This window comes from Pseudoteredinibacter isoporae (assembly GCF_011602085.1).
Lineage (GTDB): Bacteria > Pseudomonadota > Gammaproteobacteria > Pseudomonadales > Cellvibrionaceae > Pseudoteredinibacter > Pseudoteredinibacter isoporae.
The window spans coordinates 230686-346028 of the sequence record NZ_JAAONY010000002.1 but is presented as its reverse complement, the minus strand read 5'-3'; the positions used below and the strand labels follow the sequence as shown (position 1 = coordinate 346028).

Below are 115343 nucleotides of genomic sequence, written 5' to 3'. Positions count from 1 at the left end.
TACGTATACGATATTCCCGGTCAAAAATCGTCATCGGCAGACCAAACACATACGCTTGAATGCCAGTGGAATAAGCCCAGTTTTCCTTGGCCGCTTCATCTTGTTGCTTGATGTTCTGGTGGTTCATCAATACCGGTGATTCTTCAGCTATGGAACTAAAAGAGGCGGTGACCAGAAGGCTGCTTGTAAGGCTGAGGGTGGCGGTTAGGGAGAAGAAAGACGACTGCATAAAGGCCTCGCTATTGTTGTTAGCCGTTTATGCTAGCAAGCTTGCCGGGTCCGGCCTTGTCAGCAGGCGCCGATGCTTGATCTGAAGGCGACAAATAGCGGGCTTTTATCCTTCCTTGTGAATTGATTTGCCCTTGGTCGAATGGTAAAGTTTGCGCCCGAATTAAGCCCGCCAAAAGGCGGGCTTTTTCGTGACTTATAATCTCAGGGTACGGTTTCCCAAGTCGACCCAATTAATTCATGTGGCCTTTGGTAGGGGTCACCACTGATTAGGAATTTATAAAATGCCTGTAATTACACTTCCCGATGGTTCCAAACGCGAATTCGACAAGCCCGTAAGCATTTATGAGGTGGCGGCTGATATTGGCCCTGGCCTGGCGAAAGCGACGTTAGGTGGCAGAGTAAACGGCCAGCGTATGGATGCTTGCGACATTATTGAAGACGACGCTGAGCTTACCATCTTCACCACCCGCGATGACGACGGTATCGAAATTATCCGCCACTCCTGTGCGCACTTGCTGGGGCATGCTTTAAAGCAGCTGTACCCGGAAGCGAAGATGGCGATTGGTCCGACCATCGAGCATGGTTTTTACTACGATATCGATCTGGAGCACGCCCTCACCGACGAAGATGTGCAGGCAATTGAAAAACGTATGTTGGAACTCGCTAAAACCAACTACAGCGTTGTGAAAAAGAAGGTCAGCTGGCAAGAGGCCCGCGATACCTTTGAGCAGCGCGGCGAGCCTTACAAAATGGAAATCCTGGATAACGACATTGCCAAAGACGATCGTCCGGGTCTCTATCACCACGAAGAATACGTCGACATGTGCCGTGGCCCGCACGTGCCGAACATGAGCTTCTGCCATCACTTTAAACTGATGCGCGTTTCCGGCGCATACTGGCGCGGTGATTCCGATAACAAAATGCTGCAGCGTATTTACGGTATTGCCTTTGCTGACAAGAAAGCCCTGAAGGCGCATTTGCGTTTTCTGGAAGAAGCCGTAAAACGCGACCACCGCAAGCTGGGTAAGAAATTCGACCTGTTCCATTTGCAGGAAGAAGCGCCCGGTATGGTGTTCTGGCACCCGAAAGGATGGGCTATTTATACCGCTGTCGAACAGTACATGCGCAAAGTTCAGCGTGACAACGGCTATCAAGAGATCAAAACCCCACAGGTTGTGGATCGCAGCTTATGGGAGCGTTCCGGCCACTGGGATAAATTCCACGACGATATGTTCACCGTAAAATCTGAAGATAAAGATTTTGCGATCAAGCCCATGAACTGCCCGTGTCATGTGCAGGTGTTCAATCAGGGTCTGAAGAGCCACAAAGACCTGCCGCTACGTTTGGCTGAGTTTGGTTCCTGTCACCGTAATGAAGCATCGGGTTCGCTGCAGGGCATTATGCGTGTACGTGGCTTTGTGCAGGATGATGGCCACATCTTCTGTGAAGAGCGCGCCATTCAGGATGAGGTTTCAACATTCACGGATCTCCTGTACGCCGTTTACGCTGATTTTGGCTTCTCCGATGTCATCATTCGACTGTCCACCCGTCCTGAAAAGCGTGTAGGTACTGATGAAGATTGGGATCGTGCCGAAAAAGCTCTGGCAGACGCACTGAATGCCAAAGGGCTGGAATTCGAATATCTGCCAGGTGAGGGCGCCTTTTACGGCCCTAAGATCGAATTCTCCCTAAAAGATTGCCTGGGTCGTATCTGGCAGTGTGGCACCATGCAGGTGGATTTCTCCATGCCGGGTCGCCTGGATGCACAATATGTCGCAGAAGATGGGTCGCGCCAGGTGCCGGTGATGTTGCACCGTGCAATTCTGGGTTCATTTGAGCGTTTTATCGGTATTTTGATCGAGCATTACGAGGGTGCATTCCCAACCTGGCTGGCGCCAGAACAGGTCGCAATCCTCAATATTACCGATAATCAGTCCGAATATTGCCAAAAAGTGGAGAAAACCTTGTGTGACAAGGGCTTCCGAGCCAAATCGGACTTGAGAAATGAGAAGATCGGCTTTAAAATCCGCGAGCACACGATTCAGAAGACCCCTTACCTTGTGGTAATTGGGGATAAAGAGGTTGAATCGCAAGCAGTGGCCGTTCGCACACGCAGCGGCGAAGACCTCGGCAGCATGAGCCTTGAGGCCTTTATTGAACTGCTTGAACAAGACGTGGCGCAACGCAGCCGAGCTGCTTCCTGAAGTTACCGCCAAGACGGTATATCGAAACGGGAAGCGCCTCGGCGTTTGCGCTTGAGGGGCCAAAACTCCTCCTTGAGGGGAGGGCTGGCCCATATTTAGGAGAAAAGAGCAATTAAAAGAGATAATTCGAAAGGCCGTAGCAAAAAGGCCAACATCAATGATGCCATCGTTGCGGACAAGGTTCGCCTGATTGGTGCGGATGGAGAACAAGTGGGTATTGTCACACTGGACGAAGCGTTACAGGTGGCACGCTCAGCGAGTCTGGACCTGGTACAGATTGCAGGTGATTCTGACCCTGTTGTTTGTAAGGTTATGGACTACGGCAAACATCTCTTTGATATAAAGAAAACCAAGGCGGCTGCCAAGAAGAAACAGAAGCAGCAGCAGGTTAAAGAAATGAAATTTCGTCCGGGAACGGATATTGGTGATTACAACATTAAGTTGCGTAACATCACCCGTTTCCTCGAAGCAGGGGACAAGGTCAAGATTTCTCTAAGATATCGTGGCCGGGAAATGGCTCACCAGGAGTTAGGTATGGAGATGTTAGGCCGTATCGAAACTGACCTGGAAGAGATCGCGATTGTCGAGCAACGTCCGAAAATGGAAGGACGTCAGCTGTTGATGATCATCGCCCCGAAAAAGAAGAAGTGATCGGGCTTTTAGCTGCCTTCTCACTCTAAATTAACCATCAAATACATCTGGAGTTATTCTGATGCCAAAAGCTAAAGTACACAGTGGCGCTGCCAAGCGCTTCAAAAAGACGGCTGCGGGCTATAAGCACAAGCACGCTAACAAAAGCCACATCCTGACCAAGATGACCACTAAGCGTAAGCGTCAACTGCGTGGTACCAACATCCTGCATGAAGATAATGTAGGTCTGGTAGATCGCATGATGCGTGCCAAATAAGCAACGCTGGGTTATCAAATTTTAAGAGGATAGGATTATGGCACGAGTTAAACGTGGTGTAGTGGCACGTCGCAGTCACAAAAAAGTTTTAAAACAAGCTAAAGGTTACTACGGAGCGCGTTCGCGCATCTTCCGCGTAGCCAAGCAAGCGGTTATCAAAGCCGGTCAATACGCTTATCGCGATCGTCGCGTTAAAAAGCGTAACTTCCGCGCTCTGTGGATCACTCGAATCAATGCGCAATCTCGCAATGAAGGTTTGAGCTACAGCCGTTTGATCGCTGGTTTAAAGAAAGCCAACATCGAGTTGGATCGTCGCGTACTGGCTGACTTGGCCGTTCACGACAAGCCTGCTTTTGCGGCCATCGTTGAAAAAGCCAAAGCTGCTCTCGCTTAAGCACAACGATGAAAACACCTCTTCGAGGTGTTGCCTAGAAAGATGCGAAAAGGGGAGGAGCCGAAGGCTTCTCCCTTTTTTTTAGCTACAGGAATAGACAGGCAAAAGCCAATTACCAAAGTGTTTTACCGCACTCTTTTGAGTCAGGCTTGAATCAGGGCTTTGCAAAATATTTTGGTAATTTGCTTGATGGATCTGCGAAGCAGCTTCCAGATTCACGACAAAACAATATTAATGACAATTCAACATTGGAGACACCAATGGAAAATCTTGAAGCGCTAAAGCAACAAGCGCTTGAACTCGTAGCAAATGCCGAAGACATGGCGGCATTGGATGCCGTACGCGTTGATTACCTGGGGAAAAAGGGCCAGATTACCGCCTTGCTGAAAGGTCTTGGAAAACTGAGTGCTGAAGAGCGTCCAGCCGCGGGCGCTGAAATCAATAAAGCCAAGCAAGAAGTTCAGGATCAAATTACTGCCAAAAAAGCGGCTTTCGAACAAGCGGCTATTAACGCAAAGCTGGCCGAAGAAACGGTCGATGTTACTTTGCCTGGCCGACGCGATGAGCAGGGTGGTTTGCACCCGGTAACTCGCACCATGCAGCGAATTGAAGAACTGTTTACCGTGGCCGGTTACAGTGTAGAGCAGGGCCCCGAAGTGGAAGACGATTACCACAACTTCGCTGCACTGAATATTCCCGATCACCATCCAGCGCGTGCAATGCACGATACGTTTTATGTCGATGCCAGCCACGTACTGCGTACTCACACTTCTCCAGTACAAGTGCGCACTATGGAAAATCAGGAGCCGCCAATTCGCATCATCTGTCCGGGTCGTGTATATCGTTGTGACTCGGATTTAACCCATACCCCGATGTTTCATCAGGTAGAAGGCTTGGTGGTTGATAAAAATATCAGTTTTGCGGATCTCAAAGGCACCATGGTGCAATTCCTGCGCGCGTTCTTTGAATCCGATGTGGATGTGCGTTTCCGTCCATCTTATTTCCCATTCACTGAGCCCTCCGCTGAAATGGATATCCAGTGTACGGGTTGCGGTGGTGAAGGTTGTCGAATTTGCAGCAACACCGGCTGGTTGGAAGTGGGTGGTTGCGGCATGGTGCATCCAAACGTCTTTGAAATGAGCGGCATCGATACCGAAGTGTATTCCGGTTTTGCTTTTGGCATGGGCGTGGATCGCCTGGCTATGTTGCGCTATGGCATCAACGATTTGCGCATGATGTTTGAAAACGATCTGAAATTCCTTAAGCAGTTTTAAGCCTGCGGAAAAGATCGAACAACAACGACACAGAATTGAATTGGAAGAAAACACATCATGAAAGTATCTGAAAGCTGGTTGCGCGAATGGGTAAGCCCCAATATCAGTACAGAAGAATTGGTCGAGCAGCTCACCATGGCGGGTCTCGAAGTTGACGCCGTAGAATCCGCCGCTGGAGAATTCAGCAAAGTGGTTGTGGGTGAAATTGTTTCTATTGAACAACACCCCGATGCTGACAAGCTTCGCGTCTGCCAAGTAGCGGGTGGCGAAGACGAGCTTACTCAAGTGGTTTGTGGTGCACCGAATGCACGTGCCGGAATTAAAATTCCGTTTGCCTTGGTTGGTGCAAAACTGCCGGGTGATTTCAAAATCAAAAAAGCCAAACTGCGCGGCGTTGAATCCAAAGGCATGCTGTGTGCCGAAACCGAATTGCAGTGCGGTGAAGACGATTCCGGCATATGGGAATTACCAAGCGACGCCCCTGTCGGTACATGTTTGCGTGAATACCTGAATCTGGATGATCAAATCATTGAGGTGGATCTTACACCGAACCGCAGCGACTGCTTGAGCATGCAGGGTATTGCTCGTGATGTTGGTGTATTAAACCGTGCCCCGGTAACGCCACCACAGATGCCAGCGGTTGAAGCGGATACCAAAGAAACTCTGGAAGTTTCTCTTGAGGCTGGAGTGGCCTGTTCGCGTTATCTGGGGCGAGTGATTCGCGATGTTGATTTGTCCAAGCCAAGCCCGTTGTGGATGCAGGAAAAACTGCGTCGCGCCGGATTACGCTCCATTGATGCTGTAGTAGACGTAACCAACTACGTTCTGTTGGAGTTGGGTCAGCCCTTGCATGCCTTCGACATGAACAAACTGAAAGGCAGTATTCATGTTCGCCAGTCCACAGCCGGAGAAAAACTGACCCTACTGGACGGCCAGGATGTTGAGCTGAAAGACGAAACGCTATTGATCTGCGACAGCAACGGCCCGGTTGCGATGGCGGGCATTATGGGTGGCGAATCCACCGCGGTAAGCAAAGAAACCACCGATGTGTTTCTGGAGTGTGCCTACTTTGACCCTATTGCGATTGCCGGTCGTGCGCGCAGCTATGGCCTGCACACCGATGCTTCCCACCGTTACGAGCGTGGCGTGGACTATCAGCTGCAGGAAAAAGCCATTGAGCGTGCCACAGAGCTGCTGGTTGCAGCGGTAGGTGGCAAGGTTGGCCCAACGCATGTGGCTGAGCTGGCTGATCAAGTACCCGCAGAGCGCAAAGTAGAGCTGCGTCGCCACAAGATTGAATCCGGCTTGGGCTTCTCTATGTCGGATGAAGAGGTGGTTGATATCCTGACTCGCCTTGGTCTGCATCTGGTGGAAAACACCGAGACCGGTTGGGTCTTCACCGTACCAAGCTATCGTTTCGATATAGCGATTGAAGCCGATCTGTTGGAAGAGTTGGCTCGTGTATACGGCTATAATCGCCTGCCGACCACCAGCCTGGAAGCAGAAATCACCATTCTGCCGCGTAACGAAAGCAAAGTGGGTCTGCCGGCCCTGCGTCAGCAATTGGTTGCCCAGGGCTTTCAGGAAGCCATTTGCTACAGCTTTATCGACACTGAGCTGCAAAAGGTATTTAACCCCGATCAGCCCCCAATTGAACTGAAAAACCCAATCAGCGCCGATATGGCGGTTATGCGTACTTCATTGTGGCCAGGCCTGGTACAGGCATTGCAACATAACCTGAAACGTCAGCAGAGCCGTGCCAAGCTGTTTGAAACCGGCCTGAGTTTCCATTCCCTGGAGAAGCAGGTGCCTATGTTGGCTGGCCTAATGTACGGTGATCGCCTGCCAGAAGGCTGGAGCGCCAAAGCTGAAGCCACGGATTTCTACGACCTGAAAGGTGTTGTAGAGGGTCTGCTGGATATCACTTCCCAAAGCTTCCGTTTCGTGGCGGCAGAGCATTCCGCACTGCATCCAGGGCAGTGTGCGGCTATTGAACTGAATGGTGAGGTCGTCGGTTATCTCGGTGCCTTGCACCCGCAAATTCAGCAGCAGCTGGGCATCAATCAGTCCGTTTATCTGTTTGAAATCGAGCAGGCGGCCCTGTCTGAAGCGCGTTTGCCGGCCTTTAAGCCACTCTCGAAATTCCCTGAAGTTCGCCGCGACCTGGCACTGCTGGTGGCGCGTGAAACCACGGCTGACGCCCTTCTGGCAGGGGTGCGAGCTGCGGCCGGGGAAGAGCTTGTAGACTTAAAGGTCTTTGACGTATATACCGGCAAAGGTATTGATGCAGAAAGAAAAAGTGTTGCATTGGGCTTGACGTATCAGCATCCATCACGCACTCTTACGGAGGAAGAAATCAATTCCTCAGTAGATGCGGTGGTCAAGCGTCTTGAGGAAGAACTGGGTGCCAGCCTGAGGTAAAACGCCAGCCAAACCGGCCGGTTTAGCGCTTCGGGTAGGGCAATAAGTTTCAGGAAGGAGCTTTGTCTCAACCATGTCAGCACTGACCAAAGCCGATTTGGCCGAGAAGCTGTACGAAGAACTTGGTTTCAACAAGCGTGAAGCCAAGGAGCTTGTCGAGCTGTTTTTTGAAGAAATTCGCGCCGCGCTGGAGTCTAATGAGCAGGTTAAGCTCTCGGGCTTTGGCAATTTTGAGCTGCGCGATAAAAGCCAACGTCCTGGCCGCAACCCCAAAACCGGAGAAGAGATCCCCATCACGGCACGCCGTGTGGTGACTTTTCGCCCTGGGCAAAAACTCAAGGCACGTGTAGAAGCTTATGCTGGAACCGACGAATAATGACGAACTGCCGGAGATCCCCGGTAAGCGCTATTTTACTATTGGCGAGGTAAGCGAGCTGTGCGCAGTGAAACCCCATGTGCTGCGCTACTGGGAGCAGGAATTCCCACAGCTGAAACCGGTAAAACGTCGCGGTAACCGCCGTTATTACCAACGCCAAGACGTACTGACCATACGCCAGATTCGAGCGCTGCTGTACGAGCAGGGCTTCACTATCGGCGGTGCTCGCCTGAAAATGAACAGCGAGCCGGAAGAGGGCGATGACAAGCAGGAATTCCAGGCACTGGTACGTCAAATGATCAACGAATTGGAAGAGCTGCTGGACACGCTAAAGGCCTAAAAGCTACAGCGGAGCAGCAAGCCAACAAAAGCCGGGTTTCCCCCGGTTTTTTTATGCCTGAAATTCAGAGATTTAGCGATCAAATCGCAGATGATGTGCCCGCAAAAGAGAGACAAAACAAGAGTTCGACAAAGCCCCAAAATGCCAAAATTCGCTTGCAATCAAAGGCTTATCGGGTATTATAGCCGCCTCTCCCAATTCGGGAGCTTCCAATAAAGCTTGCTGCAGCATCTTCGAATCACGCAACAAACTTTATCTCTATCGGGGCGTAGCGCAGTCTGGTAGCGCACTACACTGGGGGTGTAGTGGTCGTAGGTTCAAATCCTGCCGTCCCGACCAATTTCCTTTTTCATGTTCGATCTGTATTTGTCCATTTCACTCAAAAAGCACTGTTTTTATAGTCTTTTTTCTCGTTTTTTTCTCCCTTTCTCTCGTGGTATTGCTGCCCAGTGCGTAAATTGGGGGGGGGGTAGCATTGGGGGTATTGCTTCCTATAGACTCCCCTGTACCCCCAATATCAGGATTCAAAGTAAAAATGAAGCTCGCAGCCACCGCCTTAAAACAGGCGAAGCCCAAGTAAGCCCTATAAACTCGCTGATGGGGGCGGTATGCACCTCTATGTCAGGCCTTCCGGGGCTAAGGTCTGGCGGGCGAAATACCGTTTGGCTGGGAAAGAGCAGCTTGCCACATTGGGGGGTTATCCGGCCGTGACTCTGTCCGATGCCAGGAAGGAATTGCTCAAGCTGAAAACGAAACTGGCACAGGGGGAGATTCCTTAAGAACCCTTGATCGAGCGAACAGTGTTACCAGGGCACTTAAAAGATAGTGGGGTTTGACGGTATGCCTAGCGTTAAAGGCAGTGCTCGGGGGGGCGAGGGAGTTGAGTCCATCTGCTGCTATATGCTGATACTAGTAAGGTGTATTGCACCGCTCGCAAGGCGGTATAGAAATTCGAGCTTTTAACGGCTCGGCCGGCTGAGCTGATTTCAAGAGACTTTGCAATGAAATCAGAAATTACAGTCATAGTTGAGATTAAGGTGGATGTTGCCAAGGTGATAACTTCTTTATGTAGTTTGGCTTTGGTGTTGCTTTATATCTTATAGTGAAGCCCTCTGCAGGCTATGGTTTGCAGGGGGTCTTTCTAGGTTAAGTTTGATTTCTCATATGTAGGTGTTAAATTGGCTGTGTTTAGCCTTATTAGGATTTATTTCTAGGTGCGCCATTATTCAGCCGTTATAGTTTTTGCTCTGTTTGCCGTTACATGTTTGTCTCGTTTAATTTTGGGTGATTTTTCAGGGGCGCTAACTTTTCTTTCTGCTGGTGTTTTTTTGGTCGTAGTCATTTTTACTGGCTTTGAATCAAATGCAACTCTAGTTACTTCGCTATCGTTATGCTTAATTAATTTTCCGATGTTGTTAAACAGTATCGGAGAGTATTTTGATCCAGATCGCCAGTCTGCCTCAATCAATTCGGTCTTAGAGTTTTATAAGCCTGGCGGCTGTCCTGGAATACGCCTTCTTTCGACTCGAGAAATAGAGGATCTTGCAAAGCTGAAAGAAAAAGCTCTACATGTTTGTGCGTTACAGCCTATATCTGATGCCTCGATGGTAGCTACGGAGATGGCGGTAGCTATGGCCAGCCCTGTAGTAGGAGCAACGTGGGAGATTCGAAAAGGTGATGTGAATATCTACAAGTGTCTTGAACTAAATCAAAAACTTGAGGCTATGTGTCTTTAAAAATGCAGCAATACTAAATAATAGATTGCTGTATTTGATACTTGGAAATCTAACTTATTGTCCGAATTACCTGATAAAATTTATAACCAGCGGACGTAAAGTCAAAGAGAGATAAGCCAAAGAATGATATGGTCACATAAAAAGGAATTGTGTCTATGCTGATTAAAGAAACAAAAGACACTATTAGTCCCGCGATGGCGGGACTAATTCTATCCAAGTTATTCAGGCTTAAATCCGAAAGTCATATCACCTTCCATTGTGAACGTCATGCACCACGCATAATTCTCACCTATAAAATAGTGATGATCAGGGTACTCTAATATTTGCTTAATGCATTTCCTCAGAATGTCAATTGACATGGTTAGAGCACATTCAATTGCACTGTCATTAATATAAACAAGCTTTCCGCTTAAGCCTTTTTTTTCAATAATCGCGTTAAAAAAATTAACCCATTCGGCCACATCATTTTTATTATTTGTGGTTTCAACAATTGAATTCGGGACTTGATCCCAACTAATTTTTGAGCCGCCTAACGGAAAAACCTCTGCAAGACGACCAAAATAGGCCTCGCTCGATTCTTCTAAATAGACTTCGCCAGTCTTTATAAAAGCATCTAGGTTAACCAATAATTCTTCTTCAAATGACATATCTGATTCCTACTTACACATAAAACGCTTGACAATATTGTTAACCGTTTTCTGATCGCCTTTAAATTTAAAATGCGGCCCTTTTTCTTTCCCTGATTGTACATTGATATGAGCCCCGTTTCGCTCATCAAACTCAATACGAAAGTGAGCCTTTCCATCTGCTGACTGCATCCCAATGGGTTGGCCAGCGCTAGGACCAAACTTACCAATTTTCGGTGAATGAGCCTTAAAGCCCCTTTGTTCCAGCCATTCTAGCGCAACATTTCTCGCTTGGTTAAAATCTGCTTCGGAGGCTCCTCCTGGCCCGTTATGGACCAATACACCCTGCTCACCTACGAAGTAGTTATGCTCACCTTCTACCTCAAAGTTAAATACGTCGGTAAGACCTTTACGAAAATCAACACTATTGATTATTGAAGCAGAACCATCTGTTTTCAGCAGTTTAGTGTCAACCGTCAAGTCTTTCGCCGCAACCCATTTTTCGATTTCAGGCAACCAATATTTGTGAGAGGGTGTAGACGTTATAACTTCGCCGTCAATACGAATATCAACTAAGTCTTCAGTCCAGTTGTGGTAGGTATCTGTAACTGTGCGAACAACAAGTTCATTTGTTTCTTGATCGTAGGCATAAACGCTGTCGCCAGCTTCAATATCTTCGATATGTTTCTCCCCATCGGGAGTTTTAATTTTTGTTCCAGCAACAAAGCAAAGGTTCGCTGTTTTCTTTGCAACATCTATTGGTGGGCTAATACCTTTGGGGCCCGAGCCAGCAGGAATTTTACTCTTCGCCCATTTCAACCCTTTGCCGGCTACTTTGAGGGCGCCTAGTCCAGTTGCGCTCATTACTGCCCCAATTAGCAGGCTTTTTGCTGCGGCACCAGCTCCTTCGTTTTGATAAGTTTGATAGGTTTCATAAAGGGTTATCGCGCCAAATACAGCTCCTAGAGCCGCAGTAGCGTATCTCCCGTCGGGATCAACATAGGTATAGGGATTGTTATTTGCATAGACATAGCGATTGAAAAATAAAGGGTTTTCCTCTAGTTGGCTGGAGAAATTAGCTGGATCAGGGCTCAAAAATCGACCGAGTTCTGGAGAGTAGTAACGTCCCTTCATGTAAGTCAGGCCGCTTTCACGATCCTGATAATGGCCGGTAAAGGCGAGGGGGTTATTATTACTGGCTTCGTCCTTGATGGTTTTTTCGCCGAATGCGGTGTAGGACTCTTGCCAGATGACATTGCCGGATTCGTCTGTTGCCGCAAGGGGATTACCCAGAATGTCATTGTGGTAGTACACAATGTCTTCGCTGGGCGCCGCGTTTGCGGCATTCCCCAGAAGTGCTGAGATGACTAGTAGTAGGGCCAGTAAGCGGCGTTGTATTGAGTCGTTCATTGTCCTTAATCTCCTTTTTTGCCGCTGTTATTACGTCGAGCCTGGATGATGACGGGGCCGTTGCCGCCACCGCCAACACAGATTGCCGTGGCGGGGCATTCGTCAACCGGGCCTCCGGTGCCTCCACCTCCGTCGCCTACGCAAATTCCGGTGTCAGGGCAGTCGTCCTCGCCATTGTCGCCATTGCCTCCGCTCCCTCCATTGCCGGTACCGCCTCCACCATTGTCATCGTCAGGGCCAGTTCCATCATCTGTACCGCCTGAGCAGCCTCCAGCTACTCGAGTAACCTGGATTGCATAAGCATCTTCTCTTCCGCTGATACAGAGCTGATGACGAAACTCGTTCTGGATTGGGACAATGTCATTGCAGTACCAACTGTCATCTACAACGGGAACTGGCTCGGGCGGCCTTTCGGGAGAGCCGGGAGGTCGCATATCGTAGTGTTCCAAACGATAGATGTTTTGTGTGGGGTCAATGCATAGTTCGCTGAATACGAAATAGGCGGCATCTGCCGGTAATGTGCGGCGACACTGCCACTGCTCATTCGGATCTATGATGTCGTTTGAAAGTGTGTCGTTTGGATCATAATCAGTGCAGTTGCCATCAGGGATATTGTCGACTGAACCATCATCTTCGCCGGTTCCGTCGCCTCCGGAGTCGCCGTTATCTCCTGAATTGTCTCCATCGTCACTACCATCATCGCCGGAGTTGTCTCCTCCTGAGTTATCTCCACCATTATTGTCGTCACCTGTATCGCTGTTGTCGGGTGCAGGGGCAGGGGGCTGAGTGCGAAGTTGCTCTTTGCAGTCAGATTCGCCGTCGCCATCGCTGTCCAGGTCAGAGGCACACTGGATAAGGCTGGCAATACGTTTCTTCTGAAGATAAATGTGCTCGAGGCCGCCCTGGGCGATCGGGTCGTATTCTGCAAGCAGTAAACCTGAGCGGCTGTAAAAGAACTCCCTGCGTCTATCGGGATCGGTTTTCAGAAAACGATTGCCAGCTCCGTCGTACGCATACTTAGTATGGTTGTTATAGGTTTTAAGATGACCGTCGTGGCCGAATGAGTATCGGCGTTCGACGCCAATTGATGTGGTGTGGCCGTAATCGTCATAATTCACATCAGAGATTACGCCGTCTTTGTTAACACTGGACAGGCGCCAGTCAGCTGAGCTGTAAGCCAGGCTTAGATTTTGGGTGCCTCGATTGTTGCTGGTGATGTTGTGTGCGTAGTCGTATGCAAAGCTTTCTGTGGTTGAACCTCTTGCCGTGCTGATTAACTGGTCGTTCGAGTCGTATTGCATAACAAGGTCAGGGTAGGGGCCTGTGATACTGCTCATACTTTTCATGTTGCCTTTGGGGTCGAAGGCGTAGTCGAAGCTCATGACACCGGCGATGATTTGTGTATCTGGCCACAGTCGTTGTGCAGACTGCGTAAAGATCTGCTTTCTACCATTGCCATAGTTCACCCGTTTCAACATGCCATTGGGAAAATATTCGATGCGGGAAACGAAACCGCTCACGCTTCTCGGGCGCCCTAAGTCATCAGGCTTCAGGTTAATCCGGCGGCCACTTGGGTAGGTCAGATAGTTCAAGGCATCAATGGCATTGTATTCATATTGAGCAACGAAGCTGTTTCCGCCTTGAATTAGCAGAGTTTCTTTGGATAAGTTATTTCCAAGATCGTACTCATAGCGGCGAATGGAATCACCCTTGGTGACTTCTGTCATATTGCCGTATAGGTCGTATTGATAACTTTCGTCCGGGGTATCTTCGGGATAGTTAATGCTCTGGAGTCTTCCAAAACTATCGTATGTGTAGTTTATTGCGGGTTGGAAGCCTGTTTGTTTAGTTTTTACCTGGCCATCGTTGTAGTGGGTGTAACTGACATCGCCGTAGTCAGGATGGGTCTCCTTGATCAAAAACCGCTTGTTGTTGTAACTCAGGTTTCTGGTTTTTGAGCCTGTATAGGTGACATACTGATAGGAAATTGGCTGTAGTAGGTTATTCCGAGTGATCTTTAACAGCTGTCCACCTGGAATTTCAAATTGCTTCAGGGCTTTTTCACTCGGATTACCGAAGACATCAAAGTGTTGATATCTGATTCGATTGTTTTCATCCGTATGTTTTACTGAGTAGTTTGAATTGTACTCAAATCTTTGGGAGCTGCCGTCAGCATGGGTCATCTTTGTGGTACGGCCCAAGGCATCATATTCTGTTCTGGAGAATAAACTTTTTGAATTTGGCAGGTAATCTTGAACCTTGCGGCCTAATAGGTCATAGCTATAGCTCAGGGAAATACCTTCTGAGGTTTGATTGGTCAGGGAGCCCTGGGCGTCAAAGGTTTTTTGTTCTTTGAAGCGCCCTCGTTTGAGGGTGCGCCTAATTCCCGAGCGTGGATAGCTGTAACTGATTTTAATGTTGCTGTCATTTGAACGAGGCGTGTTGATATAGGTCAGACGCCCAAGATGGTCATAGCTATATCCAGTGGTTCGGTTGAGTTGGTCGGTAAACGACTCAACTTCTCCGAAACGATTCACTGAGAGCTTTACAGTTGAGGAATCGGGATAGGTGGTTTTTTCGGGTTGCCCGGCACTGTAGTTTGAATAGCGAGTAATCCTTCCTGCTGGATCTGTCTGGCTGCTTAGGTTGCCCCGTCCGTCATAGTGGTATTGAGTGATAACTCCGTAAGCGTCACTGCGGGAGAGATTTCCTTGAGAGGTGTAGGTGTTTTTAGTCGAACCAGGAATATTACTGATTCTGTTTTCCAGTGGAAGCCCCACAATCCAGCGTTGTAGATCATTCTTGTAGCTAAGGTAAGTGATCTTACTTTTGGAGCCTCTGGAATCGATTCGTTGAGGGTTTCCGTAGACATCAAAGTTTGAATAGGTTTCCCGGTAGAGATCTCCATTCAATGTGGTTTCACGTTGTCTGAGTACAGGGAATGAATACTCTTCCTGAACTTTTAAGCCTCTGCGTTGAACATTGTTTTGTTCTGAAATTTCAATTTCAGCCCAGTCGTATAAGTCACGTTGTAGAACATGAGAGCAGTTTCTGTCTCGGTATTGCACCTTCTCGGTGAGCGTTCCCACAAGGTAGATATAGGGACTTACACCGGAAAGCGTTGACTTGGTAATTGCCTGGTTTCCGATATGTGTGTATTTCTGGCAATAATAGGGCCCTACGATGGTCGTAACGTCTTGCTCCATATTGGAAGGAAAACTGCCCAGAACAGGGCGACCAGTTCCGGCGGGGGAGTAGCTGTAGGTCCAGTCAGCAGATTTGTTTCCCCAGCTCAGTTTCTTTCGGGTAACAACTGTCGTTTTTTCAAAGGTTGAACCATCGAATGCGACGGCACCGAAAGTGTATTCGGATTTTAGGCTAGTCGGAGAAGTCACTCCTGATATTGAGTAACGCCCTGCACCTGCAGAGGTTTTGTACTGATATTTCCAGCTACGCCCTTGTGGCGGCACGGCTTGACTCAAGAATACTTTGCCGTTGCCACTTGGGACGGACTTATACTGATACTTCACCGTGCGACCGTGAGCGGATATGCTCTTGAGCAAGGTTTTGCTGGAATTGAGTTTTTTGTAGTTGAATGTAACTCTTCGGCCGTCGTTGGCAGTAACCGATTCAATGACCTTGTAGTTGGTAATACGGCTTGTGTAGTTAATATTGATGCGGTTGCCGTAGGTATCTTCGATTCGCGTGACGAGATACGCAAACTGATTATCTTGTTGGAAATCAGTTATTCCCACCAGCCCCCAAAGGCTATAGGTGTACTTAGTGCCTTTTGAATCGTAGACTTCCAGGCCGCCGTTGCTGCGACAGCGGGCAATCCAGTTGTTGCGTCCGATTAAATCGTAGTGATCAATGCCAGGCTTGGCATCAACCAGGGAGATGCGCGAGCCATCAGCCAGTTCCAGTACTGGACTTTTCTCAAACGACACGTTATTGGTTCTGCAGGTCGCGCCGGTAATGGGTTTGTTGTTGTGGGTCCAAACCCGGCCCATATGAATATCCCAGCCGAGACCGGTGACCTTGCGTGCGCCTTTTAAATACGGTTGCCCAATTAAATTGGGGTCTCCAGCCAATGATCGATAAATTCGATTGATGTTAATATCGAAACCGTTACTACCGGGCAAATGAATATCCACATAGGATAAATTCAGTGAGCCACTGAAAGGATCGATTCGCTCCATTTGGGTTACTGCTTCTGAGCGATCCTGACTTTTTCCGGGAGCGGAATAGTAATCCGGAATTGGGTTGGACTGGGAAAGTTGAGGGCACAGTGCGACAAGGGTCGCCAGTAAAATACCGGTGAGGACTCGTTCCATGAAAAAACTCCAAGGCTACTTGAGGTTGGTGATAACCAAAATACGGTAATGCGGTGAGCATTCTTGCTGAATTGTTTTTGGAAAAGAAGGTGTCTTACAGGTAAATCATTCAGAGGTTTTAGGAACTTTTCTTGAGCTGAATGTTAAATTGGTTTTAAAGTATGAATTGATAATTCTTAATCATTCGGAGACGCCTAGTATCATAAAGAGCGTCGTAAGGGCATGCCGTCACATGCTAGGAATTAGGCTGAACTCAGCCCTGAAAATCATCGGTAAGACTTTTGATAGTGGCTGTGTTTTCTTGATAATTAACGCTGGCAAAAAATACTGTATTATAAGCTGTCTGACTTAGATGCTAACGAAGAAAGGCGATTCCATGAAATCCCCAACCCACCTAAATGCCCTCCGCGCCTTCGAAGCCACTGCCAGGTTGGGCAGTTTTAAGGCCGCTGCCGATGAGATTGGGGTAACGCCTGAGGCGGTAGGGCAGTTGGTGAGGACTTTGGAATCTTACTTGGATATTCAGCTGTTCCATCGCGGTCGTGGTGGTAAGCGTTTAACGCCGACTAAGGAAGCCCTGGAGGTTCTGCCGAGTTTGAGTGAGGCTTTTCGGAGCTTGGTGTCCATTACGGATACGTTGAAGGGTTTGTCACGTTCAAATGTGGTCACGCTCAGTTCTTCACCTTCGGTGATGGCGAAGTGGTTATTGCAGTTGCTACCGAGTTTTTTGAGCGAAAACCCGGAGTTGGATGTTCGTTTGGATATGACAGATCGAGTATTGGACGTGTCGGCTGGCGAAGCGGATATTGCTATTCGTTATGGGCAAGAAGTTAGTTCTGCCGGTCTAGATGTCATTGAACTGGTTCGCGACGAAAAGCTGTTTCCAGTTTGCTGTCCGCGTTTGCTGGAGGAACACCCGGAAGTTACCGGATTGGATGGGTTGCTGAGACAAACCTTGATTCGAGACGCTACCATGAAAAACCCGCGCTATCCCGGTTGGTCAGAGTGGTTTGAAAAAGCGGCTAATACGAACGGGAATGGTGAAAAGGTTAACAGAAAAAAGGTAAGCAATGCCAGGTTGGAAGCTGGTCACTATTTGGAAGTGAATGCTTCATTGGCAGCTATCGAAATGGCCAAAATGAGCCAAGGCGTTGCACTGGCTCGTGAGTATCTTGTTCGTAGCGAAATTGCCAACGGCAGTCTGGTGAATCTTTACCCGGACTGTGCGATTTCAACATCCTGGAATTATTATATTGTGACGCGCAAAGACTCTGGTGAAAATGTTGAACGATTTGCCCGTTGGCTCAAAGAGAATCTGAGCCAACATTTATAGGAGTGCAAATATATTTTTGCTTAATTCAGCAGGTCGTCCTTCCAGAATTTTGTTCCTTTAAGTGTGGCCTGCAGAGCAACGCCGGCTTTGGTGATTTGATAAACCCTGAATCCGCTAATGGATTTTTCGCCCCCGACCGCTCCGCCTTTATTGCTTGATTTTACGGCGGCATCCGCCTGGCCGCCGAATCCCCAGCCGCTGTTGATAAAGTCGTTCATGGCACTTTGGTTATCGAAGACGATCAATATGCGGAAGTCCTTTACGCCTACCCCCAGGCCGATGCCCACTTCACCCATTTTCATATAGGTTTTGGCTTTGCTCTTGCTATTCGTGACCACGCCGTAACCAGAGCCAAAGCTGGCCAGGATCAGATTAATGTTAGCGTTGCTGAAAACGGCATAGCCGGGTGACTCTGCGACCACCGCACGAAGGGAAGGGTTTTTACTGTACATTTCCTTCAGCACGCTGGATTCCATATCCAGAATGACTTTGCGTTGTTCGGGTTTGCTGAGTGAGGTGTGGCTTGCGCAAGCGGAAAGGACAAGGGCTGAAAACAGGAGCAATAAATTCTTCATGTCTTACTCTTCGGCAGAATAGTTTTCGAGAGTGTATCACCGGCTCAGTCCAAGATTTGTGTTGTGCCGCAAGCTTTATGGCATCCTTATATACGCGGGCTCAGGAGGGCATATCCACCGATGCGGCAACCTGCCGCCACATCACTTCAAATACTGCGTCTTTTGATGGTTTGCGCTTTCTGGAGAGGGCGTGTGAGATCACCTGAACGAGTGCCCCAAACATGGCGGCGCCCGCGAGATCGGCATCCACATGTGAGGGGAGTGTGCCCAGAGATTGTGCACGTTTGATGCCTTTGGCGGTGCGGGTAATAACGGCAGCAATTCGCTCGCGTTCTCGGCTGGCGACTTCCGGGGCTCGGGCGAACTGCCCGTGAATAACACGGGTAAAGGGCTCTTCGTACATAAAGTCGATGCCCATTTTCAGGCGAATTTTTTCGCTTTCCATCCAGTCCATGGATTTGTGCAGGTCCAGGGTAAAAATCTCTTTGTTTAGGCGGTCGTAGTAGTCATCGACAATTGCGGTCACTAAGCCATTTTTCGATCCAAAATAGCGATGTACCACACTGGCGACCACGTCGGCTTCTTTGGCAACGCGAGCAATTTCTATTTGTCCATCGAATTTCATGGCAACCGTTCTGGCCGCTTCCAGCAAGCGGTTGCGGGTTTCGATGCCTTTTTTTGTTTTGGGAGTAATGAGGCTATTCATGGATGGAATTATGCCATAAATGCTAAAAGTGATGTCACTTCACTTATTGACAGTGATCGAAAAAGCACAATAATGAAGTCACTTCATTTTTATGTGTGTGGATAGACGGAGAAATCATTGTGAATACGACGACATTTGAAAGCAGAGGGGAGATCGGCCTTATTCGCATCGATCATACCCCCAGAAATTCAGTCACTTTGGATTCGGCAGAGCAGTTTCTGACCGCGATCACTCAGGCAATGAATTCATCTTGCAAGGCGGTTGTGATTACGGGAACCGATGACAGCTTTTGTGCCGGGATGAATTTAAAGGAAGTGCCGAATTATACGCCGGAGCAACAGTGTCGCTTGCTGGAACTCGCCAATAAGAACATTTGTACTCTATACAGCTCGCCGAAACCGGTGATAGCCGCGGTTAATGGTCACGCCGTTGGTGCCGGCCTGACCATTGCGCTGGCCTGTGATTATCGAATTGCCGCGGATGGTGATCATTTTGCCTATGGCTTGACTGAGGCTCGTGCTGGAATCCCGTTTCCGGCTTGCCCGGCTGTTGCCGTGAGGGCAGAGCTGGCGCCTCAGGATGTGCGTTTTCTTACGCTCTACAGTAAGAATGTGAATGCCCGGCAAATCCACAGTAGACGAGTTGTCGACGAGATTGTGCCCCATGACCAGGTGCTTGAGCGGGCCATTGCGGTTGCCGAAGATATGGCGAGCATTCCGGCCGATTCCTACGCGGCGGTAAAAGGGCAGTTCCGCAATGATGCGATCCAAAAAATGAAGGACATTGTGGCTAACAACAGTGACCCAATGATGAGCAAGTGGGTCAGTGATAGCGGTATGGATGCGGCGGACTCCATGCTTAGCCAGAAACCGCAGGCATAGCAATTTTTAAACAAAGAATATCTTCGTTTCAATCGAAGATATTCCCATTTGTTGCCTTTGGTTTTCAGCAATAAACTGGATTTCACCTAGTTTGTTCAATGTTTTAAGAAGAGTTTTTCTTCTTATCGATCTCAATAGGAGAAATACCATGAAAGCCATTGTTATGGATCGTTTCGGCGACGCTGATGTTTTGGAAACCCGTACTGTAGATACCCCAAGACCCAGGGCGGGGGAGTTGTTGATTCGCATCGAGGCGGCAGGCCTCAACCGTCTGGACCATTATATTCGTGAGGGCAGTGTGACGCCGGATTTGCCGTTCCCCTTTATTTTGGGGTCGGATGCGGTTGGTACGGTCGCTGAGTTGGGCGAAGGCGTTAGCGGTTTTGAAGTAGGGGATCGCGTGATTCCCATGCCGGGCTACCCGACGGATGCCAATGACGACGGTGGTGAGGTGATGTCGGCCTCTCCGAGCTATGCCATTCGAGGCATTGCTGAAAATGGTTCCTACGCGGAATACATGACGGTGCCCGCGCGCTGGACTCTAAAAGACAATACTGGATTGCCTGCTGTTGAAGTGGCAACTTTGCCGATGCCTCTGGTTACCGCTGTGCGTGCGGTCAAAACCGTTGGTGAAGTCAAAGCGGGTGATAAAGTGCTAATTCATGCCGGTGCCTCGGGTACAGGTTCCACCATGATTCAGGTCGCGAAAGCCCTGGGTGCTGAAGTTGCGGTGACGTTACGCAGTGAATCCAAAACAGAGTTTGTAAAAAGTCTGGGCGCAGATTTAGTGGTGTTGAGTTCGGCGTCCGATTATGTGCAGCAAATTCAGGAATGGTCCGGTGGTGGTGCCGATGTGGTGATCGATAATCTGGGTGGTCCGAGTCTGGCGCAGTCTTTGGAAATGAGTAAGCCACTTGGCGTTGTGGTGTTGATGGGCAATGTGCTTGGCTTGGAATCCAGCCTTCAAGTTCGTTCGGTATTTTTCCCACAACGCCAAATCCGCGGAACGCTGATGGGGGATGTTGCCGATCTGGAATGGGGACTTGAGCAGGTGCGCCTTGGGAGCATCAAGCCTTCGCTGGATCGTACTTTCACTCTGGAAGAGGCGGTTGAAGCGCACGCTATGCTGGCCAAGGGAGATGCGGCCGGCAATCTGGTTTTTGATATTCAGTAGTCCAATGAAGAAGGAAATCATACTTCCAAAAGCGCCGGCACCGGTCGGCGCATACAAAGCCGTTGTTGTTCGCCAGGGGATTGGATTTGTATCAGGTCAATTCCCAATGCTCGATGACGATTTGTTTTTTCTCGGAAAGGTTGGTGCAGAGTTGACGGTTGAGCAAGCGCAGGAAGCGACTGCGATTGCCGCTAAAAATGTGCTGGCGCAAATTCGAGATGTTACCGAGAATTTTAAGACTCTGGATGGACTGCTGCGTTTGGATGGCTATGTTGCCAGTGCTGCGGACTTCTTTAATCAACCGACTGTGCTCGATGCGGCTTCTGAGATATTTAGCGAATGCCTCGGTGAAAAAGGCCATCACGCTCGTGCCGCATTTTCAGTCTCACAGCTTTCTATGGATTCCCCGGTGGAATTGTGTGTGAGTTTTACAACGCGCAGTTGCTTGTGATTAGGAAGCATAGAACCCCTTAATTTACGCTCAATTGGCCTTTTAGCCTGTTTGCCCCATTTCTTGAATCTTCTCTTGGCGATAGCTTTTCCTTGAATTGATATGTTTGAGGAAGCGCTATGAGTAGAATGTTGTTTGTTATTTTTTGCATTTTCCTGGTCTTTTCTGGTCCAGGTGCCCAGGCGAAAGATAGAAAGCCTGTGTTAAATGTGAATTTGTCAGCCAAAACAGTTATTAAAGGAGACTATATTCTAATTAATTGGTCTGCTAAACAGGCAAAAAGAAAGATAATTGTTAGGGGAGATAAGTTTAAGCGAAAGTTTAAAGGTAAGAAGGTGTCGAAGGGTGTTTTTAGGGGGATAGCTAAGCTGTACCCTAAGAAGAGCGGAACTTATCATGTATCAGCTAGGAACATATATGGTGTTGCTACAAGAAGTTTCGATATTTCGGTGGTTGATGAAGACTATGAATCTCCTTCGGCCCCTGTTTTTGATAGCAGAATGGTGACGGGAAATTCAGTGGCTTTGTCTTGGTTCCCGAGTGAAGATAATGTTTCTCATGCAGATAATATAAGTTACTTACTGTATCTTTTTGAGGATGGTGAAAATATTAATTTTGATATGGAAGAGAATTACAGATACGAAGGAGAAGTTAGATCCTATCTTGAAGGGCTTCCGGAAAATAAAAATTTTAATGTTTACATATTGTCCGAAGATGAGTTTGGGAATCGCTCTAACCCAGTAGGTCCTATAAAGGTGGAAACTGGTTGGGAAAAAGACGCTGTAACTATAGATGAATCTGAAACGGTATACAATTTGACTCAAATGGGGGTCGACCATGAGATAGATGGTAACACGGTATATATTGATTTTTCTGATTTGAAAGTTGAGCCTATGGTGGGGGACTATCTAATTAGTTATTCTGAATATGAAATTTACTATCTGAAAATTACGGAGGTTTTAGTCGATAGTGGGAGATATGAAATTTTCACTGAGAACGTTTCTCCATTTGAGTTCTTGACGCCCGGAAGAATTTCGATTGGTTTCTTGTATGAAGTTAAAGATAATTCATTTCATTCAAATAGATCGCGTCAAGATAGATCCGTAGGGGGTAGTCCATTGAAATTTAATTTTGATGACAAGTTTGATTTTTCAAGTGGCCTTTAAGTGTTTCGGGAAAAATTAGGGCTGTTGTAAAAATAAACATGATTCATGCCCCACCTTTGTTTAAAATCCATGCGCAGGCACCTATCGACATATCGGGGGAGTTAAATGTAGACCATTCCGTTTCAGGAAAAAATTTAGATATAAATTACTCGCCTAAATCAAAAGTTTACGAAGGAAAGCCTCGTGTGGTTGTTGCGGGAAGGATTGCGTTTATTGCTAACCCTGAAGGAGAGTTTTCATGGGGTGTAAAAGCGAGTATTGGTGCTGGTGTGGGTGCAAGGATAAGGTATCAATTTGGAGGTTTGGTTGATGAGAAATTTGTGAATGATCATCTAGGGCCCCGCGTTGTTTCGCATAGTAAGATATTGAAAAAACAAGCGGACTACAGTCTTGTTGGGCTTGGAAAGATTGATGGGAAACTAAACCTTAACTCAAAAATTGGGGTGCGAGTTTGGGGTGTAGGGTCTCTCACTCTAGGGCCAGATTTGGAAGTGTTCAAGAATATAGATGTTGAAACAGTGCCGGAGTATGCTCTTTTTAGAGATTACTATGGAAGCAACAGGTTTCAATTAAAAGAATTCAGTTCTGGGGTAAAGGGGTTCTTGGGTTACAAAGCGAAGGTGAAGTTTCCGTTTATTGATGAATTGCCTATAAGTGATCGTTTTGAGCTGTCAAAAGTAAATTTCTACAAACTGCCTCAGTTGGATGTGGGTGTTGATAACAAATGCACCGACATTAAATATTCACTAGATGGGAAAATTGAGGAGAACTCTATCGGTTGGGTTGGGCTTACAGGTGGCAGGAAAATTAGGTTTGGCCCATCTGGAAGTAGGCATTGGACTTTCCCGGCTGATTCTACGATTACCCACGTCATGGCTTCAGCCTATGGAGAGCTGGGGCCAGTAAGTAAAAGGCATATAGTCCGTAATGTTGTGCCTCAAGAGGGGAACTTTGTATATGTTGCTGATGCCTGGGGAACACGATATCAAGCGAAAACGCCTGATGCCCTTTGTCGAAAAATTGGAGCTGCCGAGATTTCAGACGAGTGGGTACTTATGAGTACGGGTGATTGGGCATGTTACTGGGCATTTGGTGGTAGTCCTGATGACGACTTGGATGGGCGAGTTTACTATGGCCGAGAAAGAGTTTGTTTGTAACATGATGGTTATTTTTCAATTTAGGGTACCACCAATAACAATCTATTGGGCTTTTCTCTAGGCATCCGGCTCACGTAACTTCCGAAAGGTAGAAGGCGTCTGCCCGGTAGTGCGTCTGAACTGTCGAGTGAAGGCGCTCTGGTCGCCATAGCCGCAATCCATGGCAATGTCCGCAATGGGTTGGTCGCTGTTGAGCAGCAGGCGGCTGGCGTGATCGATCCGAATTTTGAGTAGCCACTGACCGGTGGGGAGGTCGTAGAGTTTCTTCATGCGGCGGTCGAGTTGATAGATTGACATGCCGGCGACATCGGCCAGCTCTTGCAGGCTGGGAGGGTTGGCGATGCGTTCCTGGGCGTAGTCGACTACCTCGGAGATGCGGTCGAAATCCTCGCTGGTGACGTCCGGCAATTTCAGGTCTCGGGATACGCCGACAAGGCCGACAACTTCCTTGTCTTTGCCCAGCAGAGGGCGCTTGCCCGTCAGGCACCAGCCAACTTCGCGGTTCTGATAGACGTGCAATTCCAGTTCGTCGACGAGGTGCTGGCCGGATTGCAGTACCTTTTGGTCCTGCTCTTCATAACCTTTGCCCAGATGGCTGCCCAATATTTCAGAGGGGCTGCAGCCAATCAGCTCGTCCTTGCTTTTTCGGCCACTTCGCTCCACAAGGGTTTGGTTAACGCTGACATAACAACCGGCTCTATTTTTGACAAAAAATACAACATTGGGGATCAGGTCGAACATTTCCTCAGCGGGGAAGGGTTCCGCTAATTTTGCGTACAGTTGGCTTGCGGGGCTAGTATCACTCATATTTAAATTGTGCCAAAAATCAAGTTTGTATTATAGTCATGGTAAAGACAGGATTGGGAGGAATTTATAGCATACGCATATCTTCTGCCCATAGTGAACCTTAAAAGAGAGAATTCTATGTCTGCTATGCAATCTGTATTTACCGGCTGTATTCCAGCCCTAATGACCCCTTGTGATGCCCAGGGCACTCCGGATTTTGCCGCGTTGGCGCGTAAAGGCAAGGAGTTGATTGAGGCCGGTATGAGCGCAGTGGTCTACTGCGGTTCTATGGGCGATTGGCCTTTGCTCAGCGATGAGCAGCGTATGCAAGGCGTTGAAGCTCTGGTTGAGGCGGGTGTGCCCACTATCGTAGGTACCGGAGCCCAAAGCCCGATGCGTGCGGTTGCGTTGGCGGCTCATGCTGAAAAGGTTGGGGCAGCGGGTTTGATGGTGATTCCACGTGTTCTGTCTCGTGGTATTTCACCGACCGCTCAGCGCGCTCACTTTGCGGCGATTTTGGAGGCGGCGCCGACATTGCCTTCTGTTATCTACAACAGCCCGTACTACGGTTATGAAACCAAGGCGGATTTGTTCTTCGATTTGCGCAAGGATCACAACAATCTGGTGGGCTTTAAAGAATTTGGCGGTGCTGATTCTCTAAGCTATGCGGCTGAGCACATCACCAGTGGTGACGCCGACCTGACGCTGATGGTAGGTGTGGACACCCAGGTGGTTCACGGCTTTGTTCGTTGTGGCGCTGGCGGTGCGATTACCGGTGTGGGTAATGCTTTCCCGAAAGAAGTGTTGCGCCTGGTTGAGCTGTCCGAGCAGGCGGCCAAAGGGGATGCGACCGCTTATCGTCTGGCGAACGAGCTGAATGATGCCATGGCGGTATTGTCGAAGATCGATGAGGGCACCGATCTGGTCTTGTTCTACAAGCATCTGATGGTCTTGGAGGGCAATTCTGAATATGAGCACCAGCTCAACCCAAGCGATCGTTTGAGTGTCAGCCAGAAAGCCTTTTTGGAAGAGCAATGGCAGCAGTTCCGCAATTGGTGGGCCAGCTGGCCAGGTGCCAACTAAGGGCTGTTCCTCAAAATAGAGGCCGCACCTCGAAAAACGCCAGGCTCATGCCTGGCGTTTTTGTTTGTGAGCTTGTACCTCTTTATACTCTTATTTCTCTTCTCTTCTCTTCTCTTCTCTTCTCTTCTCTTCTCTTTGCTTTCCTTCTTGCCGCAAGCCCTTAGTTCTTCATTTCCGTTTTTGCTTCTCTTCTGGTTTCTTTATTTACTAGTCTCTTTGGCCAGTTAGAAAAGTGTCACTGTTTTGAGCCTTAAGCTGGGCCTTATCGATTTTTAAGTACAGATAGGCGCACCTTTGAAACGTGTTGAAATATCTTGATACGTGTTGATACAAATGCGGAAAAAATGAACGGAATATGATTGTTTTATGACAAATTTTTAATGGTTCTTCTGTCGCTTTATTTTTCATTTTTTATTTTTTCATTTCGTGTCCCAAGCTACGGGATTGCTTTTTAAGTTTTGTATCCGTTTGTATGTGATTAGTGGTTCTGTTGTGAGGATCGGCTGTACACTTCGCCTGTCAAGATAGTGTAATAATTCCCATGCTAGAGTCATGTGCTGGCGCATTTAAAAGCTGGCTTGGCTGAATTGGGTCGATGGGAATTCGAAAGATCGAAGTTTGGAAGGGCAATGGATAGATTTTTGCAACGTGCGCAAGAGCAACACTTTAACTCGGGCTATTCTCTGCTTGGTTTGCTTCTGCTGGTATTCATTGCCTATTCGAGTCAGGCCGTTTTTCAGGCGTTTAATGCTGATGATATTATTCAGTCTCAGTATCCTTCTGATGCGCTGACGTTTTTGGCCCAGGGGCGTTGGGGCTATTATCTCATTTATGCAAAGTTGCAACAGGCTTTGCCTTCACCGGTTATTAGTACTTTCTTTGGCGCTTGTCTGTTGATTGGTACCGCTTATCTGGCCGCAAGCCTTTTGGGTTTTAAAAAGCAATACCAGTTGTACTTTTTTGTCTTGATTGGAAGCGTTTCACTTTATTACGGCAAGCTATTTTCTTTTGACAGTACGCGCTTGGCTTACCCTCTGGGTAACTTTTTTGCGGTACTGGGTCTGTATGCGTTCATACGAGGCGAGCGCTCGTTGATGTTGCTCGGTTTGTTGTCGATGTCGATTGCCCCGGCGTTTTATCCCGCTTCGACAGAATTGGCTGCGACAATATTTCTGGCGATGTTTCTTGTATCCTTGTCTACGGATTTTGAAACGGTATCGCTTAAACGGTTGCTGCTGGCGGGCGGTGCACTGCTGGTGTCCTTGATTTTCTATCTGCTAATCACAAAAGGCTTGTACCGTGTCACCGGGTGGGTAATGGGTTCCCGGGCGGATATTGATTTGTTCGCGATATTTTCACGTTACGGTGAAGTGTTGTGTTTATTCACCGAACATTCCTGGCCTTTTTATTCTTTTGAGCAATGTCAGAAACCTCAGTTTGTCGGGCAGGTGGGCACGTTTGAAAAAGTCGGAATGGCCGCTGTCTTCCTGGTCTTCAATATTGTTTTTATCCGAAAGTATTGGCAACAATCCCAGTTGTCGTATGTCGCTGTGTTTCTCGTGCTTCAGTTTTTGATGTTATTGGCGCCGTTCGCGTTGATTTTCGCCAGTAAGAATTCGGCATTTCCTATTCGTTCTCTTTATAGCGTGCCCTATATCTACGGGTTTTATCTGGTGGCTTTACTGGGCGAATTGCTGCGCCATAAAAAGCGATCACTGAATATTGCAGCTGTGCTGTTTATGTTAATGGCCTGTGGTTGGGTCTTGGGCGCGATGATCGACATTTCCAATAAATCCTTTCGAGATTACAAAAGCAGCCAGCGCAATCTATTCGCCGTGAATCGGGTCATTCTCGATATTGAACGAGTTCTCAGTGCAGAGGGCCGGGGGCGGGAGACCTATGTGCCGATGGTCATTGTGAACGACAAGCCCAGAATCGGTGGTGTTTTGCATATCCCCTGGTCGCGTGAGCGGGTATACCATCTGCTTGACCCGAGGTATCAGGCCGCCTCCGGTGCGGAACGAAAACGCGTATTGAAAGCGATTTCTGATAAGCCGGTTTGGCCGGCAGAAGGCTCTATTTATATGGATCAAAATACTTTGGTGGTGGTGATCAGTCGATGAGCAAACAACAACTCATTTCAATCGTAGCGCCGGCTTATAACGAAGAAGAAGTTCTGCCTGAGTTTGTAAAGCGTACAACAGCTGTGCTGGAGTCCATGAGCGATTACGATTATGAAATCGTATTGGTCAACGATGGCAGCAAGGACCGAACACTTGAGGTGATCAAACAGCTGAAACTCAGCTTTCCAAAGATCACCCTGGTGAACTTGAGCCGAAACTTTGGAAAGGAAATCGCCATGACTGCAGGTCTGGCCGAATCCAAAGGTGATGCTTTGATTGTGATCGATACGGATCTGCAAGACCCGCCAGAGTTGATTCCCGAACTGGTGGCGAAGTGGCAGGAAGGCTTCGACATGGTCTACGCGAAACGCAAGACCCGGGAAGGTGAGAGTTGGTTGAAGAAAGCCACGGCCGCCGCGTTTTATAAATTTATGCAAAACATTGGCAGCACGCCGATTCCACCCAATGTCGGTGATTTTCGTTTGATCAGCCGTCGTGTGACGGATGCCTTATTGCAACTTCCCGAAAAGCATCGCTTTATGAAAGGCTTGTTTGCCTGGGTAGGTTATCCGCAAACTGAAGTGCTTTACGATCGTGACGCCCGCTTTGCGGGTGATACCAAATGGAATTACTGGAAGCTTTGGAATTTTGCCCTTGAGGGGCTAACCTCATTTACCATTGCTCCTTTAAAGATTGCCAGTTATATTGGCCTGGCAACTGCATTATCGGCTTTCCTTTATGGTTTGTTTATCCTGGTCAAAGCCTTGATCTGGGGTGACGACGTTCAGGGTTTTCCTACCATCATGATCTCGATGTTGTTTCTGGGTGGTGTGCAGTTATTGGTATTGGGTGTGATCGGCGAATACCTTGGGCGAGCTTTCAATGAAGTCAAGCAACGTCCCTTGTATTTTATCGAGTCGGTAGATGAGGCCCGGTGTGAAAAGCAAGTAGAACACGTTGAGAATGAGGCCTTGGGTGAGTCAAGCAAAAGCAAGCCTGAAGAGCGAGCTGCTTAGGATTATCAAATTCTCCCTTGTGGGAGGTGCAAATACTGCGCTGGACTATCTGGTTTTTTTAGCCTGTTTTTATTGGCTGTCGTTTCCTATATTGCTGGCTAACTTTTTTGCCTTCTGTGTGGCGGTCTGTTTGAGTTTCTATTTGAACTCACGGTTTACCTTTGCTGATATGTCTTCGGGCGGAAACGCTGGCAAGTTGGCCAAGTTCTTTCTGGTGGCCTGTACGGCTTTTGTGGCAGCAACTGTGGCAGTGGTTTACCTTTCTGCATTTATGCCAGTGTATCTGGCAAAGATTGCATCAATCGTCGTCTCCTTGGCCTTGAATTACGGTCTGTCACGTTTATTGGTCTTTAAGTCTACATAGCCAAAATCCAGGTGTTGTCTGGCCAGGTTTTCCAGAACATGGTAAAAGGGAGTTGAGTCTGCTTACCTTGCCGGCTGAACAGGAACCCGCTGGATTAAATGCCCAATGAACCCCAAACTTTCTACTTTTTTAAATGAACACCCCGAACTTAGTCTTGCCATTGAGGTGAGTGTATCCGCTCAGTGTTGTGAGCTTTATCATCGCGACGGTGAGTTGCTGCGTCGCTATCCGGTATCCACGGCGGCTGCGGGCGTGAATTCGAAGGAGGGCAGCTATGGTACGCCCCCGGGGTTGCATCAAGTCGCTGAGCGCATCGGTGAAGGGGTTGAGAAGGGCATGTGCTTTGTGGGGCGAGTGCCCACAGGCGAGTTAGCCGATATTGAAGGGCTGGCCCCCAATTGTCGAACCGAGGGTGATTTTATTCTCAGCCGTATCCTGTGGTTGAAAGGCCTGGAGCCGGGGCTTAATCAAGGTGAGGGCATCGATTCCCGGCAACGCTATATTTATTTTCACGGTACGAATGAAGAGTACCTGATCGGTGAAGCGGCTTCCCACGGCTGTATTCGTATGAAAAACGATGATGTGATTGATTTGTTTGATAGGGTTGCGGTGGGGACGCCGGTTTATATTGCCCCGTAACTGAAAAAGGCGCTCACAGGAGCGCCTTTTTCAGTTTGAGTGTTCTGACCTTGTTACTTCATTGATTAAGCCGCTGGAGCGATATAGAGCGTAGACTTCTTTTCAGATTTCTCGGTGTTAGTCCCGCCTTGGTTTTTATCCGAATACTGGGCTTTTTTACGGCGCATCAGTTCGGCGATCACGTCTTCGTTTTCACGGGTTTGAATAAAGTAGCTGCTACTTTCCAATTGAATCAATAAGCCTTTGCTGAATAAGCCCCAGTGGAAAATACGGCAGGGGAAGGCTTTCCAGCTGAACATTACCTGGAATAGATGTTTTTCCTGTGCATCTCGAATTTCTTCATAGGCATAAATGCTACTTCTATAGCTTAAGCATTTCACACGCCAGTGATCCGGTGCCAGGATCAGCTTTCTCGGAATTCGTGCGGGAATATTCAAAATGACAATCGTTGCCAGTGCAGCCAGAAGCATATCCCAGGCGGTATTAAGCCAGAAGGAGTCAATACTGGAGACAATGTGCAACTGAATATATTGCGCACTTACGGCCATGGCCTGGATTAACAGGAAACTGATGCAAATAAAAGCGATACAGCCCAGAATGCTTACGACCGGTCCATATAAGACTTTGCGGACATAGAGGTGTTGGTGGAGATCCAGTGGGCTGATCAGGAATCTTCTTCCCAGGCTGAAGCTCAGTAAAATGATCGCGATCATGATGCCCATATTCGCCAACGGCCAGATTGGGCTGGGTCGCAAGGTGCGAGTAATGCTGAGGTCGTTTTGAATATTACTTTGCATCCAGCTCGCCAGTTCTTCCTGAGTGGCATCCTTGGCGAACTGATAGAGGTCAGGAATGGAATCACCCATCAGGTTTCTATCGTAAAAAATAGAGGAAACCCAGCCACTGATGCTCCAGGGGGTATGGTGATCCAGCAATAGGGCATCCAGAACTTTTTTGCGCAGGGTTTCAAATTGCTCGGCAGGCATCGTACCTTCACGCAATTGTTGGTAAATTTTTTCGATATATGCAAAGGCTTCTTCTTCAAAGCCCGGATCAAAATTGCCGTTGCTGATTAGCCGGCCATGACCTTGAACAATATGAAAGCTAACATCAACACCATAAGTGGCTTGACGATTTTTTCTGAGTTCAGTGTTTAAATCGTTGTAGAGCAGAGTGCGCAAAAGCCAGAGCCACTGCACATCGTTACGGTCCATGTCGGGGATGTAATGGCGCAGCTCATGAACATGACCTCGGCGGCTTGAAAAGTTAAACTGGCGACGTTCTCCAAAATTGGGTTTGGCGGCAGCATAGGTTTGAATGTGTTCACCGTGAGGCTCAATGCTGGCAAAGTGCTTGTCGACATAGGCTTTAACTTTATCGCGTGGGAAATTTCCGGCCAGCATAATGGTCATATTTTGCGGGCCGTAGTAGCGGTCGTAAAACGCCTGAATGTCTTTGGTTTCAGTAGCTCTCACATCGTCCCAGGTGCCGATCAGACGCTGATGGGGAATCTCAAGGCCCAGCATCTGGGTCCATTCATCTTTCTGGCGGGACCATTCCGGATTAATAAACCAGCGATTGATGATCTCCAGTGGGGTTTCGGGTTTTAAGTCGCGCTCCAGAATCACAGCGCGGCGCTCTTCCTTCACGTGCTCTTCAATAAACTGGTGGTCAAACAGCAGCTGGCCAAACCAGTCGATACCAAACTCCCATTCGTGGTCAGGTAGCTCCAGCCAGTAGTCGGTACGTTTAACGGTGGTGCTGGCGTTGTTTTGTCCGCCGCGATCGTCCACCAGTTTTTCAAATTCGGCCTTGTTGTAGCCTTTGGAGCCGGTGAACAACATGTGTTCGGTGAAGTGGGCCAGTCCGGTTCGGTTTTCCGGATCGTGCCAGCCACCAACGGGCAAAGTCATGCGGAAAGTAACAATCTCGGATTTTGGCATGGCCTTGAAATAAACCTGCAGACCATTGGGGTAGCGCCAGCTTTCAATATTGGCGAAAGGACTCTCTACATTTTCATGGCTGCTCACAAGCGTCTGGGGTTCGTTTGATTCGGTGTCAGGACCCAGAGCGCCAGCATCGGCAAACAGCTGCGGGCTGACCAGCAGCAATAGGGCAAACAAGCCTCTGGCCATAAGGCTGAGCAGGCGTTTGTGAACTGGACTATGGCTAGAGCTATTGGGATGCATATCCTTATAAAACCTTAATTCGACTTCCGCTTTATCTGCGTATTGGCGCTATTTATTGATTTATCAGATCTATCTTGGGCCAATAGTTGCAAATCTAACCGCCAAAAGCTCTAAGACTAAAGTGCTAGCTTGGGCTTGGCTACGACCCTTGGTCGAATTTACCCTGCCATTGTTTAATAAGTGTACAGTTAAAGTTTAAATGCGGAGCCTTTATTGCCGGCAAGCTTTTTCAGGTCAGCGCTGAGTTTGTCGACGTATTGTTGATAAGGGCGGCTTTGTTCCTTGCCATTGGGAAGGTTTTCGAGGCATTGCACCATCACTTGATAGGCTTCGACGATCAGGCGTTTATCCTGACTGTCTTTGTGGAAATTTTTCAGGAGCAAGGCCGCTTGTTTGTGATCACCCATTTCGTATAGGTGCTCGGCGAGTTGCAGACGCAGATTCATTTTTTGTGGACGATAGTCCGGAATCAGCGTTTTAATTTGCTGAAAACGACTGCCAATTTTGTAATGTTGCTCGGTGGCAAAAAGTTGGGCGAAGTAATCTTCGGTGAATTTTGCCAGAGCCTTAAGGTCTTTGGTTTCCAGCAGCAGATTCAATAAACGGTCGGCCAGTTCGCGGTCTTTGGGTGTCCGGGCCAGCTGAGCCTGCATTAGGTGGCTGGCGCCCTGATAATCACCGTCTTTCAGCAGCATACCCAATTTGGCATTCAGGCGTTGCTGATCACTGCGCTGGTTCTTTTTATCATCCTGTTCGTGGGCAACGATGCCGAGCTTATCTTGATATTGAAAAACCACATAGCCCATTAGATGAAACATCACCACAGAATAGTAATTGGAGATCAGGGTTGAGCTGAGTTGCCCAATGGTTGAAAACTGTTCGCCAATCATCCAGTGAATGACACCCACGGAGCTCATCATCATGAACAGCAATATCAGCAGAATAAAATACGCTGGCCCGATCGCACCCATCAATTCCAATTGGCGGCCGGGGTTGATCGCTTGACTGAAATCTTTATTGATCGCCAGAATCATAAATGCAGCGGGCAGGGCAGCAGTGATAAAAATCATCCAGAGGATGGCAATGGTGGCTCCCGCAAAATGAGCCAGTACGATGGTGCTACCAATCGAAAGCACAAGCAGGCCGACAATCTGTAAAAGAATCTGCAGACCTCCACTGGTCGCTTTGCTGATATCGGGGGCGGTCATATTGCCATGTGCGGTTTGTTCAAGGCAGAAGAAACAGTACTTATAGAGGAAGGCGAGTGCGATCAGGCTGACAAAGGGCACGTATAGACCGATCAGGCTAATAACCGCCGTAATAATCAATGCGGTGATCGATTCTTTTCCGAGGGCGTATTGAAATGCTTTGCCAATTCGTCGCCAAAAAGGCTCCGCCGTATGAGCAGAGCCGAGTGAAACCATGGGGCTTTTGCAAAGAAAGCATTGGGCCGAATTCTCATCAAAGCTGTCACTGTCATTGGTGCAACTGCGACAAGCATGATAGTGGCATTGCTCACAATAAAAGGTGGCGGGCTCGCTTGGGTGGTATCGACAATAACTCATAAGCTGCGCTGCAATTGCTGTTCAAGGGCTTGTTCAAACTTTTGGGCCTTGCCCGGGTTTTCACAGTTGCGATAAAACACCGCCAGGCGCCCCAGCAGTTTGGCCAGCATGGGTTCCTTGCTTTCGTTTTTAAATAACTCAATGGCGATGAGTTCGGCGTTGTCGTTGTAGCCGGCGTCGAGTAGACGCATAGCAAACTGGCTGCGGGACAGCTCGTCAATTTGATCGCGCTCTTTTTCGCTGAGGCGCTTCCAGAGGGTCAACTGGCGAACGAGTAGTTCCTGATCCCGTTGGCTGCGTTTTAAATAATCGATATTGGCCGTCAACCAGGCCGGATCTTTATTCAATGACATCAGGTTGATGGCAATGAAATCACTTTCGATACAAGCGCCGTATTCTTTCTGATGTTCGATAATGGCTTTGTGTGCGGCACGGAACTGAATGGCTTCAATTTTTTGCAGCACGTTTTGCAGACTTTCCCGGCGCGGGTCCTGTCCCGGGTCTTCTTCCAGAAACTCTTCGTCGATACTTTCAGGTCGCTGCCACTGAACCAGTGCCAGCAGAGCGGCACCGCAGATAAAGCCCCCAACATGGGCCATATAAGCGACTTGACTGTCGTCGGAGAAAAAGTACTGCGCTAGTTCTTTAGCGATATAGAGTGGCAGAATAAACAGGGCCGCCGCGCGGAAATAGCCAATAAAGATCAGAATCCAATAAAAGAACTCGATTTTTTTCAGGCGAAACAGCATGAGGTACATGGCCATCACACCGGAGATGGCCCCTGAAGCGCCAACCAAAGGTATGCCACCTCGACTGGAGGCGACTTCAATCCCACTGTAAATCAAGCCTGCACCAACACCGCTGGCAATATAAAGCAATAGAAAGCGCAGAGGGCCAATGGCCGCTTCCACGGCAAAGCCACAGATAAACAGGAACAGCATATTGCCAACCAGATGCATAATGTCGCCATGCAAGAACTGATGGCTGAACACGGTAATCAGGCTGCTGTGTTGGGGAATCAGTCCAAGTTCAATGCTGCTGATGCCGGCAATATTACGCTCTATGTTTGGGCGTACTTGATCCCAGCTGGCCAGCTTGTCCTTTGGTATCCATTGATGACGTTCTTTGCTGAGATAGGCGAGGAAATCCCGGTCTAATAATATTACCTGGCTAAGGGAGCTGGGATCGTTGTCGAATTGATTGCTAAGTTGATCATACAGTTCCGGGTCACCTTGCAGGATGCCATTCTGCTTGCGGTAGTTCAGATAGGCTGCTGCTTCAAACTGGGCAAATTCATTGCTCTCGTAAAGTTCATAGGCGCGCAGGTATTTGCCGTGATCGCCGCTTTGGTAAAAGGCGAAGATGGCAATGTTGATCAGGATAAGTGCAATAACGGCTATAGGGGGGCGACGCCAATCAATCGGTTTCTCGGTTGGGATTATTATCATGGCTCTTTTGCTGTGTCCGTCATGGCAAAAGCGCTAGCTTAGCAAGCCATTGCCTAAGAAACAAAGCGCAATCATACGCTCTGTTAAAAGGAGCGCATTTGGGGAATTGACGAAGTTGCGGAAAGGCTCGAAATCTTTGAAGGATGAATCAGTTTTAGGAAATAAAAAGAGGTCCATACAGAGCAGGTATTGTTTAGGAAATACCTGCTGAGTGCGAAGGGGGCTGTTACATCCTTGTTCCTCTATTAAATAGCGTGAGACTTCTGGTCGTGTGAGACAGAATTAAAAATCATCGAAGCCGGTAAAGCTTTCGGGTTCAATCGAAGCGAGGGGATTCCCACCGTCCATGGGAACCAGAACTTCATCGCCGACATAGCTGTCTTCCTGGCTCATTTCATAACCGGCGGCGGCATCTTCTGGTGCTTCCGCTGGCCCAATAGTCAGTTGCTGCCAGGAATCCATGTCGTATTCACCCAGACCGCCATCGGCGTATTGTATTTCGATGGTTGCCGCATGTTCATCAATGGCTACCACTTCAAAAATCTGTCCCAAGGCTAGGTCGTTGTACCAATCACCAATGATTGGGAGTTGATTTGCCATTGCGTATTACCTCCAAACGTACATATTTCTTGCGATTGCTAAAGGCTACAGATAACGGGGCTTTGCTCGATCAAATTTTCATTGCTTGATGCGCAAAATACCACGGTGGGGCGGCTTGTACAGTGTTTGAGGTCATGACTTTAAGCGCCATAATTTGATCTTAATCATGGCATTCGTGATGGCCCCCGCTAATTGATTCATTTTGTTGAAGTTTTAATTGTGGGAAAAAATCGGGCCAAAGTTGTTTAAACATTAACGTTCTATACAGGATTCTGTACATAATAAGATTGTCTAAAAAATAGACGTTTTGCTTCGTAAAGGTGCAGGGAAAACCCAGTTTTGTACATGCTCACAAGGCTTTTCCTGAGCATTGCTGAGCCCTTGACAAGCACTGGGCAGCTCAGTATTTTCAGCTCCTTGTCTGTAGAAAAACTGGAAAGGCTGAATGGCCCAAAAAGAAACCGTAGAACGTATTCTCGATGCCGCGAGCGTTCTATTTGCCGAGCGGGGCTATGCGGAGACCTCTCTGCGCACAATAACAACAGCCGCTGGCGTAAATCTGGCTTCAGTGAATTATCATTTTGGTTCTAAAAAGGCACTGATCCAGGCGGTCTTTGCACGCATTCTGGATCCCTTTTGCAAGCAGTTGGCCAGCAATCTTGATCGCCTACAGGGCAGTGATCAGGTTGAGGTTGAAGCGATGTTTCGCTGCCTGTTCAGTACGCTGATGGAAACTGTTGCCGCGAAACCGGGTCTGAACCAGGCCGAACAGGTATTGGAGTTACAGCGCTTTATGCGCCTGCTGGGCATGGCCTATACGCAATCCCAGGGGCATTTGCGTCGTTTTATCGTGAGTCAGTATGGTGATTTATATCGCCGTTTCCTGAATTTACTGCGAGAGACTTTGCCCGGCATTAATCCGGTGGATTTTTACTGGCAGCTTTATTTCCTGCTGGGGGCTACGGTGTTTACGCTCTCCAGTATTGATTCCATTCAAGGCATTATCGAAGATAACTTTGCTGAACACAGCGGCGTTGAACGTGCCCTTGAATTATTGATTCCCACCTTAACCCGAATGATGCAAATCCCGGCTTCACCTGCAAGCCCGGAGGGCATAGCCCTTTAAATTCGGTCTGCTTATTGAAGAGATGTTGATTTGACGAAAGCAACGATGGGCCCCGGGCCTTTAATGATGGATGTCGCTGGACTGGAGCTGACACAGGAAGATGTTCACTTTTTGCAGAAGCCCTGTGTCGGCGGTTTGATTTTATTCAAGCGCAATTACGCCGATCGAGCCCAGTTGTGCCGATTGGTGGAAAGCATTCGCGAGCAGCGCCCCGATATTATCATTGCGGTTGATCAGGAAGGGGGGCGCGTCCAGCGTTTGCAGGAAGACGGTTTTAACCGGCTGCCACCGATGCAGAGATTGCGTGATCGTGCCCGCTCTTCTGACAATATTGAACAGGAAGCCGAGCAACTGGCCTACCTGATGGCCAGTGAAGTGATGGCCTGTGGCATCGATATCAGCTTTGCTCCGGTGTTGGATGTGGATGACTGTTTTTCCAGCATCATTGGCGATCGCTCCTTTTCCGATAAGCCCGATGAAGTAACTCGCCTGGCGGGCGCTTTTATGCGTGGTATGTCAGCGGCGGGTATGGCCACCACCGGAAAACATTTCCCGGGGCACGGTGCCGTTCAGGAAGACAGCCATCTGACTTTACCGGTGGATGATCGCCCCTGGGCGGATATTGCCGAGCGTGATCTGGCGCCTTTCAAGCTGCTGCTGAACCAACTTGATGCGGTAATGCCAGCACATATTATTTTCAGCCAGATTGACGATCAACCCGTGGGCTTTTCAAAGCACTGGTTGCAGCAACGTCTGCGCAAGGATCTGGGCTTTGACGGTGTGATCTTCAGTGACGATTTGAGTATGGAAGGTGCCGTGCAGGCGGGCAGCTACGCTGAGCGCGCCGAGGCCGCTTTGGATGCCGGCTGCGATATGGTGCTGGTGTGTAATAACCGCGAGGGAGCTCTGGAAGTTGCCCAATCCCTCGAAAATTATGAGTTCAGCCCCAAGAGCCGGGAGCGCCTCTCGCGCATGTTAGCTCGCCGCCAGTGGCAGTGGAGCGATTTGCAGGGGGATAAACAGTGGCAGGCTGGTGTCAAAGTTGCCGAAGAGATGCTTGCCTAGATTGAGAAGCCTTGCGTTGCTGGTTTGTGCGATTAGAAGCATGTTTTCAGGGCATGCGTTCAAAACCAAGTTGGCTGGCCCATCGTCTAAGTAAACCGCTGTTCACGAATAATTAACTCGGACCGATGCGAAAGGTTCGAGACAAGACCATTTCAAAGGATTAGAGGCAAATGAAGTATTCTGCGATTTCCATCCCGGATTGGCTGTCTGAGATCACCGGGCGGGAGAACACCTGGATCGTTGAAGTATTTATTATCGTACTGGCGACCTTGTTGGCCGCATTCGCGGCTCGGATTATTTTCAATCGCTTAATGGCCCACGCGGCCAAAAGTAAAAACCTGTGGGACGATGCGTTGATCGAAGCCGCCCAGAAACCTGTACGCTGGTTTATCTGGTTGATCGGTTTGTGCTGGGCGATGGAAATTTCTGCTGGCCAATCCGAGGTTAATCTTCTGCAGGCGGTTGGGCCTATCCGTGAAGTGGGTGTGGTGGCGTTGATCGCCTGGTTTCTGGTGCGCTTTATCAGCCGTGCTGAGAAAAACCTGACGGACCCGGAATATACCCATCAGCCTCTGGATCAAACCACGGTAACGGCCATGGGCAAGTTGCTGCGGGTGTCTGTCATCATCACGTCGGTTTTGGTGGTGCTGCAAACCCTGGGGTATAGCGTCTCGGGCGTATTGGCCTTTGGTGGTATCGGTGGTTTGGCGGTGGGTTTTGCCGCGAAAGATTTGCTGGCCAATTTTTTTGGTGGCTTGATGATTTATATGGACCGTCCCTTTAAGGTGGGTGACTGGGTGCGCTCCCCGGATAAGAATATTGAAGGAACCGTAGAGGATATTGGCTGGCGCCTGACCCGTATTCGGACCTTTGATAAACGTCCATTGTATGTGCCTAACTCGACGTTTACCCAGATTTCTCTGGAAAATCCGTCGCGCATGCTAAACCGCCGTATATACGAAACCATCGGGATTCGTTATGACGATGCCGCTAAAGTCACCGCGATTGTGAATGATGTGAAGGCTATGCTGGAGAATCATGATGAGATCGATCATAACCAAACCTTGATGGTGAACTTCAATGCATTTGCGCCGTCTTCTCTCGACTTTTTTGTGTACACCTTTACCAAGACCGTAAATTGGGCGCACTACCACGAAGTCAAACAGGACGTGCTGCTAAAGATTCTCGACATTATCGCGGCCAATGGTGCCGAGTGTGCCTACCCGACATCAACCATTCATTTAAATGCCATGAGCACAGAGCCTCCGGCAGGGCAGTCTTGATATGAAACTGGTGGATAAAAAGCTGCAGGCGGTGTGGGATAACGCTGAGTGTTTGCACAGTGCTGAAGCCTTGGAAAAGGGCGTGCAACATATGGCGAAGGGCATTCGCAAGCAGCTGCATGATCAGAACCCCTTACTGTTGTGTATTATGAATGGGGGGCTGGTGACCTGTGGTCAGCTGTTGCCTATGCTGGATTTCCAGTTGCAGCTGGAATATGTCAATGCGGCTTCTGGCCCGAGTGGCAAGCAGGAAACGCGCTGGCCGGCGCTGTCACAAATTTCCATTGAAGGGCGCAGTGTTTTATTGCTCGACGATATTTTTGATATGGGCAACAGTTTGCACTCCTTGCAGGAATATTGTCTGGAGCAGGGTGCCAGTAAAGTTCTTACCGGTGTGCTGGTTGAAAAGAAGCACTCGCGCGCGAAGAAAGACATCAATATTGATTTTCATGCCGTCACTGTTGGTGATCGTTTTATTTTTGGTGCGGGACTGGATTACCAGGGGTATTTACGCAATGCGCCGGGTATTTATGCCGTCGCGGCCAAAAAATAAAACACGCCCGATCTAAACCTCTTTTATCTATTAAATATAGGAACGCCTGTGAGTTTGAATATTGACGCTGGGCTGGTGGCTTCCTGTCGCCAGCAAACTGTGCAAAAACCGGAAACCCTGGCATTGGCGGTTATTGGTGGTTCCGGCCTGGATGATTATCCTGGTGCTGAAGTGGTCGCGGAAATTTTCGTGCCTACGCCTTATGCAGATGCGTCTGTTGTTGTAAAGCAGATCCGTCTGCCACAGGCGAGCAATGCCATTATTTATTTTCTTCCCCGACACGGATCAAGCCACAGTGTGGCACCTCATCTTATTAATTACCGTGCCAATATCTGGGCCTTGAAAGCGTTACAGGTGGAGCAGATCATCGCGGTGAATGCGGTGGGTGGAATCTCTGAGGAATTACCCCCGGGCCGCCTGGCTTTGTTGAGTGACGCGATCGATTACAGTCATGGTCGTGAGGGAACCTTTTTTGATGGCGGCCTTTATCCGCTCGATCATATCGACAGTTCACAGTTGTTTAATAAAAGTTTGAATGAGTCACTGGCGGATATCGGTGGTCTGTCTTCGGGTTACTGTTATGGCTGTACCCAGGGGCCGCGTATTGAAACGCCAGCCGAGATTAAACGCTTGCAAAGAGACGGTTGTGATGTGGTGGGGATGACTGCAATGCCTGAAGCTGCACTGGCGGCTGAAGCGGAAATTTCCTACGCAGCGATTGCCATGATAGTGAATTGGGCGTCAGGTTTGAGCGATGAAATTATTACTATGGATGACATTTATTCTCAGCTGATTTCTTGCACTGAGGAAGCTCGTGACATTATTCAGTCCTACAGTGCAAAGTTGCAAGGTTCTTGCGCCAAATCCCAATAATGAGTACTAGACAATCAATAATAAATAAACTACAAAGTACTAGTCGCCACAATCCTTATGGTCTTTTTCAGGATTTGGGCGCCAGGCGGAAGCGCTATCGCTATCGTTGGGTAGTTTAAGCTCCGCCTTGGCTTGATGTACGATCAGCGTAGAGCTGACAAATGCCAAGGGAAACGGCGGAGATAAAAAACTAGTTATGATTAGTTTATAAGAAGGGTGGTTAGGAATGTCAGATCGTGCAAACGGTGTAGTCAAGTGGTTTAACAATGCACGGGGCTATGGCTTTATTACAAGGGGAGAGGGTAGTGACGATGTGTTTGTGCACTACCGGAGTATACGTGGAGAGGGTTATCGATCGTTAGCCGAAGGGCAAAAGGTTGAATTCGATCTTCAAGATGGTGACAAGGGTCTTCAAGCTGAAGACGTCGTTTGCCTCTAGGATCTCTTAATAAATAGAACAGTAAAGCCGTGGTCGCAGTTCTGTTGACCATGGCTTTGAAGTTGTCAGGTTTTTGGCTCGCAGCGTTTAATTGGCCGGGTTTGAAATCACGGCTGTGCTTTGTTCTTCGACAGGCGCGCTTTGTTGAGCGGGCAGGCTTGGCAGCAAACGATTGTCGTAGGGCCAGACGGGTGCCTCAATCGGTGTAAGCTGAATGAGCAAGCCAAACGCTGGATGGTCAATGTAGTGGATCTCACCGCTGCGCATACGACGCTTTTGCTTCAACTGCTCGATACTGCGTACAACGTAGTTATTTAAGGAGTTGCCTGGAGAATTGCTTAAAGAGCTACCAGAGTCATTGTTGGTAAAGGTGTCGCTGTTCTGACCCTGCCAAACAAATTCATTATTTTCCAATCGATTATTGTCGACGGCGACTTCGCGAAAAGGTGAGGGGCGTTCCGGCAAGCTCAACCAGCGACCATAATCTTCTTCCTGGGCAAAACCAAACTGACTCAACCAGATATTAGTTTCAATGTGCAGATAGCGTGAACGGCTCAATTGAATGTAGCCTTCCAATTCCTGGTGGTCACCAAAACGCTCGCCGCCGTGGATGACAATGTTGAATTGCTTTTGTTGCGGTGGCAGTTGGAGGTTCCAACGCTTATGAAACAAGACGCGCTGGTTTTTGCTTCGCGCGAGACTGCCAGCCTGTCGTTTTAAACCCTCTTCTGCCCTTGGGCTGCTGACCACAAAGTGACCTGGAATCAGCTCTTTTTCACGCTGTACTTCGGTCAGCGGGGGCGTGCTGTCTGGATTCGGGTTTGCATCGGGCAGATTACTGGCTGTTTCGGTTTGCGCTTGAGAGTCGGCATGTTGACGGGCGCTCATGTCCGCAATGGTGTCGGCTTCAAGTACACTCATACTGTTCTTGGGGTAGCTCAGGTTTAAGCGTTCCATATTCAGTGGAAGCTCGTTCTGATTGATTTGCAGTCGCTTAAAAGCAATGACCTCAACAGCATACCAGTGTTCCTGTTCGGTCTGTGCGCTTTGGGCTACAGCGGTCTCTCCCAGGCTGATGGCCAGTAGGCAACTTAGGGCTTTGTGGTAGAGCTTCATTGAGTGTAATCCTTAGCGAGCGTAAATCTTTAGCTTATGACCGTCATAGCGGCGATCAGTTTCCGGTTCAGCGCTTACGAGGCCGGCTTGCCACTCAGGCTGCTGAGTAATTGTTCCACCGTGCTGATGCGAGCTTCGTTATTGTCCAAGTCCAGGCTGAACCGTAACTGATTCGCGCCATTGAGTTTAAACTTCTGTGGCTGCTGTTGCACCATATTGACGATGGTGATTGGATCAACCTGGGTTTGACTGGCAAATTCCACCAGGCCGCCCTGACTTCCAGCTTCCAGTTTCTCGATGCCGAGACTGGTGGCCTGCAGTTTCAGTTCTGTGACCCGGAACAGGTTTTTAATTGCATCGGGCAGTAAGCCAAAGCGGTCGATCATTTCAACTTGCAGTTCGCGCAACTGGGCACTGTTTTCCGCACTGGCAATGCGCTTGTATAGAATCAAGCGGCTGTGGGTGTCAGGCAGATAATCTTCCGGTATCAGTGCTGGCACGCGCAGGTTGACATCCACCTGGGTATCCAGCGGGTCTTCGATGTTAGCGGTCTCACCGCGTTGAATGGCTTTTACCGCCCGATCGAGCATGTCCATATACATGGTGAAGCCCACGGCCTGCATTTGCCCGCTCTGATCATCGCCGAGCAGTTCACCGGCGCCGCGAATTTCCAGGTCATGGGTAGCCAGAGTAAATCCGGCGCCGAGATCCTGGGCATTGGCGATCGCTTCCAGGCGCTTTTGGGCGTCCCGTGTCATGGCTTTTTTATTGGGCGTCAGCAGATAGGCATAGGCCTGGTGGTGGGAGCGACCCACGCGGCCACGAAGTTGGTGCAACTGGGCCAAGCCAAATTTGTCGGCACGATCGATAATAATGGTGTTGGCGTTAGGAACGTCGATACCGGTTTCGATAATGGTGGTACACAGCAGGACATTAAAACGCTTGTGATAGAAATCACTCATTACCTGTTCCAGCTGGCGTTCGCGCATTTGCCCGTGACCGATCGCGATGCGGGCTTCGGGCACGGCGGCCGCCAAATCATCGGCTACTTTTTCAATGGTCTTCACTTCATTGTGCAGGTAGTACACCTGGCCACCACGCAACAGCTCGCGCAAAATCGCTTCTTTTACCAGTCCGGAATCGCTTTCTCGCACAAAGGTTTTTACCGACAGGCGCTTGGCCGGGGGCGTGGCGATAATGCTCAAGTCGCGGATGCCTGACATGGCCATATTCAAGGTACGAGGGATCGGTGTGGCGGTCATGGTCAGAATGTCTACCTCGGAGCGCAACGATTTAAGTTGTTCCTTTTGGCGCACCCCAAAACGATGTTCTTCATCAATGATCAGTAAGCCCAGTGATTTGTAATTCAAACCGGCTTGCAGAATTTTGTGGGTACCAATCAAAATATCCACGTTGCCGTCGGCGAGTTTCTTTTCAACGTCCTGGGTTTCTTTGCCGCTGCGGAAGCGGGAAATCACTTCGATGTTGACCGGCCAATCGGCAAAGCGATCTTTGAAATTTTCATAGTGTTGCTGGGCGAGCAGAGTGGTGGGCACCAGCATGGCCACTTGCTTGCCAGAATGCACGGCAAGAAAGGCGGCGCGCATGGCCACTTCGGTCTTACCAAACCCGACATCACCACAGACCAATCGATCCATGGCTTTTTCCTGGGTCATATCACTGAACACGGCTTCAATAGCGGCTACCTGATCCGGTGTTTCCTCAAAAGGGAAGCCCGCAGCGAAATCGTCGAAGGCATCTTTGGGGTCGCGGAACTTAAAGCCTTTTCGAGCCGCTCGGCGAGCGTAAATGTCCAGCAGCTCGGCGGCCACATCGCGAACTTTTTCTGCGGCTTTGCGTTTGGCTTTTTGCCATTGCTCGCTGCCAAGGCGGTGTAAGGGTGCCAGGGATTCTTCGGCACCGTTATAACGAGCAATTAAATGCAGGTTGGCGACCGGTACATAGAGCTTGGCTTCGTCGGCGTATTCCAGCATCAGGAATTCATCGCTCTGGCCATCGGTATGAATGGTTTGCAAACCACGGTAGCGACCAACACCGTGATCAATATGCACGACTGGTGCACCGATGTTCAGTTCGGCCAGATTTTTGACCACAAAGTCGCTGTGTTCGGATTGTGCTTTGCGACGGCGTCGGGTTTGCTGAACACGTTGGCCGAAGAGTTGGGATTCGCAAATGACACTGACATTTTCTTGAGCCAGAACCAGTCCACGGTCCAGAGGCGATACAATGATAGCCAGGTCAGCATCGCTGTCTACGAATTCCTGCCAGCTTTCCATCTGGGTTGGCTGCAGGCGGTTTTTGCGCAGCAGATCCAGCAGGGATTCCCGGCGACCTGCGGATTCGGCACTGAACAAGACACGATTATCGTCTTGCAGTAAAAACGCTTCCAGAGCCGTGAGTGGGTTGTCAGCTTTGGCATTGACAGGCAGTTCAGGCGGCTGGCGGCAGGCAAATTCAACACAGCTTGATGATTGCTTGTCCGGATTCAGTTCAATGCGCGGATAGTTTTTTAATTCCGCAAATAGTTCACCGGCGCTTAAAAACAAACGCTGGGGGTTCAGTAATGGGCGTTCGATATCGCCCCGGCGGCTTTCATAGCGCTCACTGATATCCCGCCAGAAATTTTCACTGGCCTGGTGGCAGGGGCCGCTTAATAAACACAGTGTATTGTCTGGCAGGTAATCAAACAGGCTGGCGCATTCATCAAAAAATAATGGCAGGTAATACTCAATGCCTGCTGGTGCGATGCCCGCAGCGATGTCTTGATAGATGCTGCAGGCCTTAGGATTGCTATCGCTGAATTCTTCGGTCCAACGCTGTCGGAACTGGCGCAGGGAGGCGGCGTCTACCGGAAACTCCTTGGCGGCCAGCAGTTCAACTTTTTCGACTCGATCCTGACTGCGCTGGGTTTCTGGGTCAAAGCTGCGTAAGGAGTCCACTTCATCGTCGAACAGGTCGATGCGATAGGGCACCGCTGAACCCATTGGGAAGATGTCCAGCAGTGAACCGCGTACAGCAAACTCTCCGTGTTCGTACACGGTATCCACACAAAGGTAGCCGGCCTCCTGCAATAATTTGCGTTGTTGCTCAATATCAAACTGCTGACCGACCTTTATGTACAAGCTGGATGCGCTGACAAAACTGGTGGGTGCCAGGCGGTGCATCAAGGTGGGCATGGCGCACAGCACGATACCCGATTGCAGTTGTGGCAAGCGATAAAGGGCGCTCAGGCGTTCAGAAATAATATCCTGGTGGGGAGAAAAGTTATCGTAGGGCAGGGTTTCCCAATCACCGAAGTGAATAATGGTTTGCTCAGGCGCGTAAAACGCAATCTCGGACTCAAGTTGCGCCGCTTCGGCGCCGCTATGGCAGACCACCAGCACGGGGCCCGTGTGGGCTTCAGCACTGCGGCTGATGGCCAGGGCTCCCGCTGAACCATGCAAACCCTGCCAGTAGAGGCTTTGGGTCTTGCTGGCCTCAATGGGTGGCTGAAGGGGGCTGACGCGTTGGTTCATGTTGATATCTCTTACGGTTTGCTCGCGGTGACATGATCTGCCTTGCATGTGCCGATTGCTCAAGTTGAGGTTCAGGCAGCCTTCGCAAGGCATCGTGGCGCGCTATTGTAACCAGTTTATGAAAAGGGGCCAGAGTATCCATTAGATTTATGGTCGGCATTCGCCATTCTCCCTTGCGGAAGGGGCATTGAATCACGATAATAGCGCCCACTCACAAGCCCAGCTGCTGGGGGTGGGACGCCCAAGGGATTGGAATGACAACTTTGTTCAACCGTCACTGGTGCCGATAGCGCCAGTTCAACTAAAGGTAAGTACCGTGAATCGACCTAAGCCGGACGACTACTTTAAAGATTGGAAAGAGCGCGAAGCGCTGGCCGAGGCCATGATCCCAATGATCGGCCGTTTAAACCGCGAAAAGAACATCGGCATTTATATGTACGGCCGTTCTTTGGTAAACCGCTCTGTCATCGACATCATGAAGTCGCACCGCTTTGTGCGTCAGGTTGAATCCAACGAATTGTCTGAATTTGAAAGCTTCCCAATCCTGGAAGCCGTTTGCGCTATGAATCTGGGCCCGGCCCACATCGATCTGGGCAAGATCACCGTAGCCTATATGAAAGAAGGCGGCCCAATGGAGCAGGGCGTTAGCGCGGCCGATTTTGTTGCTCAGGAGCTGTCCGGTCTGGTTGGCAGTAACGAGAAGCCTCTGCCTGAATCACAAGACGTTGTTCTGTACGGCTTCGGTCGTATTGGTCGTCTGGTTGCGCGCCTGCTGGTAGAAAAGGCGGGCAGTGGTGATGTGATGCGTCTGCGCGCCATTGTTGTGCGTAAGGGCAAATCTCCGAACGATCTGGTTAAGCGTGCAAGCCTGTTGCGTCGCGATTCTGTTCACGGTTCTTTTAAAGGCACCATCCGTGTTGACGAAGAGAACGAATCTCTGGTTCTTAACGGTAATGAAGTTAAGGTGATTTACGCCAACTCGCCGAGCGAAGTTGACTACACCGAGTACGGCATTAATAACGCGATTATTGTTGATAACACCGGTGTATGGCGTGATGAAGATGGTCTGGGCCAGCACATTGCCTGTAATGGTGCATCCAAGGTTATCCTGACTGCGCCAGGTAAAGGTAATATCAAGAACATCGTTTACGGTATTAACAATGGCGACATTAAGCCTGAAGACAAGATTCTGTCTGCGGCGTCCTGTACCACGAATGCCATCGTACCGGTTCTGAAATCCATGATGGACGGCTTCGGAGTGAAGCACGGTCACGTTGAAACCGTACATGCCTACACCAATGATCAGAACTTGATCGATAACTACCACAAGGGCGATCGTCGTGGTCGTTCTGCGGCGTTGAATATGGTTATCACTGAAACAGGTGCCGCAAAGGCGGTTGCCAAGGCCTTGCCTGAATTGGCGGGCAAATTGACCGGTAATGCGATTCGTGTGCCTACCCCGAACGTGTCCATGGCGATCTTGAATCTGCAGCTGGAAAAAGAAACCACGGCTGAAGAAGTGAATGCCCATATGCGTGAAGCGGCTCTGCACTCCAGATTGCAGCAGCAAATCGATTACACAAACTCGCCTGAAGTGGTTTCCACGGATTTTGTGGGTTCGCGTCATGCTTCGGTCTTCGATTCGGAAGCAACCATCGTTGATGGTAAGAGTGCGGTACTGTACTGCTGGTACGACAATGAGTTCGGATACAGCTGTCAGGTACTTCGCTGTCTCGAGGATATGGCCGGGGTTAACTACAATATGTACCCTAAAGCGTAATCTTCCGAGCGTGGAAAAAACCGGGGCAAGCCCCGGTTTTTTTATGCCCGTTGATAGCCGCCGCTCACAGGGCAGGGCGTGCCACGAAAGGCTTTGTGGTTTTTGCCTGGGTGAATAATGACCGCATTGTCGAAAATTCGACAATTCCTAGCGATCCCCTTCTTTTTTACTTAAAAAAAGGCGAAAACTTTGCTCTTAAGCTGGCAAGCTACTCTTGGCCTCTTTATAATTGCGCCGTTTTAGTTCTATGTGGCTAAAACCCGCAGAAAAATCAGTATCTTGCCCCTGAAAAATGATGTTTTAGGTGTCATTTTGCTGAAAATGCAAGCATCTCGTGCGAAATATGAGGTTTCTACTAAACTGGTAAGGATTCAATTTGACCTGCTATGGGAGTTGGCGGGCAATTAGGATGAGATCCTACAGTATCGGCAAATGTTGGAAGTGGGTTTAAGACCAGAAGTTCCCCACATTGGTTCCATGGATTGCCCGAAGACGTAGATACGCTCCGCGAGAAATAAGAAAAGAAAGAAAATACCGGCGAAAACAAGAGCAAGAGTCGCCCAGACAGGTTTTAAGAACCGGTTTGAAACAGAATTTAGAGCAGCAGCCGTTTGATGTAGTAGCCTGTAGGCTTTCAATGCTTTCCGATAAAGCATCTTCACTGTCTAACGCGCTTGCCGCCCGTTTGCTCAAAAGGCAAACATTATGTCCAGGTACTGTACGGGTGCCGGGCACAGAATACATAGGCTGAGTTGCTGTCGATGCTTAAAAGGTGTCACATAAGACGACTTGGCCTATCCACTTTTCTTTTAAGTGATTAGGCAGAGACGTATGATAAATATCCGTCGGGGACTCGATCTACCCATAACTGGGGCTCCCGAGCAGACCATCCATGATGGTCCGTCTATTCGCTCTGTCGCCGTAATTGGACCTGACTACCATGGTATGAAACCGACCATGGAAGTCTCCGTAGGCGACAAAGTGAAGCTTGGGCAGCTGTTATTCACCGATAAAAAGACCGAAGGCGTGCGCTATACAGCGCCGGCTGCTGGTACCGTGGCCGCGATTAATCGCGGTGCACAGCGTATGTTGCAGTCGGTGGTGATTGACGTAGAAGGCGATGAAGCAGAAAGCTTCGCCAGCTACAGCGTTGAGCAGCTGTCTTCCTTGACTGAAGAGCAGGTTAAAGAAAACCTGAACAACAGTGGTCTTTGGGTGGCACTGCGCACTCGTCCGTACAGTAAAGTACCTGCACTGGACAGCGCACCCAACTCCATCTTTGTAACGGCGATGGACACTTCTCCATTGTCCGCAAACCCCGAGGTGATCATTCGCTCCCAGCGTGATGACTTCGTTAACGGTTTGACCGTGCTATCGCGTTTGACCGCGGGCAAGGTTTACGTCTGTAAAGCTTCTGGTGCTGATGTACTGACCGGCAATAACAGCCGTGTCGAAAGCCATGAGTTCTCGGGTGTTCACCCTGCGGGTAACGCTGGCACCCACATTCATTTCCTGGATCCGGTCAGCGCGACAAAAACCGTGTGGACTATCGGCTACCAGGACGTGGTAGCGGTTGGTAAATTGTTCACTTCAGGTCAAATTAGCACAGACCGTGTTATCGCCATGGCTGGCCCTGGTGTTGAACAACCTCGTTTGGTTCGTACCCGCCTGGGTGCCAACACCGATGAATTGACCGCAGGTCAATTGAAAGCCGGTGAGCAGCGTGTAATTTCAGGTGGTGTTTTCGGCGGCCGTACCGCTCGCGGTGCCTACGCCTATCTGGGTCGCTATGCGAATCAGATTGCGGCCTTGCAAGAAGGTGACGGCGAACGCGAATTCATGCACTACCTGCGTGCAGGTGTGAATAAGCATTCTACATTGGCTTTGTATATCTCCAATTTGATGAAAGGTAAGTTGTTCGACTTCACCACATCGGCGAATGGTTCCGAGCGTGCCATGGTTCCGGTGGGTGCTTACGAGAACATCATGCCGCTGGATATCCTGCCGACTCAATTACTGCGTGCCCTGATTGTGGGTGACACTGATGTCGCGCAGAAGTTGGGTGCTTTGGAGCTGGATGAGGAAGACTTGGCGCTGTGCACCTATGTGTGCCCGGGTAAGTACGAGTATGGCCCCATCTTGCGTGACAACTTAACGCGTATTGAGAAGGAGGGTTAAGTATGTTGAAAAAGCTATTAGACGGCATGTCCCCCCATGTACATCCGGGTGGCAAGTACGAAAAATGGTACGCCCTCTGGGAAGCGGTTGATACCGGCTTCTACAAACCAAAAGACGTAACCAAAACCACAGCTCACGTGCGCGATCACATTGATCTGAAGCGCATTATGATCACTGTATGGATCTGTACCTTCCCGGCAATGCTGTGGGGCATGTACAACGTTGGCTTCCAGGCCAACACCATTATGGCTGATATGGGCATTACCGAAGTTGAAGGTTGGCGCGGTGCGCTGATCGCCTTGTTTGCCAGTCATGATGCCGCCAGCATCTGGGACAACCTGGTACACGGCGCCGCTTATTATCTGCCGATCTACATGACGGTGTTTGTTGTGGGTGGTTTCTGGGAAGTCCTGTTCGCCATGGTGCGCAAGCACGAAGTGAACGAAGGTTTCTTCGTTACCTCGGTACTGTTCTCACTGACCTGTCCACCAAGTCTGCCTTTGTGGCAAGCGGCGCTGGGCATCAGCTTTGGTGTGGTTATCGCCAAAGAAGTATTCGGTGGAACGGGTAAAAACTTCCTTAACCCGGCTCTTGCGGGTCGTGCCTTCCTGTTCTTCGCTTACCCATCTTATATGTCGGGTGACGCGGTTTGGGTTTCTGTTGACGGCTACACTGGCGCGACGGCTCTGTCTGTAATGGCGAGCGGCGGCGTTGAAACCGTTGTGAACAATGGCCTGAGCTGGATGGACGCGTTCCTGGGCAAGATGCAGGGTTCAATTGGTGAAACCTCAACTCTGGCATTGATTATCGGTGGCGGTGCCTTGCTGGTGATGCGAATCGCGGCATGGCGAATCGTAGCGGGTGTGCTGGTCGGCTCTCTGATCATGACCATGATCTTTAACGCGATTGGCTCCGATACTAACCAAATGATGAATGTGCCTTGGCATTGGCATGTTGTCGTGGGTGGCTTTGCTTTCGGTCTGTTCTTTATGGCGACCGACCCGGTTTCCGCCTCCATGACCAACACGGGTAAGTGGATCTTCGGTGCGCTGATCGGTGTGATGGTTATTCTGATTCGTGTGGCAAACCCTGCTTTCCCTGAAGGCATGATGTTGGCCATCCTGTTCTCCAACCTGTTTGCACCTCTGATCGATCACTTTGTGGTGCAGGCGAATGTTAAGCGGAGGTTGGCACGTGGCTAATAACGATACTATTAAGAAGACGCTTATTGTTGCACTGTCCTTGTGTATTGTTTGTTCGATCGTTGTATCGACAGCGGCGGTGGTATTAAAGCCATCCCAGGATGCCAATAAGCAATTGGACTTCAACAAAAACATTTTGGCAGCAGCCGGTTTGTTAACCGACGGTGCCGATGTCAATGAGTTGATGAAAAAAGTAACGCCGAAGCTGGTTGATCTGAGCACCGGTAAGTTCGTTTCTGCGGATGATGTTGAAGGTATTGTGAGTGTTGATGCCTACGACCAGAACAAAGCTGCGAAAGATCCGGCCTTGTCTGAAGCTCTGAGCGGTGACAACGATCCTGCGAAAATCTTGCGCAAAGAAAAATACGCCAAGGTTTACATGATCAATGGCGACAACGGCAATTTGGAAACCATCGTACTGCCTGTTAAAGGTTACGGTTTGTGGGGTCAGCTGTATGGCTTCATGGCTTTGGGTTCAGATCTGAACACCGTAGTAGGTGTGGGTTTCTACGATCACAAAGAAACGCCGGGACTGGGTGGCGAAGTTGACAATCCAAACTGGAAAGCCAGTTGGGTTGGCAAAAAGATGTATACAAGTAATGGCGATGTTGCGTTGAGAATTCTGAAGGGTAAAGCGCCTTCCGGTTCTGAAAGTGAGATCGATGGTCTTTCCGGTGCCACGTTGACCACTCGCGGTTTGGATAATCTGTACCGCTACTGGTTGGGTGAAAGTGGTTATCGTCCGTTGTTAAACAATTTGCAAAAAGGGGAGGCCTAAGCCATGAAAGCAAAAGAGCTTTTATTTACCCCAATTATCCAGAATAACCCTATTGCTCTGCAGATCCTGGGTATCTGTTCAGCGCTGGCGGTTACGGGTAGTTTGAAAGTAACGTTGGTGATGTGTGTGGCTTTGACCACCGTAACCGCGTTCTCTAACCTGTTTGTGTCTCTGGTGCGTAACCACATTCCAAACAACATCCGAATCATCGTACAGATGACCATTATTGCCTCACTGGTAATCGTGGTTGATCAAGTGCTGAAGGCCGTTGCTTACGACGTGTCCAAGCAGCTGTCTGTATTCGTTGGTTTGATCATCACCAACTGTATCGTGATGGGTCGCGCTGAAGCCTTCGCCATGAAAAATGGTGCCGGTGCAAGCTTCCTGGATGGCTTAGGTAACGGCTTGGGCTACTCCGCTCTGCTAATTGCCATCGCTATTCCACGTGAGCTGTTCGGTGCTGGCAAGCTGCTGGGCTTCGAGATTCTGCCTTTGGCCACCGAAGGTGGTTGGTATGTCTCTAACGGCCTGTTGCTGTTGCCACCGTCTTCTTTCTTCATTATCGGTCTGATCATCTGGGGCATTCGTGCTTACGATAAAGCACAGGTTGAAGAGCCTGACTTCAAGATTTCGCCGAATACGAAGCCAGCGGAGGCCTAATCATGGAACATTTTATCAGTTTGTTTGTTCGCTCGATTTTTATCGAGAACATGGCCTTGGCCGCATTCCTTGGAATGTGTACCTTTTTGGCAATTTCCAAAAAGGTGGAAGCGGCAATCGGTCTGGGTGTTGCGGTTATCGTGGTATTGGCGATTACTGTACCCGTTAACAATATCCTATATACCTACTTGCTGTCGGAAGGTGGCTTGTCCTGGTTGGGTGAAGACTACGCCAGTGTTGATTTGAACTTCCTGAGCCTGATTACCTTTATTGGTGTAATTGCGGCGATGGTTCAGATTCTGGAAATGGTGTTGGATAAATTCTTCCCGGCTCTGTACAACGCACTGGGTGTATTCCTTCCGCTGATTACCGTGAACTGCGCCATCATGGGTGCGAACTTGTACATGGTTGAGCGTAGTTACAACTTCAGTGAGTCCGTTGTATTTGGTGTTGGCTCCGGTGTAGGTTGGGCGTTGGCGATTGCTGCCCTGGCCGGTATCCGTGAGAAGATGAAGTATTCCGATGTGCCTGATGGCCTGCAAGGTCTGGGTATTACCTTTATCACCGTTGGTTTGATGTCGTTGGGCTTCATGTCCTTCGGCGGTATCAGCTTGTAAGGAGCAGCCAGTATGAATCTGACTATTATACTTGGCGTTGTGATGTTCACCGTGATTGTTATCGCTCTGGTGTTCATCATTCTTGGCGCCCGCGCGAAGCTGGTGAATTCCGGCGATGTAAACATTGAAATTAATGGCGAAAAAACCCTGACCGTTCCAGCGGGTGGCAAGTTGCTGCAGACCCTGGCCGGCAATGGTTTGTTTCTGCCTTCTGCCTGTGGTGGCGGTGGTACTTGTGCACAGTGTAAGTGTGTGGTGAATTCCGGTGGTGGCTCAATGTTGCCAACGGAAGAGTCACACTTTACCAAGCGCGATGCTGCTGAAGGCTGGCGTCTGTCTTGTCAGACTCCGGTTAAACAGGACATGGTTATCGAAGTGCCTGAAGATGTGTTCGGTGTGAAGCAGTGGGAATGTACTGTGGAATCCAACCCGAACATGGCCACCTTCATTAAAGAGCTGACCTTGAAACTGCCGGAAGGTGAAAACGTAGATTTCCGCGCAGGCGGCTACGTTCAGCTGGAATGTCCTCCGCACCACGTTAAGTTTTCTGATTTCGACATCGAAGACGAATACCGCGGTGACTGGGAACACTTTGGTTTCTTCAATCTGGAATCTAAAGTGGATGAGCCGGTAATCCGTGCTTATTCCATGGCGAACTACCCGGAAGAAAAAGGCGTTGTGAAGTTCAATATCCGTATTGCAACTCCACCTCCGCGCACTGAGGGTTTGCCACCAGGTCAAATGTCTTCCTACGTGTTCAGCCTGAAGCCAGGCGACACCATTACTGTGTACGGTCCATTTGGTGAGTTCTTTGCCAAGGATACCGAAAACGAAATGGTGTTCATCGGTGGTGGTGCAGGTATGGCGCCAATGCGTTCACATATCTTTGACCAGCTGAAGCGTTTGAAATCCAAGCGTAAGATGAGCTTCTGGTACGGTGCCCGTTCATTGCGTGAGATGTTCTACGATGATGAATACGACATGCTGGCCAATGAAAACGAGAACTTCGAATGGCATGTGGCTCTTTCTGATCCTCAGCCGGAAGACAATTGGGATGGCCTGACGGGCTTCATCCACAATGTTCTTTACGAGCAGTATCTGAAGGACCATCCTGCGCCGGAAGATTGTGAGTACTACATGTGTGGGCCTCCAATGATGAACGCGGCGGTGATTGCCATGTTGAAAGACTTGGGCGTAGAGGATGAGAACATCCTGCTTGATGACTTCGGTGGTTAATCGATGATGGCATTATCCAATGTGGTAAATGCCTACAGGAAGAGGCCAGCATTGCTGGCCTTCTTCTGTTTGGGCTCTGCGCTTTTATTGTCAGCCTGCGGCCAGAAAAATGAGCCTTGGCGCTTCAGTGGCCCAACCATGGGCACTCAGTATCACGTTACGGTGGTGCCGAAAGAATCCTATAGCTGCAGTCAGGCCGAGTTTGATGAGAAAATTCGTCAAAGTCTGGTGCAGACGAATCAACAAATGTCTCACTATATCGAGAATAGCGAGTTAAACGGATTAAGCCGCCTGCCAGTGGGTGAAAGTGTTACCATTTCCTCAGATATGGAAAAGGTGCTGCGTTTGAGTGAACGCCTGTACACGCTGAGCAACGGTGCCTTCGATATTACGGTTGGTCCTTTGGTGAATCTGTGGGGCTTTGGGCCAAAATCTTCTCCAGAAGATGCTGTACCCAGTGATGAGCAAATTCACGCGGCAATGGCACTGGGTGGTGGTGATAGCCTGCAGGTGAGCAGTGGCAAGTTCAGCAAAAGTAAGGCTGTTGAACTGAATCTGTCGGCAGTGGCCAAAGGTTATGGTGCCGATAAGGTGGCTGAAGCTCTGGAAGCTTGCGGTGCTCAGGACTACTTGGTGGAAGTCGGTGGTGAATTGCTGTTGAAGGGGCTGAGCCCTCGCGGCAGTGCCTGGAAGATTGCCATCGAGAAACCGGGCAACAGTTTGGCCGGGCAAAGCATGCAGCGCTTGTTGCAGGTCAGCGACAAGGGTGTGGCGACCTCGGGCGACTACCGAAACTATTTTGAAAAAGAAGGTGTGCGTTATTCCCACACCATCGACCCCCGAACTGGAAAGCCGATTACCCACGCACTGGCGTCGGTCACAGTTCTGGCACCAAGCTCTGCTGAAGCAGATGCCTGGGCGACAGTCATTACGGTAGTCGGGCCGGAAGAGGGAATGCGTTTGGCCGAGCAGGAAAAGCTGCCGGTATTTATGTTGGTGAAAACCAAGAGCGGATTTAAAGAAAGTTACTCCAGCGCCTTTGCGACCTATGTCCAATAGCGCGATGTCCCACCTTGTGGTGGGATGTGGGGTAGAGAATGAGGTGAACTATGATTTACTTAGTAGCATTTGGCGCGATAACACTGTTGGTGGTCATGATGTCCATTGGTGTTTTAATGGGACGCAAACCGATTTCAGGTTCCTGCGGTGGCGTTGGCGACGCGCTGAAAGATCCTAACTATGTCTGTGATATTTGTGGTGGCGACGAAAGCAAATGCGAAGAGCAGAAAATGGGCAAGGACGATACCGAATCTCAGAAAGAAGAACTGTCTTACGACGCTATGAAAAAGTGAGATTGCTTGTTCGCTTCAAGCCGTAGATCGCAGGCTGGCAACATTAGGCAGGTGACGTTTGAACGAACATACGCTGGAAAGAACACAAATCAGAAAGAACAAAAGTTAGAAAGCAGTAACGGAATTAGAGAGGTTGTAATCGGCAATGAGCGATTACCATTATGATGTATTAGTCATCGGTACCGGTCCGGCCGGTGAGGGCGCTGCAATGGCAGCGGTAAAACAGGGCATGCGCGTTGGCGCAATTGAAAATCGCGGTGTTGTCGGTGGCAACTGTTCTCACAAAGGGACCATCCCTTCCAAGGCCCTGCGTCATGTTGTAAAACAGATTATTCGCTTTAACCAGAATAATCTGTTCCACCATATGGGCGAATCCACTCGCGTCAGCTACCCGAAGGTGTTGAAGTCTGCCAAAACCGTGATCCCGAAGCAGGTGGATTTGCATACCGGTTTCTATAATCGCAATCGTGTGTATCTGCATATTGGCGAGGCAAGTTTCAGCGGTGAAAATGAGGTCCGTGTTCGCTTGCCGGATGGTGCGGTAGAAACCATTCGAGCTAAACACATTGTTGTTGCCACGGGCTCTCGCCCTTATCGCCCGGCGGATGTGAACTTTAATCACCCGCGCGTTTATGACAGCGATACCATTTTGGAAATGAACCACACACCACGCCATATTGTGATTTACGGCGCGGGTGTTATTGGTAGTGAATACGCTTCCATTTTTGCCGGGCTCGGAATCAAAGTGGATTTGATCAATAGCCGTGAGCGCCTGCTGTCATTCCTGGACGATGAAATTTCCGACGCCTTGAGCTACCACCTCCGCGACAGTGGCGTAACGGTTCGTCACCTGGAAGAATATGAAAAGGTTGAGGCCAATGAGCGCAGCGTCACCTTGCACTTGAAATCCGGTAAGCGTCTGCGCGCTGATGCCCTGCTGTGGTGTAATGGTCGTACTGGTAATACCGACAACCTGAATTTGGATGCGATCGGTCTTGAAGCCGATCATCGAGGTCAGTTAAAGGTAAATGATCGCTATCAGACCGATATCGACTATGTCTATGCAGCGGGTGATGTCATTGGTTGGCCGAGCCTGGCCAGTGCTTCTTACGATCAAGGGCGTGAAATTGCCATGGCGATCAATGGTGAGGAGTGTCGTTTTGTGACCGATGCCCCAACGGGTATCTATACTCTGCCCGAAATTAGTTCTCTGGGAAAAACCGAGCGTGAACTTACCGAAGCGCGAGTGCCTTATGAAGTGGGGCGTGCTTTCTTTAAGAACACTGCGAGAGCGCAGATTTCCGGTGAAGATGTGGGGATGCTGAAATTGCTCTTCCATATCGATACCCATGAAATTTTAGGTATTCACTGCTTCGGTGCTGAAGCATCAGAGATTATTCATATTGGTCAGGCCATTATGAATCAGGAAGGCGAAGCCAACAATATTAACTATTTTGTGAATACCACCTTCAACTATCCTACCATGGCCGAGGCCTATCGCACGGCGGCTCTGGAAGGTTTGAATCGGGTTAATCGCTTGTAGTTTTTTCGATTCTTTTGGGAAATTCAAAGGCAATCTGTTTCGACAGCTTGCCTTTTTTATTGCCAGTCAAAATGGCGCTGAGCTTTCTATTGCTTTTCGGATTCCATAAAGCATGGTTATACTGTGAGCAGGATCATTGAAAGCTTAAAGCGAGAGGGCTATTGCCTATGGAGCCTGAAATTCTTGAGCGTCGCCTGAAATTCTACTACATCACCGTCATTCTCAGTGTGTTTTCGGCTTTTCTGAGTTTTGCCTACAATGCCTGGCGTTTGGAAGTCAGCGAAGACAACAGCACGATACGAACGGCGTCTTTTCAGGTATTTTTGCAATTGGCGGAGCTTGAACAGGGTATTTACCGTCTGCATTATGATGGCGATAAGATCACAGGCAGTCCCAGAAAGGGCTGGGTTTCGGTAGCCCTGATTCGTGATCTCAGCATGTTGATCGGGCCGGATGTCGCCAAAGAATCAGAAACTCTGCACAGCAATTGGTCCAAACGATGGGCATTGATCGAAACTGATCGTCAGGCCGTTGATGATACGGTTGACGATATCGATCGCGTTCGCGCCTTGATTACCAAACACCTGTCCGAACTGGACTGATTTCTCCATAATTTCTTCTTATTCCTACGAGCAATAGGGGATAAATGTGAAGGAAAATTGAAGTTTTTCAAATCCCGCAACTCTCTCCACATTTGCTAATCATAATGGCTAATCATTTATGGGAGGCCTTATGATCCAAACACGCAAACGTTTCAGAACACTTAAACTCGCAAGCGCATTTCTTATGGTGCTGTTTCTCGTTGCTTGCAGCAGCCAACCGAAAGGACCCGAAGTCACCGAACGACTGGTGACACACATCAGCGAAGATGGCTCCAAGCGGTTTCAATACGTGATGACGATGCAGCGTAAAAAGGGCGCTGGCCGCGGTGGTTTTAAAGGCGGTGGAAAAGGTATGGGAGGCAAGGGTATGGCAAATCGAGGTGGTCAGTCCGGCGGTAAAAACCGTACCGATATGATTGCCCAGATGCAGGAAAAAATGAAAGCCCGTGGCATTGAAGCGATGGAAGCAAAACTGGATGAGACAGAGTTTTGTCGTGATGGCTATATGGTGTTAAGCGAACAGTTCACCATGGCGAGATTAAAAATCAACGGAGAGTGTAAAGAGTCGGCGACAGAAGACGATAAGAAAAACTTCCCGAATGTGTCTAAACACTTTGAGCACAGCAGCAGTGCCTACTCCATGCCCAGCAGTTTACCTGACTCGCCCTAGGGGAGTCGGTTTGATGAAAGCTCTGAATAATTCCCCTTGGAGCTTTCATCCTTTTTATTCTGATCAGGAGAGGCTCGCGCTGATGTACTCACACAGGCGCTGGGCCGCTTCGTTTTGATCACTGGCTTGCTTTACCATGCTGATCCCAATTTTCCCGAGCTTGGGTAAGCGGGTGGAATTGGTAATCACTTTTAAACCATCCGGCACACTGCTTTTAGCCAGAACCGTAACGCCCAGGCCTTCTTCAATCGCTGCCTGAATGCCGGATAGGCTCGGGTTGGTGTAGCTGATTTTCCAGGGCAGGGCAGCTTCAGCAAGCCTCGTGCTGGCCCGGTTTCGGTAGATGCATCCTTCCGGTGCCACAATTAACGGCAGCACAGAGCGCATATGGCAGTCGTGGCTGTGACTGCTGACCCAAACCAATTCATCTTCCTTAATGAGCGAGCTACCTGCCTTCTGAGGGTCATCGTGCAGAACCAGCATCAAATCGTATTGTTTCTGCCCCCCGGCATTGATCAGGTTTCGACTCAAGTCGCTCATCACCTCAAGGTTCACATTGGGGTAGGTATTGGCGAATCGGCTGAGGACTTTGGGCAGCAAGGTTGTGGCAAACTCGCTGGGAATTCCCAGCTTTAACTGGCCACTTACGCTGGTGGCACCAAAGCTGGCAACGGCTTCATCATTGAGTGCGAGAATACGTTTGGCGTAGTAGAACAGTTGTTCGCCAAGTTTGGTCAGCTCTATATTCTGGCCGTTTCGTGAGATCAGTTTCTGATCAAGCATTTCTTCCAAGCGCTTGATTTGCAAGCTAATTGCGGGCTGGGATCGCCCTAAGAGGTCACCGGCTTGGGTGAAACTGCCCAGTTCAACAATGGTGACAAATGCTCTTAATACCTCAATCGGCAGGTTTTTCATGTTGGCTTCTCCTGCAAATGCTGTGAGCCGAAGGACTCTTCGGCTATTAGCTATTGTTATGAAGGCATTATAACTATTAATTTAACAAATCGGTAAGCCCTGATTAGTATCGAATCAAACTCCTGTCCGAACTAAGAATTGAGAGAAAGCGATGTTTGATTATAACGATAAAATTTCCAGTTTTGATCCTGATCTGTCGGCCGCCCTTGAAGCAGAGGATCGTCGTCAAGAAGAGCACATTGAGCTGATTGCCTCTGAAAACTACACCAGTACACGAGTTATGGAGGCCCAGGGTGCCCAGCTGACTAACAAATACGCAGAAGGTTATCCGGGTAAGCGCTACTACGGTGGCTGTGAACACGCTGACGTGGTGGAGCAACTGGCCATCGACCGCGCCAAAGAGCTGTTTAACGCAGACTACGCCAATGTTCAGCCGCATTCAGGCTCCCAGGCCAACGCTGCGGTTTACATGGCTTTATTGCAGCCGGGCGATACCATTTTGGGCTTGTCATTGGATCACGGTGGCCACCTGACTCACGGTGCCAAGCCCAACTTCTCTGGCAAAATTTACAATGCGATTCAGTACGGCTTGAATCCTGAAACAGGAGAGGTGGATTACGATCAGGTTGAAGCTCTGGCCTTAGAGCACAAACCTAAAATGATCGTCGCAGGTTTCTCGGCATATTCTCTGGTAATGGACTGGCAGCGTTTCCGCGATATTGCCGACAAAGTAGGGGCCTATTTGTTTGTCGATATGGCTCACGTTGCGGGTCTTGTGGCTGCGGGTTTGTATCCGAACCCGGTAGCTGTGGCGGACATTGTAACCACCACTACGCATAAAACTTTGCGTGGTCCACGCGGTGGTTTGATTGTGGCGCGCTCAAACCCTGACCTTGAGAAGAAACTGAATTCCATGATCTTCCCGGGTATTCAGGGTGGCCCGTTGATGCATGTTATTGCCGCAAAAGCCGTGGCGTTCAAAGAGGCACTGTCCCCAGAATTTACAGAGTATCAACAGCAGGTCGTCAGCAATGCCAAAGCTATGGCGGCTGCATTCCAGGCTCGTGGTTATAAAGTCGTTTCTGATGGCACTGAAAACCATTTATTCCTCTTGGATCTCATCGACAAAGGTATTACCGGTAAAGCGGCGGATGCGGCGCTGGGTGAGGCCAATATCACGGTCAACAAAAATACCGTTCCCAATGATCCCCAATCGCCTTTTGTCACCAGTGGTATTCGTCTGGGTACGCCGGCGGTGACCAGTCGTGGTTTTAAAGAAGCGCAAGTGACCGAGTTGGCAAACTGGATGTGTGATGTACTGGACGATATTGATAATCGCCAGGTAATTGAACTGGTTAAGGAAAAAGTATTGCAGCTGTGTGCGCAATTCCCGGTGTACGTGAATAAGTAAACGTTTCACTGGTGAGTGATCATGGCAATCAGTATTTTTGATTTATTTAAAATTGGTATTGGCCCCTCCAGTTCCCATACGGTTGGGCCAATGAAAGCTGCGCAACAGTTTGTTACGCAGCTGCAAAGCGATGGGCGCCTGCAAGATGTTGTACGGGTAAAGTCTGAGATGTATGGCTCCTTGGGTGCCACCGGCATCGGTCACGGTACACCGAAAGCGGTATTGCTGGGCTTGGAAGGTGAGCTGCCTGAAACGGTTGTGGTGGCGAGCATTGCTGATCGTGTCAGTGCGATTCGCGAACAGCAAACACTGAAGCTTGCAGGTGTCCATTCGGTGATTTATCACGACCATACCGACCTGATTCTCAATCGCCGTGAAGAGCTGCCGTTTCATTCCAATGGTATGAAATTCACCGCTTACGGTTCCTGCGGAAAAGTTATCGAGGAGCGCAGTTTTTATTCGGTGGGTGGTGGCTTCGTTGTTGATGAAGACGAGGCGGGTAATGATGTTTTGGTTGAAGATTCCACCGAGCTGGCTCTGCCGTTCTCAAGTGGCAATGAACTGTTGGACATATGTGAGCGTGAAAAGCTGCGTATTTCCGACGTAATGTGGGCCAATGAAGCTGCGTGGCGTAGTCGGGAAGATACCCAAAGTTATCTGCGCAGCATTTGGCAGACCATGCAGGAGTGCATTGCCAACGGAATTTCGGCAGAAGGCATTTTGCCGGGTGGTCTTAAAGTTAATCGTCGTGCACGTCAGTTGTATCAGCAGTTGTTACAGCGCCCGGAAGCATCGCTTCAAGACCCGCTGACGATTCTCGACTGGGTAACACTTTATGCATTGGCGGTGAATGAAGAAAACGCAGCCGGTGGGCGTATTGTGACGGCACCGACAAATGGTGCGGCGGGTATCGTGCCGGCGGTTTTGAACTACTACAGCCGCTTTGTTCCCGGGGCAAATGAAGAGGGTATTGAACGCTTCCTGCTCACCGCTGCCGCCGTCGGCATTTTATACAAAAAGAATGCTTCCATCAGTGGCGCTGAGGTTGGTTGCCAGGGGGAAGTGGGTTCGGCTTGTTCTATGGCTGCGGCGGGTTTGGCTGAAGTGCTTGGTGCAACACCGCAGCAAGTTGAAAACGCGGCTGAAATTGCGATGGAGCACAACCTGGGCCTGACCTGTGATCCTATTGGCGGTCTGGTGCAAGTGCCCTGTATTGAACGCAATGCCATGGCCGCTGTGAAAGCCATTCATGCGGCGCGTATGGCCATTCGTGGTGACGGCTCGCACTTTGTTTCTCTGGATAAAGTGATTCGTACCATGCGAGATACCGGCCGCGATATGCAGGCCAAATACAAAGAAACAGCACGCGGTGGCCTGGCCATCAATGTGGTGGAAGTGCCCGTCAACATTGTTGAGTGCTGAGACAGAACGCTTCCAATAATAACGATTGAATTAGAGACATTTTCCGATGAGTGAAACCATTCTGAAAACACCACTGTACGATTTACACGTTGAACTGGGAGGCCGCATGGTGCCTTTCGCCGGTTACAGCATGCCCGTGCAATACCCCCTGGGCATTAAAGGGGAGCACCTGCACTGCCGCGACCAGGCGGGTTTATTTGATGTTTCCCATATGGGGCAGTTGATTATTCGAGGTGAAGGCCTTGCGCTTGCTTTGGAAAAACTGATTCCCGTTGATTTGCAGGCCTTGGCAAAAAACCAGCAGACCTATGCGGTATTGACCAATGAAGAAGGTGGCATTCTGGATGACCTGATCATCTGTAAATGGGAAGAAGATTGTTTTTTTCTGGTGGTGAATGCGGCTTGCAAAGAGCAGGATATCGCCCACCTGAAAAGCCATTTGGAAGGTTTTGATTTTGAGATTCTGGAAGATCGGGCGCTGTTGGCGCTACAAGGTCTTCAAGCGGCCGAGGTGATGAAACGCTTTGCTGAGCCCGCCTGTGAGCTGACGTTTATGAACGGTTGTCACTGCGAATTTGATGGCGCCCCTGTTTATATTACTCGTTCGGGCTACACCGGTGAAGATGGCTTTGAAATCTCTGTCGAAAACGCTTCGGTTGAAAAGGTAGCCAGAGCGCTTTTGGCTTGTGACGAAGTCGAACCTATTGGTTTGGGCGCTCGCGATTCACTGCGGCTGGAAGCGGGCTTGTGTTTGTACGGTCACGATATGAATACTCAAACCAGTCCAATTGAAGCCTCCTTGATTTGGAGTATCAGCAAAAGCCGTCGTCGCGACGGCGCCAAGGCGGCCGGCTTTCTCGGTGCCGAGCGCGTGCTGAATGATATTGAGCTGGGCGTTTCTCGCAAACGTGTGGGCTTTCTGGTGGAAGGGCGTTTACCGGTACGTGAAGGTGCGGGAATTTTCGATGCCGATGGCAATCAGGTCGGAGAAATTACCAGCGGCGGCTTTGGTCCCAGCATCAATGCGCCGGTCGCCATGGGCTATGTTCCTCTCTCTCTGGCGAAGCCCGATACTCAATTGACCGCCAAGGTTCGCAATAAGGATATTGTTATTACCGTAGCGAAAACACCTTTTGTACCGCAGAGATATTTTCGCGGCTAAGCGAAGGCGCGGATAATTTTACGATAACACGAACAATATTTAATGGTGATGATGATGAGCGATTTAAAATTTACCAAAGACCATGAGTGGCTGTTGATTTCCGGTTCACAGGCGACAGTTGGCATTACCGAGTTTGCTCAGGAGCAACTGGGTGATGTGGTTTTTGTCGAACTTCCGGAAGTCGGTTCGGAATACAGTCAAGGTGACGAAGTCGCTGTAATTGAATCGGTAAAAGCTGCGGGTGAAATTGTGGCACCACTGGCGGGTAAAGTTGTTGAGGTCAATGAAGAGTTGGCGGATAACCCGGAGCTGGTTAATGAATCCCCCTTGCAAGATGGTTGGTTCGTAAAAATGGAACTCAATGATGGTGTCGATCTTTCCGAATTGATGAGCGAAAGCGAATATCAGGAATTTACGGCTGAGTAGTCGCGCATCGCTTTTGTGTAAATGCAAAGTCAGCCAGGGCTTCATATTTTCTGGTCTGACTCTGTGGAGGTTTCCCCTTTTGGAACGCCCGCTGCTCCGGCTGTGAGCAGGGGTGTGGAGTCCATTATGTTGCAATCAAAAAAGACCATTAAAGAACTCGAGAACTCAGCGGAATTTATCTCGCGCCACATTGGTGTCAACAGCGATGATCAAAAGCAGATGTTGGCGTACCTCGGCTATGATTCCATGTCGGCGTTTATTCAGGCGGTGGTGCCGGATAATATCCGTTCCAATGGCTTACCGGGTTTGGCTGGACCAAGCAGTGAAGCCGCTGCATTGGCTGAACTTAAATCGACGGCCAGCAAAAACCAGAAGTTTCGTTCCCTGATCGGGCAGGGTTATTACGATAGTCAGTTGCCCAGTGTTATTCTGCGCAATCTACTCGAAAATCCAGCCTGGTATACCGCTTATACGCCGTATCAGCCCGAGATTTCACAGGGGCGACTGGAAGCCCTGTTTAACTTTCAGACGTTGATTACCGAACTGACTGGCATGGAAATCGCCAATGCCTCCATGCTGGATGAATCGACGGCAGCGGCGGAGGCTATGACTCTGTGTCAGCGTATGTCGAAATCCAAGTCTCGTCGTTTTCTGGTGGATGAAGAATGTCTTCCCCAAACCATCGATATTTTACAAACTCGCGCTGAGCCGCTGGATATCGAACTGCTTATTGGTGATCCTCTGGAGCTGGGTGCCCATGAAGACGTTTTTGGTGTGCTGCTGCAGTACCCGGCGGCCAATGGCGATCTGCGGGATTATTCCGGTCTGATTGATCGCATTCATGAGGCCAAAGGTTTGGTGGCGTTTGCAGCAGACCCTCTGAGCTTGCTGTTATTGAAATCGCCCGGTGAGCTGGGCGCCGATGTGGTGATTGGTTCTGCCCAACGCTTTGGTGTACCCCTTGGTTTCGGTGGTCCCCATGCGGCGTATATGGCGACCAAGCAGGCTTTTAAACGTTCCTTGCCTGGTCGTTTGGTGGGCAGCTCGGTGGACAGTAATGGTAAACCAGCTTATCGCCTGGCGCTGCAAACTCGGGAGCAACATATTCGCCGCGAGAAGGCGACCTCGAATATTTGCACCGCGCAGGTGTTGCTGGCTGTGATTGCCAGTATGTACGCGTCGTATCATGGACCGGATGGCCTGCGTAAAATCGCTGAGCGTGTGCATCGCTTGAGTACGGTGTTTGCGCTGGGTTTACGTCAGCTTGGCTTTGAAGTGAAAAACAAATCCTGGTTTGACACCATTACCGTTTTGAGTAATGAACAGACGTCAGAGATTGTTCAGCGTGCTCGTGAGGCGGGAATTAATCTGCGCTTGATTGATGGGCAGCAAGTGGGCGTATCTTTTGATGAATTGAGCAGTCGCAGGGAAGTCAGCAAACTGTGGCGCATTTTTAATCCAGACCTTGATGTTAATTTCGATGAGCTGGATGCCCAGTCTTCCTACGTTATTCCTGGAAACTTGTTGCGTAACGATGCAATTTTAACTCAGGAAGCGTTTAACGCTTATCACAGCGAAACCCAGATGTTGCGTTATTTACGCGAACTTTCGGATCGCGATATTGCTCTCGATCGAGCGATGATCCCGCTGGGTTCTTGCACCATGAAGTTGAATGCCAGCAGTGAAATGTTGCCAATCAGTTGGCCTGAATTTGCAAACGTACATCCCTTTGTGCCGTTGGATCAGGCCGAAGGCTATCTGCAAATGATCGGTGAGCTTGAAGATATGCTCTGCGAAATTACTGGCTACGATGCCGTTTCTCTGCAGCCCAACTCGGGTGCACAGGGTGAATACGCGGGTTTATTGGCGGTGCGTGCCTACCATGAAAGTCGTGGGGAAGGGCAGCGTGATGTGTGTTTGATTCCAAGTTCGGCACACGGTACCAATCCTGCGTCCGCGCAGATGTGCGGTATGAAAGTCGTGGTGGTGAAGTGTGATGATGCGGGTAACATTGACATGCTTGATCTTCAGGAAAAGGCCGAGCGTCACAGCAATGATCTGGCTGCAATCATGGTCACCTATCCATCCACTCATGGTGTGTTTGAAGAAAGCATCGTAGAAGTTGCGGAATTGATTCACCGCCACGGTGGTCAGGTGTATGTGGATGGCGCCAACCTGAATGCGATGGTGGGTTTATGCCAACCGGGTAAGTTTGGTGGTGATGTTTCCCATTTAAATTTGCACAAAACCTTCTGTATTCCACACGGTGGTGGTGGTCCGGGTGTGGGGCCTATTGGTGTGAAAGAACATCTGGAACCTTTCCTGCCGGGGCATCGTTCTCTCTCCGGTAATGCCCAAGGCGCAGCCGTGTCCGCAGCGCCTTGGGGCAGTGCGAGCATTCTGCCGATCACCTGGATGTATATTCGCATGATGGGCGCCAGCGGTTTACAGCAGGCCACCGAGGCGGCAATTCTGAATGCCAACTACCTGAGCAAGCGCCTGGCTGAGCATTATCCGATCCTCTACACCGGTCGAAATGGCTTGGTAGCTCACGAATGTATTGTGGATTTACGACCGATTAAAGAAAGTTCCGGTATCAGTGTCGATGATGTGGCCAAGCGTTTAATCGATTACGGTTTCCATGCACCGACTATGTCCTTCCCGGTGTCCGGTACCTTGATGATCGAGCCGACGGAAAGTGAATCAAAGTGGGAACTGGATCGTTTCTGTGAAGCCATGAGCCGTATTCGCGAAGAGATTCATGCGGTCGAAGACGGTGTTTACAGCTTGGAAGATAACCCTCTCGTACATGCACCTCACACAGCAGAATCGATGTTGCTTGGGGACTGGCAGCATGCGTATTCCCAGGGCCTTGCAGCTTATCCCGTTGATTCTCTATTGCGACAGAAGTACTGGCCACCGGTTGGCCGTGTCGACAATGTTTATGGCGATAAACATCTGGTTTGCTCTTGTCCGCCAATGAGTGACTACGAGTAAGTCCATACGCAAATACATTGGCAAAGCGCCGACGCCTTTCGGGGTGTCGGCGCTTTACGATAGGAGACTGTGAAAATGACAAGCACCTCTTCATTGCCAGTAAAACGCAGCGAGCGTCATAGAGCTGGCGAAAAGCATCGCGACGCGGCAAAACTGGAACGCATTCCGGTAAAAGTAATTCCCACGGAAGACATTCCGCGCAAGCCGGAGTGGTTGCGCAGCAAACTGCCTGCGTCAGCCGAGGTAACACGAATTAAAAAACTGTTACGCAAAAACCGTTTGTCCAGTGTCTGTGAGGAAGCCTCTTGCCCCAATCTTGGGGAGTGTTTTTCCAATGGTACGGCGACGTTTATGATTATGGGGGATATCTGTACTCGGCGCTGTCCGTTCTGCGATGTGGGCCATGGAAAACCGAAGCCCCTGGATCCCGACGAACCTGCGCAATTGGCGCAGGCCGTTGCCGATATGGCCTTGCGTTATGTGGTGATCACTTCGGTCGATCGCGATGATCTTCGAGACGGAGGAGCAGGGCACTTCAGTGAATGTATTGAGCAGATTCGCAACGCGGTTGAAGGCATTCAGGTTGAAATATTGACGCCGGATTTTCGCGGTCGAATGGCGCCTGCACTTGAAAAATTACTGGCAACACCACCGGATGTCTTTAACCATAATCTGGAAACGGTTCCCCGTTTGTATCGTCAATCACGTCCCGGTGCCAACTATCAGTGGTCTTTGGATCTATTGAAAAAATTCAAACAGGCTGCGCCATCGGTATTAAGCAAATCCGGTTTGATGGTCGGTCTGGGTGAAGAAAAAGAAGAAATCTTTCAGGTGATGGAGGATATGCGCGCTCACGATGTTGATATGCTGACCATCGGGCAGTACTTGCAACCCAGCCGCGATCATCTGCCTGTGCAGCGTTTTGTGCACCCCGATGAGTTTGCAGAATACCAAGATTTTGGAATGCGTATTGGTTTTAAACACGTTGCATCCGGCCCATTGGTACGTTCGTCCTATCACGCCGACAGGCAAGCGGAATCGGGAACGGCTCTCGAGTTTTAATCACCATGGCGAAACGAGCGAAAGTCACCATTGTACTGTGGACTTTCGCTTATATTTATTTGGTATTAGCGCCATATCTTCACTGAACAAAACCCCAGCATAAGTATTTTTTCGGGATAATTTGCGCAAATTATTTTCCCGATCTCGCCATTTATGGGTGAGATATTGCTCTTAATACAAAAGTTATCACGAAACTGTCACGGCCTAGTCCCTAACGCTTAACGCATTTAAAAAGTAAATGCGGGCATATTGATTATTAATTTCTACGCCAAAACTTTCTGCGCTAGGATCATATTTCCTCCGAATGACTGCGCATTGAGTTAATCAATTGCAGAATAATTAAATAATGAAGCGATGATGAGGAATTATCGATGGAAATAATAAGCGGTATCGTAAGTACGATTAATGGAGTAGTTTGGGGGCCATATATGTTGGCACTCCTGCTCGGGACGGGCGTTTTTCTCACTGTGGGCTTGAATGTTATGCCCATCCGAAAAATCCCCACGGGCTTTCGTCTGTTGTGGGGTGGTCGTCGCAGCGATCGCTCTGATGCAGGTGAACTTTCACCTTTCAATGCCCTAATGACTTCTCTTTCCGCCACGGTCGGTACCGGTAATATTGCCGGTGTTGCTACAGCGGTTGTTTTGGGTGGTCCGGGTGCCTTGTTCTGGATGTGGATCACGGCTCTTGTGGGTATGGCAACCAAATACTCGGAAGCGGTTCTGGCCGTTAAATACCGTGAAGTGGATGAAGAGGGCAATCATTCTGGTGGTCCGATGTATTACATTCGTAACGGTCTGGGTCAGAAGTGGGCCTGGTTGGCGGGCGCTTTTGCGTTCTTTGGTGCGTTTGCAGCGTTTGGTATCGGCAATACGGTTCAGAGTAACTCCGTTGCAGACGGCCTGAACAGCGCTTTTGGCGTACCTAATTGGGTGAGTGGCCTGGTGTTGTTTGTTTTGGTAGGCGCGGTTGTTCTGGGTGGTGTTAAGCGTGTCGGTGAAGTTGCCGGTAAGCTGGTTCCCCTGATGGGCATCGGCTATTTCATCTGCGGTTTGATTGTGTTGTTTGTTAATGCCGCTGAAATTCCTGCTGCTTTCGCTTTGATTGTTGATTCGGCGTTTAACGGCCACGCTGCTACTGGTGGTTTTGCTGGTGCCGCAATGGTTGCTGCCATTCGCTTTGGTGTTGCTCGCGGTGTGTTTTCCAACGAAGCCGGTTTGGGTAGTGCGGCGATTGCCCATGCTCACGCTAAAACCAAGGATCCTGTAAAACAGGGCATGGTGGCGATGTTGGGTACCTTTATCGATACCATCATCGTATGTACGGTTACTGGCCTGGCGATTGTTTCGACCGGCGTATGGCAAACCGGTGTGAAAGGTGCTCCGTTGACGGCGGCTGCCTTTGAAGCCAGCTTGCCAGGTGTGGGTGAATATATGGTTGCGATCAGTCTCGCTATCTTTGCCTTTACCACCATTTTGGGTTGGAGCGTTTACGGTGAGCGTTGTGTCGAGTACTTGTTCGGCAAGGGTGCGATTAAACCATTCCGTTATGTATGGGTACTGGTTGTTCCTGTGGGTACTGTTGTCGGCCTTGATTTTGTATGGCTTCTTGCAGATACCTTCAATGCTCTGATGGCCCTGCCAAACCTGGTAGCTCTACTGCTACTCAGCCCCGTTGTATTCAAGCTGACACGAGAATATTTCAATAAGAAAGAAAATCAAGACAGTGCAGCCGAGGCCTAAGCCTCACTAAAAAAATCACTATAAAAGACAAGCGGATTTGCCAGCTTACGGGCTGGCAAGGGGCTCTCTCGGCCTGAAAAAAGCCGCACTACAGGAAAACTTGAGGTAAATCATGAAAACAACTCTGAGAAAAGCCGTTTTATTTTCGTCGCTGGCTTCTATCGTATTTGCCAATTCTGCGTTTGCGGATGATGCGAAGATGAAAGCAATGGAGGATCGTATTGCACAACTGGAAAACATGTTGAAGCAGCAGATGGAGGCTCAGAAACAGCAATCCGCCAAATTGCAGTCAGTGGTGGTCAATGTTGAAGATGTTGAGCAAATGGCAAAAGCGGCGAAGCTGGCCGCGGTAGAAGCCAAGCCGGCCTCATCGAAATATGGTTTGAATATCTACGGTAGCTTGCGTCCTCGACTGACCTTTCGCGATGAAGGTGATCAGAGCAGCACCGATATCACGGATGCCCTGTCCCGTATCGGCATCAAAGGCAGTAAAAAGATTTCATCCAATCTAACCGCATTTTACCGCGGTGAGTGGGATGTGGATATTGAGGCCAATGGTAATTTTGGTGATGCTCGCCTGGCTTATGTCGGCTTGGAAGGGGACTTTGGCCGCGTGGCCATTGGTAAGCAATGGAGCCCTCACTACAATATTGTTGCGGAGCGTTCAGATATCTTTAACCACCGTTCCAGCCCGTTTGGCTACGATACCGTCGCGCCATTCCGCACTGCCGAACTGTTGAGTTACAGCTACTCCAAAGGGGGCTTGCGCATCGACAGTGGTATTCAAATTAACGGCAATCCGGCTATTGCAGGCAACACGGGTGATACGTCCCAGGTTTCCGGGCCGAGCCATGTGGATTCCGGCTCTTTCGGTCTGAGTTATGATTTTGGCAATGCCTATATCGGTGCATCGTTCCTCCAGCAAAAAGGCGATAACGATTACGAGCGTGATTTACTGGGTGTTGCGGGCAGTGTGAACGCCACAGAAAACCTGTACGTGGCTTTCACGTATCAGGATATTTCCGTATCCGAAATTGCGACGCCAGAGCTGGATCAGTACACCTATGATCTGGTGGCCTCCTATGCACTAGGAGACGGTTATAAACTGAAGGCGGGTATCTTTGGCTTTGACGATGATATCAGCTCAGCGGATTCCGACACCCACGATGGTTATAACCTGACATTCGAAAAACAGTTCTCGGATGTACGTTTGTTTGCCGAGTGGTTGACCCGCGATTTCGATCATAAGGATAAGCGCAATACTCTGAGTATCGGCTTGCGCTATGACTTTGATTTGGCTCTGTAAAACGCCAATCAATTGATAGTTACTTGAATTCTTGATGTAGCAGCTCGGGTCAAAATCATCTTCAAGGTTTTGGCCCATTTCCCCCGTAAGATAGGGTTTCGCAGTTTGAAACCACGTCTCGCACCGAGCAACCCATCCTGCGGAGGGTTGCCCATTCTTTCCCGGCTCTTCGTGGCCGGGTTTTTTGTGTCTGATCCCTTTGAATCGCCTGTGCCTTTTTTGTCATTACGCCGTGCTGGCAAAGTCATGGAGCTTAATTCGTTCGTTATTTAATCTGTCTCCACATTAAAACGATAATAATCAGGAGTCACATAATGCACGAGAACCATAGTTGTTTCTTAGATAGCCGTCTTAACGGAAACCCTGGAAAGCGTGGGCTTAATGCTTCGCTGTCCAACCCCTTCAAATTTACAGTTTTGTCAAAGGCCATCAGCTTCGCCCTGGTGGCCGCATTGTCGCCATCAATGTATGCGCAGGGCACGTTAGAAGAGGTGGTGGTGACCGCACAGAAGCGAGAGGAAAGCTTGCAGGATACGCCTATCGCCGTATCGGCCTTTACCTCGCTGGCGATCGAAAACAAGGGGATCGATAACATTGCTCAGGTGGCAAATTTCACCCCGAATCTGGTTTTTGATACCACATCGCCTGTCAGTGGTTTGTCTTCCGGTGCAGTGGTCTATATTCGAGGCATTGGCAATACCGATTTCAGTTTGACCACAGATCCTGGTGTGGGCACCTATGTTGATGGCGTGTATATGTCTCGCTCGGCAGGCGGAGTGTTGGACGTCCTTGACGTTGAGCGTATCGAAGTGCTGCGTGGCCCTCAGGGCACCTTGTTTGGCCGCAACACGATTGGTGGCGCCATCAATATCACGTCTCGCAAACCCGCTGATGAGTTTCAGGGCAAACTGGAACTGACCGTGGGTAATGACAGCCGGCAGGATGTACGAGCAGCTATTGATATTCCTTTTACTGAGTCCCTGCGCAGCAGTTGGGCCTTCTCCAGTAAAAAGCGTGATGGTTATGTGTCTCGATTGAACGTTGGAGATAAATTGGGTGATGAAGAAAAATTGTCTTTTCGGGGCAATATTATTTATGAGCTGAACGAACAGTGGGATTTTGCGCTTAATTTGGATTCAACGGAAATCAATGAAGCCAGTGCTGCGTCTTCATTGGTGGGTTTTACACCCGGTGCTGGCACCATTGGCTACTCACTGGCAAGTTTTGGTGATATTCCTGCCGGTCTAACAGACTTGGCTCAATATATTCCTCCGCGAGCTTCGGATATTACCTACGCTACTGGAAAATCAGGTACGAAGCTATCCATTGATGGTGTGGCTTTTGTGGCGAACTATCACGCCGAGAGTTTTGACCTGAAATACACCTATGCTGATCGAGAAACGGAAGGGGAATTTAATCGCGATCCGGATAACTCGCCCCATGCCATTACCGAAACCCGTAACCCAAACTATCAACATGAACAGAGCAGCCACGAACTGCAAATTACCGGCGGTTTATTTGACGATAGGTTGCGCTATGTCGGCGGCCTGTATTATTTTGAAGAGCAGGGCACCGATGATGTTTTTGTCGATGTTTTTTTGCCAACGCCGGACTTGAGTGCGGGTTTTCCTGCCACCATCAATAATTTTGCCGACGTTGATAACCGCTCAGAAGCGGCTTATCTTCAACTCACCTGGCAGCTGAGTGATGTTTGGAGTGTTACTGGTGGCTTGCGTCACACTCGCGATGAAAAGTTTTTCCGTTACACCCAGTACATCGGTGCTGATGACCAGGGCAATGGTTATCCCTTCTTTCCTGGTGCTGTCAATCAAAATGGTGTGTTTACATCAGGACTTGCGCCTTTGGTTGGGAATGGCAGTGGCCAGGTCAGTGATGCCTTTGAGCAAACCAGTTATAAATTTGGTGTCGATGCCAATCTCGAAGACGGCACTTTATTGTATTACAGCTTTTCCCAGGGCTTTAAAAGTGGCGGTTTTGTACTGCGTTATGTAGAAGCGGTTGATGAGGTCCGAACCTTTGAGCCCGAAACGCTGGACAGCCATGAAATTGGTGTGAAGTGGCAGGGCTGGGATGATCGACTGCGTGTGAATGCCGCGGCGTATTGGTCGGATTATGAAGATGTGCAAGTGACCTTCTTTGATAATCTCGGTGGTCCAGTCACGGCCAATGCTGGAGTGGTGGACATCAAAGGTCTCGAACTGGAAGTCACGGCCATTCTGGTGGAGAACCTGCAGATGGATCTTGGCTATGGCTATACCGATGCAAGCTATGACGAGATTAATCCGATTGACGGCCTGTCTTTGAGCATCGACAGAAATGCCAAACTGGTAAACACCCCTGAGCATTCTTTCAATTTGGGTTTTGAATACATCGTGCCTCTGGAATCCAATGAGTTGGCTTTTCGGGTGGATTATCGCTACACCGATGAAATCTATAACGATTCACAGAATTCCCGTTTCTTATTCGAGCAGGCTTATGAACTTTGGAACGCTTCGTTGCGCTACAGCATTGGTGAATCCATCGACGTAATGCTGTTTGGTAAAAATTTGAAGGATGAACGCTATATCGAAAGCGGTGATTCGAACTTTGGCCTTGGCTTTCACGAAGCAAATTTTAACCGTCCGAGAGAATACGGTCTGACCTTGAGATATCGCTTTTAGAGATCTGAAAATTGTAAACAAAGGCCAGGGTTGGCCTTTTGTAAGGAGTAGATGATGAGTAATAGTTTTAAAGCGGCTGCAGTACAGGCAGCTCCGGAATTTATGAACATTGATGCAGGTGTGGATAAAGCCATTGCCCTGATTGAACAGGCTGCTGCTCAGGGCGCTGCGATTATTGCTTTTCCCGAGTGCTGGTTACCGGGTTATCCCTGGTGGCTGTGGCTGTCCTGTACGGCTCACAATATGAAGTACTTTCAGGCTTACCATGAAAACTGCGTCGAAATCGGAGACCGTCACTGCGAGCGTCTGACCCGGGCTGCAAAAGACAATCAGATTATGATCTCTATGGGTTTTAGTGAGCGCGACCATGGCTCTTTATATATTGCCCAAATGCTGATTGGTAATGACGGAGAAATCTTGCAGGCTCGCCGAAAGCTTAAACCTACACATATGGAGCGCACTGTCTTTGGTGAAGGCGATGGTAGCGATTTGGCGGTCATCGATTGTGATATCGCTCGCGTGGGCCAATTGTGTTGCTGGGAACATTTACAACCGCTGAGCAAATACGCCATGTATGGCATGCACGAGCAGCTCCATATTGCCTCTTGGCCGAGCTTCAGTTGCTATCCAGATGCCTACGCATTAGGTGCAGAACTCAATAACGCTTTATCGCAGGTCTATGCTGCTGAAGGCCAGTGTTATGTGTTGGCACCCTGTGGTGTGGTTTCCGAAGCGATGATTGATTTGCTGGTTGAAAACGAGGAGCAGGCCGCGCTGATTTCAGCCGGTGGCGGCGCCGCACAGATTTTCGGGCCGGATGGTCGTCCTTTATGTAGTCCACTGGCCCACAATGAGGAAGGTATGCTGATTGCCGATATCGATATTTCCGCCATTGCCATTGCCAAAAGCTTTGCTGATCCGGTAGGGCACTACTCTCGTCCGGATGTTACTCGCTTGGTGTTGAACCGTCAGGCCATGACGCCGGTGGCGGAGTCCCTCGCCGAGTGTACTCTCAATGAAGAAGAGACTGTACTGATCGAAGAAAGCGACTGAATAAGTGCTGAGAGCGGGCAGTGTGAGCGACGCCTTCACCTGCCTATTTGTGATAAAGACAATTGCTTTTGCCAGCATATAAAGCGAAGCTGATGTCATAGCTTGATAAAAACAGAGGCGAATAATGAAAAATAATATGCCCCCGAATTGGCAACCTCCAGCTCCCGCCTGGCAGGCCTTGTGGAATGACAAGGAAGATTTGCGTGTTGCTTATTTTGCGGCCCAGTCGAAGACGCCTGAGTTGTTGGACGCCTGGCAGAAGCGAATGCTTGTCATTGATCCAATTCCTCTCCCTGTTGGGCCCCTGATGGTGGAAAGGGGCCATTTTGTTGATGCGGCTGGGCAGGAAAATTTTCTGTTGATTACGTACTGGCGAGAAAGTCACTATCAAAACTGGTGGTCGACAGCGAAAAACAGCTGGTATCAATTTGCCGACAGTTCCAGCCTCGGGGTCTGGCGCGAAACGATGCGCTTGCCTCATGAGCATTTTGAAACCTTGCTTTCAAGCCCGGATGCCCATGGATTGGCGAGCAGTGGCGATGATGTGGAAGGCCCGATACTTGAACACGGTTACCCTGGAGGTATGAGGGACCGTATCGAGTATTGTGCGCTCAGCGATGTGCGTGGTGGTTCTGTGCCTCGTGCCGAGGCCAATGAAAATGACGATGTCGTGCGAGTTCTGGCGCCGGCCAATCTGTGTATGATTCGCTCCGGTCAGGACTGGGGCTTCTGCGATGATGAGCAAGCTGATGATTATCTGAGTAATGTCCATCCAGTGTTGCAAAAAGGCATGAATTATCTGCGTGATCGGGGTGAGGAGTGTGGTTGCTACAGTATGCGCCTTGTGGACGTCCTGGATGAACACTGGAAGGTTACCAAACAGACGTTTGGTCTTGGATATGCAAAGGATATTTTTGTGTTTGAGGATTGGGCCAAAAGCCATCCTACGCATCTGGATATTTTTGGAAAGTTTATGGTGATGGCCGAAAAATACGGGGAGTCGCTTCAGTTGCAGCTCTGGCATGAAGTGGCGGTATGCCCTGACGACGGTGGGGAATTCGAGTATATTCAATGTCACGATAAAACTGGCATATTACCCTTTGTTTCGAGAGTTTAGCGTTATACGCTGGATTTAAGGCTTGAATGCGAGGCGCTTATGAGCTTTCTGTTGCAACATGGCTACACCCGTTCAACTCTGGATATTCCCAAGGTGGATCGTGAGGAATACTGGTGCGATGCGATTTGTCAGGAGTATGTCAAGCTCGATTGCAATGTTGATTCTGAGAGTGCTTTTCGCGGCTCAGTGCGAGGTGGTGTAGGCTTGGCCAAACTGCGTTTCTCAGAGGTGCTGGCCGATCCGCAACACGTGAAGCGCGATAAGAAGTTAATCGCTCATTCTACGGAAGAAGACTTCCTGATCAGTTTTCAGTTAAGTCAGGAAGGTTTTGTCAGGCAGGGAGGAAGGGAGGCGCATCTCAAGCGAGGCAGTTTTTCTCTTTATGACAGCACCGAGCCTTATACCCTTTCTTTTAATAAACCTTTCCACCAACTGATCATTCAAATGCCCAAAGAGGTTTTGCGTCAGCATCTTTTGGAGCCGGAACGTTATACGGCAGTTTGCATCGATGGTCAGCAGGGTATAGGTGCAGTACTGTCAAATTTTATTTTATCACTGGCACAAGAATTGAACACTGTTCCCAATATGTGCGAAGACCTGAGCGATAATTTGCTTAACATGATCGCAATGGCTTACAGTTCTTCGGTTCGTTTTAATCAAACTACCGACAACAGTTTGCTTCAGGATAGTCTTCGTAAAAAGGTGCTCAGATTTATTGAGAATAATCTCGCTGAGCCGGATCTGAATAATCAGAAAATTGCAGACTCCCAGGGGATTTCTCTGCGCTATTTGCAGAAATTATTTGAAGGGCAAGAGCAAAGTTTGCACCAGTTGGTGCTGGATAAGCGCTTGCAGAAAGCTCAGCAGATATTGCTCGACAAACAGCAAAATTTATCGAGCATCGAACAAATCGCCTATCGCTGTGGTTTTAACAGCTATGCGCATTTTTCTCGCAGCTTTAAAAAGCACTTTGGTTTATCGCCCAGCGAATTAAGGGAATGAGCTTATTCGCTTGTTGTATCGGCTTTAGGTTTGGGTTTGCGAACCGCGTGGATCACGTAGTCGCCTTCGAGATACACCACAAAGCCATCGTAGTGCCACTGGCTAATGGGCGGCGTGCCCACAGGGCCCTGAATGCGTTGGGGCTCACCGAATTGATTGATCAGTTGCTTGCTGCTTAGCCCACGATTAGGTAACTCAACGTTGGCTTCTCCCTGGCTGCCAACGGGAATACGAATCTCCTCGCCGTAACTGTAAACACTGGTTGCGCTGGCACTTGCAAAACAGACAGCTGTTATCATGCCTTTTATAAGCAAGCTTTTGTTCATGTCTAACCTTCCTTCCCGTTATCCTGAATAGCCCTGAATCTTGTCTCAGTGTTGTGTTTTCAGAACGCAATGCATGAAATGTCACAACACAAATAGTATCAGCAATTATGGGAGCTTAACATTATTTGAAAACAACTAATATTCAGACTTAAGGCTTAGTTGGAAGGTTTGATATGGTGAGCAATGAGGCCCAGCAAAAGCTTAAAACGAAGGGGTTTCCATGCCGCGCTTACGTCGATGGCTTTGCATTTGCTTTTTAAAGACACGGCGTGTGAGCAACTTCTGTTGCTCTGAATCCAGATCACAGAAGGCAATGGCGATTTGATACCCTGCAGGTACTGCGGGTAAACAGCGCACGATACGACCATAGAGGTATAGGTGCCAGGCGTCTTCTTCCAAGCCCAGAGTGACGGCCACATAATCGCCAACGTTCAGAGCGCTGTTGTGTTGAAAGGCCAGGCCACCTTCGCTCAAATTCAGCTGAACAGTGTGTTGCTCGCTTTGCGCCTGGCACATTTGTTGGGCGATTAATTGGGTTTTACGATTCAGCAGAGAAAGGTATATCGCTACGCTGCGTTGCTCTTTGGCAATCTCTCGCAGCAGAGACTGGCCTTCTTCCTCCAGTTTGTGCAATTCCTGGAGTAGCGTCAGCTCGCTGGGGCGTACAAACAGTTCACTGGCTTGTTGTTGGCGCATGGTTTTGGGATTGACAGGTTTGAACTCGAAGTAGAGCTGATCGTCCACTCGATAGTGGCAGCGGCGGTCGTGACCATTGGGTGGCCGCTGGGAATCGTCCTGGGGCTTGCTGTTGTGCTGATTCATAGTCCTGACAATGCGGTATTCTCTTTCAAGTCTAGCAGTTGTTCAGAGAGATGCTGTGTCTCCTAAATCCTTCTTTGAAGTTTTGGATCGACGGCAGAGCCAAGGGATTCATGCTTGTTGGTCTTTTATACAATGCGCCAGCGGATCGCGGGCCTGTAGGAGGCTGCTGCTAAAATAAGCTATTAATTTATAAAGGAATTCGGTTTAATAGCGCCATGTCAAATCTAGCGCGATTTATAGGGCTGCGGTACACCAGAGCCAAGAGCAGTCACCAGTTTCTTTCCTTTGTCAGCGGTTTTTCTTTCCTGGGTATGATGCTCGGGGTGATGGCGCTGGTGGTGGTGCTTTCCGTCATGAATGGCTTCGATCGGGAGCTGAAACAGCGCCTTCTGGCGGTCATTCCCCATGGCTTTATCTCGACCACGCCTTATACAGAAGATTGGGAGGGGCTGGCAGCGTCTGCCAAAGAGTACCCTCAGGTTGTCGGTGCAGCGCCTTATATTGAAGGTTTTGCACTGCTGTCCAACGGCGGCCTCAATATGGATTCGGCCCTGATTGCGATTGACCCCGGTCGCGAGCGCGAAGTATCGATTATTGATCAGCACATTATCGCTGGTGATATGGCGGCCCTTAAGCCAGGGGAGTACGGCATCGTGATCGGACGAATCCTTGCACAGCGCTTGCGGGTTCGCGTCGGCGATAAAATTACCCTGACCTTACCGGAAGTCAGTATCACACCGGCAGGTGCTTTTCCGCGCAGTAAGCGCTTTACGGTGGTCGCCGTATTTAAAGTCGGCGCTCAGGTAGATCAGTCTCTGGCCATGATTCATCTGCGAGACGGCCAAAAGCTTTTTAAGCTGGCCGATAAAGTGCACGGTGTCCGGGTCGCTTTTGAGGATATATATCAGGCGGAAACCGGTCTGAATGAGATTCAGCAATCACTGGATGTTGAAACCGACGTTAAGAGCTGGGCCGAAACCCAGGGCAGTCTCTTCCAGGCCATGAAAATGGAAAAGATCATGATCGCTATCATGCTCTTTTTAATTGTCGCTGTGGCGGCGTTCAATGTGATTACCTCTCTGGTGTTGATGGTCGCGGACAAGCGCGCTGATATTGCCGTGTTGCGTACTATGGGCATGAGCGAGCGCCAGGTGATGAGAGTGTTCGTCACTCAGGGAATGGCCTTGGGTGGCATGGGTATCGTATTGGGGCTTCTGCTTGGATTGCCGCTGGCTTACTGGATTGGTGATTTAAGTCAGTGGTTGGAATCCCTCAGTGGTCAGCAACTGTTTGACCCGGATATTTATTTTATTGCTGAACTGCCGTCGGAGTTGCGCCTCAAAGATATTTTAGTCGTTAGCGGCATCGCATTTTTAATTACCTTGTTGGCCACGCTGTACCCGGCTTATCGGGCCAGTCGAATTGAGCCAGCAGAAGCCCTTCGTTATGAATAAGAAGCGAGCCATGAGGAAAAGGACAGAGCAGCTATGACCTCAGTTTTGCAATGTGTGGATTTATGCAAATCGTACGATGAAGGCCCTGAGCCGGTGCATGTCCTTGAGAAAATTAATTTCAGTTTACAGGCTGCAGAGCGAGTTGCGATTGTCGGTGCCTCCGGTTCCGGAAAATCGACGCTGTTGAATCTTTTAGGTGGCTTGGATCAACCGAGCAGCGGAGAAGTGCGCTTGAGTGATCAGGCCTTTTCCAGTTTGAGTCCAAACGCCCGAGGCCAAATGCGCAATCGCCATATGGGGTTTGTGTATCAGTTTCACCATTTATTGCCGGAGTTCAGTGCGTTGGAAAACGTTGCGATGCCCCTGATGATTTCTGGTCAGAGCCTGGCGAAAGCCAAAGGACCGGCAACAGAGATGTTGGCTCAGGTAGGTTTGGCAGAGCGGCTCAGTCACCGACCGAGTGCATTATCCGGTGGTGAGCGACAACGCGTGGCGATTGCTCGTGCATTGGTGAATCGTCCGGAATGTGTGCTGATGGATGAACCCACCGGAAACCTCGATGCAGAAACGGCTGCCGAAATTGAAGCGCTTATGGAAGATCTCAATAAGCAATTGGGCATCAGTTTTGTGCTGGTTACCCACGATCAATCTCTGGCCATGCGTATGGACAGGGTTTTAAAGTTGGAAAGACGCCAGCTGCAGCAGGTTGATCAACTATGATTCGACATTACGCGCCTTTAATTGGCTTGCGTTACGGTGGGAGTCGCCGCAAAGGCGCGGGCTCGCTATCCGGTTCGATTCTGGTCAGTTTTATCTCTCGATTGTCGATGGCTGCTATGATTTTAGGCGTGGCGGTATTGATTGTTGTGCTGTCTTTAATGAATGGTTTTGAAGCTGAGCTGCGCCAACGGATTCTGGGCTTGGTGCCTCAGGTTTCCGTGTATCAACGCGGTGGCATTGAAGACTGGCAGGAATTGGCCGGGCAATTAAAAGACAAGCCTGAGGTAAGCGCGATTGCACCCTTCGTGGAAATGCAGGGGCTGGCAAATCGCAAAGGCAAAACCATGCCTGTGGTGGTTTATGGCATTGAGCCCGAGCGCGAGCTGAAGGTTTCGGTGATTGGTGATTTTGTGAAGCCGGAATTATTGGCTGAGCTTTCCCAAGTATCCACCTCGCCGCAAGTGATTGTGGGTTCGGCTCTGGCAAAAAAATTGAGTCTGGACAAAGGGCAAAGCTTTCGTCTGGTTATTCCTGCGGAGCGTCGTGGTCGCGGTGCCAAAATCAAAGTGCTGAAGGTTCTCGATACTGTACACACTGGCACGGAACTGGATCAGCATTTGATTCTGGCTGGGCTGCAACAAGCCGCGCAACTCTCTTCGGTGCCGGATCGGGTTACAGGCTTGCGTTTATCACTCAGCGATTTGGATTTGGCGCCACAGCTACGATTGTTTTTAAGTCAGGAGTTGGGCTACAGCTATTATGTGTCTGACTGGACGCACACGAAAGGCAATCTCTATCACGGCGTGAAGATGTCCAAGCGTTTGGTGGGCTTGATTCTAATGCTGATCATTGCCATCGCGGCTTTTAATGTGGTGTCGACGCTGGTGATGGTGGTGATTGAAAAGCAAGGCAGTATCGCAATTCTGCGTACTATGGGTGCCAGCACGGCGGGCATCATGACCATTTTCGTGATTCAGGGCGCTTTGATCGGCTTGGTTGGAGCGGGGCTGGGTGCGGCTTTGGGTTCTGGCTTGGCTGTATTGCTACCCGAGATGGTGGCAGGGCTGGAAGCTGTGTTGGGTTTTCAGTTTCTGCAATCGGATGTGTACCCAATCAGCTATGTGCCTTCGGATTTACGCTTGGAGGATGTGTTGGTGATCAGCTTGAGTGCTTTTTCTATGAGCTTGCTGGCATCACTTTATCCAGCGTGGCGGGCGGCGAATATTGGCCCGGCGAAGGTGCTGCGCTACGAATAGCGTTTTTGGTTAATTCTTCTTGGCTGCTTCTGCTTTTTTGATTCCTAAACGGGTTCAGGTGTCGTTATTCTTGCTGGCGCGCCTGGCCATCTTTCTCTTTTCCCAGTTGCTGACAACATGCCAGCGCCAGAATCCCTGAATGAACAAGTAACCCAGGCAACCAAAGAAGACCGCGCAGAAGAGGGAGCCGGTCACCAGAGGTATCCACAGTTTGGGGAATTCTTCGTATACCCAGGCCCAGGACAGCTCAATACTGAATTCCAGTTCCGGTGCTTGAAGCATCCAAACGCCCAGCCGGTAACAGGCGTAGAAAATAGGGGGGATGGTGATGGGGTTGCTGATCCAGACCAGTCCCACGGAAATCGGCAGATTGCTGCGCAGCACAAAGGCCATAAAGGCGGCCAGAACCATCTGACCGGGCATAGGAATAAATGTGCAAAACAAACCCACAAAGAAGGCAACCGATACGGAATGACGATTCAGGTGGAAGAGGTTGGGATCATCCAGCAGGGAGCCTAGTAGATGGAGGCCGGGTTGCCGCTTGATCTTCTCCGGATCAGGAATCCAACGTTTTAACAACTTTTTCGGCATTCGGTCTTGCGGCCCTGTACTTGGCTTATAAAGCAAAGCCGGAATTATGCCCTTTAATTGTGACAACCACTAGACATTGGGCTGGCTATTTGCAGGAAAGTTGATTTCGCTTGTTATTTATACGTTTTTATAGCGTTAGGGCATATTGTCGACAAAAGTATAGCTTTCCTGGCCTTGACAGGGGGTATCTCGGCCAATAAACTCTTTTCACTCTTAAGATTGTCAACAATCTTTCGGCCCAGCGCAAAATCGAACACGAAAACTGCTTCTTGGCAGGTTTCCCGTTGCGATGGCTGAAAACGTGTTTAAACCTGATGAGGCTGCCCTTGGAATCCATTCCGCTGAGAACCATAGCCGACAAGGTCTTTCAGGATCTGGTGACCGCTATTGTCGAAGGCAGTATCCCCGCCGGCAGTAAAATTTCCGAACCTGAACTGGCTAAGTCCCTGGGTATATCCCGTGGTCCCTTGCGTGAAGCGATTGCCCGCCTGGAAGCCTGCGGGCTGCTGATTCGCAAACCCAACGTTGGCGCCCGGGTAGTGACCCTGTCTGCCCAGGATATGATTGAAATCTCCGAAGTGCGCGAGCCACTCGAAGGTATGGCCTGTCGCCTTGCCGCTGAACACCGCAGCGATGACGACCTGGCTGAACTCAGGCGTTTGCTTGAGCAGCATATGAGTATGGATGCCCTTCAAAAGGGCCAGTCCTACTACCAGAAAGAAGGGGATCTGGATTTTCATTACAAGATTGTGCAGTGCTGCAAAAACCAAAAGTTGATTGGCTTGCTCTGTGACGATCTCTATCACCTTGTGCGCATGTACCGTTATCAATACGGCATGTCCAGCCCCAGGGCACACCGCGCTTTTCGCGAGCACACCCAGATTATTGATGCCATCGAAGATCGCGATGGCGAACTGGCCGAATTCTTGATGCGCCGGCATATCCGAGCATCTCGTAATAATATTCAAGCGCGCCTGCTGCAAGAAGCAGAGGCGCAAGCAAATACTTAATTGGAGGACACTATGAGCGAACGCCTCTCACCGGGTGCGAAATTCCGCAAAGCCCTGATCAACAATAAACCTTTGCAGGTTGTGGGTACTATTAATGCCTATACCGCCATGATGGCTCAGCAGAATGGTCATCAGGCCATTTATCTTTCAGGTGGTGGCGTCGCCAATGCCTCATACGGTCTGCCGGATTTGGGCATGACTTCTCTGAACGATGTACTGGCCGATGTATCACGCATTACCTCGGCTTGTGATCTGCCTTTGTTGGTGGACATCGATACTGGGTGGGGTGGTGCATTTAATATCGCCAAAACCATTCGCGATATGGAGAAAGCTGGCGCGGCCGCGGTACATATCGAGGATCAGGTTGCTCAAAAACGTTGTGGCCACCGCCCCAATAAAGAAATTGTTTCCACTGAAGAAATGGTGGATCGAATTAAAGCTGCTGTCGATGCGCGTACCGATCCGGATTTCTTTATCATGGCGCGCACCGATGCGTTTGCCCAGGAAGGCCTGGAAAAAGCCCTTGAACGTGCCAAGGCCTACGTTGCCGCAGGCGCTGACGGTATTTTTGCTGAAGCGGTAAAAACCGAAGAGCATTACCGCGCTTTCTCGGAAGCGTTGGATGTACCTATTCTGGCGAACATGACCGAGTTTGGTCAGACGGAATTGTGGACTCGCGAGCAATTGGGTGAGTGGGGCGCGGGTATTATTTTGTACCCACTGTCGGCTTTCCGTGCCATGAATAAAGCTGCCGAAGCGGTGTATCGCGCACTGCTGGAAGATGGTCACCAGCGCAATGTCATCGACACCATGCAAACCCGCATGGAGCTGTACGATTACCTGGGTTACCACGATTACGAGCAGAAGTTGGATGCTCTGTTTGCCGAAGGCAAAAATAAGTAGGTTGAAGACGTCGGTGTCGGTAGCTGAACAGGTAGCTGGTAAAAAGTGCCTAAGAGAAAGCGCCGAAGAAAAAAGTGGCAGTAAATTGAAATGAGACAAGGGCCAATTGTCATATTTGGCCTTTAGTTTAGAAACAGCAGCAAGCGAATTAAAAAATCAAAGTCTGGGAGAAATATAATGGCTAAAGTACTCAGTGGTGCAGGCCTGCGAGGCCAGGTGGCCGGTAAAACCGCATTGTCTACCGTAGGCAAGTCCGGTTCTGGCTTAACTTATCGTGGTTATGATGTAAAAGATCTGGCAGAAAAATGTGAGTTTGAAGAAGTGGCTCACCTGATCTTGAAAGGCAACTTGCCGAATCAGGCTGAATTGGATGCCTACAAAACCAAACTGAAGGGGCTGCGTGGTTTGCCGGCACCTTTAAAAACCGTATTGGAAAACATTCCTAAAGACGCCCATCCCATGGATGTGATGCGTACCGGTGTTTCTATGCTGGGCAATCTGGAAACGGAAATGAGCTTTGACGAGCAGGGTGATCAGGCAGATCGTATCCTGGCGACGCTGAGTTCAATGATCTGTTATTGGTATCGTTTCAGCCATGATGGTGTGAAAATTGAAACCGAAACCGATGACGACACCATTGGTGCTCACTTCCTGCATATGCTGCGTGGCGAGAAGCCCAATGAGTTGCACGAGCGTGTAATGAACGTGTCTCTGATTCTGTACGCCGAGCACGAGTTTAATGCGTCTACGTTTACCGCCCGAGTGTGTGCGTCGACCTTGTCTGATATGCACAGTTGTGTAACCGGTGCAATCGGTTCTCTGCGTGGTCCACTGCACGGTGGCGCCAATGAGGCCGCAATGGAAATGATCGAAAACTGGAAATCAGCTGACGAAGCCGAGCGTGAAATGATGGGCATGCTGGAGCGCAAAGAAAAGATCATGGGCTTCGGTCATGCAATCTATTCCGAGTCTGATCCACGTAACGCCATTATCAAAGAATGGTCTGAAAAATTGGCCAGTGATGTGGGTGATACCGTCCTGTACCCGGTTTCCGTACGTTGTGAAGAAGTGATGTGGCGCGAGAAGAAGTTGTTCTGTAACGCCGATTTCTTCCACGCATCGGCTTATCACTTTATGGACATTCCAACCAAACTGTTTACACCGATCTTTGTGGTATCCCGTGTAACCGGTTGGGCTGCTCACGTTATGGAGCAGCGCGCAGATAACCGTATTATTCGCCCGTCGGCAGAATATACCGGTGAAGAGCTGCGTCCTGTGCCGTCAATCGCTGAGCGTTAATCGTTGAGGTTTTACCCGATGGCCGCTGGCTTCTTGCGGTCGTCGGGCTTTGTTGTATTACCGTGATTTGTCGCTCTATTTAAGAGCAAAGAAAAATACCAAATACAGCTGTCTCGAAGTAAATCTAAAAAGTTCTTTTACAGGTGTTATATGAACACTGAATTCCGTAAGTCTCTACCAGGCAGTGATGTCGACTTCTTTGACACTCGTGCCGCCGTAGAGGCCATTAAGCCTGGTGCCTACGATAAATTAAATTACACCTCCAAGGTGTTGGCCGAGCAATTGGTTCGTCGTTGTGAACCGGAAACGCTCAATGATTGTCTGACTCAAATTATTGAACATCGCCGCGATTTGGATTTTCCCTGGTATCCAGCGCGTGTTGTGTGCCACGACATTCTGGGACAAACCGCGTTGGTTGACCTTGCCGGTTTGCGCGATGCGATTGCGGAGCAGGGCGGGGATCCTTCCAAGGTAAATCCGGTTGTTCCGACTCAGTTGATTGTCGATCACTCTTTGGCGGTGGAAGCTCCGGGTTTCGATCCCGACGCATTTGAGAAAAACCGCGCTATTGAAGATCGTCGCAACGAAGACCGTTTCCACTTTATCGAGTGGACCAAAACCGCATTTAAAAATGTAGACGTGATTCCCGCCGGTAACGGCATCATGCACCAGATCAATCTGGAAAAAATGTCTCCGGTCATTCAAAACCGCGATGGCGTTGCGTACCCCGATACCTGTGTGGGTACGGATTCTCATACCCCCCATGTTGATGCGTTGGGTGTGATTGCGATTGGTGTTGGTGGTTTGGAAGCGGAAACGGTTATGTTGGGCCGTCCATCCATGATGCGTCTTCCCGACATTGTTGGTGTGAAGTTAACCGGCAAGCGTAAGCCGGGAATCACCGCCACGGACATTGTATTGGCTATTACCGAGTTCCTGCGCCAGGAGCGAGTTGTCTCTTCTTACCTTGAATTCTATGGTGAAGGTGCCGCAGAACTGACGATTGGTGATCGTGCGACCATCTCCAATATGACACCTGAATACGGCGCGTCGGCGGGCATGTTTTATATCGATGAGCAAACCATCGATTACCTGAAGCTAACCGGGCGCGAGCCGGAACAGATTGCTTTGGTTGAAAACTATGCCAAGCAAACTGGTTTGTGGGCTGACCACATGGTGGAAGCCGAGTACGAGCGTGTACTGGAATTCGATCTTTCCAGCGTTGGCCGCAATATGGCGGGCCCCTCCAATCCACATCGCCGTTTGCCGACCTCGGCCTTGGCCGAGCGTGGTATCGCTGTGGATCTGGACAAAGCCAAAGCGGAAGAAGCGGAAGGCAAAATGCCGGATGGCGCGGTAATTATTGCCGCAATTACCAGTTGCACGAACACCTCAAACCCGCGCAATGTTGTGGCTGCCGGTTTGTTGGCACGCAAGGCAAATGAGCTGGGATTAATTCGCAAACCTTGGGTTAAATCCTCCTTTGCGCCAGGCTCCAAAGTGGCCAAGTTGTATTTGGAAGAAGCCGGCCTGTTGCCAGAATTGGAAAAGCTGGGTTTCGGTATTGTTGCCTACGCGTGTACAACCTGTAACGGCATGTCCGGTGCGCTGGATCCAGCGATTCAGCAGGAAGTGATTGATCGCGATTTGTATTCTACGGCGGTCCTCTCGGGTAACCGAAACTTTGATGGTCGTATTCACCCTTATGCCAAACAAGCTTTCCTGGCTTCTCCGCCATTGGTTGTAGCCTATGCGATTGCCGGTACGGTGCGTTTTGATATTGAGCAGGATGTGCTGGGTCAGGATGCCGATGGAAACGATATCTGTTTGAAAGATATCTGGCCTTCCGATGAAGAAATCGATGCGATCGTTAACAAGCATGTGAAACCTGAGCAGTTCCAGCAGGTTTATATTCCAATGTTTGATCTGGGTGCTGTCGAAGAAGCAGAGTCACCTTTGTACGACTGGCGTCCGCAAAGTACTTACATCCGTCGCCCCCCATACTGGGAAGGGGCACTGGCCGGTGAGCGTACATTAAGTGGCATGCGTCCGTTGGCGGTGCTGGGTGACAACATTACGACGGATCACTTGTCTCCCTCCAACGCAATTCTGGCCAGCAGCGCGGCCGGTGAGTATCTGGCGAAAATGGGATTGCCGGAAGAAGACTTCAACTCTTACGCAACCCACCGTGGTGATCACCTGACCGCTCAGCGCGCAACCTTCGCCAACCCGAAACTGTTGAACGAAATGTGTCGTGATGATGCTGGTGAAGTGATTCAAGGGTCTCTGGCGCGTGTTGAGCCGGAAGGCAAACAAACCCGCATGTGGGAAGCCATTGAAACCTATATGGATCGAGGTCAGAACCTGATCATCGTTGCCGGTGCAGATTATGGGCAGGGTTCATCCCGCGACTGGGCGGCAAAAGGTGTTCGTCTGGCCGGTGTTGAAGCCATTGTTGCGGAAGGTTTTGAGCGTATTCACCGCACCAATTTGGTGGGCATGGGGGTGTTGCCGCTGGAATTTAAAGCGGGTGATACTCGAGAGACCTATGGCATCGATGGTACAGAAACATTTGATGTGATCGGTACGCCTTCGCCTCGCGCTGATTTGACTCTGGTAATTAATCGCCGTGACGGTGAGCGTGTGGAAGTGCCTGTAACCTGTCGCCTGGATACTGCGGCCGAAGTGCATGTGTACGAAGCAGGCGGTGTATTGCAGCGCTTTGCAAAAGATTTTCTTGAAGGTAATGCCTAGACCTTAAATTGAAAATCGCAACTCCGTCTGGTTTTGTTTTCGGCAAAGTCAGACGGGGATTTCCCCGTCCTGTATGCGCAGGACCGTTTTGAATGATTGTTGATAGGATTCGAGTTATGGCTTTTGCTCCCCAGATAAAAATTCCAGCTACGTATATTCGTGGTGGCACCAGTAAAGGGGTGTTTTTTAAACGTGATGAGCTGCCCGAAGTCTGTCAGCAGCCGGGTGCGGCTCGCGACGCTATGTTGTTGCGAGTGATTGGTAGCCCGGACCCTTATGCGAAACAAATTGATGGTATGGGTGGTGCAACCTCAAGCACCTCGAAAACCGTTATCCTCGATAAAAGCAGCGAGCCAGATCACGATGTGGATTATCTCTTTGGTCAGGTAGCAATCGATAAAGCCTTTGTTGACTGGAGTGGCAACTGTGGCAACTTAACTGCTGCTGTGGGGGCGTTCGCAATCAGTAAAGGTATTGTTGATGCCGACCGTGTGCCGGAAAATGGCATTTGTACCGTGCGAATCTGGCAGGTGAATATTCAGAAAACCATTATCGCTCATGTGCCCATGTGTAATGGTGAAGTTCAGGAAATTGGCGACTTTGAATTGGACGGCGTTACGTTTCCTGCCGCAGAAGTTGAAATTGAATTTATGGACCCGGCTGATGGTGAGGGCTCCATGTTCCCGACCGGAAATCTTGTGGATGATCTGGAAGTCCCGGGTGTTGGCACGTTAAAAGCGACCATGATCAATGCCGGCATTCCTACCATTTTTGTGGACGCCGATGCGATTGGTTACCGGGGTACCGAGCTACAGGACGCGATTAATGGCGATAATGCCGCCTTGGAAAAGTTTGAAACGCTTCGTACTCATGGCGCGATTGCAATGGGTTTGATCAGCGATGTCAGCGAAGCAGCGGCTCGCCAGCACACGCCAAAGATTGCGTTTGTCGCACCGGCAAGCAGTTATACGTCTTCCAGTGGGAAAAACGTTAATGCGGAAGATATCGATCTTTGCGTTCGCGCCTTGTCCATGGGCAAGCTTCACCACGCTATGATGGGAACCGCCGCTGTAGCCATCGGGACGGCCGCGGCGATTCCAGGTACGCTTGTCAACACAGCGGCTGGCGGTGGAGAACGTCAAGCGGTTCGCTTTGGTCATCCATCGGGTACATTGCGTGTGGGTGCCGAAGCCAAGCTGGAAGACGGTGACTGGACGGCTACTAAAGCCATTATGAGCCGTAGCGCCCGAGTGCTTATGGAAGGTTGGGTTCGTATTCCTGCCGACACTTTTTAATTCCGTCTTAAGAGCTGGCCTGTCTGTGCCAGCTCTGATTCTTTAATTTCCTTTCGAGACTGACCGTGTTTGAGGCACTGTTAACACTGATTGCCGCCACGGCACTTCTTTTGGGTTCCCCAGGGCCAGCGCCGATGGCACTGGCTGCAATTGGTGCCGGTTTTCCTTTACGGCAGGGCGTGGCATTCCTTGCGGGAATTCTCTGTGGGCTTCTGTGGGTAATGTCATTTGCCGCGTTGTTGCTGAATGGCTTGTTGAGCATTCACGATAACTTGATGCTGCTAATGCAAATCGTTGCGTCGCTCTATATTCTTTGGTTGGCTTGGAGTATTGCAGCGGCGCCCATCAATTCAGCGGCTTCTTCTTCGACAATCGCACCGGGGTTCTGGCAGGGTTTTGTTTTTAATCTGATTAACCCAAAAGCCTATGCGGCGTTTGTTGCCTTGTTTTCAAGTTTTCTCTTGCCGCATGAGGATTCTCTAAGCGCTTTGTTGCTTACGGCCATTTGTTGTTTTTCCGTAGCGGTGTTTGTTGATGGGGCCTGGTTGTTGGCCGGGCGACTGTTGCGTGGTATTTTTTCAAAGCCAGGGCAGGGACGTTACCTTCGAATCCTGTTTGCATTGTTAATGGTACTGGCCTTGCTGGTCGCAGCGGTCAAAACCCTTTGAGAACTCGTGCCTACTACTGATTGTGAGTGGTGAGCAGAACGTTTAGCGGAACCACTTTGTAACCTTCTTTTTGCAGATGCTTTAACAGCAGAGGCATCAGTTCCAGGACATTCTGCCCACGTTCCGAATCGGGATGGGCGTCATCACCATCGTGTAAAATCAAAATTCCACCGGGTTCCAAATGCTGAACGATGGTCGCGAGTTGTTGTTCGGCGCTGTTACTGGCTTCGGGAAAAGGCAGTGTACCGGTAATCGTGGTGAGCCTGGTTTGCTCGACCTGTTTCCATAGGTTCCGTCCTATTTGACCGCCAGGTGGCCTAAAATAAACAGCTGTCTGTCCGGTGATTTCACGAATGCGGTTTTCGGCTTTTTGCAGTTCTGTATCGGACAGTGAGCTGAGGTAATACTTCTTTAACCCTGATTGGGCAATCAGATCATAACCGTGATTGCCAATTTCATGGCCCTCTCTCACGACTCGGCGAGCCAGCTCGGGGTGCGCTTCAACTTGACGCCCCATCATGAAAAAGGTGGCCGTAATTTGATGTTCCTTGAGGATATCGAGAATAGGAGCCGTATAGAGAGAGGGGCCATCGTCAAAGGTGATCGCGATCTGTTTTTCCTGTCGCAGGGAGTGGGGCTGGCCATGCCAATAGGTATTGCCGCCCCATTGTGCGGGCCAAACGAATTCCAATACGGCGGTGCGATATTCAAACGCGGCGAGGAAAACACAAAAACTGATCAGCAAGACCTTGCCGAATTTTGCCAGCATCTTTAACCCAATCTTCGTAGTTCATAGAGCGAAGTAGTCACAGGATAACGATACTAAAACATTTGACACTTTTAAAACCGTGCAGTGGTCAAGATTCAGTGTTTGGCAATCAATGGCTGGGCTTTGTACTCAGTGTCGCGCCAAATTGCTGGAGGCTGTCAATGGCGGCCTCGGGGCCATCTTGCCTTAAACGATCAGTAAATTGTTCGGCGGCTTTTTGCAGAGTTTCGACCAGCGTATCGAAGGCCGCTTCACGTGTGTTCTGGTCACCGGGAAGGGATGAGGGGTCTTGTAAGCTCCAGTGCAGGTTCTCGCCTTGTTGCAGCCAGCTGGGGCAGCTTTCCTGAGCGGCTGAATTACAAACGGTAATGGCGAGATTGCATGGCCATTGCTCAAACTCGTTCCAGGACTGGCTGTTTAATCCCTTGCGGGAAATGTTATGCCTCTCAAGCGCCGCGAGAGATTCGGCGTGGACAACTCCCGCAGGTTGACTGCCTGCGGAGCGCACAATTAAGGGGCTGCCATTAATATCGGCTTGCTGACGAAACACCGCCTCGGCCAAAATGCTTCGGCAGCGGTTATGAGTGCAGATAAATAAAATATTCATTGTTTTGATACTGACTTGGGCGGCGGTTCTTGTCCAGAGTTGTATAAAATTGTGATAAAAAGATGAGGGGGCTTCGAGATTTACGGGGGCAGGGTGCTTCAGTTGTCCACAAAATAACCGCATGTTTGATGCTTTCTTAAAGCCTCTGGTATTAACGAATAAGGCTTTGAAGCTGCCTTGTAGTCACTCGGCAACAATAAAGCTAGAATGAGGGGGATATTCGAGGCCAATAAGATCATGCCCCTAGAAAGACAAAAAGAACGCAAAACCAAGCTGGCTCCACGGCGGCAGCCGATTCAGGAAAGGGCCAAGCAAAAGACTCAGCAGATTCTTGATACCACCGCTCGCTTGCTTGATGAGGTGGGTTTCGATGATTTAACGACCATTCTGATTGCTAAAGACCTGGGCATTTCTGTTGGGGCTTTGTATCACTACTTTCCGAACAAGCACGCGATTCTTTATGCTCTTGGTGAGCGTTGGCTGAACCGCATGACCGAAGCGCTGGAAGCCACGGAGCGTCTGGATATCGAATCTATGAGCATCGAGAGCTTTGTCGCCTGTCAAATGGATTTAATGCTCGATGTGTATCGTGAGCAACGAGCGATCTTGCCCTTGGCCCAAGCCCTTTGGGCAATACCGGAGTTGCGGGAGCTGGACACTCAGCATGATGATGTGGTGATCCGTCATTTTATAAGCATGTATAAACGCCTGGGCTTTACCCAGGCAGACGATGAGCTGGGCCGTATCGCCCGCTTGCAGCTGGAGACGAGTCATGCGCTTTTACTAAGCGTTGTGGACCAGAGTCCAGATCGTTCCGCACGCAGCCTTCAGGATCTGAAAGCCCTGTGCTGTCATTTGTTAAGCATGCATAACTGCGCGCATAAATAGTCAGGGGGCGTCCAACTTCCTGTGTGAGGCTCTGTTGTTGGCGAAGCTTCATAAAGTGCATTGAAACGTGCCAGACAAGGCATGACTAAAGAGTTTAGGGAGAAGCCCACTATGCCCACCGCATTTGGCGACAAGCTGGTCATTGCCATTTCTTCGAGAGCTTTATTTGATTTAAGCGATAGTCACACCGTATTTGAGCGCGATGGTCTCGAAGCGTTTGCCGAGTACCAGCGCCAACACGAGGAAGACATTCTCGAACCGGGTGAAGCTTTTCCATTGGTTAAAAAGCTGCTCGCCCTGAATGCCGAGAAAACGCGGGTTGAGGTGATTCTGTTGTCACGCAACAGCGCCGATACGGGTTTGAGAGTCTTTAATTCTATTGAGCATTATGAATTGGGTATCACTCGGGCGGCCTTCTGTGGTGGCGAAAGTCCTTATCGTTATGTGTCGGCCTTCGGTTGCCATCTGTTTTTATCGACACACGCTGAAGATGTCCGCCAAGCCCTGGATGCAGGCGTGGCCGCAGCCACTTTGATGCTGGCCGGTTCGCGTCGGGGGGATGATGGGGAGCTGCGCTTTGCCTTTGATGGTGATGCGGTGTTGTTTTCTGACGAATCCGAACGCATCTACAAGCAAGAGGGACTGGAAGCCTTTGCGGAAAACGAAAAGAGCAAAGCCAAGACACCACTCAGTGGCGGTCCATTCAAGAATTTTCTTAAGGCTCTGCAGAGCCTGCAGGCGGACTTTCCTGATGGCGATTGCCCGATCCGAACGGCTCTCGTGACAGCGCGTTCTGCACCTGCCCATGAACGTGTTATTCGAACCCTGCGCCAATGGGGCATTCGCCTGGATGAATCGCTCTTTTTGGGGGGGCTGGATAAGGGCGAGTTTCTACGTTCCTATAGTGCCGACGTATTCTTTGATGATCAGCAGAGCCATTGCCATTCAGCCAGCCAGCATGTCGCTACAGGACATGTACCCCATGGCGTAGCCAATGAACCCAAAGAATAGGGGGCGTTCTGGGTCTCAGCTTGTATTAGAGGAAGGCGAACTTCACACCCAGCAGCATCAACAGGGAAGCCAGCGCTGGTTGAAGAATGCTGTTCGGCAACTGAGCAGACACTTTGCTGCCAAAGTGAATGGCCGGTAATGACCCTGCCAACAAGCAAGCCAGCAGAACAAAATCCACATTGCCCAGGAAGAATAGATGGCCCAGGCCGGCAATCAGAGTCAAGGGTACGGCATGGGCAATATCGGTACCCACAACCTCAGTAGCTTTCAGTTTGGGGTAGAGCACCAGCAGCAGAGCGGCACAGAAGGCGCCGGCACCCACCGAAGACAATGTGACCAGGACACCTAAAATAACGCCGCTGAATACCGTGATCAGCTTGCCATGGCGATGAACTTTGCCCATAAAGCCCCCTTCATTCAAGCTGGCTCTCTGGAGACGCTTCTTAAAGAGGATAACGGCTGAGGTCACGATCAACATCAGGCCCAGGCTGTGGGTCAGAAGGCCCTGGTAGTCGGTAGCGCCCTGGAAAAAGGTTTGCAAAAGCAAGGCCGTTACCAGTGATGCTGGAATACTGCCGGCGGCCAGGGCATAAACCAGAGACCAGCGGATGTTTCCAAGCTTGTGATGGCTGCGGACTCCGCCCGCTTTGGTTACGGCGGCAAACAGCAAATCGGTGCCGATCGCTACATTGTAGGGAATGCCAAACAGGATCAGCAGGGGCGTCATCAGTGAGCCGCCGCCAACACCGGTCACCCCGACGGCGAAGCCGACGCCAGCACCAGCAAATATATATGTTAAGGCATCCATATAAACAATAAGTAGGAGGTAGGTGAATTTTTATATCTAAAATTGCAATTAGTGCTGGCAAATATACGGATTAGACTCTATTCTGGAAAAGAATATTTACTTATATTTTTATAAGTAAATACATGGAGGGAAGCTTGGCACGCAAAGCTTCATTTCCGGGCGCCTATGGTGCTCCTGGTCTGGCCATGACCATTTCACTGGGGAGAATGCTATGAAACTGCAGCAGTTGCGTTATATCTGGGAAGTTGCCCATCACGACCTTAACGTATCGGCCACCGCCCAGAGTCTCTACACATCGCAACCGGGGATCAGCAAACAAATTCGCCTGCTTGAAGACGAATTGGGCGTTGAAGTCTTTTCCCGCAGTGGTAAGCATCTGACTCGAATCACCCCGGCCGGCGAAGCTATTCTGAACACCGCTGGTGAGATTCTTCGCAAAGTTGAAAGCATCAAGCAGGTTGCCCAGGAGTTCAGTGATGAGCGCAAGGGCAGTTTGTCCATCGCGACCACCCATACCCAGGCGCGTTATGCTTTACCCAAGGTGATTGGAGACTTTATTCAGGAATACCCGGATGTGTCCCTGCATATGCATCAGGGCACCCCTATGCAGATTTCCGAGATGGCCGCAGACGGTACAGTCGATTTTGCGATCGCCACTGAGGCTATGGAACTGTTCAGCGATCTGGTGATGATGCCTTGCTATCGCTGGAATCGTTCCATTGTTGTGCCAAAAGACCATCCACTTTGTCAGGTTTCCAAGCTCACATTAGAAGATGTTGCCCATCATCCCATCGTGACTTATGTGTTTGGCTTTACCGGCCGCTCCAAACTGGATGAGGCCTTTGTCGAACGCGGTCTGGCGCCGAAAGTTGTGTTTACCGCAGCAGACGCTGATGTGATTAAGACCTATGTTCGTTTGGGTTTGGGTATCGGGATCATTGCACATATGGCCTACGACGAAACCCTGGACAGTGATTTGGTGGCGCTGGATGCCAGTCATTTGTTCCAGTCGAGCACGACTAAAATCGGTGTGCGTCGCGGCACTTTCCTACGCGGTTTTATGTACGAGTTCATTCAAAAATTCGCGCCCCACTTGGAACGCGATCTGGTCTCCGACGCGATCTCCCGGAGCAGTAAAGCGGAAGTAGACGAGTTATTTTCTTCGATTGATCTGCCGGTTTACTGAGTTAAATCGCTAAGTTCATCTAGAGTGGGTTGGTACAGCGGGAAGCTTGGTTTGTTGTAGCAGGCTTCCTCATAGTGACACTCGGAGTGAAACCAAATACCTTCATCATCTTCTGTTGCGGTTCCTGATTTCCCCACGGAATAAACCTCATTTCCGTCTTTGCTCAGTTTTAGTGCCTCTTCACTGAAGGGGTCGATTGCCTGTGTGTCGCCAAGATATTTTTGCAAATCATTGAGGTTTGCGACTTTTTCACAGTGATTGTCGCGTGCCCAGTTCGCAGCGAGAATCAGTTTATTGGCTTCAATCTGCAGGCGGTTCAAGCAATGTCGTAATTGATAGCCGTTAAAAGCGCCATGGTAGTTTGAGTTGTTGGCTGTTCCTATCGCGTTCGGAGTAAATAGATCAGTAATACTGTATTCCGGCGAGGATGGCTCAATTGAGATCTCGGGTATGTTTTGGCAACCTTTCAGGACAGATTCTTTTACAGACAGAAGATACTTGGCGTATGCTGTGGTTTCTGTGTTTTTGTGATAGTAAAAGTCAGGGAACGTCGCAAACAAAAAGTTCATTGTGTCTTCAATGAGTGGCAAATCTTCATTGCCAAAACTGTTGGTTATCAAAGTGCTATCATCAAATTCATCTTCCTCTGGGGCAAAAAATATCCTCCAGCGTTCCAGAAGGTTCTCTTTATGTGCATCTTGAATTATTTGTTTAGAATAAAGGTATTCTCCGGTTATTACTTGGCCATAATGATGGTTTGCATTTTTTGAAATTTCATCCAGTAGAGTCAATGCACTCATATAGGAATGCTTCGGAATCTCCAATTCCTGGAATAATTTTGCTTGCCATGACAGTGCTGTTTGTTGGATTCGTTCTCCAACCATAAAGGATATGAGGATATGACTGGCTTCCGTTTTAACCAGTTGGCCGAATTTAATGGCAGCGTTGGAAGCTTTTATAGCCTCTTCAGTTTCATTGTTTCTCGCATGCTGCATTGATTTGAGAATCAGTAGCTTCCCAATATCAACGAGCTCTACGTAGTCAATGTCCATAAAGGTTTTGGCGTTTACGCTCAGATCAAAGCGCTTGGCTTTGGTGGCCGTTATGGCAAGTTCAATGGTCTCTTTCTGACTTTCCAATAAGTCTTGTACCCACTGTTCATCCCATATGTGTTTGACGTATGTCTGCTTTATTTGCTCTTCATTCTCAAGGAATAATCCTTCACTCCATGTCATAGACCAATGTTCTTGATCCAAATGTCGCTGTAATTTTTCCTTCTCACATGAACTTGAAAAGGTTTCATAACCTTCATCCTGCGTAAAAGCAATATAACGAAACCCGTTTTCCGAATCCGGAACTTTGACCGCCAGCGCCGACAATCCATGATCATCAATGGTTTCAGCGTCTTGTGAGCCGATATAGATAAAACTGCTGAGCAATAAAAAAAGGGTAGCGAGGGAATAGAAAGCCTTCCTTGCCATTGGTCGATCTCCATAACACCACAGAAATGGGGTGTTTAGAGTATCCAAGCCAATGTCTGGGATCAAGCGGCGCGTGTTAGCTTCTGATTTTTAAAAAGAGAGAAGCTAGTCCACCAGTCGCATTAAGCACTCTTGCGCTGCCGCAGCGACCAGTGTGCCGTCTTCGTGGTAAATCTTGCCAAAGTTCAAGCCTCTGGCACCTCCTGTGCGAGGGCTGTCCAGTTCATAGTAATGCCATTGACTGGCATCAATCTGGCCATAAAACCACAGGGCATGGTCCAGGCTGGCGCTTTGCAGTTTGGGGTTGTAATAGGAAATGCCATGGGGCAGCAATGAGGTGTCCAGCAAATAACTGTCGGACATATACGACATCAGGGCTTGATTGAGAATGGGATCGTCTACCTGACCACTGGCTCGCATCCACACACCGACTCGCGGGGGCATGGGTTGTGGGTTGAGATGATCAAATGGATTGGTGCTGCGGTATTCAATTTCCAGTGTGCGTTTATCCGGGTCGAGACCTTTGGCTTCACAGTATTCGATTTGCCGCTCATGTTCGGTTTGTAAACCCTTGAACCCGGCATCCGGCTGAAATTCGCATTGCTGTTCCAAGCCTTGCTCCGGTCGTTGGAAGGACAGGGAAGAAATCAGAATCGCTTTGCCGGCTTGTGATGCGGTAACGCGACGCGTACAAAAGCCACGGCCATCTCGCACCAGCTCTACGTGAAAATCGATATCGATATTGACCTGACCGGGGCGAATAAAATAAGCGTGTTGTGAGTGGACCTCGAAATCGGAACTGACGGTTTGGTGGGCGGCGTACAGTGCCTGCGCCAATACCTGACCACCATAGACGCGTCCCCATGCGGTGGGCATATTGTGCCCGCGAAAAAGCATGTCTTCTTGCTGCTCCAGCTTTAAAACTTGTAGCAGGGTATTAAAGTCTTGCGCTTTTTTCTCCGCAAAGAGCTCGCTCATAGAGGTGTTCCTTAATGTTAATCAACAAAGTGTTTACACAATGCTGACCGCAATGCGTCGCATAGCGGGGTCGATACTTTCGACCTTCACTTTAAGGGATTGACCAAGTTGATAAACAGTGTCGCCGCGGACGAGTTTTAGGCGGCGATGGTCGAGCTCCCAGGGGTTTTCTTTATTTTGCAATAGAGCAAAACCTTCGATGCCGGTTTCGTCAAAGCGCAAACCCACGCCCTGGCCATTAACCAGTGCGACCGTGGCCTGGTGTTCACTGCCAATTTTATCGGCCATGTACTGCACGTGCAGCCATTGCTCCATTTGACGTACGGCTTGGCGGCCAGCCATCAGTTGCTCCTGCAGGCGTTCCACGTTTTCTTCCGTCAGTGGTGCAGGTGCCTGCGTATTTTGAATAGCGGCCTTTAACAGGAGGTGATTGTAGTAGTCCTGATAGCGGCGTATAGGTGAGGTAATGGTTGCGTAGGCCTCAAGCCCCAACCCCAGATGCGGTGCTTTGCCAATATGCAATTGACTGGCTTGAAGCAGCCGCTTGCAGGTCAGCAGTAATTGGGGATCTGCTTCGCCCAGAGTTTGCATCAGTGTGCGATAACCTTCCAAAGTGTCCAGCTTGAGTTCGGCTAACTCGGGGTGATCTTCTTGCAGTACTTCGATCAACGTTTTGAGTTTGTCTTCTTTGATACCCGCATGATGGGAGAAGAGGGCATTGATGCTGTTTTCAGCGAAAAACTCAGCAGCGCAAATATTACACGCCAACATGGCTTCCTCGACCATTAAATGCGCTTCACTTTTTTCGCGTTTGTGGACCGCGGCAATTTTACCTTGTTCATTCAGCTCAAGGTCGTAATCGGCTTTGTCTTCCATAACCAGCGCATTGGCCAGGCGGTAGTCTTGGCGCTTCCGGGCAAGTTCCTGCAACGCTTTCAAACTGTCGGATTGTTCCTGGCTGACTTCCAGCTCGGCACCGTTTAGCCAGGCACTGACGTTTTCATAGCTGAGCTTTTGCTGGGATTGAATATTGCTGAGTTCAAAATTGTGCGAGGTGATTGCACCATTGCCATCCACCTTGATATGGCACAGCAGCGCCGGACGAGACTCACCGGCCACCAGAGAATAACGATTCTGGGACAGGCTCGGTGGCAGCATGTGTCGGTTCTGACCGGGTAGGTAGACCGTTTGGGCGCGATTCGATGCGGCTTGGCCCAGGGCAGAGTCCGGAGCGACTTCAATACTGGGGTCTGCAATGGCAACACTCAGGGTAAAACCATCACCGTCGCGGCTGACGGCAATGGCGTCGTCCATATCCAGAGTCGTTTCTGAATCGATGGTAACGAAGGGCAGTTCGCTACTGTTCGGGTAGCTGGGCAGCTCGCTTGCTGCTAATTCATCAGCTTGCTCTTGGGCACCTTTGCCAAGCTCGCCAGGCAGCATGTGCTTGCTGGCCATGTACAGACCTTCGATGCCGGTGGTTTTTTCATCGCCGAGACGCTCCAGTACTTTGACTTGGGCTTTGCCGTCCTTGTGGAAAGGGTGCTGACTGATACGGCATTGGATAAAGTCACCCGCCTTCAGGCCCTTGCGCTGATTTGGTGGGATAAACAACCAGCGGTTGAACTGGGGCAGGTCGGGCTGCACAAAGTGGCCCTGGCCACGAACCACATAATGGCCAACGAAGTCTTTCAGGGGGCTTTCCAGCAGTTTTTCCAGTTCGGCCTGGGGCTTGCCGCCTTTGCCTTCCACAACATTGATACGCACTCGGTCGCCAGGGAACAGGCGATTCATGTCATTGGGTGTGATAAATGCTTCGCGCCCGTCGTCCAGGCTGGCGAAGCCAAATTTACCGTTACTGCCGCGAACTGTGCCTTTGGCGATGTCTTTTGTAGCTCGAATATCTTTCTTCAGTTGGCTCAACTGACTGAGCGCATCTTTGTTTAGCATGTAAAGCCCTTATGCGAGGGAATGGTGACCTAAAAAGGGCGAGATTATATCAGCTCCTGTGCCCAAGGTGAGCTTGTCCTTGCCTTCAAAAACGTGACCGATTGTCTGTTCTATAGATTGATTCTTTATGAGCCTCATTGTTCTGTGTTTTGAGTGCTATATCTCGGGGCATATTTTGGTGCGTAGTCACGCACTATTTGGTGGCGTAAAAGTCATTTTTGATCAAAAAGTGACCTGTTTTTACTGGAAAGTTGTCATTTTAGGCAACTCCCTAGAAATAGTGAGGAAAAGCCTGTGAGCCACGGCTCACAAGGGGTGCTGGTTTTTACGCGTCGCTTGGCTAATCTTTTTTTATAGGAAATGAAAAAAGTACTAAATATTTGGTATTTAGTTGTCGATGTAAGTAGTGGCGCCTAAGTATTCATCGGCGGCCGAGTGACCAAAATTCAGTACCGATAAAATTGAGAATGTACACATGAAAGTTAGAACCAGGGTTTCGTTATTTGCTTTGGCCCTCTCTTTACTACCGTTGTTAGCAGTTACCGTAGTTTTGGGGTGGTTTTCATACTCTTCAGCGCAAGAAGCACTGAACAAACAACTGGAAAGCAAGTTGGTCTCACGCCGGGAAGCGAAGAAAACTGAGCTGGAATCTTATTTCCAGACGGTCAATGATCAACTCCTCAGCCAAGCGCAGAGCAATATGCTGGTGTCAGCCGCCAGTGATTTTAGCCAGGCTTTTTCTGAGCAGAGCTTTGGCGAGGTCGATGCGTTTGAATCGAGCACGACCGAATTTACGCCGGAAGCCAGGGATTCTCTCGATGGCTATTACCGCAATGACTACGCGAGCCGCTATGCGGAAAAAAATACCGGGCAGCAAGTTGATGTTGACTCGATCGTGGATTCACTGGGTGAGCGTGCCAAGTGGTTTCAGTATTACTACATCAGTGATAACGAAGAAGCCCTTGGCGAGAAGGACAGTATGCTGTCGTCCTCTTTGGGCGGTACCTATGATCAAGTCCATGAAACTTACCACCTGGCCATTCAGGCTTTCCTGAAACGCTTTGGTTTTTACGATATTTTTATCGTCAATCCAAATACCGGTGATGTGGTGTATTCGGTTTACAAGGAACTGGATTACGCGACCAATCTGGAGTCTGGCCCATATCGCAATTCCGGTTTGGCTGAGGCCTACCGCGCAGCGAAAGATTTGGGTGATCAACGCGAAGTTGCCGTGGTGGATTTTAAACCTTATTTGCCCAGCTATAACGACAACGCCGCATTTGCCGCGACGCCTATCCTGAATAATGACGGCGTTCAGGTGGGTATTCTGGTGTATCAAATGGCTTTGGATCGCATCAATCAGTTGATGACTCTGAACCAGGAGTGGGGCAAGCAAGGCTATGGCGAGTCTGCGGAGCTTTATTTGGTCGGTGACGATCAACACATGCGTTCTGACAGTCGTGTGTTCGTTGAAAACCCGTCGGCATTCAAGCAGTGGGGTTATAACGGCAGCTTCGGCCAGGCGGCCACCGATACTGTGTTGGCCAAGGGCACGACCATTGGTGCTGTGCCAGTGAATACCGAAGCGGGTAAAGGCATTACGGCCGGTCGTACAGGTGTTTCCCATTACGCAAATTATATGGGGGAGATCGTTATCGGGGCTTACACGCCGCTGGATATCAAAGGTTTGAAGTGGGGCATTGTTGCTGAAATCTATGAAGGTGAAGCTTTTGGACCGGTTGACTCTCTGGGGCAGTTAATTGCTCTCTATGGTGGTCTGACGTTTGTGGCGGTTTTGGTGATCGCGATTGCCGTGGGATTATGGTTTGCCCATAGCCTGTCTCGTCCTATCTCCCATTTGAGTGAGAGAGTGGCTGAAATTTCAGAGAACAACGATTTGACTCGTGTGCTCAAAGAAAGCGGTGATGAAGAGGTTATTCAGGCGGCCAGCAGTGTGAATGCGCTTATCCGGCGTCTGCGTGAAAACTTCTTGCAGATCACATCGTCTTCTACTCAGTTGGCCCAAAGTGCAGATGGCATGTCTGACCTGATGAACACTAACCTGAAGGAAATTGATTCCCAAAACCGTGAGTGCATGAAGGTGGCGCAGTCGGCAACCCAACTTGAGCAGGCCGCCCATGAAGTGGCGCGCAATGCAAGTGAAACGGCGGTGCAGACCCGAGAAGCGAATACAATTTCTACACGCTTGGCTGAGATGGTCGAGCGGTCGGTGGCGTCTACTCAGTCGGTTGCCGGTGAAATTGGCAGTGCCAATGACGCGATGGAAACGTTGGCAGAGCGTACCAGCGATATTGGTTCGGTTCTTGATGTGATCCAGGAAATCGCCGAGCAAACGAACTTGCTGGCTTTGAATGCGGCCATCGAGGCTGCCCGTGCCGGTGAGCAGGGCAGAGGCTTTGCCGTTGTCGCTGATGAAGTTCGTAATCTGGCTCGTCGCACTCAGGATGCGACCGGTGAAATCTCGTCCATGATCGAGGGCCTGCAAACCGATTCCGGTGTGGCGGTGAATGCCATGCGTTCAGGTCTGGAGAAGGTGAAGTCCAATGTCGCCGAAGCGGAGTCTTCCAAAGAGGCTTTGTCGGAAACCATGGACATCATGCGCAAGATCTCCCTGATGAACGAGCAGGTAGCCACGGCTGCTGAAGAGCAGAGCGAGGTTATTAAGGAAATTACCGGCAGTACCCAGGATTTGAGTAACCTGTCGGACAGCAGCAGTGAACGCAGCCATGAGTTGGACAGCATCAGTACCCAATTGAGTGAGCTGGCGGGTAATTTGAAGACTATGGTGTCAGCGTACAAGGTTAATTAATCGGCCGCTGGCTGATTAGTTAACTGGCTTTATCGCGCACGCCAACGAGGTCACGCAGATTCGTTTCAATGTCTTCATACTGTCGAGCCCAGGCATTCGCCGGGCTCGCTTTTTCCTTTCAGCAATTTTAAAAACCTCACGAAACCTTAACATTTCAAGCATCGCATAAGCTGTATTTGATTTTTCATAAAGTCTTACAGACAGTGATTTTTATCCAGCTTATAATCCGGCCTTTCCGATTGTTCCTTGCGTTTCTCTCTTCGTTTGTATTTATCTTTGTGCGGTGAGGCAGAAACGGTTTATAACAATAAAAAGAGTTGTTCATCATGAATACAAGTTTGATTCCAGCCGATGCTCATTTTGCCGTCGCTGCGGCGTTGTTTGCCATTGCCTTATTTGGGTTCTGGGCCGAGAGACAGTCTTGGGGAAAGGTTCTTACGGGGGCGGTTTGGGTATTGTTGTTGGCTATCCTGGCTTCAAATGTTGCTTTGATTCCCAAGTCGGCCGATTTTTACGGTTTGGTCTTTAGTTATTTTGTACCGGTATTGATTCCCCTGTTCTTGTTGCGCGCCGATGTTCGCAAGATTATTGCGGAATCGGGCCGGGTGGGGGTGGCCTTTCTGCTGGCGGCGGTGGGCAGTGCACTGGGAGCCATGGTCGGAGTGAATCTATTGGACCTTGGCGCTAAAGAAGCAGAGCTGGGGGGTATCTTTACCGCGACCTATGTGGGTGGCTCAGTGAATTATGCGGCCCTGATTCAGGCAACCGGGTTTGATGATGCCAGTGTTATTTCCGCGGCGACGGCGGTAGACAGTTTAATGAGTGCATTGTTTCTTGCGGTGATCGCCATCATGCCGGCGTCGCAATGGCTGATGGGACGTTTTGCCGAGCGGGACCACAGTCAAGAGATAGAGAACGATTCTTCTGATGTTTCAAGTGAAGAAAATGTGCCGACGATTTCGGCGTTTTCCCTCTGCGCAGCTCTGGTGTTCAGTATCTCGGTTGTGGCGCTTTCCGATGCGCTTATTCTGTTTCTGCAGAATGTCTTCGAAGGCAGTAATTTTAAACCTTTGCGTTATATTTTTATCACCGTGCTCTCGGTGTTGCCGGCGACCTTCGCACCAAAAACCATGCAGTCTTTGCGTGGGGGTGAAGAAATCGGTTTGATTCTGGCCTTTGTATTTTTTGCGGCAATTTGCGCCGGGGCAGATGTATTTGCTCTGCTGGGCACCGCACCGATTCTATTGGCTTTTGTTGTTATCCTGCTGTTGGTTCATGGCGGAATCGTTTTTATTGGTGCCTGGTGTATCAATAAAGGTCTTGGTTTTTGGGGAAGCAAAAGTGCTTCTGCCAAGCTGTCCCTGCCGGAGCTAATCATTGCGTCCAATGCGGCGATACTGGGGGCAACAACGGCACCAGCGTTGGCGATGGCGCGCGGATGGCCGGCTTTGGTTACACCGGGGATTCTTGTGGGGGTAGCAGGTTATATTATCGGAACACCGTTGGGCATTCTGGTGGTAAGTCTCTTGTCAAAGTAGAACCGTATCCCGCTTGAACATTCCTGACAGCATGCTGAAACACATCAATGAGCAAAAACGAAAAAGCCCCGGCTGATGCCAGGGCTTTTTACGGCTGCTTGAGAGTTACTTAATACTGGGAGGCGGGCAGGTGTACTACCAGGCCGTCCATTTCTTCGGTAACTACCAGCTGGCAGCTTAAGCGGCTATTGTCTTTCGGGTCGACAACCGCTTCCAGAAGATCTTGCTCAGCACCTTCGATGGCTGGCATTTTGTCCTGCCAGGCTTGGTCAACATAGCAGTGGCAGGTCGCGCAGGCACAGGCGCCGCCGCACTCGGCCAGGATGCCATCGATCATATTGTCTATCGCACCTTGCATGACGTTGCTGCCGACTTCGACCTCGGCTTCAAACTGGTTGCCACTGGCATCGATATAATTAATTAAAGGCATGAGCTTCCTCTTCAGTATTGGCTAATCATTCACTTCTAGTTGTATTAGCCCTTTTTTGTTCATCGGCAGGGCTTAAACCGGCTGTAGCCTAAGCCAACAGCGATTTTAAATCAAAATCTGTGTCGCGAACGTGTCCGGGACTGGGATTTATCCCCTTGGCCAACAGTTGCTTGGCTTGCATGAACTCCTTGGCCTGGTTAATGCAATCAGCGGCTAAAAGTTGATCACCTTTGAAGTACCAGACGCTGAATGAACGACTGCTTTCGTCGCCTCGCACCAGAACCGTGTCATAGCCCATATTAAAGCCGGCAATTTGCAGCTTGATGTCGTATTGGTCTGACCAGAACCAGGGGTGAGTATGATTATCAAGTTGCTTGCCGCAAATGCTTGCGGCCGCCGTTTTGGCTTGCTCGGTGGCATTGGGCACACTTTCGAGCCGAACCCGGCTGCCGATCAGCTTGTGGGGGTAGGAACTGCAATCGCCCGCAGCGACAATATCCGGATCACTGGTTTGAGCGTAGGCATTTACCGCAATGCCATTGTCAATGTCCAATCCGGCGGCCTCGGCGAGTTCTATATTGGGAACAATACCTGCACCAATAATGACCACATCGGCGTCCAGGGTTTCACCGTTGCTGCATTGAACGGAATGTACCTGGTTTTCGCCGAGAATCGCATCGACGCCAATTCCTGTTTGAATGTTGACTCCTGCTTCGCTGTGAACCCGATGATAAAATTCAGAAATGACCGGTGCGGTAACACGCTGGAGAATACGGTCCATCATTTCCAGAACAGTGACCTCGACGCCCAATTTATTTAATGCGGCGGCGGTTTCCAAGCCAATATAACCCCCGCCAATAATGACCACTTTAGCCGGGCCCTTACTGGTGTCGAGGTCTCCGCGAATGCCTTCAATATCCGCAACAGTTCGTAAATAGTGCACGCCCTTTAAATCAACTCCGGGAAGGGGAATCTGTCGCGGACGGGAGCCAGTACACAGTGCCAGCTTCTCGTAGTCCAGAGTTTCGCCGTTGTCGAGCAGAACGGTTTTTTGAGCGCGATCAATTTTTTCGACGCGCCGGCCCAGCATAAATTCAGCATCAATTTTATCGTAGGCCGCCAGTGGGCGAATCAGCAATTGCTCCAAAGTCTTTTCACCGCTCAGAAATGTTTTCGATAAAGGCGGGCGGTGATAAGGTGCATGGGGTTCATCCCCGATGATAATAATGCGACCTTCCCAACCTTCCTGGCGTAGGCTGGGGGCGAGTTGGGCGGCGGCGTGGGATGCACCGATAACAATACAATTGCCTTGCATAGTTTCTTTGGGACCTTAGCTCAATCGGAATGGTGACTGCCTATAAGAGGCAGTCACAGTTTAGGTTAGCCACAGTGTATTGGCAGTGACAAATTCCAGCAAAAGTTTTAACCGTCGGTACCTGAACGCTGTTGATTGTGGAAGCGCTGACGGTAGGCTCGCGGGGTCAATCCGGTTTTGCGCTGAAACAACCGGCTGAAAGAACTGAGATCGGTATAACCCACTTGCAGCATTACGCTTTCCACCGGCAAACCGCTGTTTTCCAGCATACGCTTCGCGGTATCGATGCGCAGATTTTGCAGATAACGATTGGGGGTTTCGTCCAGCACTTGTTTGAAACGACGAATCAACGTGCGGGTACTCACTGCAAGCTCGTCGGCCAACTGATTCAGCGAAAAACGCTCTTTCATATTTCGTTGTAACCAGGCCTGGGCTTTGCTGACCAGTGGATCATTGTGCTCGAGTTGATTTTCCAGTGTCAGGAAGGCGGTTTGTTCCACTTCATTTGTATTCAACAGGGTTGCCTTGGCGCATTGGTTGGCAATGCTCTTACCCATAAAGCGTTCGATCAAACGCAAGGTCATCAACTGTTCCGAGTTTGCAGCCGCGCCGGTCATCAGGCGTTGATGTTCAACGTAGAGCTGGCGAATGTTCAATTCAATATTGGGGTAGCGCTGGCGGAATTTTTTCTCCAGCCACCAGCTGGTCGTGGCAGTACCGCCGTTGAGCAAGCCGGTTTCAGCAATCACGAAACTGCTGGTGCAATGGCCCATAATGGTTTTGCCTTTGCCGTGCTGAATTCTCAGCCAGTCGACCAAAGGCGCCATTTGTTTCAACTTACGGGCAAAGAGCAGTTCGCCTTCATAAAACAGAGAGGGCACTACAATCACCTGACAATCTTCGGCCAGGCTGTAGTCTCCATCGACATTAAAGCTGAGTCCACCGATGGAGGTAACACCCTGGCCATCCGCTGACAGCACCTTGGTGGCGAATTGTCCTTCGGTATCCCCGTGTTGTTTGCGCCAGTAAGCATTGGCGATATGCAGGTTATCCTGCACTTTGGCGAGGCTTGATGTGTAGCAACCGTCGTAAGCAATCAGAGCAATATTTGGCATGGCTTTTTCTGCTGTCTATAGGTTATTTTTGCCAGAGTGGGCATTGTAACCACTCTGATCCCCGGTGTGTTGGTCATTATTGGCCAGTAATTTGTCCGTCAAGGACACTAAAAAATTCGCGTAATCGTCAGTGCTGGTATCGTTCTGTTTGTACTTCCAGGATTTCAAATACCAGTCCTGAATCAGGGCAAGCAGAGCGGATGCTGTGAGTTCGGTATTGTTGCACTGCATTTCTCCAGCATGGACACCTTCTTCAATTAACTCTTTCAGCTTGGCGGTATCCACCAGATCAAACTGTTTGGCCTGGTCCCGTTGCTGGCGAGCCATCGATTTGGACTCCATGTACACAAAGCGATACCAGGGGCGGAACAGGCTGCCCATATAGATGTAGATGCGCAAGCGTGTTGCCAAACGTTGACGCGGGCTGCCACTTTCCAGATTCAGGGAATAGGCCAGGGGCGCCAGGCGTTGGCTGAGAAAGTCGTTCACCATTTGGGCAAGCTTGTCTTTACTGCGGATGTAGTTGTACAGGCCGCCCATGCTGATGCCTGTGGTCTGACTGAGATCGCGCAGGCTCATAGCGTCAAAGCCGCCTTTGCTGGCAAGTTCAAAGGTGGCGTCAAAAATGGTTTTCAGGTTTTTGATGGCAGCGCTTTCACGCTTGACCTTGATGTCTTCACGAAAGGCGTCGAAAAATTCACCATAAACGGATTCACGACAGACGGGCAGACAGTGTTTAAAACTGCGAAAGCACTGCTCTTGGGGCCAGTGGGTCTGTGCGCTTGTGTCGCTCATCATCAATGCTTCTCTTCGTCTGCCGTTGCTGACTATCCGTCAGTGAGTGGCTTATTGTTGTTTTTATGGTTTCGGCTCAGTGCCAATTCTGTGCGATTGTTTTCATCCTTTGTCTCAATCTTTGGGCGTCCAAAAAGGACAGTTTCTGCGCCGTGGTTGCCGAAACTTGACCAAAGCTTTCACAAGCCTTGACTGAAACCTCGTGATCTAGGATAAATAGCGAACGCTCGCTCTTTTTTAAGAACCATAACCAATTTGCGCGGCTCTCGCAACGGTCAAAACCGTACAGCTGGTCACTGCAATTGCGAGTATCTTTCAACCAAATCACAACGAGGCTTAGCATGTCCACGCCCACAAATACCGCCATTACCCTCAAACAGCGCCCGAATGGCGAGGTTCGCGATGATGATTTCGAGATTAAACAAAGCTCATTGCCTGAACTGCAGGATGGGGAATTTCTTATTGAAAACAAATACTTATCGCTGGACCCCTACATGCGTCCTCGTATGAACGATATGCAAGGTTATATGGATCCGGTGGGTATTGGTGAAGTTATGGTCGGTGAAGCCGTGGGCGAGGTGATCGCCTCGAAAACTGACGCTTATCAGGTAGGGGATGTTGTGACCGCGTATACCGGTTGGCAAACTCACTATATCGCCAAGGCTGATGAACCGATGATTTACAAAGTCGATGCCAAAGGTCTGCCTCTGTCAGTATTCCTTGGCGCTGCTGGCATGCCAGGGCGTACCGGTTACTTCGGTCTGACCGAGGTGGGCAAGCCGAAAGAAGGGGAAACTCTGGTTGTTTCTGCCGCCTCAGGTGCCGTGGGCTCGCTGGTGGGGCAGGTTGCCAAATCCATGGGCTTGCGAGTGGTTGGTGTTGCCGGTGGTGAAGAGAAGTGTCGTTATGTCACTGATGAGCTGGGGTTTGATGCCTGCGTTGATTACAAAGCGGGTAATCTGGATGCCGACCTCGCGACGGCCTGCCCGAATGGTATCGACATTTATTTTGAAAATGTCGGTGGTGCGGTGACGCGTGCGGTCGCGAAACTGCTGAACAAGGGTTCCCGCGTTCCGGTTTGCGGTTATGTATCGGCTTACAACTCGGAAGACATCGCCAACGTTGAAACGCCGTTTCACGTATTTGGAGCTATGCCTGAGCCACCCGAGCACCGCTTCTTTTTGGTTACCGAGTGGCAAGAGCAACACGGCGAAGCAACGGCCCTATTGGCCGACAAAATCAAAGCGGGTGAGATTCAATATCGCGAGTCGGTGGCCGAGGGAATCGACAATGCCATCGACGCGTTCCGCGGTATGCTGAAGGGCAAAAACTTTGGTAAGCAGGTCGTTAAGCTGGCCTGATTTCGCAATAGCATTTATGACTTAGAAAAGCATGGAGTGAATCATGAATATTGACTTTACCCAGGAAGAACTGGACTTCCAGCAGGAAGTTCGCCAGTTCTTTGCTGAACACTATCCGAAAGATATTCAGGAAAAGATCAAGAACAATATCCATCCAACAAAAGACGACTTTATTCGTTGGCAGAAAATTTTAAACGAGAAAGGCTGGCTGGCAGAGAACTGGCCAGTGGAGTATGGCGGTACCGGTTGGACGCCGACGCAGAAATACATCGTTCAGCAGGAAAAAGCTCGTGCTCATGTTTTGGGAACGATTCCTTTTGGTGTCACGATGGTGGCGCCGGTTATTTATACCTACGGTAATGAAGAACAGAAGAAACGTTTCCTACCCGATATTCTGGAGTCCAATGTCTGGTGGTGTCAGGGGTATTCCGAGCCGGGTGCAGGTTCTGATCTGGCGGCGTTAAAAACCAGCGCTGTGCGCGATGGTGATGACTACATTATCAACGGCACTAAAACCTGGACAACCCTTGGTCACTGGGCAGAGTGGATGTTCTGTTTGGTACGCACCGATCCCGATGCGCCGAAAAAACAGCAGGGCATCAGTTTTATTCTGATCGATATGTCCAGTCCGGGCATTACTGTATCTCCGATTTTAACTCTGGACGAAGAACGGGAAGTGAACGAAGTGCATTTTGACAATGTACGTGTTCCGGCGGTAAACCTGATTGGTGAAGAGAACAAAGGTTGGACATACGCCAAACTTCTGCTGACCCATGAGCGTACCAGTATTGCTAATGTACAAAACTCCAAGGTTCGTCTGGAAAAAGTCAAAAGTCTTGCGAAAGAGACCCCGGCTCACGACGGCGAAGGTGTGCTGTGGGAAGACGAATTATTCCGTACCAAAGTGGCGAATGTTGAGCTGGATTTGACGGCTCTGGAATACACTGAGCTGCGCACTCTGGCGGCTGTGGCTTCCGGTGGTGCTCCGGGTCCAGAATCTTCGATTTTGAAGATTAAGGGTACTGAAGTGATGCAGGCGATCGATGAATTGTTTGTTGAGCTGGCCGGGTACCACGCTGTGCCATTTACCCAGACCCAGTACCACGATGGCTTCGATGGTGAACGCATTGGTGATTGGTTTGAAACCAATACCGGCCCGCATTACTTCAATAACCGTAAGCAATCGATTTTTGGTGGTACCAACGAAATCCAGAAAGGCATTATTTGTAAGGCCGTGTTGGGTCTGTAAGGAGAAGAATATGGACTTTTCATTAAGCGAAGAACAGCAGCTGTTGAAAGACAGCATCGAAAAATTCGTCACCAGCGATTATGACTTCGAGGCACGTCGCGAACTGATTAAATCGGATATTGGTTACAGCGCTCAACATTGGAGCATGTTTGCCGAGCTGGGTTGGCTTGGAATGGGCTTCAGTGAGGAAAACGGTGGTTATGGTGGTAGCGCGAGCGACATCATGGTGATTATGCAAGCCTTTGGTAAGGGCCTGGTGATCGAACCGTTTTTGGCAAACTGCATTCTTGCCGGTGGCGCGATTGCGGAGTTGGCATCAGCTCAACAGAAAGAAGCCTTGTTGGCCTCCATTATTGGTGGTGAGCAACAAATGGCGCTGGCTTTTGCCGAGAAACAGGCGCGTTATAACATTGCCAATTGCCTGAGCACGGCCGAGAAAAGTGATGGTGGCTACGTAGTAAATGGCTCAAAAATTGCCGTTTTGAACGGCGGTAATGCTGATACCCTTTTACTTGTAGCTCGTACCTCTGGAGGACAAAGCGACAAACAAGGTCTCTCTCTGTTCGCCGTACCGGCAGACAGCAACGGTTTGGAACGTAACAGCTACACTACCGTTGATGGCTTTACAGGCGCAGACATCAAACTGAGCAACGTGCAATTGACCGCTGACGCCTTGATTGGAGAAGAGGGTGCAGCCTTTGCTGGACTGGAGGCGGTAATGGATCGAGCGCGCATTGCCGTGTGCGCAGAAGCTTTGGGCAACATGGAAACTCTGTTGACGAAAACGGTTGAATACACCAAAACCCGTAAACAATTTGGTTTTACACTGTCTTTCTTCCAGGCTTTGCAACACCGCATGGCCGATATGTTTGTTGAATGTCAGCAGGCCCAGTCCATGTTGTTAATGGCGGCCATGAAGTTTGATGCACGTGCTGAAGACGCAAGCACCGCCGTATCAGCAGCCAAAGCACGCATTGGTCAGGCGGCGAAGCTGGTAGGCCAGGAAGCTGTGCAGTTACATGGTGGAATGGGTGTTACTGATGAGTTGGATGTCGGCCACTACTTTAAGCGCCTGACAATTATTGATGCGTTGTTTGGTAATACGGACTATCACCTCAAGCGTTATACAGCCGCGATGGGATAATCGCTTATTACAAGAAAAAATAACGGGGCCTTGGCCCCGTTATCCGTTTTCTTAAAAGTGTTTAAGTGAAGGCACTTACTTTCCCATTCGATCAGGCATCCTTGTCGCACATCCATCCTTCGCTCATCCGTGTGTCTGCCGTCTGACATCCCTGATGCGGTCCCTTGCTTGCATCATCCCTCATTACATCCGTGTAACCGTTCTTTGCGTAGTCCTTGCAAGAATCCTGATTCATCCCTGTTGCACTCCTTTGCGCATCCGTGCTGCTCCCTGCGCAAACCACTCCGTATAAGTACCTTCACGTAAACACTCTGGGTTTTCATTTCCTCTTCAGTTCATTGACTGGATTTTATACCTTGAATCGACTGATCAGCTGGCTGGCTTGTTCGGTCAGCGCCTGAGTTTTATGGCTGTTTTGTGTGGTCTTTTCAGAGCCGGCCGAAGTGTTCGCGACTTGTTGCTGAATGTGATCTACCGAGTTTTGTACCGATAAAATGGTTTCGCTCTGTTCATCGCTGGCTTTTGCAATTGCCTGGTTTTTAGTGCTGATTTCGCTGATTGCCGAAGTAATTCTCTCAAGGGACTGGCCTGCGCTGTTGGCGTTTTCAGCAGAAGCGATTGCCTGTTCAGCACTTTGTGTCATAGAGCCAACGGCTTTTTGAGCGCCATGCTGAAGCTTTTCAATCATGTTCTGAATTTCCTGGGTCGAATCCTGGGTTCGCTGCGCAAGTTGGCGAACTTCATCGGCGACAACCGCAAACCCCTTGCCTTGTTCTCCTGCGCGTGCTGATTCAATGGCCGCATTGAGCGCAAGCAAATTGGTTTGATCAGCTATGCCTCGAATGACATCAATAACCGAACCGATGTCATTGGTATTGGAAGCCAGTTCCGAAACCACATCGGCCGCAGAACGAATGTTCTGGGAGAGCAATTGGATATCATCGATAGAGCCGTTTACCACGGTAATGGCTTGTTGGGCTTCTTTATTGGATTCCTGCGCATCGGCGGCGGCCGATTGGGCATCACTGGCAATGCTCTTTACGGTCGGCACCAGATTATCGATATCCGTATGCAGTTTGTTTAACATTTTCTGTTGCTGTTGGACCGCCTGGTCGGTGTCTTGGGCAGTGCTGCTGAGCTGTTCGGATGAATGGCCGATATTTCCGAAGGTGTTGTGGAGTTCCTGAACCAGACTCTGAATATGATTGGCAAAGGCATTAAAGGCTTTTGCCAGGTCGCTGATTTCGCTTTCACCATGGTGACTTAAACGCTGGGTCAAGTCGCCGTCACCCTCGCTGATGTCCGACATAGCCTCAGCGGCCTTTTTTAATGGATTCAGAATGGATTGCATGGTGAAGTAAAGAATCACCGCAACAATTGCCCATATGGCAAAACTGAAGGCGCTGGAAATGTTTCTCCATAGATGAGCTTCGGCTTTGCTTTCTTCAAGTGTGTTCGCAGTTCGGCGGTCCAGCGCGCTAAAAAACTCACTGACCGGTGCCATGATCTTGTCAACTTCGCTGTGGTAGTTGTCGTCAAATAATATGCGACTGGCAAAGGCTTGTACGGTTTCACCTTCATCGGCCTGGAACGGGCCTTCAGCTATCAGGCCTTGTTCAATCGATTCCATGGCCTGGGTTTCTGTGGCGATCAAATCATTGGAAAACTGGCCTGCTCTGGCTAATAGATCCAGCTCCTGAATTGTAAACCCCAGGGATTTCATGAGCTCAGTCTGGACGATGGTTTCGCCAGGTTTCAGTTCCTTGTGAACATAGTCAGGTCTGGGGATCTTACCGGAGCGCCAGTCGACGATTTCCCAGTAGGCGTCTTTATAGCGTTCATCACCGGTAACGACATAGCTTCTGCCCAAGCGAGTCAGATCTTGAGAGGTTTGACGAAACTCATCCGCCAATTGAAAAGAGAGGTAGCGCAGTTGAGCTTCTTCAGCGAGTTGCAGCTCCTTGTTCTCCGCGAACTTCAAGGCAAAGAGGTTTAGCAACAAAATGAGCATGGCCAGAATCGACAAAATGCTGAGTTTTACCCGAATAGACATAACAAGTCCGTTTGTTTTTTAGCCAACTGTGATAATAAGTATCGGGTTACAGGAAAGAATGTTTAGTCAACAAAGGCAATATTTGTCGTTTAAGTCGCTTATCTCACTAGAAATAGGGGAGTGCTTTTGTGAAATTCTATAAGAGCATGGTTGTGTGATAGCTGCAGTATTGGAAGAACCTGTTGAATTTGATATGGCTTGCGCCATTTTGTTTCTTATTAGTTATATCTCGCTGCTTATCTCTGGGGGAATAATCTCTACACACCTGTAGAAACGGATTATCTGTTGTTGTTAATCAGATTCGTAACCGAGGTTTACAAGATTGAGACTTGCGGTGGAAGGCTATAGCAATAAGTTTTCATCGATTCCAAAGAATTCGCTGGCGGAATCGATCAAACTGTCAGCGGTGAGAGCCGGAACACCATAGACATCAGCTTTTACGTGATGCTTACGTTTAATTTTTTCGAGCAGTAAATCAAAATCCCCATCACCTGAAAGCAAGATGACACGATCAACTTGCTCCGCAGCCTCCAAGACGTCAATGGTAATTCCGACATCCCAGTCACCTTTGGAAGATCCATCCGCGCGACTGATAAATGGCTTGAGCTTTACAGTAAACCCAATGTGTTTGAGAGCGTTTTGGAATTTAAGCTGTCCATCATCCCCACGATGTGTAGCGTAAGCATTGGCTTGTACAATATCACTGTCCGCGCTGATGATCTGCCAGAAGCGACGATAATTAAATTGCCGCTGATAGGCCTGACGACAGGTGTAGTAGATGTTTTGAACATCGACAAAAATTGCACTTTTCATCATTCCTACACCTTGGGGACTGTTGGAAGCTCACCAGCCTTAAGTCTGGTTCGAGTTTCAGGAAGGCTGCTTCCTGGCTTGAGTATTTCGATTGCCAGTATTGGCGTTGCGAGATTTATTGCCGTTGTTTGAATTCCTGGACTTATTTGCCGGGCGCTTGGATTTTGCCCATGGGCTGTTTTTGCTTTCCCCGTTTTTTGAGCCGCTTTGCTTTCTGGCGGCTGGACGTTTCGACGCAGAGCTCTTTTTGCCTTCGTTTTTCTTGTCGCCCGGGGTACTATGGCTTTGCGGTTTTTTCTTCGCCGGTTTGCTTTGATCTGAAGCATCGGGCTTTGCTGCTTTGGGCTTTTTAGGCTTCTTGGCTTTTACCGGTTTATTGCTCAAGCGCGTTTCGGGTAACTCATTGCTGGGTTCAAAACCTTCCTGAGTTTTTCGGGGTAGCAACTTTTTAATCAGATTTTCGATGTCGTTGAGCAATTTAATTTCATCGGAACAGACCAAGGATATCGCCTGACCGGTGGCTCCAGCTCGGCCAGTACGACCAATGCGGTGTACATAATCTTCCGCGACATTGGGCAGATCAAAATTCACCACTTGGGGCAGCTGCTCAATGTCCAGGCCGCGGGCGGCGATGTCCGTTGCAACCAGAGCGCGAATACGTCCGCTTTTAAAATCGGCCAGAGCTTTCGTGCGGGCACCCTGACTTTTATTACCATGAATCGCTGCGCTGCTGATACCGCGTGCAGTCAGCTGTTTGCATAAACGATTGGCGCCGTGTTTAGTGCGCGAAAAAACCAGCACCTGCTGCCAGTCATTGTCACTGATTAGCTTGCTCAGCAATTTGGATTTCTGGTTTTTATCAACTGGATAAATCCACTGCTCAACGGTATTGGCCGTGCTGTTTGCCGGCGTGACAGAAATTTCGACGGGGTTGTAAACCAACCCTTTAGCAAGAGAGCGAATATCATCAGAGAAGGTGGCCGAAAACAGCAGGTTTTGGCGCTTCTTCGGAAGCAGTTTCAGAATGCGCTTGATGTCGTGAATAAAGCCCATGTCCAACATGCGATCGGCTTCATCCAACACCAGCACTTCAAGCTGATCAAAGGCAACGGCATTTTGATTATATAAATCCAGTAATCGCCCTGGGGTGGCGACAAGAATATCCGCACCTTTACGCAGCTTTTGCATTTGTGGGTTGATTTTTACACCACCGTAGACCACCGTAGAACGCAGAGGCAGCTCGCTGCCGTAAGTCGCCACGCTGTCACCAACCTGGGCTGCGAGCTCGCGGGTGGGCGTTAGGACCAGTGCGCGTGCCTGATTGCTCCGGGCGCTTTGACCGTCTTTAAGGCGTTCCAGCAAGGGCAGGGTGAAGCCAGCGGTTTTTCCGGTTCCGGTTTGGGCAGCCGCCATCACATCGCGGCCTTCTAATATAGCGGGAATGGACTGTGCCTGAATCGGAGAGGGCTCACTGTAGCCCTGTTTGGCGACAGCACTTAAAATCGGGGCA

The 115343-nt window shown here is 49.6% G+C and carries 97 protein-coding genes, 1 tRNA gene and 1 pseudogene (2 of these 99 only partly in view); 69 read left to right on the top strand and 30 right to left on the bottom strand.

Annotation, left to right across the window (positions count from 1 at the left end; all coding sequences use genetic code 11):
- Positions 1 to 229, bottom strand: the start of a protein-coding gene (locus tag G8768_RS10120; protein ID WP_166844583.1) for a DUF1254 domain-containing protein. Its footprint begins 1241 nt before the window's first position; the window shows 229 of its 1470 coding nt (coding positions 1-229); the start codon lies at positions 227 to 229; the stop codon falls past the left edge of the window.
- A gap of 283 nt (positions 230 to 512) precedes the next feature.
- Between G8768_RS10120 and thrS the strand changes: the two genes are divergently transcribed.
- From thrS to G8768_RS10065, 11 genes and pseudogenes are all read left to right on the top strand, one after another.
- On the top strand, positions 513 to 2435 hold the full coding sequence (gene thrS, locus G8768_RS10115) for a threonine--tRNA ligase (protein ID WP_166844585.1): 1923 nt from the start codon (positions 513 to 515) through the stop codon (positions 2433 to 2435).
- A gap of 111 nt (positions 2436 to 2546) precedes the next feature.
- A complete protein-coding gene (gene infC / locus G8768_RS10110) occupies positions 2547 to 3086 on the top strand; it encodes a translation initiation factor IF-3 (protein WP_166844893.1) in 540 nt (179 codons plus the stop codon).
- Between the two features lie 61 nt (positions 3087 to 3147).
- Positions 3148 to 3342 carry a 50S ribosomal protein L35 gene (rpmI, locus tag G8768_RS10105; protein ID WP_166844586.1) on the top strand — a complete coding sequence of 65 codons (195 nt, stop codon included), beginning with the start codon at positions 3148 to 3150 and terminating at the stop codon, positions 3340 to 3342.
- Positions 3343 to 3379: 37 nt separating this feature from the next.
- Positions 3380 to 3736, top strand: coding sequence for a 50S ribosomal protein L20 (gene rplT, locus G8768_RS10100; protein ID WP_166844588.1), 357 nt, complete (start codon positions 3380 to 3382; stop codon positions 3734 to 3736).
- Between the two features lie 260 nt (positions 3737 to 3996).
- Entirely contained in the window at positions 3997 to 5010 is a 1014-nt protein-coding gene (pheS, locus tag G8768_RS10095; RefSeq protein ID WP_166844590.1) for a phenylalanine--tRNA ligase subunit alpha, read from the top strand.
- A 57-nt stretch (positions 5011 to 5067) separates the two neighbouring features.
- Positions 5068 to 7431 (top strand): phenylalanine--tRNA ligase subunit beta, encoded by a 2364-nt coding sequence (gene pheT, locus G8768_RS10090; protein ID WP_166844592.1) that lies wholly within the window; start codon positions 5068 to 5070, stop codon positions 7429 to 7431.
- A gap of 73 nt (positions 7432 to 7504) precedes the next feature.
- Positions 7505 to 7807 (top strand): integration host factor subunit alpha, encoded by a 303-nt coding sequence (gene ihfA / locus G8768_RS10085; protein WP_166844594.1) that lies wholly within the window; start codon positions 7505 to 7507, stop codon positions 7805 to 7807.
- Positions 7788 to 8147 (top strand): MerR family transcriptional regulator, encoded by a 360-nt coding sequence (locus G8768_RS10080; protein WP_166844596.1) that lies wholly within the window; start codon positions 7788 to 7790, stop codon positions 8145 to 8147. Before ihfA ends, G8768_RS10080 begins: the two co-directional genes overlap by 20 nt.
- Positions 8148 to 8409: 262 nt before the next feature.
- A tRNA-Pro gene (locus G8768_RS10075) sits at positions 8410 to 8486 on the top strand.
- 248 nt (positions 8487 to 8734) lie between these two features.
- Positions 8735 to 8926, top strand: a pseudogene (locus tag G8768_RS21350) (Arm DNA-binding domain-containing protein); the annotation flags it as partial.
- 435 nt (positions 8927 to 9361) lie between these two features.
- The gene (locus G8768_RS10065) at positions 9362 to 9883 is read left to right on the top strand and encodes a hypothetical protein (RefSeq protein WP_166844598.1); all 522 of its coding nucleotides are present in this window, start codon (positions 9362 to 9364) and stop codon (positions 9881 to 9883) included.
- A gap of 218 nt (positions 9884 to 10101) precedes the next feature.
- Here G8768_RS10065 and G8768_RS10060 read toward each other — a convergent pair whose 3' ends face one another.
- The 3 genes from G8768_RS10060 to G8768_RS10050 are packed head-to-tail and all read right to left on the bottom strand — an operon-like array spanning position 10102 to position 16253.
- Positions 10102 to 10530 carry a hypothetical protein gene (locus G8768_RS10060; protein ID WP_166844600.1) on the bottom strand — a complete coding sequence of 143 codons (429 nt, stop codon included), beginning with the start codon at positions 10528 to 10530 and terminating at the stop codon, positions 10102 to 10104.
- A gap of 9 nt (positions 10531 to 10539) precedes the next feature.
- Positions 10540 to 11919, bottom strand: coding sequence for an RHS repeat-associated core domain-containing protein (locus G8768_RS10055; RefSeq protein ID WP_166844602.1), 1380 nt, complete (start codon positions 11917 to 11919; stop codon positions 10540 to 10542).
- Positions 11920 to 11924: 5 nt separating this feature from the next.
- Entirely contained in the window at positions 11925 to 16253 is a 4329-nt protein-coding gene (locus G8768_RS10050; RefSeq protein ID WP_166844604.1) for an RHS repeat protein, read from the bottom strand.
- Between the two features lie 376 nt (positions 16254 to 16629).
- Here G8768_RS10050 and G8768_RS10045 point away from each other — a divergent pair, with 376 nt between their 5' ends.
- A complete protein-coding gene (locus G8768_RS10045) occupies positions 16630 to 17586 on the top strand; it encodes a LysR substrate-binding domain-containing protein (RefSeq protein ID WP_166844606.1) in 957 nt (318 codons plus the stop codon).
- Positions 17587 to 17606: 20 nt separating this feature from the next.
- Here G8768_RS10045 and G8768_RS10040 read toward each other — a convergent pair whose 3' ends face one another.
- The gene (locus G8768_RS10040) at positions 17607 to 18161 is read right to left on the bottom strand and encodes a lipid-binding SYLF domain-containing protein (protein ID WP_166844608.1); all 555 of its coding nucleotides are present in this window, start codon (positions 18159 to 18161) and stop codon (positions 17607 to 17609) included.
- Positions 18162 to 18261: 100 nt separating this feature from the next.
- Complete coding sequence (locus G8768_RS10035) at positions 18262 to 18867, bottom strand: TetR/AcrR family transcriptional regulator (RefSeq protein WP_166844610.1); 606 nt, start codon at positions 18865 to 18867, stop codon at positions 18262 to 18264.
- Between the two features lie 119 nt (positions 18868 to 18986).
- Between G8768_RS10035 and G8768_RS10030 the strand changes: the two genes are divergently transcribed.
- From G8768_RS10030 to G8768_RS10010, 5 genes are all read left to right on the top strand, one after another.
- The gene (locus tag G8768_RS10030) at positions 18987 to 19748 is read left to right on the top strand and encodes an enoyl-CoA hydratase-related protein (protein WP_166844613.1); all 762 of its coding nucleotides are present in this window, start codon (positions 18987 to 18989) and stop codon (positions 19746 to 19748) included.
- 148 nt (positions 19749 to 19896) lie between these two features.
- Positions 19897 to 20922, top strand: coding sequence for a quinone oxidoreductase family protein (locus G8768_RS10025; RefSeq protein ID WP_166844616.1), 1026 nt, complete (start codon positions 19897 to 19899; stop codon positions 20920 to 20922).
- A 4-nt stretch (positions 20923 to 20926) separates the two neighbouring features.
- A complete protein-coding gene (locus G8768_RS10020; protein ID WP_166844618.1) occupies positions 20927 to 21373 on the top strand; it encodes a RidA family protein in 447 nt (148 codons plus the stop codon).
- A gap of 119 nt (positions 21374 to 21492) precedes the next feature.
- Positions 21493 to 22539, top strand: a complete 1047-nt coding sequence (locus tag G8768_RS10015) for a hypothetical protein (RefSeq protein ID WP_166844620.1) — start codon at positions 21493 to 21495, stop codon at positions 22537 to 22539.
- Between the two features lie 38 nt (positions 22540 to 22577).
- Positions 22578 to 23696 carry a hypothetical protein gene (locus tag G8768_RS10010; protein ID WP_166844622.1) on the top strand — a complete coding sequence of 373 codons (1119 nt, stop codon included), beginning with the start codon at positions 22578 to 22580 and terminating at the stop codon, positions 23694 to 23696.
- Between the two features lie 57 nt (positions 23697 to 23753).
- Here G8768_RS10010 and G8768_RS10005 read toward each other — a convergent pair whose 3' ends face one another.
- A complete protein-coding gene (locus G8768_RS10005) occupies positions 23754 to 24503 on the bottom strand; it encodes an AraC family transcriptional regulator (RefSeq protein WP_166844624.1) in 750 nt (249 codons plus the stop codon).
- Positions 24504 to 24620: 117 nt separating this feature from the next.
- On the opposite strand from G8768_RS10005, the gene G8768_RS10000 reads away from it, so the two are divergent.
- The 5 genes from G8768_RS10000 (at position 24621) to G8768_RS09980 (ending at position 29707) form a co-directional block, all read left to right on the top strand.
- Positions 24621 to 25565: a dihydrodipicolinate synthase family protein gene (locus G8768_RS10000; RefSeq protein WP_208020154.1), complete on the top strand. Its 945-nt coding sequence runs from the start codon at positions 24621 to 24623 to the stop codon at positions 25563 to 25565.
- Positions 25566 to 26194: 629 nt separating this feature from the next.
- Positions 26195 to 27688, top strand: a complete 1494-nt coding sequence (locus G8768_RS09995) for a glucosyltransferase domain-containing protein (protein WP_166844626.1) — start codon at positions 26195 to 26197, stop codon at positions 27686 to 27688.
- The gene (locus tag G8768_RS09990) at positions 27685 to 28704 is read left to right on the top strand and encodes a glycosyltransferase family 2 protein (protein ID WP_166844628.1); all 1020 of its coding nucleotides are present in this window, start codon (positions 27685 to 27687) and stop codon (positions 28702 to 28704) included. The genes G8768_RS09995 and G8768_RS09990 overlap by 4 nt, the downstream gene beginning before the upstream one ends.
- Positions 28652 to 29068 (top strand): GtrA family protein, encoded by a 417-nt coding sequence (locus G8768_RS09985; protein WP_243749477.1) that lies wholly within the window; start codon positions 28652 to 28654, stop codon positions 29066 to 29068. Before G8768_RS09990 ends, G8768_RS09985 begins: the two co-directional genes overlap by 53 nt.
- A gap of 105 nt (positions 29069 to 29173) precedes the next feature.
- Positions 29174 to 29707, top strand: coding sequence for a L,D-transpeptidase (locus G8768_RS09980; protein WP_166844632.1), 534 nt, complete (start codon positions 29174 to 29176; stop codon positions 29705 to 29707).
- Between the two features lie 65 nt (positions 29708 to 29772).
- On the opposite strand, the gene G8768_RS09975 is transcribed toward G8768_RS09980, so the two are convergent.
- From G8768_RS09975 to G8768_RS09960, 4 genes are all read right to left on the bottom strand, one after another.
- Positions 29773 to 31896: a M16 family metallopeptidase gene (locus tag G8768_RS09975; RefSeq protein WP_166844634.1), complete on the bottom strand. Its 2124-nt coding sequence runs from the start codon at positions 31894 to 31896 to the stop codon at positions 29773 to 29775.
- Between the two features lie 188 nt (positions 31897 to 32084).
- The gene (locus tag G8768_RS09970; RefSeq protein WP_166844636.1) at positions 32085 to 33461 is read right to left on the bottom strand and encodes a hypothetical protein; all 1377 of its coding nucleotides are present in this window, start codon (positions 33459 to 33461) and stop codon (positions 32085 to 32087) included.
- Positions 33458 to 34909: a rhomboid family intramembrane serine protease gene (locus G8768_RS09965; protein WP_166844638.1), complete on the bottom strand. Its 1452-nt coding sequence runs from the start codon at positions 34907 to 34909 to the stop codon at positions 33458 to 33460. The genes G8768_RS09970 and G8768_RS09965 overlap by 4 nt, the downstream gene beginning before the upstream one ends.
- 282 nt (positions 34910 to 35191) lie before the next feature.
- Positions 35192 to 35509: a DUF6763 family protein gene (locus G8768_RS09960; RefSeq protein WP_166844641.1), complete on the bottom strand. Its 318-nt coding sequence runs from the start codon at positions 35507 to 35509 to the stop codon at positions 35192 to 35194.
- 445 nt (positions 35510 to 35954) lie between these two features.
- Between G8768_RS09960 and G8768_RS09955 the strand changes: the two genes are divergently transcribed.
- From G8768_RS09955 to G8768_RS09930, 6 genes are all read left to right on the top strand, one after another.
- A complete protein-coding gene (locus tag G8768_RS09955; RefSeq protein WP_166844643.1) occupies positions 35955 to 36635 on the top strand; it encodes a TetR/AcrR family transcriptional regulator in 681 nt (226 codons plus the stop codon).
- A gap of 30 nt (positions 36636 to 36665) precedes the next feature.
- A complete protein-coding gene (gene nagZ, locus G8768_RS09950) occupies positions 36666 to 37700 on the top strand; it encodes a beta-N-acetylhexosaminidase (RefSeq protein WP_243749476.1) in 1035 nt (344 codons plus the stop codon).
- Positions 37701 to 37870: 170 nt separating this feature from the next.
- Positions 37871 to 38983, top strand: a complete 1113-nt coding sequence (locus G8768_RS09945; protein ID WP_166844645.1) for a mechanosensitive ion channel family protein — start codon at positions 37871 to 37873, stop codon at positions 38981 to 38983.
- Between the two features lies 1 nt (position 38984).
- The gene (locus G8768_RS09940) at positions 38985 to 39536 is read left to right on the top strand and encodes a hypoxanthine-guanine phosphoribosyltransferase (protein ID WP_166844648.1); all 552 of its coding nucleotides are present in this window, start codon (positions 38985 to 38987) and stop codon (positions 39534 to 39536) included.
- Positions 39537 to 39584: 48 nt separating this feature from the next.
- Entirely contained in the window at positions 39585 to 40409 is an 825-nt protein-coding gene (locus tag G8768_RS09935) for an S-methyl-5'-thioinosine phosphorylase (protein ID WP_208020153.1), read from the top strand.
- Positions 40410 to 40635: 226 nt separating this feature from the next.
- Positions 40636 to 40848 (top strand): cold-shock protein, encoded by a 213-nt coding sequence (locus tag G8768_RS09930; RefSeq protein WP_166844650.1) that lies wholly within the window; start codon positions 40636 to 40638, stop codon positions 40846 to 40848.
- An 87-nt stretch (positions 40849 to 40935) separates the two neighbouring features.
- On the opposite strand, the gene G8768_RS09925 is transcribed toward G8768_RS09930, so the two are convergent.
- Together G8768_RS09925 and mfd are read right to left on the bottom strand one after the other, a co-directional pair.
- On the bottom strand, positions 40936 to 41964 hold the full coding sequence (locus tag G8768_RS09925; protein WP_166844652.1) for a CsiV family protein: 1029 nt from the start codon (positions 41962 to 41964) through the stop codon (positions 40936 to 40938).
- 74 nt (positions 41965 to 42038) lie between these two features.
- Positions 42039 to 45500, bottom strand: a complete 3462-nt coding sequence (gene mfd, locus G8768_RS09920; protein WP_166844654.1) for a transcription-repair coupling factor — start codon at positions 45498 to 45500, stop codon at positions 42039 to 42041.
- Positions 45501 to 45882: 382 nt separating this feature from the next.
- Between mfd and G8768_RS09915 the strand changes: the two genes are divergently transcribed.
- From G8768_RS09915 to G8768_RS09860, 12 genes are all read left to right on the top strand, one after another.
- Positions 45883 to 47280: a glyceraldehyde-3-phosphate dehydrogenase gene (locus G8768_RS09915; RefSeq protein WP_371315440.1), complete on the top strand. Its 1398-nt coding sequence runs from the start codon at positions 45883 to 45885 to the stop codon at positions 47278 to 47280.
- 831 nt (positions 47281 to 48111) lie between these two features.
- Positions 48112 to 49458 (top strand): Na(+)-translocating NADH-quinone reductase subunit A, encoded by a 1347-nt coding sequence (locus G8768_RS09910; RefSeq protein ID WP_166844658.1) that lies wholly within the window; start codon positions 48112 to 48114, stop codon positions 49456 to 49458.
- A gap of 2 nt (positions 49459 to 49460) precedes the next feature.
- The gene (locus G8768_RS09905) at positions 49461 to 50660 is read left to right on the top strand and encodes an NADH:ubiquinone reductase (Na(+)-transporting) subunit B (RefSeq protein WP_166844660.1); all 1200 of its coding nucleotides are present in this window, start codon (positions 49461 to 49463) and stop codon (positions 50658 to 50660) included.
- Entirely contained in the window at positions 50653 to 51438 is a 786-nt protein-coding gene (locus tag G8768_RS09900; RefSeq protein WP_166844662.1) for a Na(+)-translocating NADH-quinone reductase subunit C, read from the top strand. Before G8768_RS09905 ends, G8768_RS09900 begins: the two co-directional genes overlap by 8 nt.
- A 3-nt stretch (positions 51439 to 51441) precedes the next feature.
- Positions 51442 to 52098, top strand: a complete 657-nt coding sequence (locus tag G8768_RS09895; RefSeq protein WP_166844663.1) for an NADH:ubiquinone reductase (Na(+)-transporting) subunit D — start codon at positions 51442 to 51444, stop codon at positions 52096 to 52098.
- Between the two features lie 2 nt (positions 52099 to 52100).
- Positions 52101 to 52715: an NADH:ubiquinone reductase (Na(+)-transporting) subunit E gene (gene nqrE, locus G8768_RS09890; RefSeq protein WP_166844665.1), complete on the top strand. Its 615-nt coding sequence runs from the start codon at positions 52101 to 52103 to the stop codon at positions 52713 to 52715.
- A gap of 12 nt (positions 52716 to 52727) precedes the next feature.
- Positions 52728 to 53951, top strand: coding sequence for an NADH:ubiquinone reductase (Na(+)-transporting) subunit F (gene nqrF / locus G8768_RS09885; protein WP_166844667.1), 1224 nt, complete (start codon positions 52728 to 52730; stop codon positions 53949 to 53951).
- A 3-nt stretch (positions 53952 to 53954) separates the two neighbouring features.
- Entirely contained in the window at positions 53955 to 55010 is a 1056-nt protein-coding gene (locus G8768_RS09880) for an FAD:protein FMN transferase (RefSeq protein WP_166844669.1), read from the top strand.
- Positions 55011 to 55060: 50 nt separating this feature from the next.
- A complete protein-coding gene (gene nqrM, locus G8768_RS09875) occupies positions 55061 to 55303 on the top strand; it encodes a (Na+)-NQR maturation NqrM (RefSeq protein ID WP_166844671.1) in 243 nt (80 codons plus the stop codon).
- Between the two features lie 145 nt (positions 55304 to 55448).
- Positions 55449 to 56846 (top strand): Si-specific NAD(P)(+) transhydrogenase, encoded by a 1398-nt coding sequence (gene sthA, locus G8768_RS09870; protein WP_166844674.1) that lies wholly within the window; start codon positions 55449 to 55451, stop codon positions 56844 to 56846.
- Positions 56847 to 57013: 167 nt separating this feature from the next.
- Positions 57014 to 57448 carry a hypothetical protein gene (locus G8768_RS09865; protein WP_166844676.1) on the top strand — a complete coding sequence of 145 codons (435 nt, stop codon included), beginning with the start codon at positions 57014 to 57016 and terminating at the stop codon, positions 57446 to 57448.
- Positions 57449 to 57578: 130 nt separating this feature from the next.
- A complete protein-coding gene (locus tag G8768_RS09860; RefSeq protein WP_166844678.1) occupies positions 57579 to 58118 on the top strand; it encodes a hypothetical protein in 540 nt (179 codons plus the stop codon).
- 63 nt (positions 58119 to 58181) lie between these two features.
- Here G8768_RS09860 and G8768_RS09855 read toward each other — a convergent pair whose 3' ends face one another.
- A complete protein-coding gene (locus G8768_RS09855) occupies positions 58182 to 59033 on the bottom strand; it encodes a LysR substrate-binding domain-containing protein (protein WP_166844680.1) in 852 nt (283 codons plus the stop codon).
- Positions 59034 to 59184: 151 nt separating this feature from the next.
- Here G8768_RS09855 and glyA point away from each other — a divergent pair, with 151 nt between their 5' ends.
- The 12 genes from glyA to G8768_RS09795 all read left to right on the top strand — a co-directional run bounded on the left by glyA (position 59185) and on the right by G8768_RS09795 (position 76414).
- On the top strand, positions 59185 to 60444 hold the full coding sequence (glyA, locus tag G8768_RS09850; protein WP_166844682.1) for a serine hydroxymethyltransferase: 1260 nt from the start codon (positions 59185 to 59187) through the stop codon (positions 60442 to 60444).
- A gap of 21 nt (positions 60445 to 60465) precedes the next feature.
- On the top strand, positions 60466 to 61866 hold the full coding sequence (locus G8768_RS09845; RefSeq protein WP_166844684.1) for an L-serine ammonia-lyase: 1401 nt from the start codon (positions 60466 to 60468) through the stop codon (positions 61864 to 61866).
- A gap of 46 nt (positions 61867 to 61912) precedes the next feature.
- Positions 61913 to 63028, top strand: a complete 1116-nt coding sequence (gene gcvT, locus G8768_RS09840) for a glycine cleavage system aminomethyltransferase GcvT (protein WP_166844686.1) — start codon at positions 61913 to 61915, stop codon at positions 63026 to 63028.
- A 54-nt stretch (positions 63029 to 63082) separates the two neighbouring features.
- On the top strand, positions 63083 to 63454 hold the full coding sequence (gene gcvH, locus G8768_RS09835; protein ID WP_166844688.1) for a glycine cleavage system protein GcvH: 372 nt from the start codon (positions 63083 to 63085) through the stop codon (positions 63452 to 63454).
- A 126-nt stretch (positions 63455 to 63580) separates the two neighbouring features.
- Positions 63581 to 66451 carry an aminomethyl-transferring glycine dehydrogenase gene (gene gcvP, locus G8768_RS09830; protein ID WP_166844690.1) on the top strand — a complete coding sequence of 957 codons (2871 nt, stop codon included), beginning with the start codon at positions 63581 to 63583 and terminating at the stop codon, positions 66449 to 66451.
- Positions 66452 to 66526: 75 nt separating this feature from the next.
- A complete protein-coding gene (gene lipA, locus G8768_RS09825; protein WP_166844692.1) occupies positions 66527 to 67513 on the top strand; it encodes a lipoyl synthase in 987 nt (328 codons plus the stop codon).
- Between the two features lie 371 nt (positions 67514 to 67884).
- Positions 67885 to 69255, top strand: a complete 1371-nt coding sequence (locus G8768_RS09820) for an alanine/glycine:cation symporter family protein (protein WP_166844695.1) — start codon at positions 67885 to 67887, stop codon at positions 69253 to 69255.
- A 112-nt stretch (positions 69256 to 69367) separates the two neighbouring features.
- Positions 69368 to 70561 (top strand): porin, encoded by a 1194-nt coding sequence (locus tag G8768_RS09815; RefSeq protein ID WP_166844697.1) that lies wholly within the window; start codon positions 69368 to 69370, stop codon positions 70559 to 70561.
- 314 nt (positions 70562 to 70875) lie between these two features.
- Positions 70876 to 73242, top strand: a complete 2367-nt coding sequence (locus G8768_RS09810) for a TonB-dependent receptor (protein ID WP_243749475.1) — start codon at positions 70876 to 70878, stop codon at positions 73240 to 73242.
- Between the two features lie 54 nt (positions 73243 to 73296).
- Entirely contained in the window at positions 73297 to 74295 is a 999-nt protein-coding gene (locus tag G8768_RS09805; protein ID WP_166844699.1) for a carbon-nitrogen hydrolase family protein, read from the top strand.
- Between the two features lie 124 nt (positions 74296 to 74419).
- The gene (locus G8768_RS09800) at positions 74420 to 75412 is read left to right on the top strand and encodes a phenylacetaldoxime dehydratase family protein (protein ID WP_166844701.1); all 993 of its coding nucleotides are present in this window, start codon (positions 74420 to 74422) and stop codon (positions 75410 to 75412) included.
- A 39-nt stretch (positions 75413 to 75451) separates the two neighbouring features.
- Entirely contained in the window at positions 75452 to 76414 is a 963-nt protein-coding gene (locus G8768_RS09795) for an AraC-like ligand-binding domain-containing protein (RefSeq protein WP_166844704.1), read from the top strand.
- Positions 76415 to 76416: 2 nt separating this feature from the next.
- Here G8768_RS09795 and G8768_RS09790 read toward each other — a convergent pair whose 3' ends face one another.
- Positions 76417 to 76740, bottom strand: a complete 324-nt coding sequence (locus tag G8768_RS09790) for a fimbria/pilus periplasmic chaperone (protein WP_208020150.1) — start codon at positions 76738 to 76740, stop codon at positions 76417 to 76419.
- Positions 76741 to 76941: 201 nt separating this feature from the next.
- Entirely contained in the window at positions 76942 to 77562 is a 621-nt protein-coding gene (locus tag G8768_RS09785) for a PilZ domain-containing protein (RefSeq protein WP_166844706.1), read from the bottom strand.
- Positions 77563 to 77777: 215 nt separating this feature from the next.
- Here G8768_RS09785 and G8768_RS09780 point away from each other — a divergent pair, with 215 nt between their 5' ends.
- From G8768_RS09780 to G8768_RS09770, 3 genes are read left to right on the top strand one after another with little or no spacing between them, the layout of a single operon-like run.
- Complete coding sequence (locus G8768_RS09780) at positions 77778 to 79016, top strand: lipoprotein-releasing ABC transporter permease subunit (protein ID WP_166844708.1); 1239 nt, start codon at positions 77778 to 77780, stop codon at positions 79014 to 79016.
- A 33-nt stretch (positions 79017 to 79049) separates the two neighbouring features.
- The gene (gene lolD, locus G8768_RS09775) at positions 79050 to 79736 is read left to right on the top strand and encodes a lipoprotein-releasing ABC transporter ATP-binding protein LolD (protein ID WP_166844710.1); all 687 of its coding nucleotides are present in this window, start codon (positions 79050 to 79052) and stop codon (positions 79734 to 79736) included.
- A complete protein-coding gene (locus tag G8768_RS09770; protein ID WP_166844714.1) occupies positions 79733 to 80992 on the top strand; it encodes a lipoprotein-releasing ABC transporter permease subunit in 1260 nt (419 codons plus the stop codon). Before lolD ends, G8768_RS09770 begins: the two co-directional genes overlap by 4 nt.
- A 54-nt stretch (positions 80993 to 81046) precedes the next feature.
- Here the strand turns inward: G8768_RS09770 and G8768_RS09765 are convergent, their stop codons facing one another.
- Positions 81047 to 81583: a DUF2062 domain-containing protein gene (locus G8768_RS09765; protein ID WP_166844716.1), complete on the bottom strand. Its 537-nt coding sequence runs from the start codon at positions 81581 to 81583 to the stop codon at positions 81047 to 81049.
- A gap of 326 nt (positions 81584 to 81909) precedes the next feature.
- Here G8768_RS09765 and G8768_RS09760 point away from each other — a divergent pair, with 326 nt between their 5' ends.
- The 6 genes from G8768_RS09760 (at position 81910) to G8768_RS09735 (ending at position 89512) form a co-directional block, all read left to right on the top strand.
- Positions 81910 to 82593, top strand: a complete 684-nt coding sequence (locus tag G8768_RS09760) for a GntR family transcriptional regulator (protein ID WP_243749474.1) — start codon at positions 81910 to 81912, stop codon at positions 82591 to 82593.
- A 12-nt stretch (positions 82594 to 82605) separates the two neighbouring features.
- The gene (gene prpB, locus G8768_RS09755; RefSeq protein WP_166844720.1) at positions 82606 to 83496 is read left to right on the top strand and encodes a methylisocitrate lyase; all 891 of its coding nucleotides are present in this window, start codon (positions 82606 to 82608) and stop codon (positions 83494 to 83496) included.
- A gap of 177 nt (positions 83497 to 83673) precedes the next feature.
- A complete protein-coding gene (gene prpC, locus G8768_RS09750) occupies positions 83674 to 84795 on the top strand; it encodes a bifunctional 2-methylcitrate synthase/citrate synthase (RefSeq protein ID WP_166844722.1) in 1122 nt (373 codons plus the stop codon).
- Between the two features lie 150 nt (positions 84796 to 84945).
- Positions 84946 to 87549, top strand: a complete 2604-nt coding sequence (gene acnD, locus G8768_RS09745) for a Fe/S-dependent 2-methylisocitrate dehydratase AcnD (protein WP_166844724.1) — start codon at positions 84946 to 84948, stop codon at positions 87547 to 87549.
- A 116-nt stretch (positions 87550 to 87665) separates the two neighbouring features.
- Positions 87666 to 88844 carry a 2-methylaconitate cis-trans isomerase PrpF gene (prpF, locus tag G8768_RS09740; protein WP_166844726.1) on the top strand — a complete coding sequence of 393 codons (1179 nt, stop codon included), beginning with the start codon at positions 87666 to 87668 and terminating at the stop codon, positions 88842 to 88844.
- Positions 88845 to 88909: 65 nt separating this feature from the next.
- Entirely contained in the window at positions 88910 to 89512 is a 603-nt protein-coding gene (locus tag G8768_RS09735) for a LysE family transporter (RefSeq protein WP_166844728.1), read from the top strand.
- A gap of 13 nt (positions 89513 to 89525) precedes the next feature.
- On the opposite strand, the gene G8768_RS09730 is transcribed toward G8768_RS09735, so the two are convergent.
- Both G8768_RS09730 and G8768_RS09725 read right to left on the bottom strand, forming a co-directional pair.
- A complete protein-coding gene (locus G8768_RS09730; protein ID WP_166844730.1) occupies positions 89526 to 90281 on the bottom strand; it encodes a polysaccharide deacetylase family protein in 756 nt (251 codons plus the stop codon).
- A 109-nt stretch (positions 90282 to 90390) separates the two neighbouring features.
- A complete protein-coding gene (locus G8768_RS09725; protein ID WP_166844732.1) occupies positions 90391 to 90888 on the bottom strand; it encodes an arsenate reductase ArsC in 498 nt (165 codons plus the stop codon).
- Positions 90889 to 91125: 237 nt separating this feature from the next.
- Here G8768_RS09725 and G8768_RS09720 point away from each other — a divergent pair, with 237 nt between their 5' ends.
- Together G8768_RS09720 and G8768_RS09715 are read left to right on the top strand one after the other, a co-directional pair.
- The gene (locus G8768_RS09720; protein WP_166844735.1) at positions 91126 to 91776 is read left to right on the top strand and encodes a TetR/AcrR family transcriptional regulator; all 651 of its coding nucleotides are present in this window, start codon (positions 91126 to 91128) and stop codon (positions 91774 to 91776) included.
- Between the two features lie 111 nt (positions 91777 to 91887).
- Positions 91888 to 92787, top strand: coding sequence for a 5'-nucleotidase (locus tag G8768_RS09715; protein WP_166844738.1), 900 nt, complete (start codon positions 91888 to 91890; stop codon positions 92785 to 92787).
- A gap of 25 nt (positions 92788 to 92812) precedes the next feature.
- Here the strand turns inward: G8768_RS09715 and G8768_RS09710 are convergent, their stop codons facing one another.
- Entirely contained in the window at positions 92813 to 93595 is a 783-nt protein-coding gene (locus G8768_RS09710) for a sulfite exporter TauE/SafE family protein (RefSeq protein WP_166844740.1), read from the bottom strand.
- 211 nt (positions 93596 to 93806) lie between these two features.
- Here G8768_RS09710 and cysB point away from each other — a divergent pair, with 211 nt between their 5' ends.
- Positions 93807 to 94781 carry an HTH-type transcriptional regulator CysB gene (gene cysB / locus G8768_RS09705; protein ID WP_166844742.1) on the top strand — a complete coding sequence of 325 codons (975 nt, stop codon included), beginning with the start codon at positions 93807 to 93809 and terminating at the stop codon, positions 94779 to 94781.
- On the opposite strand, the gene G8768_RS09700 is transcribed toward cysB, so the two are convergent.
- From G8768_RS09700 to G8768_RS09690, 3 genes are all read right to left on the bottom strand, one after another.
- Positions 94775 to 96262 carry a hypothetical protein gene (locus G8768_RS09700; protein ID WP_166844745.1) on the bottom strand — a complete coding sequence of 496 codons (1488 nt, stop codon included), beginning with the start codon at positions 96260 to 96262 and terminating at the stop codon, positions 94775 to 94777. The genes cysB and G8768_RS09700 overlap by 7 nt on opposite strands.
- A 105-nt stretch (positions 96263 to 96367) precedes the next feature.
- Positions 96368 to 97240 carry an acyl-CoA thioesterase gene (locus G8768_RS09695; protein ID WP_166844746.1) on the bottom strand — a complete coding sequence of 291 codons (873 nt, stop codon included), beginning with the start codon at positions 97238 to 97240 and terminating at the stop codon, positions 96368 to 96370.
- 33 nt (positions 97241 to 97273) lie between these two features.
- Positions 97274 to 99190 carry a VacB/RNase II family 3'-5' exoribonuclease gene (locus G8768_RS09690; RefSeq protein ID WP_166844747.1) on the bottom strand — a complete coding sequence of 639 codons (1917 nt, stop codon included), beginning with the start codon at positions 99188 to 99190 and terminating at the stop codon, positions 97274 to 97276.
- A gap of 475 nt (positions 99191 to 99665) precedes the next feature.
- Here G8768_RS09690 and G8768_RS09685 point away from each other — a divergent pair, with 475 nt between their 5' ends.
- On the top strand, positions 99666 to 102020 hold the full coding sequence (locus G8768_RS09685; RefSeq protein ID WP_166844753.1) for a methyl-accepting chemotaxis protein: 2355 nt from the start codon (positions 99666 to 99668) through the stop codon (positions 102018 to 102020).
- A gap of 326 nt (positions 102021 to 102346) precedes the next feature.
- Entirely contained in the window at positions 102347 to 103558 is a 1212-nt protein-coding gene (locus tag G8768_RS09680; protein ID WP_166844755.1) for a DUF819 family protein, read from the top strand.
- Between the two features lie 109 nt (positions 103559 to 103667).
- Here the strand turns inward: G8768_RS09680 and G8768_RS09675 are convergent, their stop codons facing one another.
- The 4 genes from G8768_RS09675 to G8768_RS09660 form a co-directional block, all read right to left on the bottom strand.
- Positions 103668 to 103988 carry a 2Fe-2S iron-sulfur cluster-binding protein gene (locus tag G8768_RS09675; RefSeq protein WP_166844757.1) on the bottom strand — a complete coding sequence of 107 codons (321 nt, stop codon included), beginning with the start codon at positions 103986 to 103988 and terminating at the stop codon, positions 103668 to 103670.
- Between the two features lie 88 nt (positions 103989 to 104076).
- Positions 104077 to 105303: an NAD(P)/FAD-dependent oxidoreductase gene (locus tag G8768_RS09670; RefSeq protein ID WP_166844759.1), complete on the bottom strand. Its 1227-nt coding sequence runs from the start codon at positions 105301 to 105303 to the stop codon at positions 104077 to 104079.
- Positions 105304 to 105410: 107 nt separating this feature from the next.
- Complete coding sequence (locus tag G8768_RS09665) at positions 105411 to 106418, bottom strand: GlxA family transcriptional regulator (protein WP_166844761.1); 1008 nt, start codon at positions 106416 to 106418, stop codon at positions 105411 to 105413.
- 15 nt (positions 106419 to 106433) lie between these two features.
- Positions 106434 to 107216: a TetR/AcrR family transcriptional regulator gene (locus G8768_RS09660; protein WP_166844763.1), complete on the bottom strand. Its 783-nt coding sequence runs from the start codon at positions 107214 to 107216 to the stop codon at positions 106434 to 106436.
- A 338-nt stretch (positions 107217 to 107554) separates the two neighbouring features.
- Between G8768_RS09660 and G8768_RS09655 the strand changes: the two genes are divergently transcribed.
- Genes G8768_RS09655 through G8768_RS09645 form a run of 3 tightly spaced genes read left to right on the top strand, consistent with a single transcriptional unit; the run spans position 107555 to position 110967 of the window.
- Complete coding sequence (locus G8768_RS09655) at positions 107555 to 108574, top strand: NADP-dependent oxidoreductase (protein WP_166844765.1); 1020 nt, start codon at positions 107555 to 107557, stop codon at positions 108572 to 108574.
- A 43-nt stretch (positions 108575 to 108617) separates the two neighbouring features.
- On the top strand, positions 108618 to 109823 hold the full coding sequence (locus tag G8768_RS09650) for an acyl-CoA dehydrogenase family protein (protein ID WP_166844767.1): 1206 nt from the start codon (positions 108618 to 108620) through the stop codon (positions 109821 to 109823).
- A 10-nt stretch (positions 109824 to 109833) separates the two neighbouring features.
- A complete protein-coding gene (locus G8768_RS09645; RefSeq protein ID WP_166844769.1) occupies positions 109834 to 110967 on the top strand; it encodes an acyl-CoA dehydrogenase family protein in 1134 nt (377 codons plus the stop codon).
- 349 nt (positions 110968 to 111316) lie between these two features.
- Here the strand turns inward: G8768_RS09645 and G8768_RS09640 are convergent, their stop codons facing one another.
- The 3 genes from G8768_RS09640 to G8768_RS09630 all read right to left on the bottom strand — a co-directional run.
- A complete protein-coding gene (locus G8768_RS09640; protein WP_166844771.1) occupies positions 111317 to 113020 on the bottom strand; it encodes a methyl-accepting chemotaxis protein in 1704 nt (567 codons plus the stop codon).
- Between the two features lie 342 nt (positions 113021 to 113362).
- The gene (locus tag G8768_RS09635; RefSeq protein ID WP_166844773.1) at positions 113363 to 113836 is read right to left on the bottom strand and encodes a LabA-like NYN domain-containing protein; all 474 of its coding nucleotides are present in this window, start codon (positions 113834 to 113836) and stop codon (positions 113363 to 113365) included.
- Positions 113837 to 113890: 54 nt separating this feature from the next.
- Positions 113891 to 115343 carry the 3' portion of a DEAD/DEAH box helicase gene (locus tag G8768_RS09630; RefSeq protein WP_166844775.1) on the bottom strand. 26 nt of this gene lie beyond the right edge of the window, so the window shows 1453 of its 1479 coding nt (coding positions 27-1479); its start codon lies beyond the right edge, outside the window; the stop codon is at positions 113891 to 113893.

Coding starts and splice junctions, on each gene's coding strand:
- G8768_RS09915 (WP_371315440.1), top strand. CDS start 45,883: ATGATCCCAATGATCGGCCGTTTAAACCGCGAAAAGAACATCGGCATT.
- nqrM (WP_166844671.1), top strand. CDS start 55,061: ATGATTTACTTAGTAGCATTTGGCGCGATAACACTGTTGGTGGTCATG.
- G8768_RS09970 (WP_166844636.1), bottom strand. CDS start 33,461: ATGAGTTATTGTCGATACCACCCAAGCGAGCCCGCCACCTTTTATTGT.
- G8768_RS10025 (WP_166844616.1), top strand. CDS start 19,897: ATGAAAGCCATTGTTATGGATCGTTTCGGCGACGCTGATGTTTTGGAA.
- G8768_RS09820 (WP_166844695.1), top strand. CDS start 67,885: ATGGAAATAATAAGCGGTATCGTAAGTACGATTAATGGAGTAGTTTGG.
- G8768_RS09955 (WP_166844643.1), top strand. CDS start 35,955: ATGGCCCAAAAAGAAACCGTAGAACGTATTCTCGATGCCGCGAGCGTT.
- G8768_RS10050 (WP_166844604.1), bottom strand. CDS start 16,253: ATGGAACGAGTCCTCACCGGTATTTTACTGGCGACCCTTGTCGCACTG.
- G8768_RS09940 (WP_166844648.1), top strand. CDS start 38,985: ATGAAACTGGTGGATAAAAAGCTGCAGGCGGTGTGGGATAACGCTGAG.
- G8768_RS09730 (WP_166844730.1), bottom strand. CDS start 90,281: ATGCTGGCAAAATTCGGCAAGGTCTTGCTGATCAGTTTTTGTGTTTTC.
- nqrF (WP_166844667.1), top strand. CDS start 52,728: ATGAATCTGACTATTATACTTGGCGTTGTGATGTTCACCGTGATTGTT.
- G8768_RS10055 (WP_166844602.1), bottom strand. CDS start 11,919: ATGAACGACTCAATACAACGCCGCTTACTGGCCCTACTACTAGTCATC.
- G8768_RS09645 (WP_166844769.1), top strand. CDS start 109,834: ATGGACTTTTCATTAAGCGAAGAACAGCAGCTGTTGAAAGACAGCATC.
- rpmI (WP_166844586.1), top strand. CDS start 3,148: ATGCCAAAAGCTAAAGTACACAGTGGCGCTGCCAAGCGCTTCAAAAAG.
- G8768_RS09945 (WP_166844645.1), top strand. CDS start 37,871: ATGAAGTATTCTGCGATTTCCATCCCGGATTGGCTGTCTGAGATCACC.
- G8768_RS10080 (WP_166844596.1), top strand. CDS start 7,788: ATGCTGGAACCGACGAATAATGACGAACTGCCGGAGATCCCCGGTAAG.
- G8768_RS09975 (WP_166844634.1), bottom strand. CDS start 31,896: ATGCATCCCAATAGCTCTAGCCATAGTCCAGTTCACAAACGCCTGCTC.
- gcvT (WP_166844686.1), top strand. CDS start 61,913: ATGAGTGAAACCATTCTGAAAACACCACTGTACGATTTACACGTTGAA.
- G8768_RS10010 (WP_166844622.1), top strand. CDS start 22,578: ATGATTCATGCCCCACCTTTGTTTAAAATCCATGCGCAGGCACCTATC.
- ihfA (WP_166844594.1), top strand. CDS start 7,505: ATGTCAGCACTGACCAAAGCCGATTTGGCCGAGAAGCTGTACGAAGAA.
- G8768_RS09930 (WP_166844650.1), top strand. CDS start 40,636: ATGTCAGATCGTGCAAACGGTGTAGTCAAGTGGTTTAACAATGCACGG.
- thrS (WP_166844585.1), top strand. CDS start 513: ATGCCTGTAATTACACTTCCCGATGGTTCCAAACGCGAATTCGACAAG.
- G8768_RS10035 (WP_166844610.1), bottom strand. CDS start 18,867: ATGAATAGCCTCATTACTCCCAAAACAAAAAAAGGCATCGAAACCCGC.
- nqrE (WP_166844665.1), top strand. CDS start 52,101: ATGGAACATTTTATCAGTTTGTTTGTTCGCTCGATTTTTATCGAGAAC.
- G8768_RS10020 (WP_166844618.1), top strand. CDS start 20,927: ATGAAGAAGGAAATCATACTTCCAAAAGCGCCGGCACCGGTCGGCGCA.
- G8768_RS09960 (WP_166844641.1), bottom strand. CDS start 35,509: ATGGCAAATCAACTCCCAATCATTGGTGATTGGTACAACGACCTAGCC.
- G8768_RS09685 (WP_166844753.1), top strand. CDS start 99,666: ATGAAAGTTAGAACCAGGGTTTCGTTATTTGCTTTGGCCCTCTCTTTA.
- G8768_RS09910 (WP_166844658.1), top strand. CDS start 48,112: ATGATAAATATCCGTCGGGGACTCGATCTACCCATAACTGGGGCTCCC.
- pheT (WP_166844592.1), top strand. CDS start 5,068: ATGAAAGTATCTGAAAGCTGGTTGCGCGAATGGGTAAGCCCCAATATC.
- sthA (WP_166844674.1), top strand. CDS start 55,449: ATGAGCGATTACCATTATGATGTATTAGTCATCGGTACCGGTCCGGCC.
- G8768_RS09660 (WP_166844763.1), bottom strand. CDS start 107,216: ATGATGAGCGACACAAGCGCACAGACCCACTGGCCCCAAGAGCAGTGC.
- G8768_RS09680 (WP_166844755.1), top strand. CDS start 102,347: ATGAATACAAGTTTGATTCCAGCCGATGCTCATTTTGCCGTCGCTGCG.
- G8768_RS09725 (WP_166844732.1), bottom strand. CDS start 90,888: ATGAATATTTTATTTATCTGCACTCATAACCGCTGCCGAAGCATTTTG.
- G8768_RS09690 (WP_166844747.1), bottom strand. CDS start 99,190: ATGCTAAACAAAGATGCGCTCAGTCAGTTGAGCCAACTGAAGAAAGAT.
- G8768_RS09675 (WP_166844757.1), bottom strand. CDS start 103,988: ATGCCTTTAATTAATTATATCGATGCCAGTGGCAACCAGTTTGAAGCC.
- G8768_RS09815 (WP_166844697.1), top strand. CDS start 69,368: ATGAAAACAACTCTGAGAAAAGCCGTTTTATTTTCGTCGCTGGCTTCT.
- G8768_RS10005 (WP_166844624.1), bottom strand. CDS start 24,503: ATGAGTGATACTAGCCCCGCAAGCCAACTGTACGCAAAATTAGCGGAA.
- acnD (WP_166844724.1), top strand. CDS start 84,946: ATGAACACTGAATTCCGTAAGTCTCTACCAGGCAGTGATGTCGACTTC.
- G8768_RS09700 (WP_166844745.1), bottom strand. CDS start 96,262: ATGGCAAGGAAGGCTTTCTATTCCCTCGCTACCCTTTTTTTATTGCTC.
- G8768_RS09715 (WP_166844738.1), top strand. CDS start 91,888: ATGCCCACCGCATTTGGCGACAAGCTGGTCATTGCCATTTCTTCGAGA.
- G8768_RS09860 (WP_166844678.1), top strand. CDS start 57,579: ATGATCCAAACACGCAAACGTTTCAGAACACTTAAACTCGCAAGCGCA.
- G8768_RS09720 (WP_166844735.1), top strand. CDS start 91,126: ATGCCCCTAGAAAGACAAAAAGAACGCAAAACCAAGCTGGCTCCACGG.
- G8768_RS09855 (WP_166844680.1), bottom strand. CDS start 59,033: ATGAAAAACCTGCCGATTGAGGTATTAAGAGCATTTGTCACCATTGTT.
- G8768_RS10045 (WP_166844606.1), top strand. CDS start 16,630: ATGAAATCCCCAACCCACCTAAATGCCCTCCGCGCCTTCGAAGCCACT.
- G8768_RS10000 (WP_208020154.1), top strand. CDS start 24,621: ATGTCTGCTATGCAATCTGTATTTACCGGCTGTATTCCAGCCCTAATG.
- G8768_RS09785 (WP_166844706.1), bottom strand. CDS start 77,562: ATGAATCAGCACAACAGCAAGCCCCAGGACGATTCCCAGCGGCCACCC.
- cysB (WP_166844742.1), top strand. CDS start 93,807: ATGAAACTGCAGCAGTTGCGTTATATCTGGGAAGTTGCCCATCACGAC.
- G8768_RS09670 (WP_166844759.1), bottom strand. CDS start 105,303: ATGCAAGGCAATTGTATTGTTATCGGTGCATCCCACGCCGCCGCCCAA.
- G8768_RS09800 (WP_166844701.1), top strand. CDS start 74,420: ATGAAAAATAATATGCCCCCGAATTGGCAACCTCCAGCTCCCGCCTGG.
- gcvP (WP_166844690.1), top strand. CDS start 63,581: ATGTTGCAATCAAAAAAGACCATTAAAGAACTCGAGAACTCAGCGGAA.
- G8768_RS09640 (WP_166844771.1), bottom strand. CDS start 113,020: ATGTCTATTCGGGTAAAACTCAGCATTTTGTCGATTCTGGCCATGCTC.
- G8768_RS09765 (WP_166844716.1), bottom strand. CDS start 81,583: ATGCCGAAAAAGTTGTTAAAACGTTGGATTCCTGATCCGGAGAAGATC.
- G8768_RS09990 (WP_166844628.1), top strand. CDS start 27,685: ATGAGCAAACAACAACTCATTTCAATCGTAGCGCCGGCTTATAACGAA.
- G8768_RS09695 (WP_166844746.1), bottom strand. CDS start 97,240: ATGAGCGAGCTCTTTGCGGAGAAAAAAGCGCAAGACTTTAATACCCTG.
- G8768_RS10015 (WP_166844620.1), top strand. CDS start 21,493: ATGAGTAGAATGTTGTTTGTTATTTTTTGCATTTTCCTGGTCTTTTCT.
- G8768_RS09965 (WP_166844638.1), bottom strand. CDS start 34,909: ATGATAATAATCCCAACCGAGAAACCGATTGATTGGCGTCGCCCCCCT.
- lolD (WP_166844710.1), top strand. CDS start 79,050: ATGACCTCAGTTTTGCAATGTGTGGATTTATGCAAATCGTACGATGAA.
- glyA (WP_166844682.1), top strand. CDS start 59,185: ATGTTTGATTATAACGATAAAATTTCCAGTTTTGATCCTGATCTGTCG.
- G8768_RS09655 (WP_166844765.1), top strand. CDS start 107,555: ATGTCCACGCCCACAAATACCGCCATTACCCTCAAACAGCGCCCGAAT.
- G8768_RS09795 (WP_166844704.1), top strand. CDS start 75,452: ATGAGCTTTCTGTTGCAACATGGCTACACCCGTTCAACTCTGGATATT.
- G8768_RS09665 (WP_166844761.1), bottom strand. CDS start 106,418: ATGCCAAATATTGCTCTGATTGCTTACGACGGTTGCTACACATCAAGC.
- G8768_RS09980 (WP_166844632.1), top strand. CDS start 29,174: ATGAACCCCAAACTTTCTACTTTTTTAAATGAACACCCCGAACTTAGT.
- lipA (WP_166844692.1), top strand. CDS start 66,527: ATGACAAGCACCTCTTCATTGCCAGTAAAACGCAGCGAGCGTCATAGA.
- G8768_RS09780 (WP_166844708.1), top strand. CDS start 77,778: ATGTCAAATCTAGCGCGATTTATAGGGCTGCGGTACACCAGAGCCAAG.
- G8768_RS09635 (WP_166844773.1), bottom strand. CDS start 113,836: ATGATGAAAAGTGCAATTTTTGTCGATGTTCAAAACATCTACTACACC.
- gcvH (WP_166844688.1), top strand. CDS start 63,083: ATGAGCGATTTAAAATTTACCAAAGACCATGAGTGGCTGTTGATTTCC.
- G8768_RS09770 (WP_166844714.1), top strand. CDS start 79,733: ATGATTCGACATTACGCGCCTTTAATTGGCTTGCGTTACGGTGGGAGT.
- G8768_RS09710 (WP_166844740.1), bottom strand. CDS start 93,595: ATGGATGCCTTAACATATATATTTGCTGGTGCTGGCGTCGGCTTCGCC.
- prpC (WP_166844722.1), top strand. CDS start 83,674: ATGGCTAAAGTACTCAGTGGTGCAGGCCTGCGAGGCCAGGTGGCCGGT.
- G8768_RS09805 (WP_166844699.1), top strand. CDS start 73,297: ATGAGTAATAGTTTTAAAGCGGCTGCAGTACAGGCAGCTCCGGAATTT.
- G8768_RS09925 (WP_166844652.1), bottom strand. CDS start 41,964: ATGAAGCTCTACCACAAAGCCCTAAGTTGCCTACTGGCCATCAGCCTG.
- G8768_RS09905 (WP_166844660.1), top strand. CDS start 49,461: ATGTTGAAAAAGCTATTAGACGGCATGTCCCCCCATGTACATCCGGGT.
- G8768_RS09650 (WP_166844767.1), top strand. CDS start 108,618: ATGAATATTGACTTTACCCAGGAAGAACTGGACTTCCAGCAGGAAGTT.
- G8768_RS09865 (WP_166844676.1), top strand. CDS start 57,014: ATGGAGCCTGAAATTCTTGAGCGTCGCCTGAAATTCTACTACATCACC.
- prpF (WP_166844726.1), top strand. CDS start 87,666: ATGGCTTTTGCTCCCCAGATAAAAATTCCAGCTACGTATATTCGTGGT.
- rplT (WP_166844588.1), top strand. CDS start 3,380: ATGGCACGAGTTAAACGTGGTGTAGTGGCACGTCGCAGTCACAAAAAA.
- G8768_RS09895 (WP_166844663.1), top strand. CDS start 51,442: ATGAAAGCAAAAGAGCTTTTATTTACCCCAATTATCCAGAATAACCCT.
- G8768_RS09845 (WP_166844684.1), top strand. CDS start 60,466: ATGGCAATCAGTATTTTTGATTTATTTAAAATTGGTATTGGCCCCTCC.
- prpB (WP_166844720.1), top strand. CDS start 82,606: ATGAGCGAACGCCTCTCACCGGGTGCGAAATTCCGCAAAGCCCTGATC.
- mfd (WP_166844654.1), bottom strand. CDS start 45,500: ATGAACCAACGCGTCAGCCCCCTTCAGCCACCCATTGAGGCCAGCAAG.
- G8768_RS09810 (WP_243749475.1), top strand. CDS start 70,876: ATGCACGAGAACCATAGTTGTTTCTTAGATAGCCGTCTTAACGGAAAC.
- pheS (WP_166844590.1), top strand. CDS start 3,997: ATGGAAAATCTTGAAGCGCTAAAGCAACAAGCGCTTGAACTCGTAGCA.
- G8768_RS09790 (WP_208020150.1), bottom strand. CDS start 76,740: ATGAACAAAAGCTTGCTTATAAAAGGCATGATAACAGCTGTCTGTTTT.
- G8768_RS09985 (WP_243749477.1), top strand. CDS start 28,652: ATGAGGCCTTGGGTGAGTCAAGCAAAAGCAAGCCTGAAGAGCGAGCTG.
- G8768_RS09880 (WP_166844669.1), top strand. CDS start 53,955: ATGATGGCATTATCCAATGTGGTAAATGCCTACAGGAAGAGGCCAGCA.
- G8768_RS10040 (WP_166844608.1), bottom strand. CDS start 18,161: ATGAAGAATTTATTGCTCCTGTTTTCAGCCCTTGTCCTTTCCGCTTGC.
- G8768_RS10060 (WP_166844600.1), bottom strand. CDS start 10,530: ATGTCATTTGAAGAAGAATTATTGGTTAACCTAGATGCTTTTATAAAG.
- G8768_RS09995 (WP_166844626.1), top strand. CDS start 26,195: ATGGATAGATTTTTGCAACGTGCGCAAGAGCAACACTTTAACTCGGGC.